Consider the following 115,343-nt stretch of genomic DNA (forward strand, 5'->3'; position numbering starts at 1 on the left):
TTCGTCTTGATTTTATCGGATCTTTATCTTTATTTTTATCTTGAATAGCGTCCATGGCTTGAGACAACCTCCTAATAAAAACATGTTGAGTTTTATCTGTTGATAGTATATCATAAAAATCGTTAAGAAACGTAGCGTTTCTTATTTCATCAAAAAGGAGAGTGATCCTATTGCAACAATTAGAAACAGTGCCGATGCCAACTCCGGAACAGCAAAAAGCCACTAAAAAAATGATGCTCATTCTCATGATTGGCATCTTGGCCCCATTATTCGACACGACGATTACGAATGTAGCCATCGAAACGCTGGTCCGTGAATTTCAATCAACAGTGTCAACCATTCAATGGGTTATGACCAGTTACTTGCTTGCCTTGGGAATGGTTATTCCGATCACGGGATGGGCAGTGGAGCGATTTGGCGGCAAGGCGACGTGGATATTTTCCCTTATCGTGTTTCTCGTTGGATCCGTTCTATGCAGCTTGGCTTGGAACGTGGAAAGCCTGATTGTTTTCCGTATTATTCAAGGAATCGGCGGTGGATTACTAATGCCGGTCATGCAGACTATGGGAGCTCGCGCTTCTGTTGGGCAAGGGACAGGCAAAGCCATGGCCACGGCGTCCTTGCCGGCACTACTCGGCCCGATCTTAGGACCTGTTTTAGGTGGCCTTATTATCAATCATTTGGATTGGAGATGGATCTTTCTTGTTAATATCCCCATCTGTCTGCTTGCTATTGTGTTGGCGTGGAAAGGACTCCCTGGCGAAGAACAAGGAAATCGATTGTTCCGATTAGATTGGATTGGTTTCCTGCTGCTATCCCCTTCCATCGTACTTATTATTTATGGATTAGGCGAAGTGAGTACACATAGGGGTTTCGGTAATATGAATGTGCTAGGTCCTGTTATTGCTGGTCTAGTAGCATTAGTGTCTTTCGTAATGTACGCGTCAAAAAAGGGAAGCGAAGCGCTCCTCGATGTGAAATTGTTTCGAACAGGTTCTTTTACCGTAACCAGTATCCTCCTCTTTTTATCTGGTCTGATCACCTTTGGTGCCATGTTGTTACTCCCACTCTATTTCCAGCAAGTCCGCGGCGAATCCGTGTTAATGTCTGGCCTTCTTCTCGTACCACAAGGAATTGGGATGCTATTAACCAGATCGTTTGCAGGTAAATGGACAGATCGGATTGGGTCAAGACCAGTCGTTTTGCTGGGTACCCTCATAACCATTCTCGGAACGATTCCTTTTACCCAGGTAGGTTCAGAAACAAGCTATATGTATATCGTCCTTGCCTTATTGTTACGAGGGGCGGGGTTGGGCGCTGTTTTCATGCCTGTAATGGCTACGGCCTATGTCGGCTTATCACCTAAAGACATTCCACATGCGAGTATCACTACACGTATCATGCAGCAAATCGGTGGAGCTTTTGGTGCTTCGATCATCGCCATCATTTTGCAACACCAATTCAACGCATTGACATCCCACGATCCAGCAGCTGTAGCTATCGCATTTGATCACACATTTAGCTGGTCGATTTTTTTTACTGCCCTGGCTCTTATCCCTTCAGCTTTTTTGCCAAAAGTAAAAAAGAAGTAACAAACTTTATAAATTTAAAATTTATCTGAGAGAGAGTGAGAAATTGATATGCAAATATCACAAGGATCTTCCCCGAAAATCGCTATTAAACGAATGTTAATCGTCAATGTCGTTATTCCTTATCTTATCTATCGATTATTGGAGTCTCATGTGAGCAGTGTTGCCGCGCTATCTATTGCAGCTGCTGTTCCCTTGTTGGAAACGATCTACGGTTTTATCAAAACTCGTAAACTTGATGTTTTTTCTCTGTTTATTTTTTCATCATTGATTCTAGGTGTACTGGCCACACTCATGACAGGTGACGAGAGGTTCATATTATTAAAAGAATCTTACGCCATTGGTGTTATGGGTCTAGCACTATTGGTTTCGCTGCTGTTTCAAAAACCGCTCCTATATGTTTTCGCCAAACGAACGTTAAACGATCCGCAGATGACATATAAATATGAAACCAACCCTGCCGTTCGGGCTACCTTTCGTAAATTAACACTCGTCTGGGCTGTGGTGCTACTGTTGGAAGTCAGCGTGAAAATTTGCCTAGTCTTCCTTCTCACGACAGATCGCATGTTAGTTATCGCTCCTATCGCTTCCATCGTCATCATTGGAATAGGCGTGTTATGGACATTCAGATATGTGAAAAGTCGTAAGAATCCAGTTCAATAAGTCCATACAATAAAGGGATCGTCGGACTGATAACAGCCATACGATCCCTACTCTACTTATTTAGATAGCCACTTTAGTATCATGCAGCCAACACGTGTTGTCTGTTTTTACGAATACGCAATGCGAACACCGCTGCTAGCAAGCAGACGAATCCTGCTGCCACAAAAGGCACCGTATAACTGCCGAGTACATCTCGCAGGTAACCTGCCCCATAAGCGGCAATAGATGCGCCTAGTTGGTGTGCAACGAGGATCCAACCGAACACCATACCGGCTTTTTCAGCACCAAACGTTGAAGAAGTTAATTTAGCCGTTGGCGGCACCGTTGCGATCCAATCCAGCCCGTAGAATACGGCGAAAACTGTCAATTGCGTATAGCCGCCTCCAAGTGCATAAGGCAAAAAGAGTAAAGATAGTCCGCGCAAGCCATAATACCAAAAAAGCAACTTTCGACTGTCAAAGCGGTCAGACAACCAGCCCGACAATGTGGTACCGACGAGATCGAACATCCCCATAAGGGCTAGCAGGCTCGCTGCAGTGACGACGGGAATACTGTAATCACCACATGCTGGGATGAGATGCGTACCGATGAGCCCGTTGGTGGAAAATCCACAGAAGAAAAATGTTCCTGCGAGGAGCCAAAACGTTCCACTTCGGGACACCTGCTTCAAAGTATTTAATGGCATTAAGAAAATATTGCCTTGGAACGGTGCAGGCTTCACGATCTCTTGTGCGCCAAGCGCAGGCGAGCCGACATCCGATGGATGATTGCGCATCCAGATAGCAATGACTGGCAGTATCAGGATGAGAGCCCCCATGATAACGTAAACGGCATTACGCCAGCCTTGTTCTTCTGTTATTTTGGCTAGTAATGGCAAAAAGAGTAATTGCCCAGTTGCCGCGCTCGCTGTCAGCAAGCCAATAACCAAGCCTTTATGTTTCACGAACCAGCGATTGGCGACCGTCACCCCTAGTACATTCGCCAACGTTCCTGTGCTTAGTCCGCCTAACACTCCCCACAACAGCACAAGCTGCCACACAGAATGAATAAATGGGGTTAACCCCAGACTAAACAACATCACAATAATCGCTGAAATCATCATACGGCGAACACCGAACTTGGCCAGCATCGCAGCCGAGAATGGTCCCATTAAGCCATATAACAGGATTCGTATTGAGATAACACCGGAAATGGCCTCTCGCTGCCAGCCAAACTCTCGCTCTAGAGACTGAATGAGAACGCTGGGGAAGGAACTGATGGCCGCAGACACAATTAAAGTCATAAATACAATAAGTACAATAATCCAACCATAATATAGCTTAGAAATAGGTGTATTTGCAGTTTTCATCTCTCTAACTCCAATCTTTAACTTTGAGATCTCATTCCTCTCATTTCTTTTCAAAGTAACAATACCATTTCAAGAACGATCGGTCAATAACTAATTTGAACGATCGTTCTTGATATGTAATTAATAAGATTTCTCAGCAACAACAAAAAGAACCGAAGGTAATATACGGTTCTTTTTGATCTGTATTTTACGCCCAAATGCACATTACTATGCTCACCTAGTGTAGCCATTACCAATCCCAGGATAAGAGGAGGACTGTCTCCTCTCCCCGTACACCGGATAGGAAACTAACGGGTGTTGCTGCCCTTGCGGTTCGTAGCTGTCTTGCCGTACCAGAGGTGGTTTCGGGCAATCGACAGGTGGACCGATCGTCGTCGTGCTTTTGATTGGCGCAAGTGCTTGTGTCACCGCAGCTTGATCTAAGCAATAAGTATGTGCAAGCATGTTTCTCGGAGCCAGCCTGAGAAAATCGGAAACCGCGATGAATTCGGGAACAGGTGCGTCAAATATCGCTAACAGATGTGTATCATCTTCCGTAGCCATCTCCCAGTGGAACCAACCTTGTGGAATATTAGCCACTTGGCCTGGTGTAATCGTATAGTTAAGCACGGTTTTAGTGAACGGATTCAGGATTGACACAATAGCTGCGCCGCGGATGCAATATACCAGCTCAGAGGCATTCTGATGAATATGCGGTTCAACGACATTCCCTTTGGACAAGTAGATGTCTAGCAGAGATACGTTGCCAAGCGTATTAAGTTGCTGAATACTCAAGGTGTTAATAAAATTATGCCTATCCTTCGTGAAAGTACGATTGTTCTTCAGATCGTAAAAGTATTGCACATTCGGTGAAGTGAAATCCATGTAAGATACGGCCATCCGCTCAGCCTCCTTATTGTAGAATCATTATTACTAAGCGTATTCCATTGTATCTACAGCCATGACTAATGCACGCCTTCCTGATTAAGGCAAAAAAAACCGGTCTGAACCTAAGTTCACACCGGCTGGTATTGCTAATAATAATCGTTGACCCACAGCTTCTCTTCGTTATCTCAAAACTTCTTGAATAAATCGCTCGAGCGCTGTGATATCTGTAATGTGCTTATTGCATTCCGTACTATTCATGCACAAGTAGTTACCAACGGCTTTGTAATAATCCGGGGAAGCATGTGCCGGCCTCGATTTGGATACCGCGGTAAATAAGGCGATCTCTTCTTGTTTGTTGCATAAAAAGCAATAGCCTTTTTTGTTTGCAGGGGTCATCTTCCCTTCAATCCCGACGACTTGTCCGTCTAAAGGGTACACGATGAACAATTTCCCCGTCGCAATGCTGTTCCATCCCAGATAGGACAAATACCTGTTATGGTTAGTCAAATCAGGAATTGGCAATTTTTTATTTTTGTGAAATAACTTTTGGATCTGTTTTTCTGTAACTTGCGGAAACGTAGTCCTATACGACTCCAACAACAGGAGAAATTGCTCGAAGTCCTCTGCAGTCTGAAGCGAGAGAATCTTTTGAAACAGCTCTCTAGGAATCTCGTTTTCTGAATCCGCAAAAAGCTCACTAATCTTGAATTCTGTGCTATCTCGGACAGCTTCTATGACCTTGCGATCGGATACGGTTTGGTACGTTCGCTGCAGATAGTTAATTTCTTTCTTAATAAAATTATATTGATGGTTTCTAATGAATTGTCCGTACATGACGTACTCAGCCCCTTATTAAGAATTGAAATGGAAATAAGGTGCAAAGCCCATTAATTAGAAACGATAGATACTGGACATGAGCGATATGATCTTCAAATGTTTCCCCCATGCAAAGAATCGCCCCAATAAGTAGGCTTTGCATGAGTTAAGCTAGTCCCGGCAACATGATTTGCCATGGTATACCACCTCCCGAATACATAACTTGATGATAATACGATCTATTCATATTTTCAAGGTAGGTTTATTGGGAACCCTCCCTTTCTGCATGACATTTTCCCTAGATCATGATGCTTCTTCATAAAAACTCCACATATGGATATAGTTACTTACCGCTACCCCCTGCTAGTTTCGTGAATATATTATGTTTTATGTGGACTCTATAAAGTTTGCAAAATTCTAATAGTTTTGGAGGAGATTTTGTGAGATTTGTTATGAAACTACGCATGTTTATCGACAACAATGTAGAGCTGGTTCTTTCAAACGGAGATATCGTTAAAGGCATTCTGGCAGAAGTGAACTGTTCTTACGTGATCGTTCGGACAGCAGGCGTAATCGGTTACGATGGTGAAGAAGAAGTACTTATCCGCACCCGTCTGATTGATTATGTTCGGGTTATTTAATAAGTACCGAAAGAAATCGGAGATGACCGTTGGCCTAATTATAGTTTCGTACCGGAGTCACGATACGCTTACCCAATTCGTAACCAACTGTTGCAAAGCTTCTTTGAGCGTTCCTATGTATCTAGGGGATGTAGAGAACAATCTCTTGACCTTGTATGGTGAGTCTAACCATTGTGAGCCAACTGAAAAGTTCGTTTTGATGACAGATGACCTTAGCGATCCATTGGAACTGAAGTGGATGATCGAAACGCTTCAAAATGGGCAGTCTGATGTTATTTTAACGCAAGGAAAGATCAGGTTGGACCCATTCTTAAGTGTCTCACCTTTGTCACTATGGGACAGGTTAATTAATGAGTTCTCCGATAGACCTGAGTTGGGCAGTGCCTCACTTGCCAATCTTCCCATTGCCCTGCCCTTTTCTGAGTGGAGCGCTCACAACGGACTTCAAATTCTTAGAAATCCTATGCAATCACACCTTATATTAACCAAGTCTCAATGGCGTATAGGTGTAAACGAGCGCTTATCGTCTCCGCTGTCTTCTCTCGAGCAGCATTGTGTAAAGACTTCTTTTGCGATAAAAGAACGGCTTGAAGCTTTCCTCTCTCTCTTACCCCCTCCAAGAGGAGGTTGGAATGATGGAGCTCGAAGAAGGGATATGGTCGAGAAGCTTAACCAAGGTAGCTTATTATTGCCTCCTCCGTGCCCCGGCACGGACTTCTCTTTTAAAGGGAGTACCGATGATGCGAAGTCGTTATCTGTGATTATCCCCGCACAGAACGAGGAAGCTACGATTGGGCAAGTCATCCTGGAAGCTCAGATGCTTGGTCCAAAGGAAATTATCGTGGTCATCAATGGATCAAGCGACCAGACCGAGATGATTGCCCGGGCGCATGGAGCAGTTACCCTAAGCTTTCAGGAACCGCTTGGTACGGATGTAGGCCGAGCAATTGGAGCCTATGCTGCGCAAAGTGAGATTTTACTATTCTTAGACGGGGATTTTATCATCCCGTGGCAAGATCTTTCACCTTTCGTAGATTCTGCTGCAACCTGCTGTGATTTGGCAGTTAATCAGTTGAATCAACATTTAGGCATGCGCATGCCTCCTGGAACGGTAACAGCTCTGAAATATGCGCTGAATGTCGCGCTTGGCAGAGAAGATCTCGAGAATGCATCGCTCGTCAACGTACCGTTTGCCATGAACCGGCGAGCACTGGAAGTCATTCATTGGTCAGATCTGCAGTGTCCACCCAAAGCTTATGCATTGGGACTTCTTGGAGGGTTGCACAGCTTGCCGGTACACCATGTCGAGGTAGACAGACTAAACCGTTACCGACACGGTAAACATGATTTGGCGGGAGAACGATATTCTCAAGCGGCGATACAAATTATTGGCGACCATATCGAAGCCATGCATACTATTTTGGACAGAAAAGGAGGAATGGATCATCATGATGAAGCGTGAACCCGGCATGGTCAGTGTCGTTATTACCAACTTTAACCGAGAATTATATCTGACTGAATGTCTCAACAGCCTCCTACATCAAACCTATCTGAATATAGAAATCATATTTGTAGATGATGCTTCCACAGATCGATCGATCGAAGTCGTACAGTCGTGGATGACGGAAAATGAGGTCAATCTCGATCGTTTTATCCTTGTTCGCTTACCGAGAAATGTTGGCTATGCCGGTGCATTGTCCACGGGTTTATTCTTAGCCCGAGGAGAGTACATCGCCGTTCAGGACTCCGATGACTTCTCTCATGGAGCCCGTTTCGAGAAGCAGGTGAATTTCCTTCAAAACCATCCTGAACTTGCCTTGGTTGGATGTAACTATGCTTCCTTTAAGAGCGAACATAATCGAGAATATGTCCCAGCTAACTGGCTGAAGTACGGTGAGGAAATACGTAAAGTTTACCAGAATGGCGGCCACTGTGTGTGCAATGGCACGATCATGTTCAGGGGAGCGATTTTCGACCAGATTGGAGGACTTACAAGGCGGATCGATGGCGCTGAGGATTATGAATTTATAGTAAAGTTTCTCAATATTGGAGCTCGAATCGATAATATTCGCGAAGTTTTATATTACTATCGTTTACACAGCAATCAGAGATCTCTAGCTTATTTCGGAAAAGGGGGAGATCCTACATGATCGTTTCTCCACTGTCTGTGTTGATGGTACTTGATCAATTGGCCCCAGCTGGCACGGAGACACATGTTCTAAGCTTGACAAAGTCTTTAATTCAAAGAGGTCATAGAGTCGCGCTGGTATCGTCCGATGGTGAACTTCGTTCCTCGTTTGAACAAGCTGGATGTACGGTATATCTCTTGGATTCTCCTGAAGGTGGGTCCACCAACCGCTCGGGATGGATCGAGAAACTGCAAAATATCATGAAGATGGGCAATTTCGATTGCGTTCATGCGCATCAAACTCCCTCTGGTCTTTTGGCTGCAGAAGCTGCGAACACTGAAGGTATTCCCTTGATTTTCACAACCCATGGGACGTATTACCCGAAAGACAGTCTTGGGTTTCTCCTCTCCCAATCGAAAGCCGTAATCAGTGTAAGCAAACCTGTCCAACAATACGTGGATCATATCGGCTATCCGTCATATTTAATTCCAAACGGTATTGATCTTGGGGAATTTTATCCGTCGTCTCAACGTACCAAGGTGCGCTCGGAACTCGGTATTTCCGAATCATCCATTCTCATCGTTTATGCCAGTCGTTTGGCTTGGGGCAAAGCGACGGCTTGTGACATCCTGCTGCGTGCGATGAAGGATCTCCATCGATATGGCTGGCTGCAGTTCGAGCTTGTCGTCGTAGGTGACGGTCCGAAGCGGGATGCGATTCAGCGACTAGCCGACTTCATTCATCAGGAAAGCGGCAGGACGTTCATTCATTTAGCCGGACAGCAAACCCACATGCATGATTATTATAACGCTGCCGATATCGTGGTCGGAACTGGACGGGTTGCACTCGAGGCACTGGCTACGGAGAAACCGGTGCTGGCCATCGGCAACAATGGTTTCTTCGGATGGGTGGAACCTGACAATTACGAGGATGCTTGGTCGCTCTACTTCGGTGATCACGGATCAAATGCTCCACATTCCCGATATCTGTTTGCCGATCAAATTGTAAGAGGTTATCAGAGATTGGACGTCTTAAAGGCGCAAGGACGAGCAAACAGACGGTGGGTCGAACACTTGTTTCATAGTGAGCGTAACACGGATCAGCTGATCCACATCTATCAATCAGTTTCACGGCTATCGCGAGAAAGGGGACAATTATGAAACGCATTCTATATTTGGGTTGGATTGGCTTTAATAATATTGGTGATGAACTGATGTGGCAATTGTTTCGAGAATTAAGTTGGAAATATCTCCCCTCCAAAACGTATGATGTTATCCCCTCGATTCCAGGTGTGGATATTCGAAATCACGGTCCCTACGATACCATTGTTCTGGGTGGTGGATCGCTATTAATCCCTGGCTATATCGACGTTGTTTACCAGGCTATTCAAAAAAATAAACAAGTGATCATCTGGGGAAGTGGACATGATCGTCCAGAGTACACGCCATTAGATGAATCAGGTCAAACCTCCCTCCATCTGGCCTATACCGGAGAGCATAAACCGACAAGCGCAAAGCTCGCTGAAGTTGTCCGCCAGTCTGCTTTCTGCGGAGTACGCGGTCCACTCTCGCAGCAGTTTCTCCAGCATTCTGGTGTAGACATGGAGAAAACTATGATCAGTGGCGATCCCGCATTGCTGCTGCCAAGTCCCCTTCGTAAGAAACGTGAAGGTTCGAAACGTGTCATTGGTGTCAACTGGGGAACAGCGTATAATCGCATTTTTGGTGGTAGTGAGGAAAAAGTAGAAAAGCATTTAGTCGAGGCACTTCGGCGTTTGATTTGGCAAGGCTACGATATTACGATTTTTCCAGTATGGGGTCCTGACCGAGAAGCATGTGAGCGTCTTTACCGTAAGCTTGGTGACACGGAGCATGTGAAGCTAGATCAGCGACTGCATCATTACGAGGATTTGATCGAAATCATGCAAACCTATGACTTAACGATCAATTTTAAGCTGCACAGCAATTATCTTTCCGCAGCTGCTGGAGTCCCCTTCATTTGCCTAGGCTACCGCTTTAAGTCGTTGGATTTCGGTTACTCCATTAACCTGCCAGATTATATACTGCCTACACATCACGACCAGTTAATGGATGCCATTCTAGATAGAGTTGCGAAGATCGAAGTAAATCAGGGTTACATTACGGAGCAATATGAGGTGAATAGGAACTCTTTCCAGACGTTGCTGGAGCTACCATTCAAGGAAAAGCTTTTCTAAAACAAGCGTATATGTACAAACATTCAAGCCGCGGTTTACGCGGCTATTCCTTCTCCTAATTAGTACCGTTCTGCTTTACTCACATTGTTTATTAATACATAAATCGTTACGTACACGATACCAATAAATAAGCCAAATAATAAACAAAAGAAAATCGAATGACTTGTTAAACTCTCTTTTATGATGTCAGTTACTTTACTCCAATCCGTAATTGCTTCCCAACTATTTAATCGGTATTCTCTTCCCAACAAAATGCCATACCCACCTGCTACTGATGTTAAAATAACAAAACACCACGCTATCATTTTGTTGTATACATTCATTATGATGTATTGAAGTTGATACATGGATATGGCTCCAAGCAACAAACTAGTCCAAGAAAATAGATTTATAACTAAAAAATCAATCCAATACGCATAACGCATATTCGTGTTATTTACATATATCTCGTTCTTTAAATTCAAATGAATGAGATCCGTTATCACGTACGGGGAATTCGGAAAGAAAAGTAACCATAGCATACCAATTAAAACAAGAAAAATGGTCTTCACTTTACTACGCTTGTAAATCAGATAAATCACTGTAGACAGAACAAAAGGAATCCAAGCCAAAAATAAATTCCAGATTAAGAAATCATAATAGGTTTTATTCCTACAAATGATATAAACAACAATATTCAATATAGACAGGCTGACTAGAAAGACAAATAAGCTTTTATGGTTCAAATCCTTCATTGAAAATCCCCTTTAGATGGATTGAAATCCCCGATTCACCGGGATCCGTTTACTTCAACTTGATTTCAAAAGGTTGCTCGATCCAAGATGGATAATTCGTGATTTCAAATGTGAATGGATTTGTATAAGGTTTATCCAAGATTAATTGAGAGTTAATCATACTCTCCATCCCGCCTTCGTTCGTTGAGGTTGAGGTCGTACGATAGCTGCCCCATTGAAACTCTGTCCCCTTCGCATCATGAACCTTTCCATCAAGAATGGAAAACCCGAAATGGTCTCGATCCGGATCCGATCGGACACCTAATACAATGCTATAATGATCATCAGCAACTTTATCTACGGTTATGATTCGAACTTTATCGTCTGGCGCTTGCACGATTCTTTGCTCATCCAAATCGAGCTGCATTTCCAGTTTCGATTTATCTAGCGCCATGATGCGGCTGCCTTTTAATACAAGATGCTTCGGCTTGGAAAAAAAGGCACTCTCAAACTGCAGTGTTTGTCCACCGTCTTGATTACCAAACCAGCCTTGATTACGTAGTTCCTCCCCCGTATCCGTTACAATTCGTAAGTCATTTATTCCAAATAGCTTCATCGAATTACTTGCGTCAAATGCAACTTCTACTTGAATGCTTGTGGGATTAATCGTGGCTTCCTTAAACAGTACACGTTGACCATCGACAGTAACCGTTTGCCCAAGCGGAATCGTTTCTTTCAACCCTTTAAAACGTGCTTTATCAATGGGAATGACTGCGTTCCATGTTTGATTTTCGAATGGCATCAACTTAAAACTAACCCCAACGCGCTCGGGCATCTTTTGACCAGCGGATAACGTGATATCCATCCTATCTAGAAATTCCTGTCTTGGCTTCCCATGTGCACCTGTCGCTGCATAACCAAAACCGATTCCAACTGGAAGATCTTCTCCTGTATCGGCATCATATACCCGGAGATGATCGTAAGGTATCGTTTCTACAGCAGATGGCATTTTCATAGTGAAAAATACATTTAACCGGGTATCGTCGGCGATTATACCTTGCACTGTAAACGTGACGCCGACATGGCTGTCGCTAGCATCCACCGGCTGTACGAATTCGCTCCTGACAGCTCCTTGGAGCCCTTTGTCGCCAGCCACCAAAGTGACTATACCCGATAGGCCGGGTAGTCCCGCAACCAATGAAGCAAATGCAGGAGATACGCGTACCATGCCAAGTAAAAACATTCCCGCGATCAGCATGCTTACTGCAGTAGCATAACGTCGACCAGCACGTTGACGGTTCCGTCTTTTCGACACGACCATGCCTTGTCGAATCACTTCATCCAGTTGCGATGGTATCGCAATTGTCTGTAGTTTCGCCCCTTCTTCCTGTAAAAGCTCTTCCAATCCATTCTCAGGTTTAAGCAAAGCAAGTTACCTCCTCGCCAAGTGTTTTCCGCAGCTTGACAAGCGCTTTATGCAGTCTTGTTTTGACCGTACCTTCCGGACATTCGAGCAATGCTGCGACCTCGCTCAATGTAAACTGTTGATAGTATTTTAAAATAATGATTTCTTTCTGCTCAGGCGGCAACTGATCCACGGCTTGACGAAGGCTGACCCTCGTGTCGCTCGTATCTTCAAAACCTGCGCCTTTCGATTCTTTTCCTGTAAAAGCCATCTTTCGTTTCCTTCGATATTCATCCGCACAGGCATTTAGTAAAATGCGTACAAGCCAAGTATCGAAATACTCGGGCTGCTTCAGCTTTTTCAGGTTTTGGAAAGCTCGGCATACCGTCTCTTGAACGGCATCTAATGCATCCGTTTCATTATGCAAGTAACCGATCGCAATCCGAAACAGCCGCTCCTTTCGCGTTTCCAGTAACGCAAGGAAGGCCTCTTCTTTTCCTGCTTTTGCTGCTGCTACCCAATCTTTCGTATCCAGCCAAAACCCCTCCTTGCCGTTTTCCTACCTATTAGACTGCAAAAAGATGGAAACGGTTTTGGTTCGTGATAAAAAAAGCCACCGGGCAACTAACACCAGGTGACTAAGGTCATCTTATTATGAATGAATCGACTTACGTTTGAATAATAAGTACAAAAAGAACGGGGCTCCGATCCCCGCTGTGAATACACCTGCTGGAATATCAAGCGGCATGAACAGCATTCTACCGGCCAAATCAGCCAATAGTAGCAATATCGCCCCAACTAAAGCCGCAACAGGTATCACGAACGAATAGGAGTTACCTACAAGTCTGCGAGCAATATGTGGGGCCATGAGGCCAAGGAAGGAAATCATTCCCGCTACACCAACAGCAGCACCGGCAAGTGCTACGCTGTAGAGCAGCACGATGATGCGGGTAATCTGGATTCGACTGCCAAGCCCCGTAGCCATTGCATCACCAAGGGTCTGAATCGTTAGTTCTTTGGCAAATACAAAGGATAACGGCATAAAGACAAGTATCCAAGGAGATATAACCTGAACGTACTTCCAACTTATCCCGTAGATGCTGCCCGTCATCCAGTTTAGCACTTGAGCCGCCAAATAAGCTGGCCCGCTAATGAGGAGAAACATGGTAATTGCTCCCAATGCGGTCGAGAGTCCAAGGCCAATGAGTACAAGCCTGTAGGTCGATACACCTCGCTTCCAAGCCAAGGTGTAATTGATCAGGACCGCGAGCAGCGCTCCTATCACGGCAACGACGGGTACCCAGTGAACGCTATAGCCAGAGAACAGTGTAAGAAAGGCAACAGCTGCCGCCGATGCGCCTCCGGTGACGCCTAGAATATCCGGGGAAGCGAGCGGATTCCGAATCACCCCTTGCAGCAAAGCGCCTGACACCGCCAACGCGGCCCCGATCAGAATGGCGGCAAGGATTCGAGGCAGTCGAAATTTTAAGAGAATAAGTTCTGAACTTCCCATGTTTTGGCCGGTTAACGAGCGTAAAACCTCTTTCAGCGGGATATTTACACTGCCGACAGAAAGGCAGAACATCGCGAGCACGATCATCCCGAGAAGTAAACTAAGGATGATGAGTGCTGCTCTTCGCGTGCGTTTGCTAGTCATGTTCCTTCCTCCTTGCCGCATGGACCAGAAAAGGAACACCCAGCATCGCCGTAGCAATTCCGACAGGAACTTCCTTAGGCATTAAGACGAAACGCGCAGCAAGATCTGCTGCCACAAGCAGCACTGCTCCGTATATGGCGCAACATGGCAGCAGCCAACGGTGATCTTGTCCAATCAGCGACCGGCACAGATGCGGAACGATCAGGCCGACGAATGCGATAGGTCCAGCGGCTGACACTGAACTTCCGGCGAGCAAAACAACAGCTAACGATGACAGCATCCGGACGAGTGTCACCCGTTGGCCGAGTCCCTTCGCACTTTCCTCGCCTAACTTAATAATGTTGAGCGAATTGGCTAGCAGCAGCGAGAGGCCTACACCGATCGCCATGTAGGGGGCTACAGCAAGCAAATGCTCTAATTTTCTCCCTGACACAGAGCCGATCATCCAGAACAAAGCTGTGTCCAACGACTGTTTGTTAATCAGGATTAAACCTGACGTAATAGATGAAGCAAATGCGCCCATTGCCGCGCCAGCGAGTGTGAGCTTAACCGGTTCGAACCAACTCCCCCGCATCGCCAACGCGTAGACACATACCGCCACAAACAGCGCACCGGCAAAAGCGATCCAAATCATCGAATTCATTGTTAGCGACGATCCGTATAGGACCAGCCCGATGACAATAAATAAGGAAGCTCCGGCATTAATGCCGAAGATGGAGGGTGACGCCAACGGGTTGCGAGTCAACACTTGCATGACCGCGCCCGCTACCGCTAGGCTTGCGCCTACGGCAGCTGCGACCAGCACACGTGGTACCCGGGTCGTTCTAAGAATCAAATGCTCGTTCGAGCCGTCGAAATGCTTGTAACTTTCCCACAAGTCATTAAGCCCAAAAGTACGCGCACCAAATAATACACTAACTGTAGCAAGCACCAGCAAGAACACAGCTCCTGCCATCAATCCAATTATTTTGCTTTGGCGCGTGTGGAGCAAAGATACCGAGTTATTTGACATCGAAATACTTAATCAACTCATCCAGCAACAAGTTAGCCGCTTTGTAGCCACCTGCTGAGTTCCAAATGCCTTCATCGACCTGAATGACTTTATTCGTTTTTGCTGCATTCAAATTTTTAAATAACGGATCGTTCTGCCATTCCTTCACCACATTCGCAGCATCCGTCTTCCCTTTCGCTTCCGTCACGAAGTAGAATAGGACATCTCCGTCCATTTTGGCGATTGCCTCTTTATTCAAGACTTCAATGAAAGAGTCCTTGTCCTGTGCCTCAGGACGTGCAATACCAAGTTGTCCAAGCAGGACGCCGGCGAATGTCTGTTTCTGATAAATGCGCACCTGAGACGCTGAGAAGCGTACCAGCGAAACTTTCGTTGCTGCTTTGTTCCCAAGCTTTGCTTTTACTTCTGCTACACGTTTGTCGAATGCAGCCATCGCTTTATCGCCTTCATCCTTCTTATTTACCGCTTCGGAGTAAAGTTTGAAATTGACTTTCCAATCTCCAACTAAGTCAGCTGCAAATACAGTAGGTGCAATTTGTTTCAACTGATCGTAAATCTTCTCTTGTCTCACCTTGTTTCCAATAATCAAATCCGGTTTCAAGCTGGCAATCAATTCGAGATTCGGTTGTAATTCATCCCCAACCACTGTCACATTTTGCATATCATTCTTAATATGGTCATACCATGGTTCACCCAACCAGGACATGACAGCGCCAACCGGCTTCACGCCGACTGCCAGTAATGCTTCCGTCCCCTCATTGGTCAAAATAACGACACGAGATGGCGTCCCTTTAATTGTCGTTTCCCCCATTGCATGTTTAATGACTCGCGTCGTATCAGCTTCCTTATTTACTGCGGCCGTTGGTGAGCTGCTAGTAGCTGGGACCGGCGTCACTCCATTGGTTGTTGTAGGCGTTGTAGTGGACCCCGTGGAGCAAGCGCTGAGCAGTAATGTGAAACAAATGACGACCATCGTTGTCATCCAAGCTTTAGACTTCTTATACATCTGTGTATTTCCCTCTTTCTTATAGTGATAATGATTCTCATAACCATTACTACTATAGCGTTTAAGCCCCCCTGCCACAATGGAATATGTCGACGACGAGAATGGATTATTGCGACGAATGTCAATGTCATACGACTCTTTGAATCTTTTGGGAGATACCCCTTCCTGCTTTTTGAAAATCCGACTGAAATAATAACTGTCCGCGTAGCCGACACTCTCAGCAATCTCTTTCAGTGTTCTGTCGGTGTAAATCAGAAGTTCCTTCGCTTTATTCACCCGCAATTGGATAAGATAATCGATTGGACTTGTATTCATTTGATTCTTAAACAAACGGAGCAATTGTCTGGACGTACATTCCAGTGTGTCAGCCAATTCTTCCAGTGACAAAGCTTCCTGATAATGCTCTTCCATATAATAGACGGCTTGGCTCACAAGATCCGGTTGGATGATTTCGACACCTTGCTCGTACAACTGCTCGACCAGTTCGTAAAGTAATTGATAGAATAGCGTCTTTACTTTAAATTTATCAAGCGGGCTAGGTGCCTGCCAGATCTGATACATATGCTCCAACCTCTCCAGCCAAGAGATGGGATACTTGGGCGCTAAACTATAGCGCAGTTGGAACGGATTATCCCGCTCCATGAGATTGACCAGCTCATATCGGTTGGGAAGTGGCAATATAGCCTTATACAGCACCATAAAATACTCCAATTCCTCAGCGGCCGCAATATCCAGCTTAAGTCCCTTCCCTACATGAAGTACATGGTATCGAAGCATTCGGCTTTCAGTGCCATCAATAAAAAGCTGGGCACTGCCCTTCGTAACATATAGGAAAGCGCTTGTCGGGACGCGATAACCGCGCATCACTTCACCAGGTTCAAGCAGCATGCGGCGAACGTCCATCACTCGGATGAGAACCTGATTCCACAACACGAGATGGTCGTTTATTTTCATAAATCTGTCATTCCTTTCTCTCCATTCTATGCCTATATCATATCACAATTGAAAATAATTCTCATTATCAATTGAGTAGAATGAAGAGTGACGAAGCGTCTGTGTACTCTTTTCATAAATTATGTATGGTGATTTCGCTTCTGACCAAAAATCTAGCATTGATTCCAGTTTGGCCGATACCCTTGGATATGTAGTAAGCCCCATTCGATTGTTTATGCAATCCCTTATAAATACCCATTCTAGGTAACTTACCTGCGTCTTTTATTTGGAAGAAATAAGGAATATTGAATTGTTTACCATGAAGATGACCAGCCATTAAAAAGTCATATGCTTTATCTATGTGTAGAACTACGTTAGGATCGTGCGTAATAATGAGTTTCGGTTTACTGGGATCAACGGTTTGAAACGCAGCATCCATGTCACTCTTACCTGAATCGAAATCATCAATACCTATTAAATCAAACTTCTCCATATGCAGCGACTCATTTCTTAACAAATGAAGCCCATATTTTCTTAAAAGTTGGACAAGTTCCGTTACATTTTTCTGCTGATAATCATGGTTACCCAGCACGCAGTAGATAGGTACATGACAAATAGACAGCGCTCTTAAGTACGCTTCGAGTCTAGGAAGGCTTTTGCGGTGCTTGGTAAAATCGCCAGTTATAAAAATATAATCGGGTTTTTCTTTATCGATAACGGCAGCTATTCTAGCTGGACTAATACGTAACCGCTCAACATGCAAATCACTAATTTGGAGGATTCTCAAGTTAAGCTGAAGTGGGTATGCGATTCGCTCTATTTTTAGCCATTGTGTAGGTAAGATAAAGCTAATGTAGAACAAAAGGATGAATAGCAATATGTAAAGGCAATTCAATACATTCCCTTCCAAGTACTCCCTCCTTCCCAATAAGAATTTTATTTAGGATGTCATGAATAGATTTCGCTCTAATAACATCCCGACGTGCTCTGCCACAACTTTAGGTGATTCTGTCATTTCATTCCTTATATACGATTCGATTATTCCTGCAATAGCAGTCCCCAAGAATGTGAGAATAATCCCTTTATTTAACCCTTTATTAATTCCTTGGGTAATATCTACTTCGTTTTGTAATTGTTCAATAAGAAACGCCAGAAGACGACTACGAAATGTCGTGACGCCATTGCTTGCGAGCATCGTTGAAAAAAATGTCTGATTACGATCAAAATGTTCAAAGATCATCACATTTGTTGATACGAAATCTAAGTCTGAAGTTGATTCGCAGATTGTCCTCAATTCGTTGATATGTTCTTCAATCAGTTTATCTAGTAGATCGAACTTATCTAAATAGTGGTGATAAATGGTTCTTCGACCGACATTTGCTCGATCGGAAATATCTTGGATCGTAATTTCATTAAAATTTTTCTGAGACATCAGTTCTATAAAAGCGCTTTTGATTGATTCTCGAGATTTGACAATTCTTCTATCGATCACGGGCATGTTATCATCACCAGTCTTCTATCATCGTATTGCACATTAAGTTACCAAATGTGCCATTAGGCACAGAAATCGCTTTTTTGATAATTGTAGATGGCAAAATTTCACTTTATATTATACACATATGTACAATATCGCATCAACATGCAAGATCAAAAGGAGATTAGGTATGAACATTTCCATACATCTAAAGAATGAACGTACGCCTGGAAGGTTAGAGGTTCCTATTGACATTCCTCCGAGTCATCCTCATCAAACATTAGATAAGCACAAACGAGTTGATAACAAGGACACACTCACGATAAGTCCACAAGCGCATAACTTGTATAAGAATCATAGTTTGAAGACACCACAGCTTGAACGATTAATGGAACAAAAAGAAAATATGTTAAATCGACGCAATGAGTATATTTCCAGCGCTTTAGAAAGAGGTGCTAGTCCGGAAGATATGACAATAGAGCTTGAACAAATGGATAAGCAAATGGAAGATTTAAATAAACAAATCCAACAATTGCAACATGAAAAGCTCAACAAAGCGACAGGTTTAAGCGATGAAAACCATCAAGAAAACGATGGTGTGATTGATAAAAAAGGTACTCGTAGCGATGCAGATTCATCTACGACTCCTCAACTTTCATCGGAAACGATGAACGCATTACTATCTACACATACCGAAATGAACCAAGTCGAAAGTGTGAAAAAAGCACAATTGACACTTGAAACTGAAGCATTAAGTTGGTCAAGTGACCCTGTGCGCTCCGCTCGGCTAAAAAGTAAAGCTGCTGAGTTAGATGGCAAAATCATGGATACCTCTCAAAAGGTAATGAATACTTTGAATCAAGCTAATGAAAATAGTAACGAGGAAATTCTAACTCCATTACCTACTGATGAAAATGGTGAAAATGAAAAACCAGTCACTAATCCTGATGTTGAACCTATAAATCAGGTGCTATAAATCAAATGAAAAAACCATTCCTTCTTATCCGGGAATGGTTTTTTTATGATGAATACTGTCACTTCATTCTTACTGCTTGAGAAACCTAACCGCATCAGCGATTGTATATCCCGGAGCAGAAGCTATAATCTTAACTAAATTGTTCGTAGAGGATGCGGTAAACGCATAAGTACCAAGATCAACCCATGTATTTCCATTCATCGTTTGATTGACGGTTTTCGTTGTATCCAACAAGCCGCCGTAGGTAATTTCCAGTGGAGCGGATGTCGGGCGGTTCGCTGCAGCGGGCCATCTCATAAATACTTTATAATTTCCTGCTTCCGTAATTGTCGGTTTCCATATAGCGGATTTATCCGCGTTTGCAGCAGCGGCTCCATCATGAAAATAACTTGAGTTATAGTAACCAGAGTCAAATGTACTGGATGTCCAAGCACCCGTTGTTGTGAAAGCAGGTGCCGAATCATTATTGTCCACGATGATCTCAACCTGAACGCCTTTTACTAGGACATTATCAAACGTAGCTACTTGATTATAAGTACGCATGCCGATTTTGCCTGCCGTATGTGAGGTGTCATTGACGGTTAACTCGTTCACCCCATTCACCGATCCAACAAGCGTACTGCCTCTCATTGAGAGTTTTAGGTTATATACGGTATTCGGGTTCACTGTATAGGATTTGTAGGCCAGCGTTGTAAATGTCCCATTCACCTTTTTGAGCAATTGAACTTGATTCGTACTAAGCCTCAATAAGTAGTAGTTGTTATTGTCTACATATCTGCCAATGATGCCTGTCGCTGCTCCGGCTGTTGCCGATTTCGGGCTAATATCCGCCTGAATGTCGTAGTTCGTCCAATATCCGTCGCCAGCCGTTGTAACTGCCTCAGCCGCAATGTTGGTGGATTGTTCGTAGACATATGTTGCATCTGTCACGACCGACCAACTGCCGTTAAGTGAAGTCCAGCCCTGCGCATTGCCATCTTCAAAATTATCCGATAGTAATGTCTGCAGGACAGGTTCTGTCGGTACAACAGGAGTCCACGTACCAGCAGCTGCATCAATCTCCCAATTTTTATACCCATTTATGGTTGGAACTCCCGCACTATTAAACGTAAGCGGATACCAGCCATTCCTGCCTATTCCTGTACTGCCGTTAAAATTACTATTACTCCAGCGATCGCCTAGATAGACATACATTAAACCTTCTGTTCCTTGGATAGGTAGAATTTGGTCAATTTGCGTATCAAATGAATTGCTTGAACTTGGTGAAGTTAGTAAATCCCATTTGTACGTCCACGCTCCTGACAGATTACTTGTTGTGTAATAGTAGGAAGGTGTTGATTTGAAGCCGTTCGTCATCGAGGCAAACAGATAATACTGGGAACCACGCTTAATTAATGTTGTTGCCTCCTTATTCCCTTCCGTCCATCCAAAAAATTTCGTGCTTTCCGCAATGTCTAGATAATTGCTTGTCAATTTACTAAGTTGGAATCCACCGTTCCAATTCGTGCCAACATCCACCGTAAACGTAATGTACGTACTGCCATCATCGTCTGTGAATATAGAACCTAAATCGCCCATGCTATTTCCACTTGGTCTCGCAATGTATCGTTGAAAGGTAAATGGACCTTCGGCTGAAGAACTCGTGAAAAAGGCTAACTTATTCCGTCCAAATACAGGAATATTATTATCGAAACTATTCCACTCTGTAATCATGACATACTGGGAGTTCGCACTATTATAGGCAACTACAGGTCTACCAATCCATTGACCAGTATCATAACGTTTTGTTTTTCCAGGTGCATAAGTCCCTTCCTGCTCATCCAGTTTGGGATTGATGGTACTGAAATCAACGATCCCCTTACCATTTGGAACGGTGCTTGCTTGTTTCGTCCAATTCACCAAATCTGTGGATTTGAGCAAGTTTACATTTTTAACCCCAGATTCGGAATATTCCATGCCATACCATAGAAATGTATCGTCTTCCTTAAGCATCCAGCCGCCTTGCGCCCAAATCGGATTACCTGCCGTATCGTTCCAAACGCTTTGGTCTGTATTCGTCATGACTGACGCTGCCTTTGCCGACTGCGCAAAACCTAAGATTAACACAATGAATAGTAAAGCTAGCGAAGCCGTAAGAACTTTCTTTGCACTTTGAATTTCATGCTTAATTATCATCTCGATCACCCTTTCGAGTACTAGTATTAACTTACAAAATCCAATCGTAAAACGAGCAAACCGATTGCCCTTGTGCATTCCTCCCCTCTATGAATAAAGCGCTTACACAAAATTTTAGTAAAATTTAGATAAAATGAACAGCCATACAATCAACGATTTATAAACTTTTCCTAAAAAAAAGAGACGGATCATAAGTGATCCATCTCTTTTTGCCATTTTACATGTTATTCATTATTGTCCATCCATTGAAAGTGAAAGCTACCCTCTTTATCAACACGTTGGAACGTATGTGCGCCAAAGTAATCTCTTTGCGCTTGAAGCAAATTAGCAGGTAATCGCTCTGTCCGATAGCTATCGTAATAAGCTAACGCAGAAGCAAACGCAGGAACTGGAATCCCTCTAGTAACTGCAAGTGAAATTACTTTTCTCCAAGCATCTTGATAATTTTTAACAATGCCACCGAAATATTCGTCTAATAACAGGTTTTTAAGTGCAGGGTCTCTGTCATAGGCATCTTTAATATTTTGTAAGAATCTTGCGCGAATAATACATCCACCACGGAAAATCATTGCAATACTGCCATAATTCAAATTCCACTTGTATTCATCGGATGCCGCTCTCATTTGTGCAAAACCTTGTGCATAGGAAGCAATTTTGCTAGCGTACAAAGCTTTACGAACAGCTTCGATGAATTCTTTGGAATCTCCCTCATAATTAGATACCGCTGGCCCGCTCAGACGTTGGCTTGCAGCTACGCGTTCTTCTTTCATAGCTGAAATAAATCGCGCGAATACAGATTCGGTGATGATTGGTAAAGGAACGCCTAGATCCAATGCACTTTGACTCGTCCATTTTCCAGTACCCTTTTGCCCAGCCGAATCCAGAATAACATCAACCATCGGTTTGCCCGTATCTGGATCTGTTTTGGAGAAAATATCAGCCGTAATTTCAATCAAATAACTATCCAACTCACCATTATTCCATTCAGTGAAAATCTCATGCAGTTGGTTCGTAGATAAGTGAAGAACATCCTTAAGCAAGTGATAAGCTTCACCAATCAATTGCATATCCCCATATTCGATGCCGTTGTGTACCATTTTGACATAATGGCCTGCGCCATCTTCACCGATATAGGTCGAACAAGCATCGCCATTTACTTTGGCCGATATGGCCGTCAGGATGGGTTCTACCAAGTCATACGCATCTTTTTGACCACCAGGCATAATCGAGGGGCCATGAAGAGCTCCCTCCTCACCGCCTGAAACACCAGCGCCGATAAAGCGGAATCCTTTGGCTTGCAGCTCTTTATTTCTACGTTGTGTATCTGGGAAATAGGCATTGCCTCCATCAATGAGAATATCTCCTGGACTGAGGTAAGGCACTAGCTGATCAATCGTATCGTCCGTTGGTTTGCCCGCTTTTACCATGATTAATATCTTGCGCGGCGCCTCTAGTGATTGAACAAATTCTTCCACACTATACGTACCAATGAAATTCTTTCCTTGTGCTTCTGCCACGAGTTCTTGCGTTTTCTCAGGTGACCGATTATATAAAGCGACGGAGAAGCCTTTACTTTCAATGTTCAAGGCTAGATTTTTGCCCATAACGGCCAAACCTACGACGCCAATTTGCTGTTTGTTCATTGTCATTGCCTCCTGTTAGTCTCTAGTTGGGTTAGCTCAGCCTTTAACAGCTTTTTTCCAATCGGCAGCAAATTTCTCAAGACCTTGATCCGTTAACGGATGCTTGGAAATTTGTTCGATAACGCTGAATGGTACAGTTGCGATATGTGCGCCAGCCATGGCTACGCGAGTGACATGATCGGGATGACGTACGGAAGCCGCGATGATTTGCGCATCTAAGTTGTGGACGCGGAATAACTCAGCAATTTTCACGACTAATTGTACGCCGTCTTCGGAGATATCATCGAGTCTACCCAAGAACGGGGATACATACGTAGCTCCTGCCCGCGCAGCTAGTAAAGCTTGATTGACTGTAAAGATCAAAGTTACGTTTGTTTTGACCCCTTTGTCAGCTAAGTAACGGCAAGCTTCTAGTCCATCTAATGTCATGGGCAATTTGATCGTTATGTTCTTATCATAATTGTTAATCTTGATAAGTTCTTCCGCTTGCGCAATCATTTCCTCAGCCGTAATAGCATCTGGTGTAACTTCGGCAGAAACGGATTCAACTCTAGGGACTAATTTGAGAATCTCTTCAATACGATCCTCAAATTTCACACCTTCTTTAGCGACTAGGGATGGATTCGTTGTCACACCGGACAGAACGCCCACTTTATAAGCTTTTTGGATATCCGTTACATTTGCACTGTCGATAAATAGTTTCATTGTCATTACCTCCATAAATTTAATTGAATGGGTTATGCTGTAAATTATATGATTTACGAATTACCGAGTAAACCCTTGGATAAGCGAGTGACATTCTCAACGGAAAAACCGAAATGTGCCATAACGTCAGGTCCCGCCCCGGATGCACCAAACGTATTGATCCCAAGTATTTGTCCGCGCGGACCTACATAGCGTTCCCAACCCATCGAAATTCCTGCCTCGATAGAAAGTCTGTTAGTAATGGAGGAAGGAAGAACGGTTTCTTTATAAGAAGCGGACTGGCGTTCAAATAACTCCATACTTGGCATAGCTACGACTCTGACGGAGATATTGTCCTTCTCTAACTCCTGTTTCGCATTTACGGCCAATGAAACTTCCGAACCCGTTCCAATGAGGATAAGATCTGGTTGCGCGTTGGTTTCTGATAAGATATAAGCGCCCTTCTTCACATCTTCTACATTTGCTTTCGTCGCACTGTAAACAGGAAGATTTTGTCTGCTAAGGACAAGGGCGACTGGTCCATTCTTGTTCTCCAGCGCAAAAGCCCATGCGCTTGCGGTTTCATTGGCGTCACTCGGACGAATGACAGTAAGGCCTGGAATTGTCCTTAGCGCAGCTAAATGTTCAACTGGCTCATGCGTCGGGCCATCCTCACCAACCGCGATGGAATCATGCGTGAAGACATAAATAATCGGCAGTTTCTGCAAGGCAGCCAATCGAATGGATGGTCGCAGATAATCGCTAAAGACGAAGAACGTACTTACAAATGGAATGACGCCTCCGTGCAAGGCCATACCATTACCGGCTGCTCCCATCGCATGTTCGCGCACCCCGAAATAAATATTTCGTCCTTCATAGGAGCCTGATCCGAAGATTTTTTCACCACTAATATCCGTCATTGTAGAATGGGATAAGTCAGCGCTTCCTCCGAAGATGGCCGGCACCTGTTTCATGAAATGATTGATCGCATTCCCACTCGCCACTCGCGTTGAAATAGTTTTCGACTCATCGAATGTAAGAATATCGGAAGCTTCGATAAGAACCTTGCCATTAATCGCATTTTCGAGTTCTTGGCCTAGCTCAGGGAATGATGATTTGTAGGAAGCGAATAGTTGGTTCCACTCGGCTTCTTGCGCTTGCCCTAGATGCTTCAACTTATCAAAGTGAGTTTGTACATCCGTAGGAACGGTAAATTCATCATGCGTCCAGCCATAGACTTCCTTCGTCGCTTTGGCTTCTTCGGCCCCAAGTGGAGCGCCATGTGCTTTGTTAGTTCCAGCAACCTTGGGACTTCCGTACCCAATAATGGTTCTGATTTCGATCAAAGTAGGCCGCGAAGAATCCTGTTTGGCTTGCTCGATTGCTTGCGAAATTTCAGCGAGATCGTTGCCATCTTCAACTCTCAGGTATTGCCAGTTGGCTGATTCTGCTCTTAACTGTGCGTTATCCGAATAGGAAACGTTCAGATCTCCGTCTAAAGAAATATCATTGGAATCATACATAACGATCAATTTATCCAGCTTCATGTGACCAGCCATGGACATCGCCTCATAGGAGATACCTTCCATCAAGCAGCCGTCTCCAACAAGCGCATACGTATAATGATCAACGACTGGGAATGCTTCTTTGTTAAATTTGGAAGCCAAATGAGCTTCAGCCATCGCCATACCTACGGCCATTGCAATTCCTTGGCCTAATGGACCCGTCGTTGCATCAACGCCATCTGTATGCCCAAATTCCGGATGACCTGGTGTTTTACTTTCAAGCTTACGAAATTGTTTAAGATCATCCAATGTCACCTGATAACCCGACAGATGCAGCATGCTATAGAGGAGTGCAGAGCCGTGTCCCGCGGACAAAACGAATCGATCACGATTAAACCACTGAGCATGGAATGGATTGTGCTTTAGATGTTTCGTCCATAACGTATAAGCCATTGGGGCAGCTCCCATCGGCAGCCCTGGATGACCAGAATTCGCTTTATTAATTGCATCAATGGATAATGTACGAATGGTATTTACGGATAATTGATCAAGTGTTGTATTCATAAGTATAAGATTCTCCTTTTGTTCCATTGTTATTTAACTCGTTTTTAGAATCGAACCACCAATGGAAGCCATCTCTTGCTAGCAATTTATCAGATTCATAAGGTCCATATGTTCCTGATGGATAAATGTGCAGCGGCAGCAGATTTTCTTGGTAAGCATCTAATAGAGGCTGTACCCACTCCCACGACAATTCCACTTCATCCCAATGGGCAAAGTAGGTTTTGTCTCCTACTAATGCATCATGGATTAGGATTTCATAAGCATCTTTAGCACCTTCTTCCAGTGTGTTAAGTTGGCTTCTAGCAGCTATATCTTCATTTGAAAGCTCCTTACCTGCCTCACTTCTTTGAATGCTAATGGCCTCTTTGGGCCCAATCTCTATGATCAAAAGATCCTTTGAGGAGCCTTCCGATGTAAACTCAATAACAATTTTCGTCGCTTTTTCGTTCAGACGTTTTCCAGTTCGAATGTAGATAGGTGTATCTTTCCAGAACGGGTCTTTGATTTGTAGTCTAGCTGCAATGAACGTATCGTTTTGAGAATCCGAAGCGATACCCGATTCATCTCTATAACCGACAACCTTCTCCCCTTTGATGACGCCTGATCCATATTGACCGCGAACAATATGGTTGTGAACATTCATTTTGCTAATAGGTACTAAGGACTTCATTACTTGTCTTTTGAGCTTCCCAACATCATCTACCTTGCTACGATTTGGGAATTCGATAGTTAACATCATTAACAATTGAAGCATATGATTCTGGAACATATCGCGGATAGCACCTGCATGATCGTAGTAACCAGCTCTTTCCTCGACACCTAATGTTTCAATTGCGGAAATTTGTACACTGGCTATCTTGCGTGAGCTAAAATCTAGTTCAGAAAGTGAAGCGTGCAGAAGCTGCCCCATTTGTTGAACCATAGGTTTCCCTAAGTAATGATCAATTCGATAAATTTCAGTCTCATTGAATGCTTGGTTCAACTTCAGATTCAGTTGTCTTGCAGACAGCAAGTCATGCCCAAATGGTTTTTCGATCACCAGACGCTTCCAGCCATTCGCTGAACCAAGCCCACTTTCATGAATGTTGGCTGCGATCGTTTCAAAAAATTCAGGGCCAACCGATAAATAGAACATTCGATTCGGCACTAGATTAAGGGATTGCTCCCGTTCTTCAACCATTTGCAATAGCTTCTTGTAATCTTCTTTGCGGTTAACCTCTAACACTTGATAACGGAATGCACGCAAGAACTTTTTCATTCCTTCAGCATCTTTCACTCCACTTCGGGAGAAAGTAAGGAGGGATTTCTCTACATTGGATTGAAATGTTTCATCAGATAATTCTCTTCTGCCAAGTCCAATTAAGGAGAAAGAAGAAGGTAATTTATCTTCGATAAATAACTGATATAAAGCTGGATAGATCTTTCTTTTGGCTAAATCACCTGTAGCTCCAAATAAAACAAAAGTTGCTGGCTCCAATTTAATCTCTCCTTTACTGGTTTCTACGTCATAGCTCATCTATAATGTTCTATATGTCCATTAAACGAATCTAGGAGCTATCGCTGATAATTTATGAACAATAACTATGAACTCTACAAAGTATTTTACTGGGCAGCGAAGACAGGCAGTTTGACACAGGCTGCAAAAGTCTTATACCTTACCCAACCTAGCGTCAGCCATGCGATCAAACAACTGGAAGACAGCTTTGGTATGACATTGTTTTTCAGAAATTCCAAAGGTGTCACACTCACGCAAGAAGGCGAAGTCTTATATTCCTACATCGAGAAGTCACAAATCTTAATATCGCTGGCTGAGAAACAAATGCTCGCACTTAAAAATCTAGATAATGGTGAATTGCGAATTGGCGGCAGTGATTCTCTGTTTAAACATTACATACTTAAATACTTGGAGAACTTTCATAAGCAATATCCAGGCATCAAACTTCATCTTAACCATGGAACAACCCCGGAAATCATTGGCCTCTTAAAAGAAGGTGAAATTGATTTAGGCGTTGTTCGAATGCCGATTAGCGACTCTCAACTAGAAGTAAAAGAAAGTTTTCAGCTTCAGGATTGTTTTGTAGCCGGATCCCTTTATTCAGAGCTTCAAGATGTCGTTCTCACACTAGATATGCTGCTCCAATACCCAATCATTCTATTCTCACGTAATAGCCGGGCTCGCATGGCCATCACCGAATTATTTCAAAGTTATGGTTATCAACTCAAACCTGAAATTGAAGTTGGTAGTGTAGATCTTCTGATTGAGTTAGCTCGCAAAGGACTTGGTATTTCCTACGTAACCAGAGAATTCGTATCGAAAGAATTAGAAGAAGGAACGCTCTTCGAAATTCAATTAGATGTTACGATACCACCATCACACGTTGGAATTATGATTATGCGCAATATGCCCATATCTAATGCAGTAAGCAGGTTTATTGAAATGGTTCAATAGACCGTTCTGCCTCTCTTCTATCACGCAGATACTTCGGATAACCAGCCAACCGCATTGTGTATATCTTCGAACTCATGGTAGTTGATTGGCAATGTTTCTTTTTCTATTGCATTTTTCATATCAAGAGGAGCTACTGTATGTTCTGGAATCACGGTAGCTGTAAATTGAATGCCCGCATGAAGGAGCTTAGGTAACCACTCCATCGAGAACCATTCAGCATCTTCTGTTAAAACCATTTTAGGACTTTTATCAATAAGTACTTTTTTTGCTTTTTTTATAACGGCAAGTTCAATCAATTTATCTAACGGGACGCGAAATTCCTCTTCTTTAGCTACCGAATTCCAACGAATCACAACAGCTTCAATCACATCATCCCAAAAGATATGCGCTTTATCAGAAAAGTAATAGTGCATCATTGTAATCTCTCCTCTCACGCGGGATGGAACTTTCCATGCCGTAATCGATGTCTTCTTTCCGTAGTTCTACTATAGTACGAATTGGATGCATACAAGTAATTAATATATTTGACAGTAGCCATAGACCACATGAATGGCTCGCTTGAGGTAATTATGAGAAAAAGCCGCCAATCGTGGCGGCTTACTCTCATGATTTATTTTAACTCTGTTCGGAAAATTGTTGTTGTATCACTTGTTTGTTCCTTATTTGACGATAGGCTGCCGACATACACAGCAATACGCCTGTCGTAACAAATACACCAACAGGAAAAGCCCAGCTCCCCCATGCGGGAACAATTAATGGCATTAATGAAACACCGAAAGCAACAGGTACAGGTGTTTTAAACAACACACAGAGAATGAGTGTGATCAGTACATTGATAAGGCCAACCCAAATGATGGAACCCGACAACAAGTGATAGATACCAACCGCACATATAGCTGTCAACGTCAATACGGCCAACCGGGATGGAATCAGTTTCCAACTAAATTTCTCCGTATGAAATATCTCGAAAATAAGGGCAAATACAGGTGGAACCACGATAACTTCTAGATTGGTTGCGAATGCCAGTCCGATCCAAAGACATAAGATGATGCTAATGATAAGCGTATCGGTTATTTTTCGAAAATTTTGCGGACCACTTGGCGTCAATATTTCTGGTTTCCTCCATTTAAAAGCGGCTAACATGATCACAAAAGTAAAAATACCCGTCGTAATCGCAAACACATAGTCATGCAATCCTAAAAAGATCGGCAGTAAAGCTGCTGGAATCGTTGGTCCGAAATTCACGCGAAATATGTGCATGAGGATGACGATAATGACAAAACCTAACCAAAGTTTCGATAGAGGCGTTAGGGATAGCCCATTTAAGGAAGTACCTAGGAATGCAGCGATTGTCGGAGAAAGCCACAGGTGAAGCGGCTTCTTCATCCAATGTGGAACGGGAAATACCATAACTCCTATGGCCATACCTGCAATTTCCGGAAAGAGAATTTCCTTTTGTTGTAGACATACGGATCCAACTAGCATCAGAATAACTAGCAGGTAAGCTGATAAAAAACCTCTCGATTTCAATGTAGTCCAAATCATGTTAAGTCCTCCTATATGAAGCCTACCTATAAAATCCTTGTAATGGCTGTGTATGTTCCCTCCAATTATCGTTCAACAAACTAGTATGATCACAATACAAGGTTTGTAAATAACGGGTCACATCTGTTACTTTCCCTTCCACAAGGACTTCTCGTATCTCAGATGGTTTGGTTGGTACATCATTTCGATCTATTTGCTCAAATTGCTCTAGTGGCAAGAACATCTGCAAACTTTTTTTATAAGAGGTGCGAGTTGGGTAGCGGGGGGAGCTGCCCGAATCGTACTTCGTTAACTTTATTTTGTCATAAAAGTCAGTTATCAATGATTGCGCATCGAATTGAAGAACAGCGAAAGCTTCGTTTGGTTCTCTTTTTGAATAAATCTCAAGCATTTTCTGACAATCTCGTTGTGTCGGCCAAAAAAATACATGCTTATCTACATATTGATGAAAAGCCAGATGAGACGTGTTGGCATCCATGACTTGTTCCGCAATTTTTAAATGTGCGTTTGCTACAAATAAATGGCCATGGAATTGAATTTCGCTCCTCACTTCTCTCCTTGCATCCGATAGATGAGGATTTACATCATGACAAGAATACAAAGCATCGAGGTGCGAGATGGAAGACAAGTTTCGCGCTCTCGTAAAGTGATATAAAGACTTCCTTTTTGTGCCCTTCGTTATTTTGTTCACCTTCGTTACGTTCATATCTTGTCCCTCTTGTCTGTCATTTTGTGCGCTATTTGATTATAGTAAAACCGTATGTATACCATCAATATCCCGTTTTCTATCATAATGATGCGTTATGTCTATAACAGTCAGAAGCTGTTAACCTAATCAAGAAATAAACAACAGTCCAAGGATTTATTGAAAATCATTGGACTGCTGTTAGTTTTTCCGGATTTATATGATTATAACTTTCATGAATGAACCATGGCTGGTTTGACAGATTTGAGATGTTGAATGTAGTCCTTGCTGCTCTTGGCAAGGCGTTCCGCTGTCACGTTTGACGCATCATTTAATGAGAAGTGCGGCAAATAAGTGGCACTTATGAATTTAGCAAGGGCTTCAATGGGCCGCAGCAATTCTTGAATGGTAAATTGATTAGAACCATTATGCTGATAGGAAGCTTCTGTACCATAAGTTGAAATCGCAACCCCTATTTCCTTGCCTTTTGTCTTTGACCCATCTGGTCCATAAGCCCATCCATACTGCAGTACTTGATCAAACCACTTTTTGAGCAGCGGTGGCGAGCTGTACCAATAAAACGGGTATTGGAAAATGATGCGATCATGCGACTCCAGCAATTGCTGCTCTTTAGCCACGTCAATCTTTTCATCTGGGTACGTTTTGTATAGCTGATGAATGGTGAATTCATTATGCTTTTGTAATTCTTCCACCCAGGCTTTATTCCAATTGGATCCTTCGATATTCGGATGCGTTACGATAACTAATGTTTTCATTTTTGGCTGCTCCATTTCATAGTAATGTAGTAGTATTTCAAACAAATGAGTTCAGAATTACGCTAGTAGTATCTGAAGAATAGAGCTCTATTATCACCCTTTAAGCAAATTTCCATTAAATAACGACTTTAAAGTTCGTACAAAGAGAACGACCAGAACGATGTTCATCAAAACAAGAATAATTGCAGCTACCGTAATGAGCGGCCAACCATCTACAAACATCGCATATTGCAACGCAGCATTGCTGAGTGCAGCCAATGGAAAGCTTACACCCCACCAAGACGCGCCAAACGGAATGGACTTTCTAAATACTTTGAAGAATACTACGATGAACAAAAACAAACCAAAATAAAACAAAATCGATGCGAACTGGTCAACTCGATGCTCAAAATTGATATACCCCAGAAATCCAACTTCAAACGGCCCAATCATGATAAGCATGGATGGCGTTAAACCTGCATGCATAGGCGCATGATGTATCAATCTGGATAGGATCATGGTTAGGAAAACTAAAGCCACAATACCGCCAATTGCTAAAGAAAGCAGATTAATTTCATGCGCCCATGCAAACGGCATATTGCCACCTGCAACAGCAATATCAAGTGTCCCTACCCCAGGGATGAGCCAGGCAGGTACGGCATGACCGTGCTCGTGATTCCCGCCTAATAAGCGTGCAACGATGATATAGCTAAGGACTAATGTCGTTACGGTTCCGATGATCCAGAGAACTTGACCCGTTCGTTCACTGTAAGTCCCAACCACGGAGGATAGCAATAGTATGGCAATGGTGATCGTACCAAAGAAATTACCTATGATAGGATGTTTAAATTCATCTTTCACTTTTTGCGGATATAGGATCCACTTTGCCAGATAACCAATGCTTAACACGATAAACGTAAGCACCGCGACCATTCCGATGATATCAGCGATAACAAGTGAAGTACCGAATAGCTTACTTGCTTGTCTCCATGCTAATGACAGTCCTGAAATGCCCATAACCGACGCAAATAGATTAACGGGTAAGAATTGAATGGAACCTATGCTTTTTTGTTTTTGTACGACTGTTATGGTTGGCATGGATGATGTTCACTACTTTCTGTCTTGTATTCTTCTCAACTTATTAGAGCAAGTTCTATTTTTCAAAAGGATGAAGACATTCCCTCCCTTATTTACCTATTAAAAGGTAGTTGTTCTTGCAAGATAAATATCATTATTGAATAATTGATGATAAGTATCAATATTCAAAATTCTATCGTTATCATTACTAATATGGATGATTAACTTCACTTCACTCCCTTCTTACATAAATAAAGGGTGTTTATGATAAAGTATAAGTTTAAAGGATTGATACCCGCATTTACTTTTAGTGAAATACATACTACTATTTGTCATTATCAATCATAAAGTGAGGTATACATATGGAGTTTCGACAACTGGAATATTTTATGGCCATTTGTGAAGAATTGCATTTTACAAGGGCTTCAGAAAAACTGGGTATGAGTCAGCCCACGCTGAGTCATCAAATCAAGTCGCTGGAGGATGAGCTAGGGGTACCTTTATTTGATCGAATCGGTAAAAAGATTGCCATTACGGAAGCAGGTACTATTTTATTAAATGAGTGCAAAGTGATTTTTTCTTCTTTAGCTAACGTCAAAGTGCAAATTTTGGAGCTACAGAAGGTTACTCGCGGAACATTATCCATTGGTGCACTTCCTGGTGAGTTAACTCAGCTCGTTTCTTCTTTGTTACTCGACTTTCATCATATTTATCCAGAAATACAAATTAAAATTTTGAATCTTGACGATATTGTCGAGCGTGTCATACAAAATCAAATTGATCTGGCCATCACTATTTTTCCAGTCGATGATGATCGTATTCGCAAAATTCCGTTGTACAAAGAAGATATCTATTTAGCTGTTTCTAAAGACCATGCATTGGCCAACCGTGACAGTATTCACTTTAGCGAAATAAGCAGTTACCCGGTTATCCTCTTCCCGCAATCGCATAAATGCCGCCAAATAATTGATTTAAACAGTACCGTTTGTGGTATTAATATCGAACCCATTATCGAAACAACAGCGATTGAAACCATTATTGACCTTGTAAAGTCAGGTACAGGCGTGACCGCGCTATCCAAAACGTACTTGAATATGTACAACGATAACCAACTAAAGGCGATTAAGATCGTGAATCCAACACTCAACAGGGAAATTGGCATTATCCATCATAAAGATAAATATGTAAGCAAAGCTGCTCGGTTATTTATTGATTTATTATCACAACATATTGTTAACTTGAAGTTAACCGAAGAAAGTACGATTCTAGCTTAGTCCGTGTTCAAAACAAAGTTCAAAACAAAGTTCAAAACAAAAAAAGAGCCACTTCGAAGTGGCTCCTTACGATTAGTAGTATATCGAAGTTTGTGGTGCTGGCGACACAATAAACGAACATTTTTTACGAGAATACCATTTGTCACTCACTTTGACTTCATGCTCATTCCAAGCTTCAATCATGCCTCCTCCAACCATTCTTCCTTCTTTCAAAACCATGATGAATTGACCAAATAAAATAGCATTATCGAATTCAATGTCATACTGAACTGTCTCCATGGTTGTACCACCTTCCTAAATGGATTTAAAAAAAGGAACATTATGCATAAAGATGCTCTCTATTTTCTCGTACAGAGGTCCATTTACTTCCGTTCTATACTGAATATCCAGCCATTCTGGGTCTTGCAGGAATGCTTCAAAGTTTCGCTCGCGTGAATCTGCGTTCTTATGTTCTAGTACGTAATAAAGACGATTTTTCGATTCGTCCGCGTCTACCCAAAAACTCCTCGTCTTCATTTCATGTTTGGCTAGAAGGGCTAACACATTATCCCGAAACCGATCTAGGATAGCTTCCATACGACCAGGTACAATATCATATATCCGCAACTCGTATAACATAAGATCATCCTCCATTTCATCTGCTTATATACCTATTAATAGGTAAGTAAATCCAATCACACTCTCTTTAAGCTCTCTTGCCTCTGCGTCTTACACGCTCATTATTGAATAATTAATGATGAGTTTCAATATGCGATATTCTATTATTATCATTAATAAATTGAATCCATATACAAAAAGCCCGACAAGAAGTCGGACTTTTTCGCATTTTTATCTGTGATATGTGTTGTAAGTTATCCACCGACTGGATTGTTGGCTACTGGATTTTTCTCGGCAGAAACAACTTCACCCGTTTTGGAATTGACATTTACGATATAGACATCGCCTTCGTCATTCAGCTGCTGCTTCGTTTTACCATCAACTGGGGTTGTAAAGAATACAGCGTAATATGTGCCTTCCTTGTCCACCAAATTTACAAAATAAGTAGTTTGATCCAAACCAGCTAAGGAATCATTGTATTTGCTTTGCAACGCTTTTTTGGCAATCTCGATTGCCTGGTCCTCTTTCATATCTTGGGACGTTTTAACCGGTTCACTATAATTAGGATTTGGTGTAAATCCTTCCATCGTAGATCCTTGAGCATTAGCATCTACAGGTTGCGGTACAGCCACCTTCTGTTGACCTGTCACTTTGACACTTGGTGCTGAATCAACAGATAAAGCAAAAGCTGAAATAGCACCGTTGCCTGCGATCAAAGCCGTAGCTACCCCTGCCGTAAGTAGTGTTGCGTACATCTTTTTCTTCATTTTCATTACCTCCATCGTTTAGTTGATATCGCTTGTTACACGTATAGCATAAGGGAGCGATATGATAAACTTGTCTTCTAGTTATTATGGAGTTGTAAAATCGATCGACACTTTCGTAAATTCGTTCTCTTTCGATGTAATTTGGATACGCGCATGATGAAGCTCAGCGATTTGGCTGCAAATCGATAATCCTAATCCGATTCCACCGAGTTCTCTGGTACGGGATTTGTCCACTACATAGAAAGCTTTTGTTAGTTGTGCTATGTCCTTCTCTGGAATTCCTTTCCCATAATCAAGTACTTCAATAATCACATTTCGTTCCCGGTAGCTGCTTTTCAGCGTAATCTTCCCTCCAGGATGGGATGCCTTCACACTATTTTCTACTAAGTTTATGAATAACGTTTGCAGGAGCGTTTTATCACCAGCAATGTGTTCAGCTAAACATTCGGTTTCAACTGTTATTTGTTTAACATCCAACTGGTGCTGCACCATGGTTACCACATACGTAAAAAGGTCGTTTATATCAACGCGTTCCATGGAGATGTCGCCATTTTTCAAATACAACAATTCCATCATCTTTTTCGAAAGAAGATCCAGTCGGTTGGCATGCTCATGAATGTAACCGATGGCCATTCGCCGATCATCTTCGTCATAGTTGGCATGAGTCAAAAATTCACTATATCCCTTAATCGCCGTTATCGGCGTTTTTATTTCGTGGGTAAGATTGTTAATAAACGTTTGTTTCTCTTCGTTTGCTGTTTGAATCGTTGCAATATTCGTAGACACCGCATCAACCATCTTGTTAAAATTTTGCGCTAACTCCCCGATTTCGTCATTGCCAGTCACCTTAACTCGTTTATGGTATGCACCCGCGGCTATGTCTTTGACCCCTTTATTTAACCGTCTAATTGGTGAAGTTAATTGAAACAAAAGTAGTATGAGCACAACCGATAATAGCACTGAAATCACGACACTGAGCGTTATAAAATAATGGAGCAGCGTCTGATAATTGGCCTGCAGATAATCAGAATTTCTGGAGATGACCAACCTGAATCCCTGAAAATCCATTTTGCCCCCTACAAAAATCCAGAGCTGTCCCTGAATATTTCTGTAGGTGGACTTTCGAGAATCCCCCTGCAATTCTTCACGCTTACCATCAAATTGATAAGCATTTGAGAAAATCAGATGATTCCCGTTATATACCTCAGCTTGAATTCCTTTTTTAAAATAATTGGCTGCAAAACCACCAATAACGGAGCCATAGTCGGCTCCGCCTGTACTTTCCGTATAAACATTAAGTATATAACTTAAGGCGTTTTCAAAGCCCTCATACTCATTAAGCCCTCTTGAGATGTCCATCTTCTCGTTTAATTGATAACTCTTTTTAAGAAGTGCATATGCACCTAGATCGAAGACAATTAGAAAAACTAACAGGACAAGCAAATACGTTTTCTGCCAAAACTTCATACTTACACCTCAAGCCTGTAACCGTACTTATACACTGTTTTAATCTGATTGTCCCAATTAAGCTTCTTTCTCAGCTTCTGAATGTGGACGTCGACTGTCCTTGTATCTCCGTAGAAATCGAATCCCCATACGCGTTCGACAATTCTTTCTCTAGACAAGGCAATATTTTTATTTTGAATAAGCAGTTCAAGCAGTTGGAATTCTTTGTTCGTCATGTCAATGCGTTGTCCCTGAACCATCACAGTATGCTTGTCTAAATCTACAGCAATACCATCTAGCTTGAATTCGTTATTCTCCCGTTGGTTTCTTCTCAATATGACATGGATGCGAGCAATTAGTTCCACGGCTTCAAATGGTTTGGCTATGTAGTCCTCGGCACCAATTTCCAAGCCATGAATCTTATCTGCAAGAGAATCTCTCGCCGTTAAGTAGATCACTGGTACGTTTCGTTTCACGATTTCCGAGATAACTTCAAACCCATCTTTGCCTGGAAGCATAACATCCAGAATGACCAAATCGATTTTATGCTCACGCAAAACGTCAGAAACCTGATCCCCGCTATACAGTTGAATGTATGCGTGCCCGACCATTTTTAGATGGACCGCGATTAAATCATTGATTGCTCTTTCATCATCTACGATGAGTATTTTAGCCATATGATCACACTCCATAACAAGCATAACAAATACCTCACTGGAAGTTGTTATCGAGTTGTAAAATTTGATCCTAGTCCGGATTAATGAATCCCATTTTTCATTGGCTTTTGAAGTACGTCTACGATGGCCGCGAAAATACTTGTTAGTAGGATAGCCATTAAACATAATGACGTAGGACCCGCAGCGTCATCGCTCACTGTAACTACTGCGAGCACCCTCAAACTCACAATTCCTATCAAGAGGAGGCAAATGACGGCAAAAGCGCATTTTTTTATTATCGTCAAGGACTTTAGAGATAATTCAGAGATTGCTTTGTTCTTTTCGATGTAGGTTAATAGTTTAAAAGCTTGAAATAACGCAACAGAAAACGCCGCACAGAACCCGTATGCACATACTAAAAAGGGAATTAAGAAGTAGGCCGTATCAGGATGTGCTTTTGCATCTCTAACAGCTATGACAGGCAACCAGATACACAGAGCAAGTACAGCAATTCCAGCAAGAAAAATAATAACCTTTAAGAAAGTGGTTGAACCTCGTTTAACATTCATTTCTGACACCTCGCATATGTAATAACAACATGATCTTATCACATTATTTATCGTATTACAATAAAATAACATTGTTTTTAAATGTACTATTATTGTTATCAAAATATGATTCGTGTATAAGAAAAACCGTCAGATCCATTCATCCTGACGCTCCTTTTTACTTATGCTAAGAAACACGGCTGCTGCGTCCTCGGAAAGTCAGAATCTAAAAAAAGATGCGAATATACATCTTTTCCCACTAGAAAAGTTGTAGTCTGATAGCAAAGATGCAATTATGCATCATTTTCCACCATATTTACCCTTTTTATGGAATATCGGTAAAAAGGATGTATTTTCGCAGCAATTCCTCGATAAACGGTCTATTCTCCTTAAAAAGATGTATTATTGCAGTTCTCTGCTCAAAGTGAGATGCTGAATGGGAACCCTTTTATGTCAAAAAAAAAGAACCATGATCACATGGTTCCGTCCATTACTGCCTATTTATTTAACCCCTGTGTAAACAAACGCACGTATGATATGCCTTTGTGCAAAAAAGAAGGCAATGAGAATGGGTGTTACCAACATCATATTGCCGGCCATTAACACATTCCAATTGGCTACTCCCTCTTCTTCACGAATCTTTGCAATCCCAAGAGGCAATGTTCGCGCGACATCATCCGTCGTCATGACTAGAGGCCAGAAGTAATCGTTCCAATGTGCAATAAAGCTGAATAGGGCAAAAGTAGCCAAAACCGGTTTGGCCATAGGTACCATTAATTTGACAATAATCTGCCATTCTTTGGCACTATCCAACCGCGCTGCTTCAATCAGTTCTTCTTGAACTTGTTTAAACGATTGTCTCAATAGGAAAATACCGAAAGCACTTGACGCAAATGGGAGTATAAGCGCTAGATGAGTATTTAGCAGTTTCCATGTACTCAATTGTAAATAGACAGGCAAGAAAATTAATTGGGACGGTATCATTAAAGTAATCATAACCATACCGAACAGAAATCCTGAAAATTTAAATTTATACCGTGCAAAAGCATACGCTGCTGGAATAATGGTAAGCATCTGCGCTACGAGAATACTGATCGAAATAATGACGCTGTTCGTAATATAGTGTAAAAACGGGCCTGATCCCCATGCTTTTGAATAATTGCTCCAAATGAACTGCTTCGGAATCCAATTAGGCGGGAAAATCATGGTTTCAGGCAGCGTCTTTAGTGAAGTTGACAGCATCCAGAAAAATGGCATTGCAAAAATGAGGACTAAACCTATCATGCAAACAATGCTTATGGTTTTGAAAATATACTGGGAAATTCTTGATACAATCTCTTCTTTGCTTCTTACGTATATCACAGTACGATCAGAATCAATTGTCTGCTCAGCTTTCAATGCATTCCCTTCTTTCTATTGATAATGAACGCGTTTGGACATCAATTTAAAGTAAATAATCGTTAAGATCCCGACAATGAATAGTAAAATGACACCTGCGGCTGAAGCACTGCCGATTTTGAAGAAGCGGAAACCGTACTCATAGATGTAATAGACAAGCGTATTCGTTGAGTTAACGGGACCTCCCTGCGTCATAATGGCGATCGTTTCGAAAACCTGGAATGAACCAATCATATTAATAACCACCAAGAAGAAGATGGTTGGCGAGAGCATGGGTAGAATTAGTCGGTAAAAGGTTGTCCAAGGCTTGGAACGATCCAGTGCTGCCGCCTCATAGATATCTCTAGGAATACTTTGCAACCCAGCAATAAACACAAGGGTGTTATAACCAAGTCCTTTCCACACAGCGACGATGACTAAGGAAACCAAGGATGTACTCGGTGAGGAAAGCCATGCTAACTTACCAAAGCCAAACAACCCGATGAACCAGTTCAGTAAGCCATACTGCGGATCCATGACCCACACCCAGATCATGGAAATGGATACCCAGGAAACAATATGCGGACTGAAGATAGCACCTTGGACAAAGGTCTGAAACACGCTGGCTTTATTCAACCAAAGCGCAAGTAATAAGGAAAATACAATAATACATGTAACGGTCAACACCGTGTAAATCGTTGAATTTGAAATGACTTGCAGAAATTCTTTCTCCGTAAGGAGATCTGTGAAGTTTTGAATACCAACAAAGTTTTTCGTTGGGCTAATAAAGTTCCAATCATACATACTTAAGTACATCATATAGATGATCGGGTAAATAAAAAACAATGAAAACACAGTAATGGCAGGTGCCACCATGGCATATGGACGCAATTTTTCCCACATTGTCATCTTACACACCACTCCCAGCAACAAGGAGAGTGTCTTGTCGTGTTTCTTTTGTCGTTGCGCCTATCTCAATCACTTCAGTCATCTGCCGTTCAATATGGCGAATTCTTTCACCATTCTGATCAAAATAATAGAGTTTATCGTAAGGAATTACGGTTTTGACCTGATTTTCCATGTGCAAGGAAGTTAGGAAGGTCTTTACGAAAAATATGCCCATCTCCGATTTGATCTGATAAATATTTTCCGATCCAAGACTTTCTCTAGTTAGGATCTCCCCTTCAACCACAAATCCATCGATGCGTTCATTTGGGGACATGAGCACATGCTCTGCACGGAAGCCAATTGAACCAATTTTCGATGTTGTATCTACCTTCAACCCTCGTACATCAGTAAACTGAAAGATATTCATAGCTGGAGTCCCGATGAACTGTGCTGTAAAGACATTATCCGGATCATTATAAAGTTTCAATGGCGAATCTGCTTGCTGAATAACCCCTTTATTCATAAGAACAATCTCATCCCCCATAGACATGGCTTCCACCTGATCATGGGTGACATAGACAAACGTCGTGCCCAGCCTTTTATGAAGTTGAATCAACTCCGTGCGCATTTGATTACGCAGCTTGGCATCTAGATTGGAAAGCGGTTCATCCAAAATAAATACTTTTGGATTTTTAACCATCGCACGGGCTAAGGCAACCCTTTGGCGCTGACCGCCGGACAAGGTTTGCGGTTTTTTATCTAGATAAGGCGTTAATGCAACGATTTCGCATATATCATGAATCAAAGTTTCTCGCTCTGCCTTCGGCACTTTTCTGTTTTTCAGACCAAATTCAATATTTTGACGTACGGTCATCGTCGGGTATAAGGCATAGTTTTGGAAAACCATGGCGACATCTCGAAGACCTGGCTGTGTATCATTAACGCACTTATCACCAATCCATATTTGACCTTCATTCTGTTTTTCAAGTCCTGCAATCATGCGCAGCGTCGTTGATTTCCCGCAACCAGATGGGCCAACGAGAACGGTAAACGACCCATCTTTAATCGTAAGATTCAAACCGCTGATAATCGTCTCTTCTTTATACTTTTTGCCGATATTGATCAATTGGATCCGTGCCATACGTTCATCTCCTTTACTTGTCTGCTGTTGTTACGCTTGAATGGTGACAGTGCTATTCTGTATAGCCTGCATGAGCTGCTTCAACTCGTCTAACGTGTACAAACGTAAATCCCATTGCTGATCGTCCCCGTTCTGATAAGGAGAAATGAAACAAGTTCGCCCTCCCGCTTGTTTGACCGGATACAAGTCATTCCATGGATTATCGCCAATCGATAAAACCTCATGCGCGAGATATCCCTGCTCAAGTAACGATGTCATGTACTTTTGTATGCCAAACGGTTTATCAGCACCACAGTAAATTTCGTTAAACATATGGTGTATTTGCATATAGTGCAAAAATTCGATACCGGATTTTTCGTAAGTATTGGTCATCAATATTTTTCTATCCACTACGGTTACGTTCTGAATGGTTTGAAATAGGTCCTTGTGCAGACCAAATTGATAAGGAGCAAGAATCATTTCCTCACGTACTTGTTCAAAAGCAACTTTCATTTTTTCTTCAGAAATGTTGTACTTATGACGGGTTGCATTTACGATTCCCCAAGGATCTCCCATATAGATCAGATTGGCATCATATATGGATAAAGCTGCGTATTTCTCAGCAAATTCTTGCCCTTCGAGCTCATCACCGTTCGATAGAAATCCATGAACAAATCTCCCAGCGTTCTGAACAAGTGCGACATCATCTAATTTGTGATAAAAATGGCCAAGTTTGATCGTATGATTCCCTGCTAAAATCTTCCTTGATGATTCTATTGAAAATTGTGTATCTTGTTCCCATTCTGTACCCTCTAACAAATAGCGGATATACCGATCCATGAAAGAGTCTTCTTGATAAAGTGTTCCATCCATATCAAAAATAATTACTTTAATGTCAGATAACCATTCCACAGGTAAGATCAGCCTTTCTTCTAGTTGAATTAGTAGTTGGCCAGCTTCCTTACTAGGAAGCCGGCACTTCTCTTCCGCTGTTTACTTGCTCAACAATTTATTTGCTTTTTCAGCAGCCTCGTTCATCGCATCCTGCGGTTTAACATCTTTTTCGAGAATGGCTTTCGTCATGGCATCGATGATCGTTTTTGAAATTTCTGTGTACCCATTTGCGCTCGGACGAAGTACGGCATACTGTAATTGATCCGAAGCAACCTTGTATTGTGGAAACTCTTTGTAGTAAGTTTGCAATTCTTCACTTTGTAAAGCAGATAGACGGCTTGGCAAGTATCCAACATATTTATGCTGATAAATCGTATTTTCTTTGGTTGTCATGAATTTAATAAACTCCCAAGTTGCTTCTTTCTCAGCATTGCTTAGCTTAGATGTGATGGACAAATGACATCCACCGGTCGGAACACCATACTGTTTGTTTGCAGGCATAAAGCTGGTCGCCATCTCAAAATTATTACCTTTAGCTACCTCCATGCTTGCAGAAACGCCTGCGGTGGATCCGATTTTAAATGCGGAAAGCTGATTGGTCCAATCTTTATCGGCATCAGCACCTGCTGTCTTTCCAACCGTAAATTTGATTAAACCGTCATCGGACATTTTCTTCCAAAACTCAACCGGTGCTACACCTTCAGGAGAGTTGAACGTTGCTTTTTTATTGTCGTCGCTGATCACTTTACCACCGCTTTGTGCGACAAGTGCCTCATACTCCCAGACGCCGACAGCCATTGTCAATGGTGTTTTACCTTTCGCTTTCAATACGCGGCCATATTGCTCCAGCTCTGCCCAACTTTTGGGACCTGCAGGATCCAAGCCAGCATCTTTTAACATCGAGACATTCTTGTAAAAGATCGGTGTGCTGCGCATAAATGGAATTCCGTAAAGCTTGCCATCCACATACGCATTCCCCATAAGTCCCGGGATAAAGTCTTTAATATTCACTTGTGCCTCATCCCTTGCAGCAAGTGGTGTTAAATCAGCTAGCATGCCTGAGCGGGAAAAAATGCCGGTAGAAGAAATTTCTAGATCAAATACGGCTGGCGCATTTCCTGCTGCGAAAGCAGCTTGTACTTTTGCATTCAGATCGTCGTATGTACCTTGGTTCGCTTGCTGCACTTCAATTTTGTTCTGTGACTCATTAAATTTTTTGACGAGGATTTGTTTCGCTTCCTCAATCTTCCCACCATTAGCTGTCCAGTATTTAATGACAACTTTTTCTCCTGAAGAGGCAGTAGAGCTCGAAGCAGACTTACTGTCTGTACCACCTGTACCACATGCAGTTAACATGACAATGGAGCTAAGCGTAAGAAGAGATACCCATTTTTTCTTCATCATTTTCAATTTCCTCCTAATTTTTGATATCAAATTACAAAGAAAGAAGCCTAAATCAACCGCCGACTTAAAGTCGGCCGCTAATCAGGCTTCTCCACTACTCCAACCTACTGCTATTTACTTGTCTTATTCATCATAATCGACCTGTATTAACCCAGTGTCAAACCCATGTGAATGTTTTGAAAATTCAAAAGCTTATTTAAACCGTCTCACACAATAATACGAAGCTTCTTTTCTTCTTCACCATACGTTTCCCGCCATAATTCCGATTTCGAAGAAGATACGGCGGTTGCGCCATACTTAAAACATTCCATGGCATGTGTTCGTTCAAACAGCAATCCTCCTGTAATGATCGGGATAGATGTAAACTTTTTGATTTCCCCAATCATTTCTGGAATTCGAGCTGGCATAACCTCAATGATGTCTGGTTCGATTTGAGTAACACTTTTGGAGATGTTCTCCATCCCCTCGGTATCCACGAGGAAAAAGCGTTGAATGGTGAACAGACCCATTTTTTTCGCTGTTTTTACTACATTCGTCTTCGTGGTAATTATGCCTGTTGGTTTAATGACCTTCGCCAAGTAATCCATCCCATAGAAATCCGTACTTAAACCGCCTATCTTTTCCATATGTAGAAAGACTGGTATCTGATGACTTTTGAACACATCCACATAACTTTTAATGACACCAATATGTCCTGTTAGCAGAAATACGCCACTTAATTGGTTTCTAAGCGATAATGCTATTTCGATTTGTTTCGGTTCCTTAATGGAAGCCACCATCCGGTGAGCATCTAATCTTTCGAAAAATTGTCCACCCTCATCATGCTTAAGTCTCTTCATCTATCAGCACCTCCTCATTAGCCTGTGGGTCAGAACTAAACACTTATTTCTGTTCAGCTGCTATCCGCAATGAGACGCTGCATGCTCGATCCGAATCTGTACCGCGAGCATTAGCATTGTGTCTAAAATGCTTCATCGTGTTGTACAACATCTCTACATTCTCAGTTAAAGCAGTATCTACTAGATCGATTGCTGAAATTCGAATTTCTTCCTCATCAATCTCCATCATCCGTAAACCATGTTGATCGAGACAAGCGGATAATTGAACAAATGTCCAGTTATTCTGATTGACAATCGAATCAATGTGCGTATGACCATTCACATAAATGCCTACGCCTTCTTTCTTGCTTAAAATCTTCCACATATCAATACTAGGATGAATGGATCCTTTGTCTTTATCCGAATTCGTTGTGGTTTGGTGTACGGGATGATGAGCAAATACGATAACAGGTACGGATCCAGATGATTGAATGACATCTTCAAACCATGTAAGTTGCTCTTCGTCAACCCATCCTCCCCAATCCTCAAAATCCATTTCTTTCGCTGTATCCAAAAATACAAGAACGGCTTGTTCCGTTGTAATCGCATGATAGCGTGGTTGTCCGCTTATTGCGAGTACTTCTCTTCTCGTTTGTGCATACAGATCATGATTCCCCAAAGCATGATAAAAAGTTACTCCACTTTTGCGAACAATCTCATACACTTCCTGCAACTCAGAGGTGTGACCATAATTGGTAAGATCCCCCACTGAAATATGAGCATCTGCTTCCAATTCCAAAAATCGTTCCAGAAATGTTTGAAAGAAAGTATCACGTGCCTCTAACCATCCTGGAATTGTTTCATCAACCTGGTGATAATGTAGATCTCCCATCAGTACTAGTTTCATCATTTTTCTCTCCTTCTCTCTATCAAAAATTGGATGTGATGACATCTCTTATTTCATGATAGTGAAGGATTATTAAATCTAGTTGCATTAATCATGGTTAAATTGTAAATATTTTCTTTTACATTTTCTTTACATCACCCGACTATGCAAGAATGAGACAACCAATTACCCACATACCTTGTTTAAAAAGGTGGAAGGGATGAGACAATTCCTGATGAACCAGCAACCAAGGTACTATTTTTACACGATAAGAGCATCTGTCATCAAAAGAATACTTGTATTTGATATCCTTCTAGGAACAGTGATCTATTTTGGGATCAAAATTATTTCCTCCAATGTGGCAGTTGCAACAATAGGAAGCATAATCGGCACTGAGGGAGTTAAACGAACCATTGGGAGAAGATTGCTGTGAATTTGCCGCGGCAACCTGCTCCTTTCATTCCTTTAACTTATGCGGCCACATCTCTTCGTGTAAACATAAGCCACGAGATCAGATTAAATACAAGAAAGTAAACCGCAAGCATTCCGATGGAAAATGATAGCGTCATGCCACTTTGATAAGGTCTCCCGCTCAGATATTGGGTAAGATCGGTATTCGCAAATAACAAATATCTGCTCCAATCAAACCGCTGCAGCGCCTCCAACAGAATATTGCCTCCAAACATGGCAACGATGGAAAACGAGATGGCCATGGTGCTGCTGCGGAAAGCGGATGAAATCATAAAAGCCATGGTCACATAAAGGATGGTGGATACCCCATTAAGCAGATACGTTTTCCATAAATGAAGGAGCATATTTTTCTCAACGATAATCCCGTCATATGTGACCTCGACCAGTGGCAGCTTCAAATCACCGAACCCGAACAGAATACCATTTACAGTAAAAGATACAACGAATAATATGAGTAACAAAAGCAAGCCGAACATCAATGATGCTGCATATTTGGCTATGAGAATCTTAAGACGATTAGCGGGTCTAATTAGGAGCAGCTTAATCGTACCCGTCGAGAATTCGCCTGCTAGGATGTCGCCTGCGATAATAATGGTGAATACGGTAATCACGAGCAACATAGAGGCTGAACCATTGATGCCATCCCATAGCGTGCCTTCCGCCGTGGGTATATTTTTCTCAAGATGATAATCAATGAGTGCGATCCTCTGGAGGTTATAAGTACGGCTTTCTGCATTTAGTTCCGGCTTTGTTAAAAGCTCTGTTCGGTGCTCTTTCTCCAGTGTCAACTCCATCTTCCAACCTTCGCCTTGCGACCGTTTGCCATCCGAATGCCATTCCATGATGTTAACAAAAAGAACCAATGCGATCATAAAACCGACCAGGATCCATGTTCTCGTCCTTCGGTAGATTTTCATGTTTTCATTACGTACAAGATTTATTACTCTGCCTTCCTCCCAGTACCCGTAATCTCCAAGAATCGATCTTCCAGCGACGGACGAACCATTTGAACACTATAAACTCGAATTTGGTATTGCGTTAATTGGGCCAGCATGTCCGGCACGTGATCCCGTTCTGTTGTGACTTCAATGAGTCCCTCTTCGACGAGCTTAACTCCTTGAATGTCTTTCATGGCTCCCAATACATCCATCGCTTGTTCGAGTGGCTGTGCTTCGATTCGATAGGCGGATGTTTGACCGCTTCCTTGGGTAAAATGCTGGATCGGCTTTACGTCGATTAGCTTGCCCTGTTGCAGAATGGCCACTCTGTCGCACATGAGTTCCATCTCGGATAATAGATGGCTGGATACGATAACCGTAATACCTTCCATGCGAGTCAACAGACTTAAATAATCGCGCAACTCGCGAATGCCTGCCGGATCTAGACCGTTCGTCGGTTCATCCAGTATCAACAAGGACGGTCGGTGCAGCAGAGCTTGAGCGACCCCGAGCCGTTGGCGCATACCTAACGAGTATTTTTTGACCTTGTCATGTATGCGGTTCTCCAACTTAACCAGTTTGACGACTTCGTCAATTCTTTCTTTCGTCACACCTGGTGTCATGCGGGCGTAATGAACGAGATTGTGATACCCACTCAAATACTTGTACATTTCTGGATTTTCTACAATGGCTCCGACGTGTTGAATCGCTTGTTCAAATTCGGTCTTGATATTTTTACCTTTAATTAGGATCTTTCCATGAGTGGTCGACATCAGTCCGACGATCATCCGGATGGTTGTCGTTTTGCCGGACCCGTTCGGGCCAAGGAAACCAAAAATTTCGCCTTGCGGCACATCAAATGTAAGATTGTCGATGATGGTCGTTCGGCCGATCCTTTTCGTTACATGCTGCAAACTAATGATAGGTTCGTTACTCATACTCGGCCTCCATTTTACTTTCTACTTGACCCTTGAAATTCAATAAAACGCCTATGTCAGATTGAATTTAGCATAATAATTATCGTTTTGCAATAAATTATTGTTGTTATAATTTTCTGATCAACAAAAAACCACCCCTTAATAGGAGTGGCTAACTACGTATAAGTACTTAACTTTCACTAAGTAATTGTCCAATTTGCATTATTCCACAAGCCGCTTCCAGTCAAATAGAACCCCCATCGCCGAGCTTCGATTGTTAACCAACAACTCGTACGCTTGCGGTGCATCATGAGGTGAATACCGATGCGAAATTAATGGTTTAACATCCATTCTCCCTTGCAACAGGTAATTTATGAAGAGTTCCGCCATATCAGGATGTTGCCATCCTTTGTAAGACATTTGGGCATGAATACCTAGAATCGATACCGAGTTAGAAACGACGTTACGGCCCATCCCTTGAACCGATGGCGTAGCTGTATCTCCCAATAGTATGACTCGTCCCAGTGGTTTAACAAGTTGAGTAGCTTGTGCTAATACAGCAGGATGTCCGGTAATATCAAATACGACATCCAGCATCTTGCCCTTCGTCTGCTCAGCGATATAGGCATTCGCCTTCCCTGCATCCATTGCTAGCCGATGAATTCCCGGTTTATCCCACACAAGTTGAACACGGCTCTCTGCTGGATCCATGGTGTAAACTTCTTTGGCTCCAGATAAATAGAGATACTGCGTCACGAGCTGACCAAGGAGCCCTAGCCCAATGACGCCGACTGTTTCTCCGAGAAACAGTTCTGCTCTTCTCACGCCAAGCTGGGTCGTTTTGGACAAATTAATCCACGCACCCTCTTCAACGTCTATCTCCTTTGGCAGAAGTACAGCACGTGTAGACTCCGTCTTAAAATACTGGGTATGCGAATTTTCTACAAACACGCGGTCCCCTTTTTGTACATGCTGAACGGCCGTCCCTACTTCGATCACCTCAGCCACTATGGAATAGCCGGGACGAAATGGATAGTGCACCCAGCTTGACCAATTGGTATCCGGATCAAAGACGCCTCTCAGGCACTGAAGCTCTGTCCCTGTGCTGATTAGCGAACAAATTGCCGCGCATAACATCTCCGTCTGTCCGAGTGAAGCGTCAAAAGATTCCGTGATGACCTCCACCTTTTGCTTTTCAGAAAAAACAATGCTAACTGTTTCCACTTGTTCTCCTCCTTATATAGGAATTAACTCCCTTCAGATAAGTGTAGATGAGGATACTTTTGGAAAACAGTACAAATGTTTGTTGATATTTAACACTTCTACAGCTGGTGGTCCATCGCCACTTAATGTAGGCGACTAAATAGTTCTTTGTATTGACGAGGTGATATGCCTGTATATTTTTTGAAAAGTCGTGTGAAGGTTTGAATATCGTTAAAGCCCAACATGTCACTAATTTCCGTGATTGTCATCTCACGCAACTCAAGTAATGACTTAGCTTTCGCAATTTTGATTTCCCGGTGCAGCAGAATGGGTGATTTGCCAAACATCGTTTTGAAATGATTGCTGATATAGGTCGGATTCATGTGCAATTCGATAGCCAAATCGGCGAGCGAAAGCGAAGCTTCGGGTTGATTAACAATTTTCAACAAAATCGATAAGAAACTGTGAGAAGGCTGACTCTCCGTAGAGGTCTTAACGCTACCAAACGCATTATCCAAAAGTAAATATAGCAATTCCAGCGACTTCGCCTTTTGCAAAATAACATTCGGTAAGTGTCCTTTTCTAGACATGGAAAGCATGAGTTCATCGAAGACTTCTTCGAACTTTTGATGATTTTTAAGAGAATACGTGTAGGGTATCTGTAAGAAAGGCAGAACATCGACCACATGCTGAATCATATACGTGAAGTGCCACCAAAGGAATTCTGTTTCCTCATCACTATCTTTATATTGATCATGCTTGAGGTGAGGAGGAATAAAGATAACCGTCCCTGGGGCCAAATGATAAACCTTGTCTTGCACTTTTAACTTGGCAGTTCCTTTTCTTATGTACGTCATCATGTAGTACTCTTCAAAAATACGATTACGATAGTTCATCTCCACGCGATTATGGTTATCAAATTTGAGAATGTTCAAATCGGCAGTTTCCAACAGAGCGGAGATTACATCTTCTTGCACGTGTGCCACTTCCTTCTTTTGGACAAGTCTTCTGCTGCTGGTTACATGAGAATTGTAGCATTCTACGAGGTTTTTTTGTATAAATTTGTATCGAAAAGTCAATACTTGGAGCAACCTCTGTGAGGTTAGGAGAGGGAGGGTGAAGATGCAGCCTACGGAACAAATCACGGTTAAGCAATTTGGAATTATTCTATTTTCTTTTGTTGCTTCTACAATCATCTTAACGCTTCCTGGATTGATGGCGATGTATGCGATGCAGGATGCTTGGATTTCAGTAATTCCATCTACGTTGACCGGATTATTGAGTATTTGGGTGATGATACTACTTTCGAAACGATACCCTGGTTTGACCATCATCCAATACAGTCAAAAGATCCTGGGGAAATGGTTAGGAACATGCTTGGGCTTATACTATATCTATTTTTGGTACTTGTCCCTTTCGGTTATGACGATCCAACATACCTTTTTCATTAAAGCACTGTTATTACCAAGAAGTCCGTCCATTGTAGGTAGTCTGACATTACTAATTCTTTGCGGTCTGGCTGTTTATTTGGGAATAGAAGTCATAGGAAGAGCTACGGAGTTTTTAACACCAATGAAATTGATTTTCCTGATTCCTCTCTTAATATTAACGATTGGAGCCGTAGATCCCGAACAGCTAAAGCCTATACTGGGTAACGGCATATTGCCGGTTTTACAAGGAGCCATCCTCCCAGGAGGCGCATTTATGAATCAATTGTTTATTTTGGGATGGCTTCTCCCTTATTTAAATCAGCCGAAAAAGGCATTCAAAGTATCTTTGCTTGCTCTTTTAGCTATTTTCATTTTTGTTTTTATCGTTGTCATATCGGCGATTATGGTTCTCGGTTCATTAACAGGGCAACTGAACTATTCGTATTTAAGTGTCATGCAATACATTGGCATTGAAGGTTCATTTGAACGACTAGAGGCAATCGCAGTCATGATATGGGTTATTGGAAGTTTTTCAAAAGTATCCGTTTCGTTGTTTATATTATGTATTAGTATAAGCCAGATTTTCCGTATCCAAAATTATCGTGATCTCGTAGCACCAGTAACCCTACTCGGTCTCATTGGATCTGTCTGGGTATTTAAAAATGGTGCAGAACTTCAAACCTATCTGACGTTGATTTACCCAAGCGCTGGTTTTGTCACGCAAAGTCTTATCCCCCTACTACTTCTCATGATCGACACGATGAAAAGAAAAGTGAACCCTTCACTGCTGTAACAGCATAGTCCCAATGGGTTCAAAAATAATTTTTAACGGGTCAACGATGCTAGGCACGTTGACCCGAAACATGAATAAGGAACCGAGTATCGACGATATGCCGATTAATGTCCCGAATATAGCCGCTTCTTTGTATTTTTGCATACTAAGGAAAGATCGAATTCTAACAAATGACCATACAAGTAGGACACCAATATAGGCGATTGCACTTAAAATCATTTTTTGATTTCCTTTCTCTCCAAGTGTAAAGGAGGCCCCGCCATCCCGCTGCCTAAGATATTGATTGACACCTCAAGAGCAACATCCACGTCTGGAAACCTATCATTCCACTGATTTTTCAACACTTTCCATTGTTTCGGCTTATTGCGGTAAATTTCCCGGCCGAACCCCACACTATCAACTTTGTATTGCGACTGAACTTTAGATAGGGCATCTTTGACTTGTTTTTGGACAGAGTTCTCCAACGCCTTTTGTACAAGTTTAATATTATGCGGCTTGCGAATATCTAAGTTTGTATTGTTTTCCCAAATGTTCCCTTCCCCTTGCAGTTGTATCTTGAATGTTACCTTATCTCCCGTGATCTGGGTGGTCATCTTTCGATTCGTCTTTGCAAGAATCATTCCCACTGTTCCATCTGCTTCTGGTATGCTGGCGTTAAGACTGCCATGTTTCATACGATTTGTTATCCATAGGAACCCATTGGTTTCATTCTCATTGAGAAACCCAGCTAACTTAAAATCCTTGAAAATGGCTGATCCCGCTAGCTTGAATATATGGTCTTCCTTTAAACCTTCTGTTATGCCATCAGGTGTTATAGCTCCCAATACTGGACTGATTCCCTCTCCAGATGCAGCTTGAAAAAAGTCACGCAATGTGATTGCCAATTCGCTATTTAAAGCTTCCATTTCTTTAATAGCTTCACTGGGCACTTGTTCAAAGGGGTATTTCACTTTCAAGATGTCCCGGCCTTCTCCCCCCTTAACCACCATCATGTACGTTTTTAAACGTTGTTTCGAATCGTGCGTATAAATGTCCAGAATATCTGCAATACCGCTTTTGGATAACCGTTCACCTATAAAAATAACAACACGATGTGCCGTAAACAACCTGCGTGAACTCTTCTTCTGGAGCCTATAGAACGCTTCATTAATGTTCTTACCAACTGCAGATATCACAAAAAACTTCTCATTGCTGCTTCCACCACTTCCTGGCCCTCCTTGGGAGGATGAAGGAATCGCAATTTGATGTGATAAGATATAGTCCCCATCATCCGTTATGTCAAATGCCGTCCCCATAATGAAGGCAAGATCATTAATTTCGGTTCGATCCCAACATCCACTGGTGGTTAATAGTGTAAATAGCAAACCAATGTAAAGGAATGGTTTCATTCTGAACTCCCTTTCCCTTTTACCGCATTTTCTGGGCTTGGTTTTTGACCTGCAGGCTCACGGACCGGGTTGCTTGATGCTGTAGTTAGTGGCCGTTGTGTCTTCGCCCATATCGGCGCGCGGATGAAGACATCCTTTAACTCCTTGAAAGTCATCGGTGCTGCCGGAGTGAAATAGGGGATACCAAATGATCGAAGCGATGTGATATGTAACACGATGGCCATAAACCCTATGACAATGCCATAGAGTCCGAGCGTTCCGGCCAAAAATAGCATTGGAAACCGAAGTAATCGGATGCCATTTCCAAAGCTATAACGAGGAATCGTAAACGCGGCAATCCCCGTAATTGAGACAATAATAACGACTGGAGCGGAAATAATGCCCGCAAGTACAGCCGCTTGACCGATAACCAACGCACCAACTATACTAATCGCTTGTCCAATCTGTTTCGGTAATCGAATCCCTGCTTCCCGTAAGGCTTCAAAGATAATTTCCATGATGAATGCCTCGACTACAGCTGGCAAAGGAACGGGCTCTCTAGAGGAGGCAATACTTAACACTAGATTGGTAGGTATCATCTCCTGATTAAAAGTCGTTATGGCCACATATAACGGAGGAGCAAATATCGCAATACTGATGAACAGAAAACGAATCCACCTTACAAAAGTTGCAATCGGCCAGCGAACATAATAATCCTCACTTGCTTGGAGCCCCGTCCAGAATGTCATGGGAACTACAAGTACAAATGGAGAGGTATCGACGATAATCGCTATTTTCCCTTCCAATAACTCGGCAGCAACAACATCAGGTCGTTCCGTACTGTGTACAAGTGGAAAAGGCGAATATGGACTATCTTCAATAAATTCCTCTACATACCCAGAATCAATAATGCCATCAACTTGAATTCGAGATACCCTTTGTCGTACTTCTTCAATAATCGTTTCAGAAGCAATTCCAGCGATATGCATAATGGAAACTTGGGTTTGGGTAAGTTCACCAATCGTAAAGCATTCCAATTTCAGTCTTGATGTTTTGAGCCTGCTGCGAATTAATCCAATATTCGTGGAGAGATTTTCTATAAAACCATCCTTAGGACCACGAATAACAGGTTCAGATGAAGGTTCTTCAAGGCTTCGTTGTGACTTACTATTCACTTTGACCATCATGGCTTCACTGTTCCCAATTGTAAGAACAGCGGCTTGTCCTTTTAACACTTGGTTGACAATCTCACTTACTTTGGATGTAACACACGTCCACCCATTGTAGATAATATGATCATCCAACTCGTCTGTTTTTTCAATGACAACATGGTCTTGTTTGTCCGATTTGGCAATCATCGGTTTTAATACATAATCGTCAATCAGAACTTCATCAACAAGCGTTTCAAAGTAGATGATCAGCCAATGATTTTGTCCACACATTTGAACTTTACGAAAAACAATATCATCACTTTTTTGGAATATTTGTTTAAAAATAGATTCATTGTGCTCTAAATCTGTCGTTAATCTAGCGTGCTCTTCTTCAGATAAATGATCCTCAGGTATAATGGGATACCCAGGTTTCGTGTGTAGCCATTTCCTAAACCATTTCACTGAATGAGCCTCCTAACGAGTTTCTAGTACACCTAATTTTCCATTATTTCACCAAAAATATGCGGATGATCGTGGAGTCATTCTTAGCAGCCAAAAAAAGAAACCTGCTTCAAGAGCAGATTTCCTTCTCGCCTAGCCTAACGTAATGCCGATGGCAGCATTATCGGCAGGCGTTCCGAGCCAGTATCCATAAGCAATTGCTACTTGAACAAACTTGCCTACCACTTCTGGGGCAGGAGGTCCTGGTGGCACAGTTTCCACTGGGCGTCCAATTTCATTGAAAAACTCCCCCATTTTCACTGTCGAAGCGACTAACAAGGAGACCGTTTCATTTGAGGAATTTCTCCAGGCGTGCTTCACATTGCCCGGAATATCCACACTATCGCCAGCCTTAACTGTAACCCACTTATCTTCTGTGAAACATTCAAGTTCCCCCTGTAGAATAACAAATGTTTCTGGATCTTCATGACTGTGAACAGGAACGACAACACCTGGTGGAACCACAGCTTTCATTAGAGAATAATCTTTATTAACTGATGAATCCGTTACTAATTGAATCTGCGGACCCATAGTATCCAATACATTTGACATAACGAATAGCCTCCTAAAAATAATATAATGTTATCATTCCTATATCCTATTATTAATTATCTCAATCTGATGAATTCTATAATTAGGACATGACTCATCCTAGCATTAGGATGGTTGTGGAGTCAATCCGATCTGGGATCCAATTCGTGGGAATGAAAAAAGCCGCGATGTACGCGGCTTTTTCCGACTTCTATGCCAGAACGTTATGAAATAACGAGTCCGCCATCAACTCCAATAATCTGACCAGTGATCCAGCTTGCATCTCTATCAGCCAAATGAACAACCCAACTTGCTACATCATCTGGCACGCCGCGACGCCCTAATGGAATCATTTTGCGTTCATGTTCTTTAACTTCATTAATCTGCTCTTCACCAAGCCCCATTCGATCTCGAAGAAAATCAGTTTCAACGGGGCCACTCGCGATCGCATTCACACGAATGCCCTTCGGAGCGAGTTCGAGAGCCCAACAACGCGTCAGATGTTCCACAGCTGCTTTACTTGAAGCATAGAGGGATAAGTTTGCTGCCGCTTTACTTCCGTACGTACTCGACATGTTAATAATGATGCCCTTTGTTTTTTCGAGATGTGGAATGGCAGCAGCGGCTAACAAAGTCGGCCCCATAACATTTACAGCGAAAATATCATTGATCGATTTCGCGCTTACATCCGCGAGTGGCTGGATAACACCACCCCCTGCATTATTCACGACGATATCTAGGCGTCCCCAATGTTCAATAGCAGCAGCAACTGTCTTGCTTGCCGACTCCGGATCGCTAACGTCGGCGACAAATGCTTTCATGTTCGGCTCGCTAGCAGCTATCTCTTCCAAAGGTGCGATTTGGCGCCCGGTGATAAGAACTTTTGCTCCTTTCGCAGCAAATAAACGAGCTGCCGCTAGCCCGATACCACCACCACCACCTGTGATAATGACAACTTTATCTTGTAACATATTCAAAACTCCTTTATTTTAAATTAATTAACTAATAATTAATTGATTAACTATTTGGGAAACCTGTCCGTTCAGGACAGAATGTAAGGATTAGACCATTTTTTTCAACAACGTTTCCAACTGTTTCTGTTCTTCATAGGTAAGCTTATTACCCATTTTCTCTGTAATTGTTAGTTCGTAGACAGGCCAAACTTGCTGGATCATGTCATGACCCTCTGGTGTTAAACTAACAAGAACTCTTCTTCTATTGCTTGGGTCTAAATTTCTTTGGATGCTCCCTGCCTTCTCCAATGAATTCAATAAATTGCTAATATTCGCCCTAGTGACAGCAAGATCATCACTTATTTCGGATGGAACCATTGCTCTCCCACTAGACTTAAGGGCAACTAATACACACCATCGTCCCAAGGTTAGATCGAACTTAGCGAGTTGCTCCTCTAAATGCTGAACCAAATGATGATTCGTTTTGTAGAGTGTAAGAAAAAGATGGACCTGGAGCGGAGATTGCTCAAATGGGTTCCACGGGTCTATAAGATAAAACCTCCATCCCTAATAGTTAATCAATTAACTGTTTACCTGTTAACAATACAATTTTCTTATTCACATGTCAAGGCGGAACGTTTTCCAAAAACTAGCTCCTAAAATGAAATACACCACAAATAGTTAGTAACTCCCTAACCATTTGTGGTGTGTTTCAAGACGGATTGTCTGTCTGGATTTATTTCCTTTTTTATGACTCCACATATTGCTCTAGGGCGTTTAGATCACTAATCGTAATCTTCCCTCTAGAAAGTTGAATAATCCCTTCCTTCTCTAGAGCCTTTAATGTTCTGCTAATTACCTCGCGCGCGGTACCCAACTCAACGGACATACTATCATGGGTGATGTGAAGCGGTTCGGATTCATCGCCCTGTTGCGCCAATTGAACAAGAAATTCCGAAACACGTCCACGAATGGATTTAAAGTTGAGGCTATCTAGCAGATTGGACATTATCAGAATTCGATTAGCGAAAGATTTAAAAATGAACTGGCGAAACATCTGGTAATGATCTGTCCAATGGCGGAACATATCCACTGGAATCAACAGCACTAAGCCATTTGTCTCTACGCAAGCGGAAGCTTCATATTCCCCTTCACATAATATACTTGAAGACATCAATGGACAACATTCCCCACTGTGTATTCTGTATAGTGTGTATTCTCGGCCGCTGGCACTTAATTTGTACATGCGGACTGTCCCATCCAATAGTAAGAAGGCATACTCTAACAATTGACCTTCTTTAATTGTATAGTTGGGTTCCATTTCTACGACTCTAATGCCGACTTGATCCCAATCCTGATCTGATATGTCAGCCAGACTGGGGAATTTTGAATTGATTAATGGTAAATATTCAGACAGATTTGAACTCAACCGCTTCAACTCCCTGAGTCATTGCGTTGTCTTCTCAATTACCTCACGCCAAATCCCATGCCATAGACGCCAGGCATTGCGATTTCTTTACCGAGCTTGGTTGCTGCTTCAAGCGTCCAATATGGATTTCTTAACATACCACGACCAACGGCTACAAGATCTGCTTCTTCGTTGCCGATAACTGCATTAGCTAATGCGAAATCATCAAGTCGTCCTACCGCTATGACCGGAACACTTAGCGCATTCTTAATCTCTCTTGCCATTGGTACTTGATACGCGACATGTGTACCAGGTCTTCCATGGGCAAGTATTGGGCCTTCTCCACCAGAACTGACATGGAAGAGGTCCACGCCAGCATCTTTGTACACTTTAGAAAATGCAAGGCTCTGCTCCAAACTATAACCGCCATCGACATACTCTCTTGCTGAAATACGCATAAGAAGCGGCATATCAGCTGGCATTACGCTCTTAACAGCTTGAATGACTTGCCGACCAAACAAAGTCAAATCTTGCCCATATTCATCTGTACGTTTATTCGTAAAAGCAGATTGGAACTGATGGATTAAGTAGCCATGAGCTCCGTGGATTTCAATGGTATCAACGCCAGCTTTGATCGCACGCTCAGCAGCTAAACGAAATTTTTCAACCATTTGCTTCGTTTCTTCTGTTGTTAATGCGCGCGGCGTCTTTGATTTATCATCGAATGGGATGGCAGAAGGTGCAACTGGCACTTCCGCATCTTCGGCCTTACGACCCGCATGGGCAATCTGAATGCCAACTTTAGCACCGTATTGGTGTAACGCATCGACGATACGTTTTAAAGGTGCAATATGTTCGTCCGACCAAAGTCCAAGGTCGTGATTCGTAATTCGTCCATCCGGCTCAATATCTGTCATCTCTATGATGATCAAGCTAGTACCACCGATTGCACGACTTAGATAGTGGTTATAATGCCAGTCATTTACGATTCCGTCATTATTCGTTACGGCATACTGACACATCGGAGGCATCACCACGCGGTTTTTCAATTCTAGTCCTTTAATTTGAAATGGTGTGAATAAATGTTTCATTTCATACATCCCCTTAAATTCAAATTATTATATGATTAATTCTCTTTGATTTGTCTCATCATAGGATAGCTATTTAAGCATCAGTTCTGTTTCGCTCAATCCAGTTTATTATGTGATTGGCAACTTCTTCGTATCCCTTTTCGGCTATGATCCAATGCGACCGTTTGGGAAATTCAATGAACTGAGTTGTAGATCCAGAGTTTTGATTATAGAGTTCAAAATTTTTCTTAACCATCGCTGCAGGAACAATATGATCCTTCTCACCAGCAATAATAAGAAGTGGTCCTCGTTTGCCGTTATCAAAGTTAACCGTTAGTGGGCTCTTCGAATTGAAGGAAGCAAATGCACTTTGAAAAAATATTCTGGTCGTTTCGGGTACAGCATATTTGAATGCTTCTTTTTGTTCGTTTAACGGCATGGTATTGACAAAAGCATATTGGAATTGCTCAAACGTTAGGCTAACGGTCTTTCTCCAAGGCTTCAATAAGATGGAAGCTACCGACTTCTTAGCCGTCTTGAAAGCCCCTGCGTTGATCCCTTTCGAAGCAGCTGGGTCAATCGCGATACCCGCGGCTCCTAAGTTGCGATCCATGAGAATTTGAGTAATCAAACCGCCAAAGGAATGACCAATGATAATCGGTTTTACTGGCAATGCCTTAATAATTCGAACATAATGATCAACGACCTCCGCCAATCCAAGTTTACCGAGATTGTCTGAAGGGTTATTTCTAAGCTCTTCGATACTGCGGGCATGGTATGGCCATGCGGGAGCCATCGTTTCAAATCCTTGTTTGATGAAATAGTCTCTCATTGGAGACCAACTATCCGGTGTCTAAAGGCACCATGTATGAAAAGTATAACCGGTTTTTTAGTAGAAGTTGTATTGATCGTCATAGTCAAATCCCCCCTGATGTTGGATGATTTATGTCTCTGCTTTTCTTTGTGCGTCTCACAGTTACGATCATATCAGGGTTAGTCTTATCGAACCGTAACTTTGTCACATAAAACAAACGTCGGCATTTTGCCCGACGTTTGTTAAGCTGCTGGAGCTCACACACATTAAATTCTAAGGGGTATAAATAACACTAGCCTAGCAATATTAACAATGATGGTTGTATCCTTGGATGATTAATAAAGTCATGTAACTGTCAATTCAATAATCCATGATTCTCAATTCGCACCTTCACATGTGCATGCAGATCAATTTTGGCAAATTCTTTGTTCCAATCAAGCGTCTTCCATAGCTTCGGATGTAGTCCTTTTAACCGAAGACCTATGCCAAGCCCATCGCAATTTGCCTCCTGTAGTTGATGAAGCGATTCATCTGCGCGTTTTGTTAAGATCTCCTCTAGTTGTCGTTCCATTAGCTCTAGATCCGCTTTCTTTAATCGGACACCTGATGGGTTGTCGATCAATTCGCAGTTCATTTTGACATAAACATCGGCTTGAATCGGCCCGTTTGTGTGTAGTTGAATAGAATGATTCGTAGTGCCATAGGTAAATGTAGCAAAGGATTGATTAGGACCAACTTGTTCGGTAACTGCCCCATAGACTCTCTTATTCGTTAAGAGAACATACGCTCTGGCATGTGTTTCGTCCAATCTCCCCGTCATGGAGGTATTATGAAACAGGGCTACACCATCAATTTTTGCGCGATTTCTCATTGTGGATTGGGAGAGATAAGGAAGTACATTGTCAATGCCTTCAGCAAACATGATCTGTGTAATTAAATAAGGAGATTCTGTCGGAATTAACCCCTCCTCCTCCCCGCTAATAAGCAAGTCATACAAGTATTCACTAATCAGAGAGCGATCCTCGATATCGAGTTGTACAATTTTTTGAGCTGATGGATCTGTAACGGCGATGTATACATTGATAGGAAAATGCGCCTCTCGATAGAAAAAGTCCAAACCCTCATACAAATTTTTCTCAGCCAATTGACTATTGACTAGGAGAATACGTGTTTCGCGAAGATCCATATGTTGTGACACGATACGCTGTAAATTCATGCTAGCTTCTTGAACACTATGGCCTTCGCCACTGACTTTCGGAGTAACGACCTTCCCTTGTGACTCAACTGAAGTTTTGACAGTAGGTATGGAGACCGTTAAACGAATGAAATCATTTTCTAGCAAATCGATACCCGCTGTGTGAACCATGCGTATATTTTTCAATTCTCTTTGATCCCAACAACCGCACAGGCACAAACACAAGATAATCAAAAATGATATTCGGAATAGCTTCATGATTCTTGCCATCCTTTCTTCCCAAAAGCTTTAACAATCACTACGATGACGATAATGAATAGGAATGACATCGCTGTAACCCAATCCTTCATGATGTTATAAAGGGAGTCTAGTTGATCGGCGGTAAAAGGCCATATACCAGCGATAAAGAATAATCCGCCACTACTGATAGATAACCAGAGCGGCGTCTGCGGTTTCTTTAACATCGCTGAAATAGACGAAACGAACAACAGGAAGTAGGAATAAAATGAGGTCATGACGAAGAGGATCCAGATCGAGATGACGATGAGGTCCATCCTTTCAATAATATTGAACGAAATAGCTTTCATTTGATATAACAGCGGTTCTCGAATATAGCTAAGCATGTCACTACCGAACAATATCGTAGATGAAAACACGCTAAACGTATAGAACAGGACGGTTGTCCCGTTGCTGTACATAGCGATTCTCAGTACTTTTTGAGAACCTAGATGTTGTACATACTGAGGTAAGACGAGTAAAACTTCGATTCCAGCTAACGCCCATATGACGATGCTGGCCCCATGGAATAACTTTAATGGACTCCCATCAATTAACGGCAGAAGGTTATATATATTCCAATCTTTTACCGAGTACAGGGCAAAAACAACGAAAATGGGAGCCAAACACGTTGTAATCACGGCAAATCTGGCATAAACGGTAATGGGTTGTACCATGATATAAACGCATATCGTGATAAAAATAAACAGCAGAATAGCATTGGGGGTTCTATCGTAAGCCCATAGATTCGTGGTATGTATCCAATTTGCTAAAATTAAGTAAGCGATTATGGCATAAAACCCAGCTAACAGGGCTAACAAAAATCGACCGAATACTTTGCCAAGACGCTGCATGAGTACTTGAAACACGTTGGCTGTAGGCGACTTACTTACTGCAAGACAAACGAAATAAACGAAGAGACTATTGATGCCCCCTCCGATTAAACAAGCAATCCATGCACTAGTACCGCATTGGGTATTAATTTCACTTGCAATTGAAATGATCGCAGAGCCGAACTGAGCTTGTAGCAACATGCAATAAAGCTGAATAGGAGCAATCCTCAGCGCTTGCTTCGTCATTTGGCATTGCTCCTTATAGGCATGCTGTACGGTACACCGAATGGCTCAAGGGATAAGAAGTGAATAAGTAATGCAATCGTAACGAAGATGATGCCATAGAAACCAAGAATCGAAGCGCCGACTAACAGGATGAACTGGGCGACTAAGGCGAATATCCGCATTTGATAGGTTGGAATCATGAATGATCCAATCATAGATAATGCAACGATGACAATGAATACATTCGATACGAAACCAATTTTCACAAGCGATTCGCTAATAATGATCCCGCCAGCAACGCCAACCATTTGGGCCAATTGCGAGGGTAATCGAATTGTTGCTTCCGCAATCAATTGAAAGATCAAGATCATAATGATAGCCTCAATGATTGGTGGATAAGGTACATTTTCCAATGAACTCTTGATATTAATGGTCATTTTAGCGGGTAATATTTCATGATGAAAAGTCACCGTCGCGATATAAACACTGCAAACATATAAGCTGAGTAACAATCCAATTGCCCTTAAGCTTTGTAGAATCCAAGCGGTTGCGTGACCGAGTAATATCGAATCGACTGATTTTAAAAACGTATAAAAAGAAGCGGGCACAATTAAGCAAGTTGAGCTTTGATCGCATAATACGGCAACTCTGCCTTGCATCAATAAGCTCGAAGTTGTATCTACTCTTTCCGTACCGAATATTTGAGGGAAAATCGATCGTCTCGCTGTCAATTGATGTTGAAGCTTACCTGGATGGACTTCTGTCTTGGATGTAAAGCTGGATATGCGACTGATCGTTTCTTGTACGATTCCCTCATTTGCGACTCCTTCGATCCACACAACTGCAACTTTGTGATTCGCTTCTTTACCAATAAAAAAATATCGAATGATTAACTTATTGGAGGATGCACGAACCCTAATAAGGTTCAAATTCACGTTTAAATGTTCCACAAATCCTGCTCGTTCGCCAACGATCGAAAGTTCATTAATGGGTTCCTGGATAGAGCGAACATTGGATTGTTCCGCGTTAAACGCGTAGAGCACATCTGAATCGGCAATCCCGATAAGTCCGTTACCTTTCATAAGCACTTTAATCGCATCTTGAATCTCGTAAATGGACTCAACATTTGTTGTCGTTAGCAGTTGAGCAATGTTCATGTTCTCATAAGCGCTCGAGTTGGTCTGAAACCATTGCTTGAATACACTTTTTTCCAATTTTTTGACGTCGCAAAGTGTTTCAAGATATATCAAATTAGCTTCTTTTCCTTCAATATCAAATGCCCTTATCTTTAAATCATCCGTATGAAATAATTCCTTTTTTATTTGCTCTAATAGCTTTTCCATGACCAACCCTCTTTGGACGTAATTTTTGAATTATGCCCAACTGAAGGAATTTTATGTAAATGAAGTATTTACTAGAGTGATCCCGTTTATAGATTGTTAATAAACCATTTAGAAGGAATCAATACACTTGATTTAGACTAAATGAAACAGTTTGAAATGAAAGGATCGAAACTTGTTATGGGTGTAACAGATATTCCCTACATGCTTATGCGTTGGGCAGTGCCCGCTTTATGGTTCGTTGCAGCATGCATCGTCGTTTTTCTAATCAGCTATACATTGATTTATCAAAAGCTCCTACATGGAGCGAAGAAAATTTCATGGATTAAATTCTCACTAGCAGTCCTTCTACTAGGTTATCTTTTTATGGTCTTTTCATTGACCATACTAAATAGAGGCACAAGTGCTGACAAGGAAATCAATTTAAATCTAACCAGTAGTTACCTAGATGTATGGAACACGTGGTCAACAACGTCATTTTTATTACTTGTTTATAACATTGCTATGCTCTTCCCACTCGGAATCCTATTGCCACTTGTTAGCCGTAAATTTCAATCTTTGAAAGCCATTTTATGTATATCTTTGGGTTTTACGCTAGGAATTGAGACTTTTCAATGGATAACTCACAGGGGAATCTTTGAGCTTGATGACCTTGTCCACAATACGTTAGGTGCATTGACTGGATATTTGATTGTGAAAGCAATTCTGGATATTAAAGCAGCAAATAAAATCAATAAAAGATCCATACTCTTGGCTGCCATTATCCCATTATTTTTTGTATGTCTTTTTGGAGGTGCACGAATTGTTTACCATGCACAGGAATTTGGGAATATGGGCATACGTCCAGCGATAGGCACGAACATGTCGAAAGTCACTGTGTCTAGCCAGATTACATTATCGCCAGACAGCAGCATGCTTCCTATTTATTACACTGAAAATGCGAACCAACCTGAATTGGCGCTGAACATCATATCCAAATTACAACATAGCATTCCGTTGCCACTCGTTCAAAGCAGTGGAAGAGACGGTGACAATCAGCAATATAGTTTTGGCAAAACTAATGATTCGGCTTATTACTTAAACTACTTTATTCGTACAGGAACATGGTCCATGTACGATGAAATGGCTGATCACAACCAAAAGCGTACAGATGAATCGACAGGTCATAAAGTGGAGCAAATTTTGAAAGACAATGCGTTTATACCCTCAGATGCTGACTTGAAACTTGATCCAAACGGTACATTCCGTTGGGATGCCCCTTCTATTGAACCTAGCTCATTCTCAAAAGATTATGTACACGGCGTGGTTATGGTGGATGTAGAGAGCTCAGGTCACATTTCTAGTTTGATGTATGGTGTGTTCAAAAATAAATATATTCGCCAAGTACAGGTCATATCTCCAGCGGCTGCATTAGAGAAAATTAAAAAAGGTGAATTTGATAGTTATAATACTAAAAACCCTTTCACACCGGGCACTCAGATAAAAATCACCGAAATGAATATCATTTACTTATATGACAGTAAAGGCTATTATCAGCCAGTTTATCAGTTTGAAGGTTCTGTTAATGATGAAGTGGAGAAATTTAGTGTTACTATACCTGCATTACCTTAGACTGACTTTGCAAGCAAAAAGACCCCGATGTCGGGGTCTTTTTACTATTTTTCACACTTGATCTTTGGGTATCCCATTTAAACTAGGGACATAATCAGCTGCCTTCTCGCTTGTTAAGGTCTGTGCTTCTTCGAGAAAATTAGCATGATTCTGTTGATTACTTTTACTGTCTGCTCGGTTATCCTCACGGTCATGTTTAGGATCTGCGTCATTTTTGGGCATATATGTTCAACTCCATTTCCTCATAGTTAGTAGGGATAACTGATTATTCGTGTGTCTGACTCTGTTCGTTTTCGTCTACAGACGATGAAATTTCACAAGCTTGATTGGCTGCGGCTTCAAACTCTGCCTCATTGCTCGCACTCAGTTTGTCACCATACTGGTCTAACCGTCCTGGATTCCCAGCTGGTCCATCATTGTCTGGCTTGTTGTTTCTTCCGCTCATACAATCACCTCTTATGTTAAATGAATGGCTCGCCAAACACATTGTCTTGGCATACGCATTAGTATATCTCGATAGGTTCCAAACTATCCTACTCGTCACACTTGTAGTTATCACCCTGCTTTAGTGTCCCATCATCATAGTCGGGTCTGGTTTCTCCCCTTCACCCAACTGATCTTCTTCTTTCAATCGTGGCTTACGTAGAATTAGCGAAAGCGCAACACCCGCTGAAGCAATGCATGCGGACAAGAAGAAAGTATCCCCATATCCCGCCACGACGGCCGTTAACGGATTGGCTCCTTTTCCAGCACTTGCAGCATGAGAAGTAATCTGCGACGTGAGGTATCCAGTAAGTCCAGCGACTGCGAACGAGACGACAACTTGTTGGGCAGCCGTCGTGAGTGGCGTTACGCGGCTTACCAATCGGCGAGGCGCTGAGTTCAGGACATGCGTATTCAGTGGCATCATGGAAAAGCCCATCCCAAGTCCCATCAAGCAAATAGCTATGATAATAAGTCGCAAGCTGGTGTCAACGGACACACCAGATAACATGAACAAGGCGATGGAGACAATCGCCAATCCGCTGAAAGCTAACGGTCTAGCCCCTATTTTATCAAATAGACGCCCGCTGATGGGCATTCCGATTCCAGCACAAATCGCTTGTGGCATCAGAATCCAGCCTGTTTCAAGCGCTGTATAATGTTTCACTCCCTGTAAATAGAGTGGAACAATCAACATGGCGCCAAATAGTGCGAGTTGTACGATCCATGTCAAAATAATGCTTCGGGTGAAATCGGAAGATTTGAAAACTTTCAATTCTAGAAGCGGCTGTTCCTGCCGAAGCTCGACAAAGATAAAAGTAATTAATGCAATCCCACCGATCGTTAATCCAAGAATGGTAGAGGTCGAAGACCAGCTTGTGCCCCCTTCACTCACACCAAAAGCAAGCATTGCAAAGGCAATCGGAGCAAGGCACATGCCGACAACATCCAAGTGAGGAGCATGATGACGATCGGATTTAGGCAAATATTTTACACCGAGTAAGAATGCGATAATACCAATCGGCAGGTTGATGATAAAGATCCAATGCCAGCTGACCGAATCAACTAACCATCCCGATAATACAGGACCAAAAGCCGGTGCCATTAACATCGGAATACCTAATACGCCCATAATCGATCCGCGGCGTTCAGGTGGCGCAAGTTTAAATACCATGGCCATCCCAATCGGGGATACCATACCTCCACCTAAGCCTTGAATAACGCGGTAAATAATGAGTTGTAGCGGACTTTGAGCAATCCCGCACAACACAGAGCCAATCGTAAACAGGGTAATCGTCAGCAAAAAGATCTGCTTAGAGCCAAACTTATCCGTTAACCAACCAGCGAGCGGAATGACGGCTGATAAAGCAAGCGTATATCCTGTCACTGTCCATTGAATCGTCTTTAGATCCGTTCCGAAATAATCGACGAGATGTGGAATTGCGTTATTAACGACCGTACTGTCTAAAATAACCATAATCATACCTACGATAATAGCCATAAGTGGAGGAAGAATGGCTTTAAAAGAGAAGTCGTCACCGTTATTCTTTTGTGGTTGTGCTTGTGCTCGTGCTGACATAGACAAACCTCATCTTTCTACTCCTAGAGTTGTATAGTTGTAGTTATGAATTGCTAGTAATACTGCTCATGAAGCGTTGTTTTGCTTATTAGCTTCCCCCTTGATCCCCAATAATAATTGTCGATTACGATAATTCGATTGCCATCTTATTCTATTTATCTTTGCGCCTCTTTTGATCTCTACTATCTATTCTCCCTGTCAAAATTCATTGCACGGCATAGAATGATTTTAATAGTTTAAAGGAGGTGTGAACAATGAATCGTATCCAAAGATTACGTCGGCAGGCCCTTCGTCTTTTGGGGAGAAGGGTGAATGTAGAGCTCTTAAATGGCATTGACTATGAAGGACTTCTCGTGGAAGTAGGTTTATTATCTTTAGTTCTTCGGATCCGCGTTAGAGGAGGCTTTGTTAGAAGAAGAATTTTCTTTAGAAACATTCGAGAAATTGAACGCGAAGACGATTAATTTTTATCTCAAACGCTCCTATGAAACAAGGACTGCCTAATGGCAGTCCTTTAAGTATTTACTATATTGATAACTGTTCATTACACGCAAGAATCGCCCATAGTTGCATATTCAATGATTTTCTGTTTCAACGTTTCTTTACTTTGGGGACCCACCCATGTCTCCAATTGATAACCGTCTTTAAACAACATTAACGTTGGCACGCTCAATACACCGTACTCCGTTGCAAGTTCTTTATCCGAATCGATATCAACTTTGCCTATGTTAGCTTGATATCTGACTTCCTGCACGAGTTCCTCAACAGTTGAAAGTTGCCTTTGACTAGCTTCGCTCTCAGGTGAGTAAAACGCAATGAGCGTAATCCCATGATTGACCTGTCCTCTGAATGTTTCTTTGTTCAATGAAATGATTTGCACACATTTTGCCTCCCCTGTGCTGCTTATTTTTTTAAGATTCACTGTTAGTTTGTCTTTTATTCTATGTGCTGTTTACAAGATTTCAATATAACCTTCGGTTCCATGTACGCGAATTCGTTGACCGTCTTTTATTAATGAAGTGGCATTTTCCACGCCAACTACAGCAGGCAAACCGTATTCACGCGCGATAACGGCGCCATGTGTCATCAGTCCACCAACTTCGGTGACTAAACCTTTTATAGATACGAACAAGGGTGTCCAGCCAGGGTCTGTGAAAGCTGTAACCAAGATATCGCCATCTTCGAGAGTAGCTTCTTCCATATTTAAAATGACACGTGCCCGTCCTTCAATTACGCCTGAGGAAACAGGTAGACCAACTAGCGCTTCATCCGGTATATGTTCTCGATTGTAAGTACCCGAAATGATCTCACCATCCGATGTGATAACACGCGGGGGAGTTAGTTTCTCATACAAGCGGTATTCAACTTTACGTTTGCTGATAAGCTGATAATTGAGTGTATGGGTACTTACGACTTCATGCAGTTCTTCAAAAGTGAGATAAAATACATCTTCTTTTTCAAGAATGACACCCGCTTGTACGAGTTGCTCTGCTTCTCTCAGTATAGCCTGCTTATATGCGAAATAGCGATTAACCCAACCATATTTGGGATATTCACGATACCCAATGTAATTTCGAATTCGGCGGATCATTTGTTTGGTCTCTTCAACTTTTTGTTCACCATCTGGCAAACTGATTAATCGAGCTACTAATTCTTGTTCTTTGTCCAAAGCTTCCTGGCGTCCTTGTTCAAATTTACGTTGGCCTTCATTAGGCTCAAAAGCTTTGATGTTACCCAGAATCATCGGAACTAGCGTAAGTGGTTTCTCACTCCATCGCGTTCTAGAAATATCGATTTCTCCAGCGCATCGCATTCCGTATTTTTGCAGATAAGCATCGATTGCAGCTTGAGCCTCCTGTCCCCCCTCCAACTTAACCAGTTCATCCAGAAAGTTATCCTCTTTTACGTGCTGTAAATAATCAATGACCTCTGGATAAGGGCGAATCACATCCGCGACACCCATTAATGCCAGACCCATTTCTGATGTAATATTGTTCGGTACCGATTGAGAAAGCGTATCTGCTGCGTTTTTTTCACCTAACCACTTGTTCATTTTTTCATTGATCCATAAGGAAGCATTGATGGCCGTCATAAACACAGCCGTACTAAGAGGGTCAAACAAGATCTTTCTCAATTGCTGGATATCTTCTAGTATAATATCAATGACATCCGATCCTGATTTCGTTTGGATACTTTGTTTTAATGCTTCTACCGATGCGCGATTACTCTGAATTAACTCAGATACGATGTTCGGATTGTTTTCAATTTGTTGCACAAGATCAGGATTATTTCGGCTCGGAATCGGTGCTGTTTGATCATTTGGTACCAATTTTATATAATCTCGCTCTATGATGGTCATGAGTGCGCTTTTTATAAGCGGATCGGATCCGATGGTCGTTAATAATGTTTCTCGGTCGACAGGTTTAGTCATCCTGGGTGCTACATCTATAAACAACCTCCCACCGGCTTTACGCATAGGTGCAGGAGTAATTAACAGGTAAAAAGACAAACCCAATGGTTTTATAGGATCTGTCATCATTTGTTGATGGCCAACAGATAAATAGACATGATTTTCTTGATCAATAGCTTCAGGAATCGGGAATAAGGTCGTGATGGGACGACTCTGGACTATATAAAATGTATCCTCCGCTAAACACCATTCAATATCTTGTGGGCTGCCAAAATAGGATTCGATCTGTCTTCCAAGTTGAGCTAGATGTAAAATTTGTTGATCCGTTAGTGTTTGTACCTTTTGTTGCTCAGGTTGGAGTTGTTGCGTCTCCGTTCCTCCTTCCTTACGTCCATAGATAGCCAATTTCTTGGTGGCTATCCGCTTTTCCACGATTTCGTCTCCTTTTACTTGATAATTATCGGCAGATACCAAGCCCGAAACCAAGGCTTCCCCAAGACCAAAACTGGCATCGATGGATAGCAGTTTTCGATTAGAGCTCATGGGATCCGCGGTAAATAGAATTCCCGAAGCTTGCGGGAAGATCATCTTTTGAACAATGACGGATATTAACACTTGGCTGTGGTCAAATCCATTTTGCATACGGTAGAGAACCGCGCGATCCGTGAATAGCGAAGCCCAACATTTGCTGATATGCCGTAAGATGGATTCTTTACCAATAATATTTAAGAAGGTGTCTTGCTGACCAGCAAAAGAGGCATGTGGTAGATCCTCCGCCGTCGCACTTGATCGCACCGCATAGGCATCCCCCTCACCAAATTGAGTAAGATAGTTAGTGACAGCTTTCACAACATCGCTAGGAATTTCTACTTCAGTTATGAGTTCTCGAATCTTCCTGCTGGTTTCACCAATTTGTTCTCGATCATCTACTTTTAGGAGTGTTAGTTGATTCACCAAAGCATGGTACGTTTCGTTTTGTTCGATGACGTTCAGATATCCCTTCGTTGTAACACAAAATCCTTCTGGTACTTGAATCCCTTGAATTTTGGATAATTCCCCTAAATTCAATCCTTTTCCTCCGACGAGCGATAGCTGTGTTTTTTCCATTTCCTGAAAACTGAGTACCCAAGCATTCACTCAACATCTCTCCTAATCACGAATTTGAAAAATATTTGACAAGAGGTCACTGGCATGGTAAGATTAAAGTATAAGATGGATTTACTATGAACATTTTACCATAAACAGTCTTAAGTCGATTATATCATCGTGACTCTGCCTATGCAATATAGAAGAACCTGGCAACATTGCCCAGGTTCTTTTTTTGATTTTTTGCAACTGTACTACTCACATTATTCTTCTAGATACATCATTTTAACTGTCATCCCCCCATCTACCGTGAGGTTCTGCCCAGTTATGAATCCTGCTTTCTCACTCGCTAGAAATAAACATGCCGCGGCAATATCTTCTGGTTTCCCAACTTTACCTACGGGATGCTGCTTGCGATCTATTTCCGAGTGGGAATAACTGCCTTCGTCTCGCACCTCAATCCATCCTGGCGAAATTGCGTTAACGCGAATGCCATACCCGCCTAAACTGATTGCCATCGCATGGGTCAATGACGATATGCCACCCTTTGAAGCGGAATATGCTTCGGTATTAGGTTCTGACATGGCAGCTCTGGTGGACGAGATATTAATAATAGCACCGCCGTTGTCTTGTACTTTCATGATTCGGGCTGCCGCCTGAGAGCAATGAAAAGTACCTCCTAGATTTATTGAGAGTACTCGCTGAAATTGTTCTGCGCGAAGTTCCAACACATCGGTATTATGCATGATCCCTGCATTATTCACTAAGACATCAATGCTTCCCAAATCTGAATGCGTACGCGCTATCCATTGGTCAACATCCTCTTGCTTAGAAACGTCAACCTTCATAAAAATGGCATCTTCAGTAAAGGGACGCAAGCATTCTAAGGTTTCCAATCCCTTCTCTTGGTGAATATCTGCGATGGAAATACCATAACCTTCTTGTGCAAAAGCAATAGCAATGGCACGCCCAATGCCCTGACCTCCCCCAGTTATGAGTGCGACTTTACGCAAACAAATCCCCTCTTCCACTTTTATCTAAACTGAATGTCTACTTATGTACCAGTGATCGACCTCGAACATGACTAATAAGCAGAAAAATAACCGGTAAACCTACAATGAAGATTGGAAAAATGTAAATAATCCAGACGAATTTCGCGAAATCCAACAGACCTATAATGTTAGCAGGTACTAAGGATATCGTATAAATAACGATTGCAGCAAATCCGATGACGATTCGCCAATTCTTGATGCCGAGCAATTGTGCAGATCCATAGCTATTGATGAACAAGTAAATCGCCAATTTTACGAATACGCTGAAGATCCAGATGAACATAATCCAAACATCCATGTTTTGAATAAATTGTAGATAATTAATAAATCGAACCATGCTAAAATACGGAAAGATTAACGTTCCTCCGATATTGGTCCCAAATGTCATTATAACAAAAATTGCCGTTAATACGCCGATTAAAGCAGGAACACAAATGGCAAGTAGCGTAGGTTTGAGCATTTTTTGTGAATTCGCAATAAAAGGGGCTAGCATCATAATCATCATCGACTCTCCGAGGAACGATGCGTTTACCATAGAACCTTTCAGAATGGGTATCACCCCGGTGTCTGCATAGATGGGTAAAAGAAGCGCTGGGTGCAGATTCGTTACATTTAAACCGAACGTAATTAAAATACCGACTAAAAGTAAGGGGCCAGCCAGTTCACTAAAGCGAGCAATAGCTTCGATGCTTCCTGAGTAATTGATATAAACCATCGCGGCAACCATAAGCAGAGCTATCATCCAAATCGGCGTATCGTGAAAAAGAAATTGCTTTATAAATAACGAGAAAATTCGTAAAATATCGGCAGATACGGAAAACCAAACCACAATATAGAGCATGGCTATGAGCTTTCCGAACCATTTACCAAATAGCTTTTGTGCAAACTCCACCAATGTTTGGGAAGCATGACGCTGACAAATAAGCACTAAAATCGTTGTCACAGCCAGTCCGATTACACCAGCTATGAGCAGAGAGATCCATGCATCTTGTTTAGCTAACTCAATCGACGGGGATACCGTGAGCCAAATACTCATCGAAATTTCTAACGTCGTGAACATCCAAAACAACTGCCAAGGAGAGATTTTCACTTTCGATCACCAATTCCTGGGATACGTTTGCCAATATCCCCTGTATTCTGAATTTTTAGCTTGACACTTACTGATACGTCAACAGTCGGGAATATTTGATCCCAATGATCACGCAGTTCTTTCCACTGGTAGGGATGCTCTTTGTGAATTTCTTCTCCGATACCAAACACATCCTGACCGAATTCCAATTGCATTTTTTTAATGGTTTCCTCTACTTTTTTTGCTTTACGTTCATTCAGTTTATGTTCTAATGGTCTACGTTCGGAGGAAATGGATATATCAATATCCGAGTTATTTTCAAGAACTCTTCCAGTTCCCTCTAGCTTCACGTAGGCTTTAACTGTATGGCCTTCAATTTCTGTTCGTATTGATCTTTTTAAATTGGATTCGTATAAAGAAATAACCCCCTCCTCCGTTTCTTCCGTTAGAAATTGATCCTTTAACACGCCTTTGACCCAAAACATTTCCAAGGATTCTCTTCCACTTACTTTCCCAACCATTTGCAGTTTTTTATTGAATATAGCTACGGACTTCACCTCGATGGTTTCATGTTTTTCTTGTTCATTATTCGGTGAAATCTCAACCATCGGCATAGATGGCCGAATACCATCTCGCCCGACGTCTAGTAAAACATCTCGTAAGGCTGTGTCCCCTAATCGACAAAATCGGTCCTGATCAACAGCAACAATCGATGAGAATTGATTAAACGGACTGTTGATTTTCAAGACATCTTTTCCTTCACCGTTGTTCACAACAAATATATCTGTGCGCAGACGTGTATCGGTATTTCGTGTAAATTGATCCATAATTTCTACTAGTCCTTGTTTCGCCAGCTTTTCTCCAATGAAAATAGACCTACGGTGTCCAAGAAAAACCCTTCTAGGCAATTTGTCTTGAATTTGCTGGGTCAAATCTACGATTGAACTTCCTGTCGCGGTAAGCACAATATTTGCTCTTTGCCCACTATCCCCTCCACCTTTCGTGCTCTTGAAATCTGCGGGAACTGCCACCTGGGCGCTTTTTTGAAGTTTGCCACTTTCAGAAATATCTAAAGCCGTTCCAATCCAGAAAGCATAATCATTAATTTCATTCCTGTCCCAACAACCGGAAACGAACAACGTCAGTATGATCCATAGGATTAGCCAGATTTTTTTCATTGTTTACGTTGTGTCGATACATATCGTTTATTCATGCGTATCAAGGTATCCCTCCAAAATCTTTGTCCAATGGGTGCTGCTGGTGTTAGGTAAGGAACACCGAATGACTTCAGCGATACAAGATGAATTATGACGAATATGACACCAATGGCGACGCCATACAGACCCAGGAATCCACCTAAGATTAGAAGTGGAAAACGTAACAGGCGAAATGGCAATGCCAAACTATAGCTCGGAAATGCAAACGAAGCAATCCCTGTACCCGCAACGATCATCACGATAGGTGCTGAGATAAAACCTGCTTGGACCGCCGCTTCCCCAATAACCAATGCTCCAACGATACTCACAGCTGAACCGATGGCTTTGGGCAACCGTAGACCGGCTTCCCGCAATCCCTCGAACATCAGTTCCATTAATAATGTTTCTATCACCGTTGGAAACGGAATCCCTTCTCTTGATACTGAAATACTCAGCATTAAAGCAAGTGGAATCATCTGAGGATGGAACGTCGTTAGCGCTACATATATTGATGGAAGTAAGCAAGACATAATAGCTAACAAGAACCGGATAAGTCTGACGGCAGAGACGTATAAGAAGCGTTCATAATGGTCTTCCGCAGCTTGAAACCCTGACCAGAACGTCATTGGCAATAATAAAGCATTCGGTGAGCCGTCAACGATAATGGCCACTCTGCCCGCCAATAGACTCGCAGACACGGTGTCCGGACGTTCCGTATTTTGAATTTGCGGAAAAAGGGAAAAGGTCTTGTCCTCAATAAATTCTTCAATATATCCAGAGTCTAACAATTGATTCGTACGAAAAGCATCAAGTCTTCTTCTTACTTCTTGAAGTAATTCTGGTTTGACTTTCCCTTCGATATACGCAACCACAAAATCCGTATTGGTTAGCTCTCCTGCCTGATGCATTTCAAATTTCAATTTGGGATTACTTATTTTTCTACGAATCATGCTTATATTTGTTTTTATGCTTTCGGTAAATCCTTCACGTGGACCGCGAATCGACGCTTCATTGCTTGGTTCACTAATGGCCCTTTGATTGAAAGCGTTCAAATCCGCTAAATAGGCAAAAGGATTGCCGTCTAGAAAGATAGCTGTACAGCCTTTCAAGACATTTGCTACAATTTCCGACAACTGAAAAGCAGTTGTATACTGAGTCAGTCGATCAGAATCACGACTTATCATACAGGCTGAAATAATTTGTTCTAATTTCCCCGAATCTGTCAGTTCTTGAATATAAACGAGCAGAATTTCTGAGTGATCTGAAAGCTTTAATGGTCTAAATACGATATCCGCACAATGATGAAAAATATGTAGTAAGGCCTCGTGATTAATCTTTACACTTTCGTTTACTTGTAACGAGATGTTTTGCTCCATGTCGAAACTCCCTCCTCCCCAAAAACTCATTTTTTTATTTTGCGTGATTTTCTGTTACTTTATTCCAATAACTTTATAGATTTTTCTAAAATAAATTAAGGTATGCCCTACTATTTTCCCTATAATTAAGCTTATAGTGACTCGTCATTCAAAAAGGAGGCAGCGGCTTTGCAAAATCAGCAAATTGAAATAGATGTATCGTTAGCCAAAACATACGCACCACAACTGTTATTTGATCAAATGGAGCCCTTTTATCCAGTACGTGTTGGCGTAACCATTTTTGATCAGGATGGTCAATCCCCTTCCTTTCGTCGCATAATCAGTTTCGAGTCAGATGCCAGAATAGAAAAGGTCATTGAATATGCGATTTATTGGGATTATGACATCGAGCATTTGTATGAATTAGAGCATGTGTGGATTTATGTAGGACGTGATGGCACTGTTATCAATTGTGAATGCAGCTTCCATGGCAAATATTTCAAAGGATTACTCAAGGATCGGAGCAATATTGCTGAAAACAATCCTTACCAGGTAAGACTGTATTCTCAGCCAGGTAAACATGCTTTCTCCCCGCTGCTTACTATGCTTGAACTCATCCCGAATTTAGATACGTGTACCTACGAGACAGCAGGTCGAGCGGGTTTGTTAGTCCCTGACATACTGCAAGATAAGTTAACTACAGATAAGGAAACTAACGAATTAGTTGAACGCTACTTGCAGACGTTTCGGTTCCGACCAACGATGACATTTATAGAATTTTCCTGGGATGAATCATTATTCGTACCGTGGCCAGAGCTTCTTAAGGAGATTCCAGAGCGTGTGAACCATGAACTGCGTGTTATGAGACAATACTTCGGTATCTCCGAGTAGGTTCAATAACTTTGGATAAAATTGAAAGAGCTGCCTCTTGGCAGCTCTTTTGTTGTCATTATTTTTTTATTATCTGATTGTTTTTAATGCACCGCTCCAAGCAATAAGTTGGTCGAGCATGCCAGTTACATTCGTCAAATGTAAATCTGCAGGTTTAAATGTCGTATAATTCTCAAAATCCGTAAATAAAGACAATGTAGGATGTACACGTACATCGGCAACCAGTAATTCACCCAAAATGCCACGTAAATGTTCTGCAGCGCGCGCACCGCCAGTCGAACCATAACTTACGATACCAGCTGCTTTGTTATTCCAGGCTTCACGTGCAAGATCCAGTGCATTTTTTAGGGCACCTGATATGCTGTGATTGTACTCGGAAACGATGAATACGAAACCGTCCAAGCTGTTAAGTTTTTCATTCCAAGCTGCAATTCCTGGCTCCGTCCCATCGGTGGTCCCCAAGAACGGTAAGTGGTATTCAGCGATATCTACGACTTCATAGTTCGCATCTCCACGCTTTTCAGCAATTCCTTTTACCCATTCTCCCACTTGCGGGCTTACGCGTCCTGCTCTTGTACTACCTAAAATAATTCCTACATTCAATTTTCCATTACTCATTGTTTTCTCCTCCAGTAAGGTTTGTTTTTATTAATGTTTCCAAAACCATTGTGCTCATACTACGTTCACTTTATTAAATTAATTAGTTAAAGCTCCAAAATTAATAACTAATACAATAATACCTAGCACGAATAAAAGGATTGGCATCATCATTTTGTTAGCAGCATCCTTCACCTTCATATGTGTAAGAATGGCTCCTAACATCGTTACAACAACTAATGCAGCTCCCCATGCCGCTAATGTATCATTCCAAATCCCCCAAATGATGATAGCTGCAGCAATTACTTCAACGAGGCCAGTAAAAACTCTAAAACCGCCTGAATATCCATACCGTCTAAATTCATCCACCATTTGCTTTGAACCGAACTTCATAAATCCAAACATCAGAAATCCTAAACCTAATACAGCTTGAAGAATAATTGATAGTATACCCATTTTACATCTCTCCCCTTATCCTATATTTATTTATCTCGAAACACTTTATCCTAATGTTAGGACGTTTATTATCCTATCATTAGGATGAATTTGTGTCAACAAAAAAAATAGAGACCCGTTACAAACGGTTCTCCATTTTTCGCCAATTGCCTATCTGAATATTTACAATACAATCAATTAAACTAACGCTACAGTGTACTTAGCCGATTCGATCCAGGTACGATCGGAAAATTCTCGGCCGCGGACAATCACTTCGTTGTTATAGATCTGAACGTACATGCCCTGCGCTACATTCGGGTTGTCAGCGCTGCGTGTTTTGCCTACAGAAGCATTATTGAACCAGTGAAACGTATTCTGCGTATTATAGTGATTCTCCGTCGCAAAGTTACGATGGGTGTGCCCGGACAGTACGAAAACGTTCTTATAAGGAGCCAAAATGGCACGAAACTCCTTGGCTCTGAGCAACTGTGGCGGTTTCCCCTCGGTATCCGGCGCTGGTAACGGCTGATGAATAAAGACAACTGCGGGCTTTCCATCCACATGGCTTTTCATAATCGTTTCGAGCCACGCAAGTTGCTCATCCGAGTACCAAGCGCCCTCCCCAACCTCTGGTTTCTCCTGTACATACGTTTCTTGAGACATCATTATGAGATGAACATCATTCATCCATACATCCTTATAAGGCTTATCCTTGTAGCCGAAAAATTTCATAAAGCGTTCACGCGACATAGCATCGGTCTTTCCATTAGGCACTGTTTCCGCGGACCAATCACCTTTACTATTAATCCAAATATCATAATAGTCGTGATTACCCATATTCGCGTATAATGGCGGTAATTTATAGTTATCTAATACCTTTCGAAAAAGCTTATAATCCTGATCTCTGCCTACATCCGTGATATCTCCCCCGAATACAATTGTATCGACTGGGGATTCGAAATGAGTGATATCTTTCAAAGCTGAATGAAGCCGATCCGTTATGGTAGAGGTCCCATTATTAGAAATATGCACATCACTAAGGAGGAAAAAGGATAGCAATAATCGATTTTCGCCAGAAATGACCGGATCCGGTGAAACGGTTTCATGGGGAACTTCTTTCTGTTCGATGGCTTCAACTACAGTTCCATTCGTCTCTCTGCCTTTTAGCGTTTGCATCAAGAGGGCACCCCCACCAGTTAAAGCAAACACAGTAGCAAGCAATCTTTTGACAAACTGTCTTCTAGAGATCATATGAATCTATTTCCCCCATTTTCTCTGTAAATAGTGCCTTTTAACTAATTTCTATGCCTTGAGGTCAAATACCTGTTAGAAGATAAGGTTAACTCTCTTTTTATTATACATATGATTTTATCGCTTGAATAATTTCTCTTCTTTACTTCTGAGAGACAAGTTCAATCAATTCAGATGGTTCTCTTAGTTTGGTGTAGTTTGTAATTCTTTCGCTGATGTATGTTGGAATAAACCAAGTTGCATGGTAAGAGGACATACCTACTTGCGAAGCCCCTTCCAATTCGTTCGATCCACCATCACCAATAAATATTGATTCAGATGGACTAACCCCAAGTCTTTCGCATGCTAAATGATAGATGAGGGGATTCGGTTTTGCTAATTTTACTTGATATGAAAAAATAGTATCGTCAAAATACGCGGCTAACGGTGAGGATTCCCAGCCAATCACTTCTTCTGGCGTACAATTACTTATTAAACCAATCTTTAACCCCATTTTCTTAATTTGCTCTAGCATATATAAAATCCTTAAGTCAATTTTGTTGAAAGGGATTAATTTAGATGCTTTCCTTTGCGTATGTAAGGTTTCAATACGATCATCATGAATTTCATGACCCATTTTGCTAAAAATATCTCTGATTACAGACGGAAAGTCCGAATAAGAGCCATCCATTCTTTTTTCTTGTCTTAATTTCCATTCATTATCAAATATCTTTGTGTCGACTCCCAATTGTTCTACCATGTGAGTTGAACGTGGAGCTTTCCTTTGACCATTTTCAAATTCTGAAATAAGGGTTTCAAATAAATCAAAGTAGATCGCTTTTACTTCCATACACTCACTCCTCATTTGAGATATTATTTTCATACAAATCAAAGTCTACTTTAATATCAATTTCCCATCAAATCTCTTAAAATCTGCAAATACGACCTCGTGATGTTTGGAGAAAAACGCATTGGAAGCCTCGGGTAGCGCATCTACATGAAAGAATTTGGCATCTACGCTCTCATCTGTTTCATGCTCAAGAACGCCCGACCATTCATCGACCGAAAATAAATATTCAACGACTTGATGTTCGTTGCCAAATCGATCTATAACGGATTGGCTTATTGGATTCGAATAAATGGCAATTAAGGTTGCTTGGTTTACATCAATGCCAGTTTCTTCTTTGACTTCTCGCTTTAAACAATCATAAATAGATTCGTTTAATTCCATGGCACCGGCGGGCATCCCCCACTTCTTATCGCCTCTACGCTTTATGAACAGGGCATGTCCCTCATGATTCCGAATAATCGCTCTTATGGAATTAACTAATATTTTTTGGGGTCCAACCAACTTGCGAAGATTCCCTAAATAGGATTCATGCCAACTAATACTCAAGTCAATTCACCTCTGGATAATATTGGTTTACTTCTATCATAGAGCTTCTGATTATTGTTTAATAACATCCCTATTAGATGGAATCGTTCTCATTTTGATATAGAAAATAATGATATGAAAAAATCCCGCCACGCTCCTTTACGGAGACTGACGAGATTTTTCTTTTTTATTTCACGGTTATTTTACCCTTCATAAACTCCTTATGCGGTTCGCAGAAGTAGCTGTATTCGCCAGGTTTCGTAAGCGTGATGCTTTCCGACTCCCCTTTGCTTAAAAGCGGCGTTTGAAAACTGCCATCATCTGCCACTGCATTATGTTTGACGCTGTCTTTGTTGGTGAACACGATAGTAGATCCCGCTTCCACAGTCAAATCGGTGTTGCTAAAAGCAAAGCTCTCGATGTTAATATAATACGTTTTCGCGACGGATTGTCCAGTACCTGTGACGAGGTTAACCGTTCTTGTGGATTCGTCGTACTGGACGTTGACACCGAATACTTCGGCCAAAAACCGTGAGTGAACAAAAGTTGAACTATTGATTAATTGTGCAGGACCGACCATGGCTACGTTTGTTCCATCCACATTGGCCATGGCAGACCCAATCGACAATTTGACGGTTTTCCCGCTTTTCGTCACCGTAACTGTTCGTGTGTCCGCATCATAGCCAACTTCAGCCCCAATGCCTTCGGCAAAGGCTCGATAAGGGACGAATAATGAGTTATCGATCAGATAGGACTCATCAAGGGCAAGAGATTGCCCGTTCAACGTAATTTTCATATCGGACTTCACTTGATTAGCAACAGCTAATTTAGAGCTGATTGGCGTCGACGTGTGCATCCCATGATCCTCTGCACTGGCTGGAACTACTGCTGCAACCATCAACCCGGCACCCAGTATTATGGCTATCATTGATTTCTTCATACCCGTATCCTCCTTCATATTAACATTGCTCGTTTAAGTAAACGTCATGCGTTTGAATTCGGTTTGATATTTTTGAATTATGTGCCCAAAATCTTTTTGCCCCTCGGTGTAGTTCCATTCGGATCTGGTTCAAGCGTAACACCAAACGAGTCAATCTGAAGATTTTCTGTCTTCACTGGGATCGTATAGGTTAACATACCGGCACCCTTCGTATCGACACGTAATGTCCCGCAGTTGTATCTTTTACCATTTCGGTTATACCAGACTTGGTAGGTCCAGTCACCTTCTGTTTCTTTCAAACCTTGCAAATTTACAACCACATTATGGACATCACCATGCTGGAGCACCCACACCGTTCCTGATGCTGATGACATCGAGGTCTCCACCGATTTGAGCTGATAGATGGATTCAATTTCGGCAGGTTGATTGAGCGCCGTCTTTAGTGTGCCACTTGGATTGGGCTCCTGATTGTTCCACCAGAGACCTCCTGTTACACCGATAAGAACTATAGCAGCGCAGGCATAGGCCCATTTAAATAAGCGCCCTTTGGAACTTTTGGGAACGTTTTGCGACCGTTCATTCGTTGTCATCTCGATGATCAGATCATGTCGATTTGGTACTATGGCTGACATGACTTGCTCCTTCAGATCAGGCGGAACTTCAACTTCTTCCATGTCAAAAGGCAGCGCCTCCCAGACCGCCTCCAGGTCGTGCAATTCTTCACGGCAAGCGACACACGTGCGCAGATGCCGTTCGAAAGCGGCTCGCTCCCATTCCGTGCAGTCGCCTGTCAAATAATTGACCACAAAACTACAGTCTATATGCTCCCGTTCTTCCATCACGTCATCCCTCCCTCAGTGATGTCAAATGCTTACGAAGTATTTTCAAGCCCTGATGGAGCCGACTCTTAATCGTACCCACCGGTTCGTTCGTGTGTGCGGCAATTTCACTAAGCGTGTACCCTTGCCAATACATCAAATGAATTAATTTAATTTGACTCTCCGATAAATGAAGATAGGCTTCTTGGATCTGCTCCCCTAACCACTTGCGAGATATGGCGGCATCGGGGTTCTCGTCTGTGGAAACAAAGGATTGCTCCCATGCGTTGCTGTCAAAATGGAGATTCTCATTCTCCCTTCTTTGCTTGCGCAGACAATCGATGGTGATATTGCGAGTGATCGTGATCAACCAATTGACAAAAGCACCCTTGCTCGCATCATACCCCTTCTGCGTCGTCCAAAGTCTGGTAAAAACGAGCTGCACGATTTCTCTCGCTGTTTGCTCGTCTTTCATAGATTTCAAAGCAAATGCATACACAATTTTCACATAACGATCGTATAACTCTTCCAATGCGGGGTGATGCTTGTTCATGACAAGCTTCATTAGCTCCCCATCGGTTCGATTTCGCATGATTCTCTTACACCCCGAATCGATTTGACATGTAATCATTTCTACCTTATCCGCAACTTCACATCTTGGCAATAGCCAAGATAGAAAAAGCCCCCCAACCTTCTGATCAAGTCAGTGGTTGAGGGCTTCTTTGAGCGAGCGTTTATTACCGCTCGGATTGTTGCGCAGGGTCAATGACAAACCAAACCTTGCTAACATTTTGACCAGTCGTATCACCGGGGTACTGATCCTTGATCCAATAATAAAGTGGCCAACCTTTATACGTGCTTTGAAGTGTGCCATCTTTGCGAGTCAGAATGCCGAAATCACTTTTTAACAAATCGGAGGAAACTGTCAAATTGGCATCATAAAAAATCGGCCAATTCACTAAACAATTGCCTACGCAGGCATTGGGATCCGATTTATCCTTTGCAAACAAGTAGAGCGCCATCCCATTCGAGTCAGTTAAATACGTGCCCAACGAATCTGACTTCGACGTTTTCACGGATGTATTCGTTGCTTTGGTTCCTATGAATTTGGCAGGATCCACGACATACCAGACATGTCCTACATCTTGTCCAGTCGTATCTCCCATGAGTTTATCACTCACCCAATAATAAAGTGGATACCCTTTGTACGTTGTTTGCAATTTCCCATCAGAACGTACTAACGTGCCGAAATCAGCTTGTTTCACTCCTGGTGGTGCTGTAATTGATGGAGCATAGAAGATAGGCCATTTTTCAATACATTTGCCTGCGCAATTACTGATACCTTTCGTATCTAAATCATAGTAATACAAGGCCTTTCCACTTGCATCAGTGAAATAATTACCGAGCTCCGCTTTCGTCCCTATTCGAATTCCACCATTAGACGGCTGAACAGTAAACCAAACATTGTTCACATTGTTACCAAGGGTGTCTCCCGGTTTCGTATCTTTGACGAATGTGTAAAGCGGCCACCCTTGATATGTAAGCTGTTCCTTGCCATCCGTACGTGTAAATGCGCTGAAATCTGTTGCTTGAAACTCGGCGGGGACAACGAGATCATGACTGCCGTAGATAGGCCAGTTTGCCAGACATTGTGCTGCACAAGCATTTTTGTCCGCCACATCTTTGGAGAATTCGTATAGTGTCATGCCTTTCTCATCCGTCAGGTAGCTGCCTGCAGCTTCATTGTGCATGAGCTTTAAGGAGGGCTTGTTCAGCAGCTCCAACTTTGAAGCTTCCATTGTACCTTGAGAGATAAGCTTATCGGCATAGGACTTCGATGAATTTTTCGGCATTGCTTTAAGCGCTTCCAGCATGGAGCTTGCTAAATGCAAGTTCTTCATGGCGGCAACATTCGCTAAGCGCGTTAACCCATGTTTCTCGGCGAATTCAGTCACCTGTACAAAATCAAAATCTACACCTTGCTTATACCCCAAAGCTTCTAAGAGCACTTTATCAAACTGCTGAGCGGTTAGTGGTCCGAGTGGATTAAATATATGATCACTTGTTCCTTGCCAGCCAGCCTCGGGATGTGTACTCAGATAGCCAAGAATCGTTTGATTCTGTTGCGATACGCCGCTTACATCCTGAAAGCTGTTCGTTCCTTGATACGTTAACGCTGCTTTTTCCAGACCTTGCAATCGCAGTGAAATAATGGCCGCTTGGAGTCTCGTAGCTGAACGGTTTAGATATTCCGTTGAAAGTCCATTCCCTTCGCCTTGAAGGAGACCCAACTGACCTACGATATCCGTTTCACTTATTACCTTCGGGGCTTCAGCCGCTGCCGCAGTAACCGCAGTCGTAACGCCGATAATTCCAAGTAAGATCAATGAGGCAGCGCTAACTTTTTTTGCTATTTGCATCCTTCTCTTCCTCCTTCTTCAATCTATAAGAGGAAACGTACACAAATCGCAATCGGTTTTATCTCAAACCATACTTGTAATAAAAATAAAAGCCTGATTTCTCAGGCACATAATTATGAAAAGGTGCTGTCACCATTTTACAATAAATCCTTTAGAATCGTCTCCAATCGCACACCCCTTGAGGCTTTCAATAGAATGATATCATCTTGATTTACCATGTCCCTTAAAGCTTTAGTTAAAGCTTCTTTATCCAAAAACGACTGAACATGACCATTCTGAAAACTTTTTCCCGCTTCTACTGCGATATAGTTACCGAGTGAACCGACCGTATACACATAATCTATTTTCGCCGAATCCAAATGCCTGCCTATTTCCCGGTGGAACTCCTCTTCTTGCTCACCTAACTCGAACATATCGCCTAAGACGACAAACTTCCTTGCATAACCGGTTAAATCTTCAAACGTTCTTATTGCAGCTCTCATGGAATTAGGGCTTGCATTCCAAGCATCATTAATGATGGTATAACCAAAGGGAGAAATGATCTTTTCCATTCTCATCCCGGTTACGATCAATTTGCTGAAACCCGCATTAATTTCATTTGGACCTATACCTAATATTGTCGCCACAGCTATTGTTGCAAGTGCATTTGAGATATTATGTGCGCCAAGTACAGGTAAATGGAAAGAATCGTCACCTACTGTAAAAAAAGATCCTTAGGAGTTGGTTAGCATAGTTCCAGCGTAATAGTCATTAGAATCTCCTTCACCAAAGCGAATTGTGGAGATCGTTTTCTTTATTTTAGCAACAGCATGGGTCAAAAGTGGTTCATCCCCGTTGTAGATTAGTACACCATGATCTTGCAAGCCATTTGTAATCTCTAATTTCGCGGCAGCAATAGCTTCCCTTGATCCAAGACTAGATAAATGAGACACACCAATCATGGTTATGACCGCAATATCTGGCTGAGCTATTCGCGAAAGTCGATCGATCTGACCACGTTCACTCATTCCCATTTCTATGACAGCTACTTCTGAGCTCTGATCTATCTCTAATATGGTCAAAGGGACCCCGATTTGGCTATTTAAATTCCCTGCTGTTTTGTGAACGCTATAGGTCGTCTGTAAAACGGAATTAATCATATCTTTGGTCGTTGTTTTGCCATTGCTGCCGGTAACGGCAATGACTTGTATGGATAATTCTCTCCTATAATTAGCTGCCAGTGTTTGAAGGGCATTCAAGCAATCATCCACATAAATTAACGGCAAATGTACAGGCGGATTGGGATGATCTTTTTGCCATAACGAGGCTGTCGCTCCTCTGGAAATGGCTTCTTCCACGAAATCGTGACCATCCAATTCTCTAATAATGGGAATAAATAAGTTTCTACTCTTTACAGTTCTTGAATCGATGGATACCCCATGAATCATAAGGTCTTCAAAACCCACAGAAAGTCCACTTCCTGCTGTCATCGTTTCAATAACTTTTAGATTATGGCAAATCACAGAACCACCACCTATCGCGATTAACTGAATTGAAGTTACATGACCTTAAAACAGCTCAGATGATATTACATTCGGATATTGTTCTACTATATGTGCGAGCATACGTAGGTGTCCGAATGGTTTCAAAGGTAATTGTCCGTTTATCTTTTGCGCGAATAAGACTTTACCGCCTGTGAACCTGAACTCATCTAATGTGATGGTTTCAGAACATAGCCGGATAACATCTTTGCGTGTTAAGAGCATTAGAGCTTTCGTTTCCATACTTGGTACGGGTTCGTCAACAGAAGTTGCTAGGAAAATTGGTGTTATACTCTCCACGGAAAAAGTAGTTAATGGCATTAACGAAGTGATTCGCATTTGTGACTCTTCAAGTACCTCACGTTGCGTGCATTCCCAAGCAGTTTCTCTGCCCTCTCTATGCCCGCCTAATCTGACAATAGCTAATGCTAATTGATCCTCAGTCGGCCCCATCATAAACACCATGCGCTTATTGGATAGGACAAACGCTCCCGCTTTCTTAACAACCAGATGATTCATTCTACCATCTCCAATTTCTAAGATGTTGAAAAAGAGCACGATTCCTTTATAGAATCGTACTCTTCCTGTTACCCTTTCAGGTGGATTAATTCAGGCAGTTCCTGTGCATCCAACTCGCGCATGGAAAGCTTAGCTCCGATGGCTTGAAAGCTGCCGATTACGTCCTCATAACCGCGCTCGATGTGCTCTATGCCAGTAATACACGTGTTACCCTCAGCTGATAAACCAGCTAGTAACAGGCAGGTACCGGCACGCACATCCGTTGCATGCACCCACCCGCCTTGCAGGGGAACACCTCCGCGGAGGATGGCACTCTCATGGCGCAATTCAATTTCTGCGCCGAGCCGTCGCAATTGTGCCACGTGGGCTAACCGTTTCGGAAAAACGCGATCCGTCACGATGCTCTTCCCCTTGGCCTGCAAAAGAAGTGCGGTCATTGGTTGTTGTAGATCAGTTGCGAAGCTTGGATACATGCCTGTACGGATCCGCGTTGCTTTCAGCGATCCTGTACGATAAGCGGTAATGTGGCTCTCACCGCATTCCACATGAATCCCGATCTCCTCCATCTTCGCAAGGCAAGAACCAAGGTGCTCAGGGATGACATCTTGAACAGTAACCTGTCCCCCATTCAACCCTGCGGCCATCAAGAATGCCCCTGCAATCAGCCTGTCTGGTATGGTCACGTGGGCTCCCCCATTTAAATAGGAGACGCCTTCAATTCGGATACGGTCAGTTCCCGCGCCATAAATCTTCGCTCCGAGCCGATTCAGGAAGACTGCCGTATCCACTACTTCGGGGTCCACAGCGGCGTTATGCAATTGTGTCCGTCCTTTGGCCCGCACTGCCGCCAACATCGCATTAATCGTTGCGCCCGAGGTAATCGTATCGAAATAAATGTCTGCGCCCTTCAGTTCGGCAGCTTCTACTACGAAATAATCATTGAACATTTGAACCTTTGCGCCAAGTGCTTGAAACACCTTGATATGTTGATCGATCGGTCTTGAAACGAAATCGTCGCCTCCCGGGAAACCGATCGTGACTCTGCCGAATTTGGATAATAATGCGCCTGCAAAATAATAGGACGCTCTATAACTCGATGCCTTACCCGGATCTATCACAGCACTGTGGATCATGCGTGGGTCGATAACGACTTGTCTACCTTCTTGCGTAAATTCCATACCGATGTCCCGGCTAATCCCGGCAATAATATTGACATCATCTATAATTGGAATACCGCCTAGTGTTACGATATCATCTGCCAGACAAGCGGCAGCAAGAAGAGCAAGAGAACTGTTCTTCGCACCTGGTATATGTACACTTCCGTTCAGTGGGCCTGAATATGTTGTCTGAATATATCTCATGTATGTCTACCTACTTTCGTCATAACGAAATTAATTCTGATTCCAGCACATAACCACTACCGCGCACTGCGCTAATCAAAAAGGTGTCTTTGCCGTATTTTTTGCGCACCCGGTATATCAGTGCATTCAATTCGTCGAAAGAAACATCCGAAATACCCCCTACACCAGGTAAACGTTCCGGCCATACGTTGGATTTGATCTCCTCAAGTGTAACGAGTTGGTTCGCTTTCTGATGAAGCAAACGAATCAGCAAATATTCTTTTTCTGACATAGGGATTCGCTTACCATCTACCACGCATTCTCTTTTCTCCCAATGAATTGTTAGTGGTAATTCAGGTATTTCCAGCTGCCGAGTGATGCTGAGTGGTTCAATTTCAAGTGTTTCATCCGCATACATATAGGTGAAATGAAGGACACTCATCCCCTTTGCAAGCCTAATTATATCAAAATTATGAAGCGGATACGGGGTGTGTGGTTTTATGGTTACACCGTTAATCTCCGTTCCGTGACGGCTACCCAAATCGTAAAGCACAGCCTTGTCTTGTTCCTTGAGAATAATAAAGTGCTGTCGAGAAATAAATGCGTTCGTAAAGGCCAATTCAGGAGTAAACTGATTGGATATGCGACCGACGAGCGTTTTGACAGCACTTAGATTCACACAAGTGCCGGATCGGTAGGGCTCACCGCGAATAACGTACAGACATGCAAAGTCTTCTTCCATATTCGTACCTCCGATTTGAATCTGGGGGATGTTACCATAGTTTATCGTAACCCAAATTGACGATGAATAAAATTACTTTTTGCTGACGGCTTCCTCACATTTCGGTAACATTATGGTATAGTTTATTTTACAAAATAAGGTTCAGTAGACTGGAGTTGATCGTTTTGCGTATTGGAATAGATTTAGATAATACCATTCTTGACGCTACTTCTGCGCACTTGCACTACTATAACTTAGCATCTGGTTTATCATTTACTCCAGAAGATGTCAATGATTTTTACATCTATCGCTTATACGGCTGGAGTTCAGAAGAACGAGAGGCGGTCATTCACCAGTACGGACATGACATTCATTGGAATTCACTTCCCTACCCCTTGGCGATTCAAGCGCTAAACCAACTCAACCAAGAACATCATGTATCTTTTATTACGGCTCGCCCCGAAAAATTCCGTAAGGTTACAACTGACTGGTTACATGTACACAAATTTATGTATTATCATATAACTTTTACAGAGAACAAACTCCAAGCCTGCATAGATCTAAATATTGATGTTTTGATTGATGATGCCCCGCATTATGCAGAGGAGTTTGCCAATCAGAGTAAGCCAGTTATCCTCTATGATCATCCTTACAATCGACACATTAACAACGATAAGGTTTATCGCGCTGTAGACTGGAATGATGTAAAAAAGCATCTCGATCATTTATCCATTGATTTTATGGCTCGCTAAATCGTCCTCCTTCGAAGGGAATAGAAAAAGCCATCCGCAAGTAGATAAATCTACTTATTAGACAGCTTTTCCATCTTTATGTGTTCATAACAGCTTCTGCAAGAGTAACATCTTCTAATTTACGTCTATATTCCTCAGGGGTAGCACCATCTTCAACGTTCCAGCAGGCTCCCATTGCCGTTTCTACATATAAACATTGTTTAATAACTTCGTTTGGAATCTGCAGGTGTTTTGCTAAATAATCTACGATGCCAATGATCTTTTTCAATCGTTCCGATGCTTCCAGTTGTTCAAATTCATTTAAAATGAATCTTGGAACATCAAATATTGGATCACCAATAACACCTTTAGGATCAATGATGATGTAATCTTCATTCGCAGTAAGCAATATATTATCGTGATGAAAATCACCATGAAGCAGCATTTGCTGCGAATACGAAGATGCAAGTGACTCGCATATTTCATTTGCTTTTTGCATGTGCACATACATGTCATTACAATCTTCTCGCTTACTCATGTAATCAGTTATTCTTCTGACCCAATTCGTATACGTCGGAAATAGGTCAGCGTTTACTGGTGTAACATGCAATCCTTTATATAGGGAGCAAAATACGGACAGTCTTTTTTCGAGATCAGACTCTTTCCTTAAAGATGTACCAGGTTGCACACATTCTTCAAGTAGGATACCTCTGTCAATATCAGCTTCAAACACTTTGCAGACTCTTCTGTTCGTATACTGAATCAAAGCATTAACTTCCGTATGCAAACTTCTTGAATTCCCTATTTTTAATACAGCCTTTCCGAAACGAGGTGAGAAGCATGTAAAAACCAAATTCGCGGAATAGGAAGGGATCAACTCAAAAGAGTTTAATTCCCACTTAGTAGAATATGTATCAATATCACACAATACCTTTTCATAAAAATCCTTGCCAAACCGGTAAATAATAGATTCGATCTCATTTTGACTGAAATAATAGGGCTCTTTCATCTGAAGTGACGACCTCCAACTTTATCCATTCAAGTTATTATTTTCTCAAGTTCAATTTCATCACGTATCGTTATTTCGTAGAAACCTATTATAGGGATTGTGGTTTTTAGCTTCCTAGCCTCTGTGACGGCATCGGGATATAGTGCGGCTATTCGGTACCCTCTGCGTTGATAAAATCTCAGGGCATCTACATTATCGTTCGTAGTTATCACCCAGATGCGGCTTATCCCCGATTGTTTTATGGCGTGTTCGACAGCAGCAATTAATTGGCTTCCTATACCTGAACCTTTGTTCAGTGCATTAATGCTCACTAACTCAGCGTAATCGTTCCCTAGTCGGTACGTTGCTGCTCCAACACGAATACCATTCGCCCAAGCGATGAGTGAATGCATGTCTTTCACATGATGCCTCTTGCCTTTTGATATAACCGTTTCGCCACCAAACTCACTAACCCATAAATGATGTAGCCATTCTTTATCGTTCTCATTTGCAGGAGCAAGAATGTCTATTGGATCGCCGTTATCCATGATTATCACCTCTACTCAGTGTATTACAAGACATACAGAATATGTAGGTTATTAGGCAAATGATCTATCAAAAATCATCTAATTATCATTGTATCATCAGTGTAAATTTGGGAGACAAGCTATACAATTAGGATGCTTCAAGTGACACACATGGCTAAAGATCACAAACATTTTCGGTTATTTTTCAGGAGGCTGCTATGGGAAGTTATCATTTTATTGGCATTAAAGGTAGTGGTATGAGTGCATTAGCACAGGTTCTCTATGATCTAAACCATATCGTCCAAGGAGAAGACACTGACTCTTTTCTATTCACACAAGTGAACCTCGACGCGCGAAATATCCAGCTTTACGCATTTGGTATGGCGCCATTATCTCCAACTATGACGGTTATTGCTTCGAATGCCTTCGAAGATACACATCCCTCCATCGTAACATGCAAACAAATGGGGATTCCTGTTATACGATATCACAAGTTCCTTGGGGAACTGTTGAAAACTTACACAAGCATTGCAGTAACGGGATCTCATGGTAAAACGACGACGACTGGCATGTTAGTACATGCGTTTAGTGCTAATCAACCGCCATGCAGCCTCGTTGGAGACGGGACAGGTACTGGTCATCCCGATGCTGCTCAGTTTATTTTTGAAAGTTGTGAGTACAAACGTCATTTTCTTGCTTATCAACCTGATATAGCGGTTATTACTAATATTGACTTTGATCATCCAGATTACTTTACTGATATCGATGACGTGAGGAAAGCTTTTGAGCAAATGACTGCCTTAACGACCAAACATATCGTTGCTTGCGGAGATGATCCACAAGTGCGTTTACTGTCTACAAACACAAATACACTTTTTTATGGTTTTGGTAAGGATAATACGCTGAGAGCTTCAGATGTGACAGTTGATGAGGGTGCCACAATCTTTAACGTTTTCTTCAATGAAACTGAGTTAGGTCGCTATAGCATTCCGTTGTTTGGAAAGCATAGTGTACTCAATGCCCTAGCCACAATTGGCGTAGGGCTCTTATTAGATCGAGATTTGGAAATTGTTAGAATGCAACTGGCGACATTCTCTGGCGTTCAACGAAGATTTACAGAAAAACGATGGGGCAACAATGTGGTCATTGATGACTATGCACACCATCCTTCTGAAATAAGAGCCACTTTTGAAGCAGCAAGAAGCAAATACCCTGGTAAAAGGGTTGTCGGCATTTTTCAGCCGCATACGTTTACTCGTTTGGAAAAATTAATGGATGATTTCGCCGATTCGCTAAAAGAAGCTGATGATATCTTCCTTTGTCCCATATTTGGATCTGCAAGAGAATCATCAGGAAACATCTCTATAGATGACCTAAGGAACCGTATTCCAAATGCTCAATTGGTATCCGATAATTTTGTATCAAATTTAAATAACTACAGCGACTCCATACTCATATTCATGGGGGCTGGAGACATTCAGAAATATCAAGAGCTGTTATTGCAAAGATAAGTTAAAGCATTTCATTATTGATCCAATTGCAGTTGAAGATAATTATTCTTCATGTATTTGTATCCGGAATAGATTGTTATTGCTACGGCAAATAGCATGATGTACAAATCAATGGGAAGTTTTGTAAGAATAGCAAAAGGGAAATTGTCCAGAAGGACAGCAGTAATCGCCACAACTTGCATCACTAACTTTATTTTACCGTGCTTATCCGCAGCAAGTGCCAGTCCTTTTGCAGCTGCAAGGATGCGTAGACCAGACACCATAACTTCCCTTCCAATAATAACAATGGCAATCCATGATGGAATCATGCCATTTTGCACCATCATAATGAGCGCAGCTGAAACTAATAGCTTATCGGCAAGTGGATCCATTAATTTTCCGAAATTAGTTATTTGATTGTACTTTCTTGCTACATAACCATCCAACTTGTCCGTGACCGAAGCAATAATAAAAAGCGAAATGCCAATATACAAGCCATACTGATTAAGAAAAGTAAAGAAACTTGATTGATCTGCCAACCAAGCAGGATATTTCTGAAGAGCAAGCATGAAAAGTGGAATCATCAAAATCCTAACAATTGTAATTTTGTTTGCTAAGTTCACTTTCTCTACCCCCATATTTTAGAGTTCTCCATATCAAACTAAGTTCTACTGCCCTTGTCCATAAACGCTAATAAAAACGCTTTATCTTCAGGGAATGAGAATGGCAGTTCTTCTAATTGTGCAGAGGTCTTCCAAGCAATTTCATGGATAAGTCCATCTGGATCATGAATGCTTGGTTGTCCTCCTACGATTACAATTTCAAAATAGGTCACATCAAACGAAATTGGACCAAATGTTCCTGATTTACTTTTAATCTCTTGAATGATTTGACATCGGTAACCCGTTTCCTCATAAACTTCTCGGATACAGCATTCTTCTAAAGTTTCGTCTAGCTCAACTCCGCCAGAAGGTACTGACCATCGTTTCTCTTCTTCTGGTTTACCCTGCAAAACCATAAGCAGCTGACGCTCTGAATTAACGCAAACACCTGCAGCACCGACCCATTTGTTCAATGGAATACCCCCTTATATATTGAAATTATTTAATTAAAAGCATAAGCAGTACGGTAGAGTCATTTATTGGGAAGTTCAGTAATAACACCATCCAAAGGTGCTACCATCTGGATAAACTCTCCTGTATAAGCCTGAATATCTACGGCATAACCATCAATCATGACACTCCATTGCCTATTACCTATCATTTTATTCCAATACGTGTCCTTCCATAGCACCGAATAATCAGGGGATTTCTGAGTCTGAATATTCGCTTTCATATTTGTATTTATTACTTGGAGATATTCTTTTGCTTTATTCACAGCGTTTTCTTCAGTAAGAATCGGTCTTTGAAACTGATATAAAACAATTAGACTTAAGACAATTAAAGAAATAACAGCGATCTTTCTCATGACATTCTCTCCCTTAAGGATTGAGTTGGATAAGCGCAAGCATTCATATTTCATAAGCCTCAATTCATTAATCGACAGTATATTCTGGGTGATTATGTCTTTGACATCCAAACAAATAACAGCTAGTCTTTACTGTTGTTGTAAATTGATACGGAGGAATAAAACCTGTATTAATTTTGTCTATTAGGTTTTCCAATTCAAACCTCTCATATCGTAATTTATCCAAAACAATATCATTATCGCTTTCAGTACAATTTTCATCGTATTCTTGCCTACTCGCTTGATCTATTTCGATTGTTTTTTCTTCTACGCATTGTTTTACTATTTCAAATGCAAATTCCATATTATTAGTTTTTTTAAGTGAGTACAAATATCGGCTTACCCAATCTATCGTTTTGTAATAGTTGTTCCATGATTTTTCAAACCAGTGAACAGCCTCATTAAAACATTGCAATTCAACATACAATTCAGCAATGTTTATCTCCCCAACGAACTCATCGTCTTTTTCTGAAAAGACATCAAGTTTACTTTTTGCTTCATTCCAATCTCCAAGCTCAATTAAACATTGGATATGACTATACATGGCATAACTTGAAGGTAATGCACTTTTCAAAAAACAAGCTGAGGCTTCTTTCAACTCCGCGAGATGATAATAGGCTACACCTAAATTATTATAAGCTTCATGTGAAGGCTCAATGGCTAACGATTTCGTTAGAATATTAGATGCCTCATGCCATTTTTCGAAATGTATGTATAATTCACCTAACAGATTATAAGGAATAATAGAAGTAGGATTCAATGAAACAGCTTCTTTAGTAAGAACAAGTGCCGTCTCATAGTCGCCTTCCTCATGACTATATATCCAAGCAAGATTTGTTAACGACTGTATGTTTCTAGTCTCTACAACAGCTTGTTTGAATAATGCAAAGGCTTCTTCATATTCATTATTTTCTAGTTTTTCTAGTGCTTTTTCATTTATATTCAACGTGTTCCTCCTGATAGTTCAATAACAACCGAAACAGTTATCATACAAACTGCAATACCTCGAAATTAATTAATGCTGTTAAGTAAATTAATTAATGCCATTAATCATCTTCAGTTTCGTCTACGATTTCTTTTTTCTTATAAATCTTATAATCAAAAACACAAACATAACCACGACAGCTATTAAAAATATCTGGATAATTGCTGTAGACCATTCAAAATGCATGCGATCACTCCATCCGTCCATCAGTTTACGTTCTTACTAGCATGAAACAATACTACGGCTTGAGGTTTAAGCAACGTACCGCCATTTTCTTCAATCGCCTCTTTGATTTCCTCAAACAATGCTAATCGCACATCTTCGGGAATGAGTCTATGTCCGGAATTCGTGTTTAATAATGCGACATATGCATTAGCTGTATAAGCATGATTGCAGATATATTGCTTCACCTCTAATTCCTTAAACAGGCCATCCTTTAACGTTAACAATGACCTTTCTTCAATAATCTGTTCAATGGTTGGTTTCTTTGAATCATCCAGCTGGGGTGCATATCGCCTATAACTTTCTCGAATGCGATTAGAGACCTCATCAAAAGAAGGGATATGAACAGTCCAAAAGATTGCGATAGAGCCTTTGTCATTTAGCAAATTGAATACTTTCCGATAACCATCCTCTTGTGGCTCAATGAAGTGAAAAGCTGTACCCGATATAGCCAAATCAAATCTGCTCTGTTCACCCTGCCAAGTTTCAAATGGGGCATTGATTATGTTAACATTTGGACTGTTCTTAAATTTGTCGCGCGTAAATTCTGCTAATTGATGCCCTAATTCAATACAAGTCACATTATCAAAGCCTAAATCTACAAATCCTTTCGTTGCTTGACCTGTACCACAGCCAATTTCAAGTATGGAATCGCTTTTCGTTATAGCTGATAAATCCAGTATGTCGGAAAACAACTGATCTGGATAGCTTGGCCTAGACGTATCATATTCCTTTGCTATTTCATTAAACGTGTTTTTTCTTTCCATCTTTAAAACCTCCTCTTTTATCGATCAGCTTACCGGTTGTATTACTTTCACGTTTAACAACCTCGTCTTTGTATACATTCCCGCACTCTCTAAAGTCCGCTTGGACGCCTCGTTATAATACCAACAGCCACAGATCGGAGTGTAATCATTCTCATAGCACCATTCTTTCAATTTCAGAATAATATGGCGCCCTATACCTTGTTTTCGAAAAGATTCATTTGTAAACATACCTATACTCGCTATTCCAGTGATCATCTTACTTTGTTCGACAACTCCTATGCCAAGCAAGTCGGACCCGCGGTAATAGGTGAAGATGCCTCCGTTTTCAATCCTGCAAGCATAATCATTAAGGAAATCTCCACAGATTTGCTGGATCTGTAACAGGTCATCGAGCGTAGCAATTGCGAAAACATCCCCTTTGAATGCCTCATCCTCCGGAATTCTCACCCGTGTATCTTGAAAAAAATAGGCCTGCTTCGTTATGAGAAATTCCTTATCTAAAGCAAGACTCAGAAAATGCTCATCGCAGGTAGGTACGAATAGTGTTTTTAGTGCATACTTTTCAATCCATTCAATCAATAGATTCTGAGCATACTTATGATAAAATGGGCGAATATAAAATTGCGTAAGCATCTGATTATCATATATGGCAAAATAGCCAACGTCTTCTAAGTCACCTTTTAACAAATAAAAGGATGACTTAAGAATATGTGCCTCCAAAAATGAATCAAATGGTGACGAAAGTGTACGAATGTATTCTTGAATGAGATGCTGAACTTCATGCATTTGGCATTTCTTAATCAACAATTTAACCATCACCTCACGATAATAATGAACTTACATTCACCATACCGTGAGTATAATCTAGGGAGCAATGGAAAGTATGGCTATAGTAAAATTGGATTGGATTTATCGACTTATGCAGAAATTCGACACCCCACTTCTATTCCCTTTTTTTGGGATTACCCTCTAATGGTGCCATCCTAAAAGACCTTTAATGACACAACTACTTTAAATAACGTTACGGGATAACGCTAATCCATGCGAATGGACGACCAGCTAAACAATAACGTTATGCGTCACTTTATTTCCAGTAAAAATGAAAAACCACGCAAGATAAGATGATGCCATCACCTTATTTTGCGTGGTCTTCCGAGAAGCGGAAAGTAAAAAAAAGGAACTTAGCTGGTCCCATGGTTCAAACCGCTAAGCTCCTTTTTCATTCACTTGTTTACATATAAGCAAGATTGTAAATTTCTTCATCCGTTAAGGCTTGGTTGTAAATCGCTAATCCCCCAATGCTGCCGACAAAGAAATTGCCGATCTCATTGGAACGATTCACCGCACCAACAGTAAAATCTGCACCATCTGCGCCACCGTCGAAGAGTCCCCCTGGATAATGATAAGGATTTCGAACGGGACGTTCATCTAATTTACCGTTTAAGTAAGACCGCACGTACTCGCCATCATAGGTAAACGCAATGAGATGCCATTCTTCTAGTGGGATTTCCGTGTTACCAATCGATGAATCCATACACCAACGATAACCAGGTGTCGGACCACCTAAGGAAGATACATGGCCACATACCTGCTGGCCGCTCTCCCAAATGGATAAATTCACAAAGAGTCCGTATTGTCGTTTCTTATTCGTTTCATTCCATATGCCTGCAACAAATTCGCATTCGTTATTCGATTTTCTTCTACGTTTTACCCAAGCAACGACGGTTACTTGTGCATTCTCGCCATGAATGTTCAGTTCACTGAGTTCTTGACGCGGAATACGAAACCATTCCCCTTCCTCTAACAAAGCACTATACGGTCCGAAAATGCCTTCATCGTCTCTTTCTACCGATTCAGAACCTTCCAGCAAGGCATATGGTTCTCTTCCTTTTGACATACGTGCTTGGCCAGGTCCCTCCTGAAAATCCCAAAATGCGACCAGATTCGGATGTTTGGTAATGATGTCCGTATTTTTCTTCATGTTTTACAGCCTCCAGATGAACATTCCTTATTTCTTTTTCCCATACCAATCATTCATCGCATCGATGGCAACTTTGCCACCCTTAGCGTTAAACTCTTGGACAAATTTATCAAATTCAGCAAGATCACGTTTACCCATAATAAATTTCAAAGCATTTTCTTCTGAATAGTTACGCAGCTCTGTGAATTTAGAATCAAAAGCCTCAATAGAAGGTGCATATGCGGTTTCTTCGCGATTCTGTTTAAATTTCAGCAATGGCTCATAGTAAGGCAAGAATCCTTTAACTTTCAAACGAGCAGTGAAGCTCGGGTCCGTATCACCAAAGAAGTACAATGTCCGCCAAGGAATGTTGTTGCTCTGTTCTGGCGTTTGCACGATTTGACCATTGTCCACCTTGTAATCTTGTCCTTCGATACCATAAGTTAAGAATTTGTCAGTTTCTGCGTTCATGATGTAATTAATAAAAGCGGCCGCACCTTCTTTGTTCTTCGCTTGCTTCGGAATAACGATGAAATTGCCCGGAATACCTTGCTCTTGGAAGCCTGAGGAGCCGTTCTTGCCGCTAACTGGTGCGATATACTGTAAGGTTCCGCTTCCTTTTTTATCCTTGATCGACGTGTCAATTGTCAGAGCATCGCCCCAATACACAGTGCTAAATGCAGCTGTTCCATTAATCATTTTGTCCTTGATATCTTTATTAATAGCAAATTCTTGGTCGATCAAGCCTTCGGAATACCATTTCTTCATTGTGGTGAGGAACTCTTTGTATTCCGGCTGCACCCATGCGAACTCTAGCTTGCTATTTTTAACGACGGTTGTATTGCCCACTCCGTATGCAGAAGCGTAAGGTAGGAAGGATGCCATAAACGCCCCTGGATTTCCACCTGTTCCTGTAAGCGGTGCTATGTTCTTTTTCTCTTTGATGGTCTTAAGGGTCGTATACATCTCATCCATCGTCGCTGGTTCTTTCAAATTGAGCTCTTTCAGAATGTCTGAACGCTCCAATATGCCGTTACCTACCTGTTGTGCGACTCGAACTGGGATACCGTAAAGTTTGCCATCTAGTTTGGCAGAGTCAAGAATTTCCTTGGGCAGGAAGCTAGATAAACTTGTAATATATTGCTTAGCCAAATCATCTAGCGGCTCAAAAGCCCCCTGCTGTGCCAACTTGAAATAGTCCGATTTTCCAGGAATCCACATAACATCCGGCACATCGCCTGAAGCCAAAATGATCGATATCTTTTGGTTTGGATTGTCCTTAGGCAGCGACTCGAATTTCACGTTGAAACCAGATTTCTCCTTGAGCACATTCACCAGCTTATTATCGTTGATAGTGTCGTTACCCTTGAATTGCTCCATAGATGGATGATACGTGCGCATCACTTTTAAATCCTTGTTTTTAATTGGTCCACTTGTACTTGTTGAACCAGCGTTTGTGCTAGCAGGTGATGTATTATTGCCGCTGCAGCCAATTGCAACACCCGCCAGCAGAACGACAGACATACCTAAAAGCACTTTCTTTTGAATTTTCATTGAATAGAACCTCCCCAATAGTGTTTGTATAAAGTAAACGGGCGTACTCGCAGACTGGCCATTATCCTTTGACTGCGCCCAGCATAACCCCTTTGACAAAATAACGCTGAATGAACGGATACACCAAAAGAATTGGAACCACTGCACACAGAATTGCCGCTGCCCGAATCGTTTCAGGGGTAACTTCACGGAAAATATCATTCACAACCAGATCGGCTGACCTCTCATCGGTGACGAGTTGTAGTAGAAACATCTGGAGAGGCATGAGTTCCCGGTCAGTGATGTACATCATGGCTTGAAAGAACGCATTCCAATAGCCAACAGCGTAGAACATGCCAACGGTAGCTAAGGCAGGGACAGATAATGGCAGGTAGATCGATGTCAAAATGCGCAAGTTAGAAGCGCCATCCATTCGAGCTGATTCCTCCAAGGAGTCTGGCACTCCCATGAAAAAGTTGCGAATGAGGATCATATTAAATGGAGCCAATGCCGTCGGCAAAATAAGTGACCATAGGGAGTTGAGCAACCCTACTTGCTTGACGACAAGATACGTAGGGATCAGCCCGCCGTTGAAGAACATCGTGATAACGAATAGTAACATCATAAAGCGTGTATACGGCAACCCCTTGCGAGAAAGCGGATACGCCGCCAGCACGGTCAGAGCCATACTAATTACCGTTCCAACAACAGCAATGAACACGGAGTTACCAAAAGAGTAGTAAAATTGCTTATTTGACAGCACATATTCAAAGGAAATCGTCGTAAATCCCTTGGGCCAAAATAAGATGTCTTTCGATAATACAAAGGCCTCACTACTGAACGCTTTAGCTCCAACGTGAATGAAAGGCAGAATCATCGTTAACGAAATAATCGAAAGCATGAATATATTGAAGTAATTAAATACCATTTCTCCTCTAGTACGAATCACACTGGCTCCACCTCTCTAAGTTAGTATATGCCTTCCTCACCCATCCGCCGGGCTAACGTATTCGCGATAACTAGCAAGATACATCCGATGACTGATTTAAATAGCCCCGCAGCCGTGCTTAATCCGAATTGCATGGTCCCTAGACCAACACGGAATACGTAAGTATCAATAATATCACCAACCTCATATACGGTTGGGTTGTACATGACAAGCACTTGTTCAAAGCCAGCGTCAAGCAAATGACCTATTCGCAACAGAAGTAAAATAATGATCGTTGAACGTATGCTTGGAAGTGAAATGTGCCATATTTGTCTGAGTCTCCCTGCACCATCCACCGTGGCTGCCTGAAACAATTCATCGTTGATGCCTAGCAACGCAGCAAGATAAATGATCGCTCCCCATCCTGCTTCTTTCCACACATCGGAGTATACGAGAATCCAGCGGAACAAGCCCTCACTCGATAGGAAGAAAATAGGTTCCCCGCCAAGCGCTTGAATCGCTTTATTCACAATACCGCTGCTCGGTGACAACACGTCAACAGCTATCCCTCCAATGACGACCCACGAAATGAAATGAGGCAGGTACGTAAACGTCTGTACCCAGCGCTTGAATTTATCAAGACGAAGTTCATTAAGCAGAAGCGCCAGTAAAATAGGTGCAGGGAATCCGATACCCAGCTTCATTAGGCTAATGATTAGTGTGTTACGTACTACCTGAGGAAATTCATCGAACATAAACAATTCACGAAAATACTGAAGACCGACCCACTTACTTGCAAATACCCCTTGAATAATGTTGTAGTCTTTAAAAGCAATCAAAACTCCGTACATCGGTCCATATTTGAACACTAGCAAAAACACTAGTGCTGGCAGAACCATCAAATAGAGATCCCAATATTTTAGCAGTGGATGTCGATTTGCTCGTTTGCTAATTACTACACGGGATGATTCTGTAGGAACGTAGGTTTTCATCTCTGGGTTCTCTCCTCTCAAAGTTGCTAGATTAAACTTCTGTGCCCTCATTATAGCTGTTGTTGGTTTGAAAGCGTATTCCATTCTTTCAACTTTCATTGCAACTTTTTTTACTTTTTGAATAAAAAAAAAGCCAATCCATGGATTGGACTTTATTTATTCACCTCACTCGGTTTAACACCCCAGTATTTCTGAAAGCTTTTGGAGAAATAGTTCATGTGCCGGTACCCAACCTGTTCCGAGGCGTCAGATACCTTGACTCCTTTACTCAACAACTCTTTCGCTCGCTCCATTCGAAGCCGCAGCACATAATCGGAGAACGATTCCCCAATCGATTCTTTAAAAATTCGGCTTAAGTATGAATAATTGACAAACAAACTTTCCGCTGCAAAATGTAAGCTTAACTCTTCCTTATGCAAATGCTCCTGTATAAAACTAATGACTTCATGAGATGTTCGCTGTGTACTGGACTGCCTTCTCTGTATAATGGCCCAACTAATTCTGCCGGCCATACGATTTAGCCAGCTTTCAATCTGTTCCCGAGTAAGTAAACTTGTGAACGTCTCAAAGTCCTCATACTCATGCTTCAATGTACCTCGCAATGTCCATCCCTGTGCATGTACAATTCTTGCAAGTAAACACACAATTCGAAACAAAACCTCGCGAGCCTCCGATACCGGTTTACCGCTTGCAAACCCCTCCTCGATGATACGACGAACGATCTCTTCTCTTCGCTCCTCCTGACTCCCAGCCTCAATCACTGCCTCAAACTCACGTTCGAGTTCCTGTAGAATAGCCCAAGAATCCTCCGCAGGTGCATCGTCGCGATATGGAATTGCCACACCGTTTCCTAAAATCAACCTCTCTTGCAGTGCTTGACGACACTGCTTGTATGCACGAGGTAACATAGATGGATCGACGACTGAAGTACCAATACCCGCACTAGCTGTCAGTTTCAACGTATTCTTAACTGTCTCAAGAAGACCAAGGATCTGCCCATTCGCTTGTCCTTGCATGACCTCGTCTCCCACTTCAGTAGATGCGAAGAAGATTGCAACGGTCAGACTATCGTCATCCTGTAAGACAACACAATTCTCATTTGCTAGCAAATCCCGAGCGATCGTGAACAACGAAAACTGTACAAGTGGTCTATCCTTCACATCAAATCGTTCATTGCTTTCGGGTATGGGATCAATATCAAGAATGATGGGCAACGCTTTACGGTTTTCCAAACGAATGGCGAGATCAGTTCCTCTACGTTCAATCTCCCAGACGGAATAACGGCCGTTCAGCCAATTCTTATAAAATAAGTCCTTCAAATGAGGTAAATGTTCATTCCATCGCGTTTGCAGAAGGGTCATATTATGCTTCTCACTTAGCTCTTTCTCCCGCTGTTCTTTCGCTTCCAGCACAGCCTCCACAATTTGTTCATTTTCGGCGGGCTTGATTAAATATTTAAATACGCCGTGTTCAATGCTTTCCCTGGCATAGTCGAAATCATCATGTCCGGTTAGAATGAGAAGCTTGATGTGTGGGAACTGCATTTTGACCATCTTAGCTAGTTCTAGCCCGTTCATCTCAGGCATCCGTATATCCGTTAGTACAATATCAATATGATCATTCTGAAGGACGGACATTGCTTCCTTTCCCGTGCCTACTGCCGACGTCAGCTCAATTTGAACCTCGTTCCAATCAATGCCTTCAGCTAATCTTTCGCGAACATATAACTCATCTTCCACAATTAACAATTTCAACCTTCTTCACCCTTCCTCAGAGGAATTCTTAACGTTACTTGGGTACCTTCATTTTCCACGCTCTCAACAGTCAAATCTGCTTCTTCTCCGTAATACAGCTTGAGCCGAGACTTCACATTTTTGAGTCCAAAATAGATGTCCGTTGGACTGCTCGGTGAAATTCGATACGAGTGACTAGTGATCATAGCTAGTTCATTGCGTAAATGGTTCATTTTCTCCCGTGATATCCCTATACCTGTGTCCGCAACTTCAATCTGTAAGAAACCTCCCGTTAGGTTAGCGTTAATCCGGAGTTCTCCTCCTTGCGAGCTTCGCTCTAGGCCGTGGATGATCGCGTTCTCCACAACAGGCTGTAGTAACAACTTTAAGATTTGAACCGGCTTGGCATCTTCCTCAATCGCAATCTGAATTGTAAAATGGTCCGTTCGAATCTGCTGTACGCGGATGTAGTACATCAGATGCTGAACCGTTTCCTCCAGTGTAAACGTTTCCCTACCTTTACCGAGACTTACTCGGAAGAATCGTGCGAGATTGATGACCATCTCACTGATCTCCTGAATTTTATTCTTAATGGCTACGGAGTAAATGGAATCTAACGTGTTATATAAAAAATGAGGGTTAATCTGCGATTGCAGTAGACTGAATTCTGACTTCGCAAGTCGTAACTCCTTCTCATAATCCTCTTCGATCAGCATCCGCTGGGCATCTGCCATTCGATTAAACCCATTCATAACGGCACCGAATTTGTCCTTTCGGTGATGCACAATATGCGTAGTAAAGTTGCCACCGCTGAAATGTTTGAACGCCGCTAGCAGCTTCTGCAAAGGTTTAGATATTTCCACGTGGACGAGCCAAGCCAGCCACACCGCCATAATGATACTTACGACAATGATTAAATACGTAAATTGTTGCAATCTATGCGTTAATCGAAATAGTTCGGAACGTGGCTGTTCAAGCTGGATCGACCAGTAATTACTAGCTTCACTAATCGACATCATCTCATCTTCATTACCTGACCCACGAACAGAGGCAGGATTTGTTTCCAGTACAAAACTATTATTATAAAACAATTGTATGTTCATATTATCCGACGTCTGCAGATGTTGAATGATTTTGCGAAAAGAAGCTTTGTCTACCGCTAGCACAAGCACGTTCGGCTCCTTAATGCTGCTCTGCACATCGAGAAGTCGTGAATAATAAATAATATCACTATTCAAATATTTCGATTGTCCGATACCTGTGTTGGTTGGTATGTGAACAACAAGTCCCCCATTTGAGTTCACCGTTTGTTTGAACCAAAACTCCTGTTTTACCTCTGGCCATCTCACGCCGCCAGTCATCGTGGAAACACCATTTCCGCTTTCTCCATGAATGATAAATGCTTCTTTAATAGCACCGTTTACATTGGTAATCGCAGAAAGTTGTTGCTGTACCGAATGGAGTCCATACAAATGATCCGGACTGAGTGGGTTATCGATATCGTTCCAAATATCCACGATAGACGGATTCAATCCGATCATCAAGGTTTGTTGGTCCATATTTTTGGTAAGCTGATCGACATATTCTAGGGTTGTAAGCAGCGCGCCTCGCGTACGATCGCCGATCTGCTCATCCATAATCGATTGGGAATAGTTATTCGCGAATACACTGACGCTTACGAGTGGCAGCAAAATGAGCAGAAAAGTAAGTGTTAGCTTGAACTGTATCGAATGCAGCTGATTACGTAGCTTCATCGCAGACCTCCTCTCTGGACTTCCCGTTGCACCGCTGAAGGCGGATAGCCAAGTAATTTTTTAAATACACGGTTGAAATGAGCTTGATCACTGTAGCCCAAATATTCCGCAATCTCCCCTATTGTCATTCTTGTATTCAGTATCAGATCACGTGCCGAATGTACCCGAATTTGATGTAAAAAAGTGATAGGCGTCATCCCCGTTACTTCCTTAAAAGTTTGCGTGACATAATTGGGAGCACGGTCTACAAGCCGAGACAGATCTTCAATTCGAATCCGTTCACGGTAATGGAGGGAAATATAGTCCTGAACCTCGCGCATTAATCTCTGCTTGGCAAAGGCGAATCGCTCGACGGATGTTTCCTGCAAGAAATAACCAAACAATTCAGTGGCGATTCCGGTACAGATAATGTCTGCATGCTCTCTTTGACCAGACCACTGTTGCGCTAATGCACTAAAGCGCTGTTTGACATAGTCAAACCGCTGTACCTTCACTTTATGGTACGGTTTCAGCGTGGTAAGCGCTTTCGAACCAGAGCCACTGTTCAAATGAAAATGTGATGAATATTTCACATGAGGACCATCGGGTCCATTCGTACCTGATCGCATAACACCTTTCCGAATAAACAGGAAATCCCCCTTTTCAAGGAAGATAGGCTCACCTTCCACCGTATAATTCACTCCACCATGAGTGACAAGAATCAGCATATCGGTCAGAGTCGCCTCTTCAATCTTTTGCCAATCCTGTTGCATATCGTCAATAAACACAGATATAAGCTGCATCATCCTAAGTTGCCCCTTTCCATCTATACCTTAGAATTATACAAAAAACAGTTGTTTCCGCAATAGTTTTTTCTCAGCTATGAACTTAAGATAGAACTATCAAAGCTTAAGGGGGCTGAACATGATGACCAGATATCCGGTCGCATCTATAGAAGAAATTCCTTCGGGCGCATTTAAAATCGTACAAATCGAACAACGCTCCATTGGGGTTTATAACGTCAAGGGTGACTATTATGCCGTGAATAATTATTGCCCGCATCAAGGAGCGGAGTTGTGCAAAGGGCTGGTCTGTGGTACGACACTCGAATCGCAAGTGTACGAATTCATATATGGACGTGATCAAGAAATATTACGTTGCCCTTGGCACGGGTGGGAGTTCGATCTCAAGACGGGTAAATCACTGTTCAGTGAAAAAGTGCGTACTCGCGTCTATCCCGTTGTGGTGGAAGATGGTCAAATTAGTATTGTAATCGGCAAATAAGGAGGAAGATTAGAATGAATGCAAATAAAGAGGTATTGCCTGTCATTGACTGTGATGTTCATAATCAATTTCGTAGCAGAAACGATTTAATTCCTTATCTGGATGAACCGTGGAGAAGTCATGCTGAGAGGTTCGGTATCCCAGGAGGAGGGCTTCCTTATGCATCGCCGATCGGAAACAAGCGTAAAGATGCGAATCCGCCAAGCGGTTTACCGGTTGGGTCCGATCCGCATTATATGCTCGAACATTTGGTCAAGCCATTCAACATGGACTATGCGCTGCTTTGCTCCGATTCGATTATCGGCTTGTCTGGCTTTGCTGACAGTGATCACGTTGCAGCAGTGTGCCGTGCTTACAACGACTACCTGATTGCTGAGTGGTTGTCTGTCAGCCCGCAGTTTAAGGGATACATGTGCATCGGCACACAAGATCCTGCGGAAGCTGCGCGTGAAATTGATCGAATCGGTCCGCATAGTGACATCGTCGCCGTTTGTGTATCCGGTGGTTCCAATATGCCTTACGGCCATCGTTTCTTCCATCCAATCTATGAAGCTTGTGAGCGCAATGGGTTACCGCTTGTCATTCATCCAGGTTCTGAAGGCTCGGGTATATTTAACGCACCAACCGCAGTTGGTTATATGTCGAACTATTTGCAATGGCATACGTGTTTGCCGCAAACGTTCATGGCACATCTTGTGAGCTTTGTATGCGAAGGTGTATTTGAGAAGTATCCGGGCTTTAAGGTTGTGTTTTGCGAAGGTGGTGTAACTTGGCTGCCCCCGTTGCTTTGGAGGCTGGATAAAAACTTCAAGGCTCTACGTGCATCCACACCATGGTTAAAGCGGATGCCGAGTGAATATGTACGTGACCATTGCTTCCTTACGACGCAGCCAATTGAGGAGCCTGACGACTTCAAACACCTTGAATCTATGTTTAATATGTTCGACGCTGAGAATATGCTACTGTTCTCCAGCGACTATCCGCATTGGGATTTTGATGACCCGACGAAGATTCTACAACGACTTCCCATCGAAAAAAAACGGAAAATTTTTAGTGAAAATGCGCGGCAACTGTTTAATTTGAAATGAGTAAAACTCCCCTTCCCTTTCTTATAAGGGTTGGGGAGTTTTTCAATTGTTACCTTGTTTCCCTTACATGTCGGTTACACTCGGACTCCATCCTACTTCTTGCGACCATAAATGAGCTTTCTGTATAATGTCCCAAACAATTGGGCCTTTTCCCTCAACATATTGGTCGCGCTCATGCTGATATAGTCCGAACAATCGATGTTTTTCTAATGCGTAACTCACACAGTCTTCCGGATGTTCTCTCAAATAATCTCGAAATAGTAATGTCAATTGCTCAGAAAAACTACCTGCTTGCCTAACATGGATGTGAGTTCTTCGAGTCCCTGCTATTTCCCGGAAATATCTTTTCGATTTGTCTAGATTATCTTCCCTAAAAACAAAACCCACATTTTCAATCTTATCCTTATAGCTCCTTATATCATCAAGGTGTAGTACGGAGATTTGGATATCTATAATTGGCTTTGCATCCAAACCGATGACAGATGTTGATCCCACGTGATCAATTCTAATGGCATAAGCCCCAAGGGATTGTTTCAATTTGGAAGCTAAATCCATGAAGATATCCTTCCATTCTGGTTCATATGCAGCTATTCGCCATTGATTTTCCACCAATCTCATCTCCCATTTTTATTTGTTATACAGGTTACTAGTAAATTCATGTGGATTCTTATCTCGCAATCAATTACAGTCAATATAAGCAATCATTTGCCCAAATTATGCAATGAAAACGGTTTCGCCATACCTCATGATTAAAAGAAGATCTATATCGAGGCGTATCGAAGGAGTTCTTGCCCAATGACGAGTCCTAAAAAACTTAGTTTGTTCACCATCACATGGCCAATTTTTATTGAATCGTCTCTTTTAGTGTTTATGCGAACCTCTGATACGTTCATCGTCAGTCATGTGTCGGATGAAGCTGTTGCAGCAGTAGGTGTCAGCAATCAACTCATCATTTTTTTATTTTTGCTGCTTCAAGTGATTTCAACGGGTACAGCCATTGTCATTTCTCAATATTTAGGGGCAAATAAAATCAAGGATGTCAAGAAGTTTGCGGCTGGGGCACTCTCACTAAATTGCATATTCGGTTTCCTAATAAGCTTGTGTATCGTTTGCTTTAGCAAACAGCTGCTTCTGCCCTTCGGATTGGAGCCGGATACTCTGGAGCAGGCCCGTCTATTCCTATCCATCGTCGGCAGCTGCTTATTTATCCAAGCCATTAATCTCACGATTGCTGCCATAACACAGGTACATGGCTATACAAGGTATACCATGGCAGTCAGCCTAGGAATCAATCTCGTAAATTTGACCGGTAGTATTTTATTTATTTTCGGTCCCTTCGGCTTTCCAAAACTCGGGGTTCCCGGTGTCGCGATATCGGCCGTATTCAGCCAATTACTCGGATTGGTTATCTATAGCACTATTTTAACAAAAATCGTTCGTTTAAACTTATCTTTCAGCGACTTTTACAAAGCAAGATTCGAAGATCTAAAGAAAATTTTGACAATTGGTGTCCCTACTGCCGGGAGTCAGCTCATCTACTCCATAAGTCAACTGATCACGACCTATTTTATTACACAACTTGGTGCTGAAATGCTTTCCACTAGAATTTATACGCAAAATATTATGACGTTCATTATGGTTCTAGCCATTTCCTTGGGTCGAGGGACTCAGATCATCATAGGTCGACTTGTCGGCGCAGGTGAAAAGGAAGAAGCTTACAAGCAGCTGTTTCGCAGTTTGCTGCTTAGCCTATTCCTATCCATCGCCGCGGTTACTTTAAGTGTTTTGTTCAGAAAACAATTAATCGGCATGTTTACGGACAATACCGCAATCATTGCATTGGGGGCTTTATTACTTACGTATGGCTTCCTTCTAGAGCCCGTACGCTGTTTGAACATTGTGATTGGAGAAGCGCTTCGAGCTGCCGGTGACGCACGATTTATTCTTCTTGTTGGCTCATGTGTCATCATGGGGCTGTGTGTGCCTCTTACCTATTGGATCGGTGTACATTTGGGATACGGACTTGTCGGAATGTGGATCGTGTTCATCCTTGACGAAGCAGTTAGAGGACTTCTATTACTACTCCGTTGGAGAAGTAGAGCATGGGAGAAAAAAGTGTTGGTAAGCAGAGAGGAAATGTCCTAAATCGCCTAAGGCTACTGATCACTTGATCAGTAGCCTTTTCACGATTATGGTATCCGTTGGACTTTCCTCATAAATATTTCTTAAACCCTTTACTCACTGAACCGCTGTAGCCTTCTCTCTCAAAAAAATCATGTGCTCTTTGGCGTCTAGCGTTACTTAATAGCATAATTTTATGCGCATGAATGGATTTGCAGTATTCTTCAACATAGTGAAGCAGCTTTTGTCCGATATGTCTGTTTCTGTGATTTTCATGTACAATCACATTTTCCACCACACCATAGGGTCTCATGCCATGCATAGCCTGCAAACAGATATTTAGTGTAGCTGAACCTAGAAGTTCACCATTCTCTTCGTATACGAGTACGAAATTATTTGGATCTTTTCTTATCGCTTCAATTTGTTCTTCTAGCACATTCATTTTCTTACTGTTGGGTACTAACATTCTGTAGAGCTCAGATAATTGATCTCGATCTGATCGATCGGCTTCACGAATCATATGCTTTCGACTCCTTTACTTCTTCGTCCGGGCATTCCCCAGCTCTTGCGGCGACAACGACAGCTAAGTAATCCTGTATCATTTCTCTGGTAACGTTCATTTCGATGAGATAAAGTTCTGCTAGTTTGTTTTTAAGATAGAGAAGTGTTTCTCTTTGTTCTGCGACTGCGGGTACGGGTGTATATGCCACTAGAAAAACAGTGCGAGCAACATCATATAAGTAATCGCCATGACACAAATTCATAAAGTCAACAACCATGGTTTCTCCGTTTGCAATTAATATATTTCCTGGATGAAAATCCCCATGACATAGCGTATCTCCATCCTTCAATTTGTCCAGAGTACGGATTACATTTGCTTTGTCTGGTATATGTTCTGATGAGGCTTTTAATAGGTTGGATTTTAGAAATGCTTTGTAATTCTCAACACCACTAACGTTGTTCTGTAAGATTTTCTTATGAAGATTCGCCATATATGCAGCACATCTCTGGAGGTCCCTCGTTCTGAGAACCCAACTCAACAGGGATTCTCCCTCAACTCTGTCGAATAGAATGCCTATTCGATCATCGCAGTATATCAACTCATGTGCCTTAGGATGTGCAAAGTTGTAACCTTGGATTGCCATCACATTTTGAAATTCTCTTTGCGCGGCACTCTCGGGATACCCCTGATGGTAAAGTTTGAGCACTTTATCTGCTTCCCACGCATAGACAGTTGCTGTTTGACCTTCACCAATGATTTCGCCGTATTTCAATGACGTCCCCTGCCTCTTTAGCTATTTTCATTTACAGTTCAACATTACGCTTCACAAACCCGAAAAAAGTCTTTTCCCCTTTCTCGTTCTGAGTAATCCGGTAAGGTTGTGTCGTATCCGAATATCTGCGAGCAAAGCTATCTTCGCCAACCGGATAGATCTCAATATGAAGATTGCCAATGAATCTAGTAAAGTATAATTTGCCCTTCATACATTTCACTTCGATTTTATCTTTTAAATATACGCCGCAGTAATCTTGAAGTTTACTGTTGTCTATTGGATATTCTTCAAGTTTCCCTGGAACATCAACATCAACATGATGGAGAATATCGGAGATCGCTTTCCCTAATCTATACTGATCGATAGCTGTATTATTAGAAAGAATGATGATACAAAGATCTTCATCAAAATAATTTTGCATATACGTGCTCACGCCTAGATGATCTCCACCATGCGCGTACTTGTTTGTGCCATATACAACATGATGTTCTAACCCATAGCAATAGTTGTTGCGGTTCTCTTCAAAAAACCTTGCATAGCTTCGTAATGATAATATCTTTCGATCCCGCAGACAGATGTACCATTTGTACAAATTATCACAGTTTGAAACGATAGCACCTGCTCCAACGCTAAATTTTTCATTATGATAGGGACTTTTTATGAATGCATCAAAATCTTGCACATAATTTGAAGATTTGTTCTTGATTAGTTTACTTCCATCATCAACAACGCTGTTCGTCATCCCTAAAGGCAAGAATATGTGGTTACGAACATAATCTTCGTACTTCTCTCCAGAAACATGTTCAATCATCCAAGCAAGTAAATTGTAGTTGGCGTTATTATAATTAAATGTTGTACCAGGTGGATGTGCAAGTTCATTACTAAAATACGTAAGGAAGAAATCACTTCGCGAGTAATCCTTTCTGTTATAATCAGCAAAGAAATCACCCTCAAAATTATAAAAGTTAGCTAAACCCGATGTATGTGACAGCAAATGATGTACAGTAATCGACTCGTCAATCTTCATTTCGGCAGGTAGGTACAGATGAGCTTCTTGATCGATGTCCAACACTTGCTTTTCATGAAGAAGTAAAATAGCAAAAGCAGTAAACTGTTTGGATATGGAAGCAAGGGAGAAGCACGAGTTCACTTGATTTCGAATTTCAAATTCAATATTCGCATATCCGTATGCGTTTTCAAATAACACTTCTCCTTTTTCAATAACTTGAATAACGCCGTAAAAGTCCCATAATGCCAGATACTTGTCGATATACGCAGCTAGTTTCAAGCCCTTTGCTTGCATAGGATCGCACTCCTTAGTAGCCATTTTTTTCGCCAGTTTCAACCTTATTATTTCTTTGCAATTATCATGAAACTGACAACAGATAGAAAAAACCCTTATTTCAAGGGCTTTTGTAATAAGTCTGGTCATTTAATCGAACTTGTTGGCGATACATCCCTGGATTTAGCCCAAAGCGTTTAAAGAATTGCTGGGTTAGATAGGAGGCATCACCTAAACCGCACTGCACTGCTATTTCTGGTAACGTATTTTCACTAGTTTCCAGCATTCTTCTAACTTTCTTCATACGAAGCTCACGAAGCATCTGCATGGGGTTCATATGGAACTTCTCTGCAAAAACTCGATCCAAATAATTGGGATTCAGATGAACGAGTTCCGCTAAAGTCGTTCTTGTTATCTTCTCACCTAGTGCTGTGTGTAAATAGGTAATTACTTTGTCCAGACGCGCATCGTTCTTGTTCGGTTGAAAGCTTCTGCGGACACTACCTTCATGATGCCAATTATGGAGTAGTAGATGAATGAGCTGCAGGGCTAAACCTGAGAGCTCTAGTTCCTGAAATGGCGAGTCTTCCCTCTCCCAGGCAAGTAACATGCGATCGAAGATTGCTGAGAAAGCGCTCGGGTCCTGCAAAGTAACGATTTCATTAATCGGAAATAATCGAAATAAATCAACATGATAGCTATTGTAGGCCTCCATATGCAGCCATTGATGAAATCCAGGCACTGTCGCTCGTTCGGAGAATGGAATGCCTGGTGCATGAATCATCACTTGTCCAGAACGGGCTATTCGACTGATCCCGCCAAGAGACAACTCTACATTTCCTTCTTTAACGAAGCTGATAGCCCAATTAGAAAATGTTCGATTTTGCAAATCGATCGCATCATAAGCGGCATTCTCAATCCGATAGAGTCGAACCTGCCAATTATCATCCATAACCTTTCCGTCACCCATTCTCAAATCTCACCCAGTTCTCATGTATCAAATACTCATCTGACTCCTGTCAAACTTCTTCTTTTGTGAGGAAATTTGCATATACGACTTGGCTTTCACGAGCTAAGAGCGGGCCATTTTTGAAAATGTTCCCCGTATCCGGATGCTTCGCACCGTCAACAGAATACTGAATGACATACCCTTTCCGTGTGGCCTGACTACGGTTTGGCGTGCTGCGATGGAACAAAAGTGAGTGGAAAGCAACCATGCTTCCCTTCTTCAACTCCACTGGAATTCCCTCTTCATCTCCAGTGTAACACACCCGTCCGATATCGGTTTTCACATGCTCGACAAGTCCTTTTTGATGCGTACCCGGCTGCACCCAGATGCATCCATTCTCTATGGTTGCATCTTCCAATGCTAGCCAACACGTCAAATAGTGTATCGGATCTGTCGGCACATATCCGTTATCTTGATGCCATGGGAAGTCGCGATTTGCTTCTGGACGTTTATACACCGATTGATCCCAATATAAGCGGATATCAGGCCCAAGAATGGTTGTAGCTAGATGAACGAATCGCTCGTCAGCGATAAATTGCTGCAGCTCGGGATGCCTAAAGTTTAAACCAGCTGTGAAGCTTATCTGATTCGGGATACTCCAGTTTTTTTGACCGTCTTCCTTTAAGCGTCGTTCTGTTTCAGCATCAAACTCATCGATAATTTCTCTAATACGATCCATTTCACTAGCGTTGAATAATTGATCAAAAATGATATAACCCTCATCTTCATATTGCTTACGCTGAATGGTGTTTAACATGTCAATCACTCCCTGAGATTAAGTTTAAACGACTTATAGATCTATCATCAGGGATTTGACACGTGAACTCAATTTACAAGTTAAAGGTTTTCATTGTGTTTTTTCCACTTTTCATCATTTTATCGAATTAAAGTTAAGACTCTACGCTAACTCGATTTCGTAAAGGCAACTCGATTTCAACCGTTGTACCCTCATTAAGTTTACTCTGAATAGACATGTTGCCACCATGATCTTCGACAATTCGCTTGCAGACCATGAGTCCTAAGCCGGTTCCGTTTGCTTTGGTCGTGAAAAATGGTTCCCCTAACTGGGTTAACCCATCTTCTGAAATGCCAATACCTTCATCTTTGACGCAAATAACCAGTTCTTGATTGGCATGATTTCTGAACGTGATTTGTATGAATCCACCATTCGCCATGGACTCTATCGCATTTTTCAATACATTGATTAATACTTGCTTAATTTGATCTGGTATGCAGAAGATGGGAGGAAGTACTTGATCGATGCTCATTTGGATTTGAACATTATGCAGGAGGGCGTGTGGTTGTAAAAAGTGAATGACACTTTGAACAAGATCTTCGATCTTACTCTCTATGTAATAATTCAGATGTGGTTTCGCTAGCGTCATAAACTCATTTACGACATAATGGATATGTTCGAGTTCTTCTATCATCACATCAACATAATCGGTCTGTTTCGCTTTTAGTAAATGTACAAACCCTTTCAACGAAGTTAGGGGATTGCGTATATCATGTGCAATGCCAGCGGCCAACTGACCTATGAGCGCCAATTTTTCAGATCGAATCATCGCTTCTTCCGACTTTTTACGCTCCGTGAGATCACGAATGACACTTTGCACGACAGGGTATCCCATTTTCTTATAGACATAAATAGAAGATATTTCCACATCGAAAGAAGTACCGTCTAACTTGCGCATTTTTCTCTCTACAAACTCACTGTAACTGTCTAGATCAGCTTTCATTACCTGTTGAAGCCGCTCGATAATAACATCCTTATCCGTTGGATAGAAAAATTCAAAAATAGATCTGCCATAAAATTCTTCTGGTGTAGCACCACCAAACAGTTTACAAGCAGCATCATTCACAAATTGGATGACGCCATCCTTATGTAAGCAAATAGCTTCTGGATTTAGCTTTATCAATCTGCTAAACTGTTTTTCTCTATCTAGAAGCTCCTCTTCCGCTTTCTTCTTCTCACTGATGTCCCTCTCAACTCCGACAAATCCAACAATCACGCCTTCCGAATTTCTCACAGGTGAAACCGTAACATTCGCGTAAAAGGTAGCGCCAGCTTTTTTAAGTATAATAGCTTCGAAATCTTTGGTTTGTTCACCGTGAAGTATGGTTTGATATAGTCGCAGAGCTTCTTCTTTATGTTCTTCAGGAATCATCGGCAACACTTCCCCGATAACTTCCTCCTTACGCCAGCCATGCAACTCTTCAAATTGTTTATTGACTTCTAACACCGTTCCATTCACATCAACAATGACAATACTATCGGAGGTTAAGTTCATCAAAGAATCGATTAAAAATTCTTTCATTATCATTAGTAACGTCCCCAATTCCAACGAATGTTGTAAGTTTTTATTCGGCTTTTATATAGAAAACCCTTTATTACCCAATTATTATTTAGAAAAATAATAAATCTCAACGCGTATACATGCTCACACTCCTCAAATTCTTCGAGTAAACCCGTATCTTCTAGGCTATATATGGAAAATATAAACGAATTGATGAAAAGGTAAACTCCGTTTGGTGAAGAGGAGGAAGTTATATAGCCAAGCTATTAAGTGACAATAGAGATCAAAAAAGCGTCTTTCGTCAAGTATTTTGGGCTGCCGGTTTTGGCTGGTTATTTGATGCCATGGATGTTGGTTTATTATCTTTTATCCTGGTTGCACTACGCAAAGAATGGGGACTAACAGCTCAGGAAGCGGGGCTTCTCGGGTCGGTTAATCTGATCGGCATGACCATCGGTGCTGCTTTGGGGGGATATTTAGCAGATAAGATTGGCCGACGTCCTGTGTTCTTACTCACCTTGGTAATTTTTGGTGTATTCAGCTTTGGCAGCGCGTTTGCAAGCGGGTTCGGGAGTATGCTGCTTCTACGATTCTTGATGGGACTTGGACTCGGCGCCGAGCTTCCGGTAGCTGCTACACTCGTTAACGAATTCGCACCCCCTGACAAAAAAGGGCGAATCGTTGTATTATTGGAGAGTTTTTGGGCGGTAGGCTGGATTATAGCGGCTGTACTCTCGTACTTCGTTATCCCTCCATTAGGGTGGCGTGCAGCAGTCATGATCGGTGCGATTCCGGTATTATTTGCTTTCTGGGTACGACGTGCTGTCCCAGAATCCCCCCAATTCGGCAAGACTAACAACCATCAAATTAGTTTAAGGGAACTGTTCACGACGTATAAAAGGGAGACCATTGCACTTTGGGCCGTGTGGTTTGCCATTGCCTTTTCCTATTATGGGCTGTTTCTTTGGCTGCCTTCCGTTCTAGTTGATAAAGGGTTCTCCATGATCCAGAGCTTTCGCTATGTACTCCTCATGACACTTTCTCAACTCCCTGGATACTTTGCAGCTGCTTACTTTGTGGAGAAATGGGGACGTAAAGCGACCTTATCCCTTTTTCTTATTTTGTCAGGTGGGATGGCTATCGGTTTCGGGCTAAGTCAAAGTATTGCTATGCTTTTAATAACAGGCTCGTTACTGTCCTTTTTTAACTTAGGGGCTTGGGGAGCTCTGTACGCGTATACTCCTGAGAACTACCCGACAGAAATCAGAGGTGTTGGAAGCGGCTTTGCTGCTGGATTCGGCAGGATCGGCAGTGTGATTGCCCCCTTTTTAGTAGGCGCATTGGTACAGAAAGACATGGGTTACGCATCGATATTCAGTATTTTCGCAGCAGTTATTATCTTAGGTAGTGGGATATTGCTTATATTCGGCAAAGAAACCAAAGTTCGACGAGTGTAGGGGCTTACAGGGGGAATACTCAGAAATTCTGAAGAAAGGAGATTGTAAATGGAATCTACTGAAAAAATATCAGGCATTCAACTAAGTTTATTAGTTTTTTCTTTTATTGCGCCAACCTTGATTCTTGTTGTACCCTCTTTTATGGAATCAATAGCGAAGCAAGATGCGTGGT

113 protein-coding genes and 3 pseudogenes (2 of these 116 running past the window's edge) are annotated in these 115,343 nt (G+C 42.0%); 21 read left to right on the forward strand and 95 right to left on the reverse strand.

All coding sequences use genetic code 11. The annotated features are described in order from the left end of the window. On the reverse strand, window positions 1–55 hold the beginning of the coding sequence (locus AC58QT_RS04945; protein WP_497407953.1) for a TetR/AcrR family transcriptional regulator. The gene continues 551 nt to the left of window position 1, outside the view; the window shows 55 of its 606 coding nt (coding positions 1–55); the start codon lies at window positions 53–55; its stop codon lies beyond the left edge, outside the window. Window positions 56–170: 115 nt separating this feature from the next. On the opposite strand from AC58QT_RS04945, the gene AC58QT_RS04950 reads away from it, so the two are divergent. Both AC58QT_RS04950 and AC58QT_RS04955 read left to right on the forward strand, forming a co-directional pair. Then, window positions 171–1,592 (forward strand): MDR family MFS transporter, encoded by a 1,422-nt coding sequence (locus tag AC58QT_RS04950; protein ID WP_497407954.1) that lies wholly within the window; start codon window positions 171–173, stop codon window positions 1,590–1,592. 48 nt (window positions 1,593–1,640) lie between these two features. Beyond that, window positions 1,641–2,252 (forward strand): VC0807 family protein, encoded by a 612-nt coding sequence (locus AC58QT_RS04955; protein ID WP_497407955.1) that lies wholly within the window; start codon window positions 1,641–1,643, stop codon window positions 2,250–2,252. Window positions 2,253–2,331: 79 nt separating this feature from the next. On the opposite strand, the gene AC58QT_RS04960 is transcribed toward AC58QT_RS04955, so the two are convergent. The 3 genes from AC58QT_RS04960 to AC58QT_RS04970 all read right to left on the reverse strand — a co-directional run bounded on the left by AC58QT_RS04960 (window position 2,332) and on the right by AC58QT_RS04970 (window position 5,301). Further along, window positions 2,332–3,600, reverse strand: coding sequence for an MFS transporter (locus tag AC58QT_RS04960; protein ID WP_497407956.1), 1,269 nt, complete (start codon window positions 3,598–3,600; stop codon window positions 2,332–2,334). A gap of 213 nt (window positions 3,601–3,813) precedes the next feature. Next, window positions 3,814–4,479: a cupin domain-containing protein gene (locus AC58QT_RS04965; RefSeq protein ID WP_497407957.1), complete on the reverse strand. Its 666-nt coding sequence runs from the start codon at window positions 4,477–4,479 to the stop codon at window positions 3,814–3,816. Window positions 4,480–4,647: 168 nt separating this feature from the next. After that, complete coding sequence (locus AC58QT_RS04970; RefSeq protein ID WP_497407958.1) at window positions 4,648–5,301, reverse strand: FusB/FusC family EF-G-binding protein; 654 nt, start codon at window positions 5,299–5,301, stop codon at window positions 4,648–4,650. Between the two features lie 422 nt (window positions 5,302–5,723). Here AC58QT_RS04970 and AC58QT_RS04975 point away from each other — a divergent pair, with 422 nt between their 5' ends. The 5 genes from AC58QT_RS04975 (at window position 5,724) to AC58QT_RS04995 (ending at window position 10,268) form a co-directional block, all read left to right on the forward strand. Then, window positions 5,724–5,924, forward strand: coding sequence for a hypothetical protein (locus AC58QT_RS04975; RefSeq protein ID WP_310224787.1), 201 nt, complete (start codon window positions 5,724–5,726; stop codon window positions 5,922–5,924). A 115-nt stretch (window positions 5,925–6,039) separates the two neighbouring features. Next, complete coding sequence (locus AC58QT_RS04980; protein WP_497407959.1) at window positions 6,040–7,386, forward strand: glycosyltransferase family 2 protein; 1,347 nt, start codon at window positions 6,040–6,042, stop codon at window positions 7,384–7,386. Continuing rightward, window positions 7,373–8,074 carry a glycosyltransferase family 2 protein gene (locus AC58QT_RS04985; protein WP_497407960.1) on the forward strand — a complete coding sequence of 234 codons (702 nt, stop codon included), beginning with the start codon at window positions 7,373–7,375 and terminating at the stop codon, window positions 8,072–8,074. Before AC58QT_RS04980 ends, AC58QT_RS04985 begins: the two co-directional genes overlap by 14 nt. Next, window positions 8,071–9,213, forward strand: coding sequence for a glycosyltransferase family 4 protein (locus AC58QT_RS04990; protein ID WP_497407961.1), 1,143 nt, complete (start codon window positions 8,071–8,073; stop codon window positions 9,211–9,213). Before AC58QT_RS04985 ends, AC58QT_RS04990 begins: the two co-directional genes overlap by 4 nt. Beyond that, entirely contained in the window at window positions 9,210–10,268 is a 1,059-nt protein-coding gene (locus tag AC58QT_RS04995; protein ID WP_497407962.1) for a polysaccharide pyruvyl transferase family protein, read from the forward strand. The genes AC58QT_RS04990 and AC58QT_RS04995 overlap by 4 nt, the downstream gene beginning before the upstream one ends. A gap of 59 nt (window positions 10,269–10,327) precedes the next feature. Here the strand turns inward: AC58QT_RS04995 and AC58QT_RS05000 are convergent, their stop codons facing one another. The 8 genes from AC58QT_RS05000 to AC58QT_RS05035 all read right to left on the reverse strand — a co-directional run bounded on the left by AC58QT_RS05000 (window position 10,328) and on the right by AC58QT_RS05035 (window position 18,492). Then, window positions 10,328–11,002, reverse strand: a complete 675-nt coding sequence (locus tag AC58QT_RS05000; protein WP_497407963.1) for a DUF1361 domain-containing protein — start codon at window positions 11,000–11,002, stop codon at window positions 10,328–10,330. Between the two features lie 49 nt (window positions 11,003–11,051). Next, window positions 11,052–12,407 carry a DUF4179 domain-containing protein gene (locus AC58QT_RS05005; RefSeq protein WP_497407964.1) on the reverse strand — a complete coding sequence of 452 codons (1,356 nt, stop codon included), beginning with the start codon at window positions 12,405–12,407 and terminating at the stop codon, window positions 11,052–11,054. After that, on the reverse strand, window positions 12,400–12,921 hold the full coding sequence (locus AC58QT_RS05010; RefSeq protein ID WP_497408089.1) for a sigma-70 family RNA polymerase sigma factor: 522 nt from the start codon (window positions 12,919–12,921) through the stop codon (window positions 12,400–12,402). The genes AC58QT_RS05005 and AC58QT_RS05010 overlap by 8 nt, the downstream gene beginning before the upstream one ends. A gap of 117 nt (window positions 12,922–13,038) precedes the next feature. Next, complete coding sequence (locus AC58QT_RS05015) at window positions 13,039–14,043, reverse strand: FecCD family ABC transporter permease (RefSeq protein ID WP_497407965.1); 1,005 nt, start codon at window positions 14,041–14,043, stop codon at window positions 13,039–13,041. Further along, on the reverse strand, window positions 14,036–15,055 hold the full coding sequence (locus AC58QT_RS05020; protein WP_497407966.1) for a FecCD family ABC transporter permease: 1,020 nt from the start codon (window positions 15,053–15,055) through the stop codon (window positions 14,036–14,038). The genes AC58QT_RS05015 and AC58QT_RS05020 overlap by 8 nt, the downstream gene beginning before the upstream one ends. Next, the gene (locus tag AC58QT_RS05025; RefSeq protein WP_497407967.1) at window positions 15,045–17,015 is read right to left on the reverse strand and encodes an ABC transporter substrate-binding protein; all 1,971 of its coding nucleotides are present in this window, start codon (window positions 17,013–17,015) and stop codon (window positions 15,045–15,047) included. The genes AC58QT_RS05020 and AC58QT_RS05025 overlap by 11 nt, the downstream gene beginning before the upstream one ends. A gap of 112 nt (window positions 17,016–17,127) precedes the next feature. Beyond that, window positions 17,128–17,904 (reverse strand): metallophosphoesterase, encoded by a 777-nt coding sequence (locus AC58QT_RS05030; protein ID WP_497407968.1) that lies wholly within the window; start codon window positions 17,902–17,904, stop codon window positions 17,128–17,130. A 30-nt stretch (window positions 17,905–17,934) separates the two neighbouring features. Then, window positions 17,935–18,492 carry a TetR/AcrR family transcriptional regulator gene (locus AC58QT_RS05035; RefSeq protein ID WP_497407969.1) on the reverse strand — a complete coding sequence of 186 codons (558 nt, stop codon included), beginning with the start codon at window positions 18,490–18,492 and terminating at the stop codon, window positions 17,935–17,937. Window positions 18,493–18,658: 166 nt separating this feature from the next. On the opposite strand from AC58QT_RS05035, the gene AC58QT_RS05040 reads away from it, so the two are divergent. Then, window positions 18,659–19,444, forward strand: a complete 786-nt coding sequence (locus AC58QT_RS05040) for a hypothetical protein (protein WP_497407970.1) — start codon at window positions 18,659–18,661, stop codon at window positions 19,442–19,444. 69 nt (window positions 19,445–19,513) lie between these two features. Here the strand turns inward: AC58QT_RS05040 and AC58QT_RS05045 are convergent, their stop codons facing one another. The 5 genes from AC58QT_RS05045 to zwf all read right to left on the reverse strand — a co-directional run bounded on the left by AC58QT_RS05045 (window position 19,514) and on the right by zwf (window position 27,492). Next, window positions 19,514–21,619 (reverse strand): golvesin C-terminal-like domain-containing protein, encoded by a 2,106-nt coding sequence (locus AC58QT_RS05045; protein ID WP_497407971.1) that lies wholly within the window; start codon window positions 21,617–21,619, stop codon window positions 19,514–19,516. Between the two features lie 224 nt (window positions 21,620–21,843). Then, window positions 21,844–23,262: an NADP-dependent phosphogluconate dehydrogenase gene (gene gnd / locus AC58QT_RS05050; protein WP_497407972.1), complete on the reverse strand. Its 1,419-nt coding sequence runs from the start codon at window positions 23,260–23,262 to the stop codon at window positions 21,844–21,846. 36 nt (window positions 23,263–23,298) lie between these two features. Beyond that, on the reverse strand, window positions 23,299–23,967 hold the full coding sequence (fsa, locus tag AC58QT_RS05055) for a fructose-6-phosphate aldolase (RefSeq protein ID WP_497407973.1): 669 nt from the start codon (window positions 23,965–23,967) through the stop codon (window positions 23,299–23,301). A 53-nt stretch (window positions 23,968–24,020) separates the two neighbouring features. Next, window positions 24,021–26,015: a transketolase gene (gene tkt / locus AC58QT_RS05060; protein WP_497407974.1), complete on the reverse strand. Its 1,995-nt coding sequence runs from the start codon at window positions 26,013–26,015 to the stop codon at window positions 24,021–24,023. Next, the gene (gene zwf, locus AC58QT_RS05065) at window positions 25,999–27,492 is read right to left on the reverse strand and encodes a glucose-6-phosphate dehydrogenase (RefSeq protein WP_497407975.1); all 1,494 of its coding nucleotides are present in this window, start codon (window positions 27,490–27,492) and stop codon (window positions 25,999–26,001) included. The genes tkt and zwf overlap by 17 nt, the downstream gene beginning before the upstream one ends. Before the next feature lie 93 nt (window positions 27,493–27,585). Here zwf and AC58QT_RS05070 point away from each other — a divergent pair, with 93 nt between their 5' ends. Further along, on the forward strand, window positions 27,586–28,464 hold the full coding sequence (locus AC58QT_RS05070) for a LysR family transcriptional regulator (protein ID WP_497407976.1): 879 nt from the start codon (window positions 27,586–27,588) through the stop codon (window positions 28,462–28,464). A gap of 20 nt (window positions 28,465–28,484) precedes the next feature. On the opposite strand, the gene AC58QT_RS05075 is transcribed toward AC58QT_RS05070, so the two are convergent. From AC58QT_RS05075 to AC58QT_RS05095, 5 genes are all read right to left on the reverse strand, one after another. Further along, a complete protein-coding gene (locus AC58QT_RS05075; RefSeq protein WP_497407977.1) occupies window positions 28,485–28,880 on the reverse strand; it encodes a hypothetical protein in 396 nt (131 codons plus the stop codon). Window positions 28,881–29,079: 199 nt separating this feature from the next. After that, window positions 29,080–30,009: a hypothetical protein gene (locus AC58QT_RS05080; RefSeq protein WP_497407978.1), complete on the reverse strand. Its 930-nt coding sequence runs from the start codon at window positions 30,007–30,009 to the stop codon at window positions 29,080–29,082. 22 nt (window positions 30,010–30,031) lie between these two features. Further along, window positions 30,032–30,715, reverse strand: a complete 684-nt coding sequence (locus AC58QT_RS05085) for a DUF7002 family protein (protein WP_497407979.1) — start codon at window positions 30,713–30,715, stop codon at window positions 30,032–30,034. A gap of 212 nt (window positions 30,716–30,927) precedes the next feature. Continuing rightward, complete coding sequence (locus AC58QT_RS05090; protein WP_497407980.1) at window positions 30,928–31,470, reverse strand: NAD(P)H-dependent oxidoreductase; 543 nt, start codon at window positions 31,468–31,470, stop codon at window positions 30,928–30,930. A gap of 93 nt (window positions 31,471–31,563) precedes the next feature. Beyond that, window positions 31,564–32,547, reverse strand: a complete 984-nt coding sequence (locus tag AC58QT_RS05095) for an SLAC1 anion channel family protein (protein WP_497407981.1) — start codon at window positions 32,545–32,547, stop codon at window positions 31,564–31,566. A 341-nt stretch (window positions 32,548–32,888) separates the two neighbouring features. On the opposite strand from AC58QT_RS05095, the gene AC58QT_RS05100 reads away from it, so the two are divergent. Then, window positions 32,889–33,800, forward strand: a complete 912-nt coding sequence (locus tag AC58QT_RS05100) for a LysR family transcriptional regulator (protein WP_497407982.1) — start codon at window positions 32,889–32,891, stop codon at window positions 33,798–33,800. A 72-nt stretch (window positions 33,801–33,872) separates the two neighbouring features. On the opposite strand, the gene AC58QT_RS05105 is transcribed toward AC58QT_RS05100, so the two are convergent. From AC58QT_RS05105 to AC58QT_RS05185, 17 genes are all read right to left on the reverse strand, one after another. Continuing rightward, window positions 33,873–34,079 (reverse strand): hypothetical protein, encoded by a 207-nt coding sequence (locus tag AC58QT_RS05105; RefSeq protein ID WP_497407983.1) that lies wholly within the window; start codon window positions 34,077–34,079, stop codon window positions 33,873–33,875. Between the two features lie 15 nt (window positions 34,080–34,094). Beyond that, complete coding sequence (locus tag AC58QT_RS05110; protein WP_497407984.1) at window positions 34,095–34,418, reverse strand: NIPSNAP family protein; 324 nt, start codon at window positions 34,416–34,418, stop codon at window positions 34,095–34,097. Between the two features lie 233 nt (window positions 34,419–34,651). Beyond that, window positions 34,652–35,164 (reverse strand): hypothetical protein, encoded by a 513-nt coding sequence (locus AC58QT_RS05115; protein WP_497407985.1) that lies wholly within the window; start codon window positions 35,162–35,164, stop codon window positions 34,652–34,654. An 84-nt stretch (window positions 35,165–35,248) separates the two neighbouring features. Continuing rightward, a complete protein-coding gene (locus tag AC58QT_RS05120) occupies window positions 35,249–36,631 on the reverse strand; it encodes a sensor histidine kinase (RefSeq protein WP_497407986.1) in 1,383 nt (460 codons plus the stop codon). A 2-nt stretch (window positions 36,632–36,633) separates the two neighbouring features. Then, on the reverse strand, window positions 36,634–37,287 hold the full coding sequence (locus tag AC58QT_RS05125) for a response regulator transcription factor (RefSeq protein ID WP_497407987.1): 654 nt from the start codon (window positions 37,285–37,287) through the stop codon (window positions 36,634–36,636). A gap of 80 nt (window positions 37,288–37,367) precedes the next feature. Continuing rightward, window positions 37,368–37,835 (reverse strand): DUF2975 domain-containing protein, encoded by a 468-nt coding sequence (locus AC58QT_RS05130; RefSeq protein ID WP_497407988.1) that lies wholly within the window; start codon window positions 37,833–37,835, stop codon window positions 37,368–37,370. 480 nt (window positions 37,836–38,315) lie between these two features. Further along, window positions 38,316–39,098: a carbohydrate ABC transporter permease gene (locus AC58QT_RS05135; RefSeq protein WP_497408090.1), complete on the reverse strand. Its 783-nt coding sequence runs from the start codon at window positions 39,096–39,098 to the stop codon at window positions 38,316–38,318. Between the two features lie 129 nt (window positions 39,099–39,227). Beyond that, window positions 39,228–40,100, reverse strand: a complete 873-nt coding sequence (locus tag AC58QT_RS05140; protein WP_310224735.1) for a carbohydrate ABC transporter permease — start codon at window positions 40,098–40,100, stop codon at window positions 39,228–39,230. 1 nt (window position 40,101) lies between these two features. After that, the gene (locus AC58QT_RS05145; RefSeq protein WP_497407989.1) at window positions 40,102–41,220 is read right to left on the reverse strand and encodes an ABC transporter ATP-binding protein; all 1,119 of its coding nucleotides are present in this window, start codon (window positions 41,218–41,220) and stop codon (window positions 40,102–40,104) included. A gap of 30 nt (window positions 41,221–41,250) precedes the next feature. Beyond that, entirely contained in the window at window positions 41,251–42,111 is an 861-nt protein-coding gene (locus AC58QT_RS05150; protein ID WP_497407990.1) for an HAD family hydrolase, read from the reverse strand. An 81-nt stretch (window positions 42,112–42,192) separates the two neighbouring features. Beyond that, window positions 42,193–43,497: an ABC transporter substrate-binding protein gene (locus AC58QT_RS05155; protein ID WP_497407991.1), complete on the reverse strand. Its 1,305-nt coding sequence runs from the start codon at window positions 43,495–43,497 to the stop codon at window positions 42,193–42,195. Between the two features lie 206 nt (window positions 43,498–43,703). Then, window positions 43,704–44,336: a glycerol-3-phosphate responsive antiterminator gene (locus tag AC58QT_RS05160; protein WP_497407992.1), complete on the reverse strand. Its 633-nt coding sequence runs from the start codon at window positions 44,334–44,336 to the stop codon at window positions 43,704–43,706. A gap of 43 nt (window positions 44,337–44,379) precedes the next feature. Further along, window positions 44,380–45,225 carry a metallophosphoesterase family protein gene (locus AC58QT_RS05165; protein ID WP_497407993.1) on the reverse strand — a complete coding sequence of 282 codons (846 nt, stop codon included), beginning with the start codon at window positions 45,223–45,225 and terminating at the stop codon, window positions 44,380–44,382. Between the two features lie 446 nt (window positions 45,226–45,671). Then, window positions 45,672–46,652 (reverse strand): ABC transporter permease, encoded by a 981-nt coding sequence (locus AC58QT_RS05170; protein WP_497408091.1) that lies wholly within the window; start codon window positions 46,650–46,652, stop codon window positions 45,672–45,674. Then, a complete protein-coding gene (locus tag AC58QT_RS05175) occupies window positions 46,613–47,548 on the reverse strand; it encodes an ABC transporter ATP-binding protein (RefSeq protein ID WP_497407994.1) in 936 nt (311 codons plus the stop codon). The genes AC58QT_RS05170 and AC58QT_RS05175 overlap by 40 nt, the downstream gene beginning before the upstream one ends. Before the next feature lie 201 nt (window positions 47,549–47,749). Next, the gene (locus AC58QT_RS05180) at window positions 47,750–48,751 is read right to left on the reverse strand and encodes a zinc-binding dehydrogenase (RefSeq protein ID WP_497407995.1); all 1,002 of its coding nucleotides are present in this window, start codon (window positions 48,749–48,751) and stop codon (window positions 47,750–47,752) included. 122 nt (window positions 48,752–48,873) lie between these two features. Further along, window positions 48,874–49,707 (reverse strand): helix-turn-helix domain-containing protein, encoded by an 834-nt coding sequence (locus tag AC58QT_RS05185; protein WP_497407996.1) that lies wholly within the window; start codon window positions 49,705–49,707, stop codon window positions 48,874–48,876. 145 nt (window positions 49,708–49,852) lie between these two features. Between AC58QT_RS05185 and AC58QT_RS05190 the strand changes: the two genes are divergently transcribed. After that, window positions 49,853–50,953, forward strand: a complete 1,101-nt coding sequence (locus AC58QT_RS05190) for a GerAB/ArcD/ProY family transporter (protein WP_497286762.1) — start codon at window positions 49,853–49,855, stop codon at window positions 50,951–50,953. Here AC58QT_RS05190 and AC58QT_RS05195 read toward each other — a convergent pair. The 12 genes and pseudogenes from AC58QT_RS05195 to AC58QT_RS05250 all read right to left on the reverse strand — a co-directional run bounded on the left by AC58QT_RS05195 (window position 50,942) and on the right by AC58QT_RS05250 (window position 62,620). After that, on the reverse strand, window positions 50,942–51,172 hold the full coding sequence (locus AC58QT_RS05195; RefSeq protein ID WP_497407997.1) for a hypothetical protein: 231 nt from the start codon (window positions 51,170–51,172) through the stop codon (window positions 50,942–50,944). The two genes, AC58QT_RS05190 and AC58QT_RS05195, sit on opposite strands and share 12 nt — an antisense overlap. Beyond that, complete coding sequence (locus AC58QT_RS05200) at window positions 51,169–52,341, reverse strand: Ger(x)C family spore germination protein (RefSeq protein ID WP_497407998.1); 1,173 nt, start codon at window positions 52,339–52,341, stop codon at window positions 51,169–51,171. The genes AC58QT_RS05195 and AC58QT_RS05200 overlap by 4 nt, the downstream gene beginning before the upstream one ends. Further along, entirely contained in the window at window positions 52,338–53,933 is a 1,596-nt protein-coding gene (locus tag AC58QT_RS05205; RefSeq protein ID WP_497407999.1) for a spore germination protein, read from the reverse strand. Before AC58QT_RS05205 ends, AC58QT_RS05200 begins: the two co-directional genes overlap by 4 nt. A gap of 132 nt (window positions 53,934–54,065) precedes the next feature. Beyond that, window positions 54,066–54,524, reverse strand: coding sequence for a cupin domain-containing protein (locus AC58QT_RS05210; RefSeq protein WP_497408000.1), 459 nt, complete (start codon window positions 54,522–54,524; stop codon window positions 54,066–54,068). A 203-nt stretch (window positions 54,525–54,727) separates the two neighbouring features. Continuing rightward, window positions 54,728–55,474, reverse strand: coding sequence for an SDR family NAD(P)-dependent oxidoreductase (locus AC58QT_RS05215; protein WP_497408001.1), 747 nt, complete (start codon window positions 55,472–55,474; stop codon window positions 54,728–54,730). Between the two features lie 204 nt (window positions 55,475–55,678). Further along, a pseudogene (locus AC58QT_RS05220) lies at window positions 55,679–55,927 on the reverse strand (MarR family winged helix-turn-helix transcriptional regulator); the annotation flags it as partial. 277 nt (window positions 55,928–56,204) lie between these two features. Beyond that, a complete protein-coding gene (locus AC58QT_RS05225) occupies window positions 56,205–56,885 on the reverse strand; it encodes a Crp/Fnr family transcriptional regulator (protein WP_497408002.1) in 681 nt (226 codons plus the stop codon). Window positions 56,886–56,923: 38 nt separating this feature from the next. Further along, window positions 56,924–57,955 carry an NADH:flavin oxidoreductase/NADH oxidase gene (locus tag AC58QT_RS05230; protein WP_497408003.1) on the reverse strand — a complete coding sequence of 344 codons (1,032 nt, stop codon included), beginning with the start codon at window positions 57,953–57,955 and terminating at the stop codon, window positions 56,924–56,926. 73 nt (window positions 57,956–58,028) lie between these two features. Further along, window positions 58,029–58,769: pseudogene (locus tag AC58QT_RS05235) on the reverse strand (alpha/beta hydrolase); the annotation flags it as partial. 334 nt (window positions 58,770–59,103) lie between these two features. Next, window positions 59,104–60,213 (reverse strand): Ger(x)C family spore germination protein, encoded by a 1,110-nt coding sequence (locus AC58QT_RS05240; protein WP_497408004.1) that lies wholly within the window; start codon window positions 60,211–60,213, stop codon window positions 59,104–59,106. Continuing rightward, entirely contained in the window at window positions 60,198–61,298 is a 1,101-nt protein-coding gene (locus tag AC58QT_RS05245) for a GerAB/ArcD/ProY family transporter (RefSeq protein ID WP_497408005.1), read from the reverse strand. The genes AC58QT_RS05240 and AC58QT_RS05245 overlap by 16 nt, the downstream gene beginning before the upstream one ends. Further along, entirely contained in the window at window positions 61,295–62,620 is a 1,326-nt protein-coding gene (locus AC58QT_RS05250; protein ID WP_497408006.1) for a spore germination protein, read from the reverse strand. Before AC58QT_RS05250 ends, AC58QT_RS05245 begins: the two co-directional genes overlap by 4 nt. A 177-nt stretch (window positions 62,621–62,797) precedes the next feature. Between AC58QT_RS05250 and AC58QT_RS05255 the strand changes: the two genes are divergently transcribed. Then, window positions 62,798–64,228: a VanZ family protein gene (locus tag AC58QT_RS05255; RefSeq protein ID WP_497408007.1), complete on the forward strand. Its 1,431-nt coding sequence runs from the start codon at window positions 62,798–62,800 to the stop codon at window positions 64,226–64,228. A 51-nt stretch (window positions 64,229–64,279) separates the two neighbouring features. On the opposite strand, the gene AC58QT_RS05260 is transcribed toward AC58QT_RS05255, so the two are convergent. The 3 genes from AC58QT_RS05260 to AC58QT_RS05270 form a co-directional block, all read right to left on the reverse strand. Continuing rightward, window positions 64,280–64,450: a hypothetical protein gene (locus AC58QT_RS05260; RefSeq protein WP_497408008.1), complete on the reverse strand. Its 171-nt coding sequence runs from the start codon at window positions 64,448–64,450 to the stop codon at window positions 64,280–64,282. Window positions 64,451–64,493: 43 nt separating this feature from the next. Next, window positions 64,494–64,673: a hypothetical protein gene (locus AC58QT_RS05265; protein ID WP_497408009.1), complete on the reverse strand. Its 180-nt coding sequence runs from the start codon at window positions 64,671–64,673 to the stop codon at window positions 64,494–64,496. 120 nt (window positions 64,674–64,793) lie between these two features. Next, on the reverse strand, window positions 64,794–66,290 hold the full coding sequence (locus AC58QT_RS05270; protein WP_497408010.1) for an MDR family MFS transporter: 1,497 nt from the start codon (window positions 66,288–66,290) through the stop codon (window positions 64,794–64,796). Between the two features lie 254 nt (window positions 66,291–66,544). Between AC58QT_RS05270 and AC58QT_RS05275 the strand changes: the two genes are divergently transcribed. Beyond that, on the forward strand, window positions 66,545–66,754 hold the full coding sequence (locus AC58QT_RS05275; RefSeq protein ID WP_497408011.1) for a hypothetical protein: 210 nt from the start codon (window positions 66,545–66,547) through the stop codon (window positions 66,752–66,754). Window positions 66,755–66,834: 80 nt separating this feature from the next. Here the strand turns inward: AC58QT_RS05275 and AC58QT_RS05280 are convergent, their stop codons facing one another. The 6 genes from AC58QT_RS05280 to AC58QT_RS05305 all read right to left on the reverse strand — a co-directional run bounded on the left by AC58QT_RS05280 (window position 66,835) and on the right by AC58QT_RS05305 (window position 74,479). Further along, window positions 66,835–67,170, reverse strand: a complete 336-nt coding sequence (locus AC58QT_RS05280; RefSeq protein ID WP_497408012.1) for a thioredoxin family protein — start codon at window positions 67,168–67,170, stop codon at window positions 66,835–66,837. A gap of 72 nt (window positions 67,171–67,242) precedes the next feature. Then, window positions 67,243–69,807: a phosphoenolpyruvate synthase gene (ppsA, locus tag AC58QT_RS05285; protein WP_497408092.1), complete on the reverse strand. Its 2,565-nt coding sequence runs from the start codon at window positions 69,805–69,807 to the stop codon at window positions 67,243–67,245. A 242-nt stretch (window positions 69,808–70,049) separates the two neighbouring features. Continuing rightward, window positions 70,050–70,799 carry an SDR family NAD(P)-dependent oxidoreductase gene (locus AC58QT_RS05290; protein ID WP_497408013.1) on the reverse strand — a complete coding sequence of 250 codons (750 nt, stop codon included), beginning with the start codon at window positions 70,797–70,799 and terminating at the stop codon, window positions 70,050–70,052. A gap of 37 nt (window positions 70,800–70,836) precedes the next feature. Further along, the gene (locus AC58QT_RS05295) at window positions 70,837–71,928 is read right to left on the reverse strand and encodes a GerAB/ArcD/ProY family transporter (RefSeq protein ID WP_497408014.1); all 1,092 of its coding nucleotides are present in this window, start codon (window positions 71,926–71,928) and stop codon (window positions 70,837–70,839) included. Continuing rightward, window positions 71,925–73,085, reverse strand: a complete 1,161-nt coding sequence (locus tag AC58QT_RS05300; RefSeq protein WP_497408015.1) for a Ger(x)C family spore germination protein — start codon at window positions 73,083–73,085, stop codon at window positions 71,925–71,927. The genes AC58QT_RS05295 and AC58QT_RS05300 overlap by 4 nt, the downstream gene beginning before the upstream one ends. Further along, a complete protein-coding gene (locus tag AC58QT_RS05305) occupies window positions 73,082–74,479 on the reverse strand; it encodes a spore germination protein (RefSeq protein WP_497408016.1) in 1,398 nt (465 codons plus the stop codon). The genes AC58QT_RS05300 and AC58QT_RS05305 overlap by 4 nt, the downstream gene beginning before the upstream one ends. A gap of 168 nt (window positions 74,480–74,647) precedes the next feature. Here AC58QT_RS05305 and AC58QT_RS05310 point away from each other — a divergent pair, with 168 nt between their 5' ends. Then, a complete protein-coding gene (locus tag AC58QT_RS05310) occupies window positions 74,648–75,349 on the forward strand; it encodes a hypothetical protein (protein ID WP_497408017.1) in 702 nt (233 codons plus the stop codon). A gap of 69 nt (window positions 75,350–75,418) precedes the next feature. Here AC58QT_RS05310 and AC58QT_RS05315 read toward each other — a convergent pair whose 3' ends face one another. The 13 genes and pseudogenes from AC58QT_RS05315 to AC58QT_RS05375 all read right to left on the reverse strand — a co-directional run bounded on the left by AC58QT_RS05315 (window position 75,419) and on the right by AC58QT_RS05375 (window position 87,285). Continuing rightward, the gene (locus AC58QT_RS05315) at window positions 75,419–75,967 is read right to left on the reverse strand and encodes an NADPH-dependent FMN reductase (protein WP_497286789.1); all 549 of its coding nucleotides are present in this window, start codon (window positions 75,965–75,967) and stop codon (window positions 75,419–75,421) included. Between the two features lie 78 nt (window positions 75,968–76,045). Next, window positions 76,046–76,402: a DoxX family protein gene (locus AC58QT_RS05320; RefSeq protein WP_497408018.1), complete on the reverse strand. Its 357-nt coding sequence runs from the start codon at window positions 76,400–76,402 to the stop codon at window positions 76,046–76,048. Window positions 76,403–76,579: 177 nt separating this feature from the next. Beyond that, window positions 76,580–77,557: a metallophosphoesterase family protein gene (locus tag AC58QT_RS05325; RefSeq protein ID WP_497408019.1), complete on the reverse strand. Its 978-nt coding sequence runs from the start codon at window positions 77,555–77,557 to the stop codon at window positions 76,580–76,582. 217 nt (window positions 77,558–77,774) lie between these two features. Beyond that, window positions 77,775–78,461, reverse strand: coding sequence for an HAD family hydrolase (locus AC58QT_RS05330; RefSeq protein ID WP_497408020.1), 687 nt, complete (start codon window positions 78,459–78,461; stop codon window positions 77,775–77,777). 45 nt (window positions 78,462–78,506) lie between these two features. Then, window positions 78,507–79,007, reverse strand: coding sequence for an NUDIX domain-containing protein (locus tag AC58QT_RS05335; protein WP_497408021.1), 501 nt, complete (start codon window positions 79,005–79,007; stop codon window positions 78,507–78,509). 166 nt (window positions 79,008–79,173) lie between these two features. Further along, window positions 79,174–79,926 carry a stalk domain-containing protein gene (locus tag AC58QT_RS05340; protein ID WP_497408022.1) on the reverse strand — a complete coding sequence of 251 codons (753 nt, stop codon included), beginning with the start codon at window positions 79,924–79,926 and terminating at the stop codon, window positions 79,174–79,176. A 77-nt stretch (window positions 79,927–80,003) separates the two neighbouring features. Next, window positions 80,004–80,765, reverse strand: a complete 762-nt coding sequence (locus tag AC58QT_RS05345) for an anti-sigma factor domain-containing protein (RefSeq protein ID WP_497408093.1) — start codon at window positions 80,763–80,765, stop codon at window positions 80,004–80,006. A 4-nt stretch (window positions 80,766–80,769) separates the two neighbouring features. Continuing rightward, window positions 80,770–81,336: an RNA polymerase sigma factor gene (locus AC58QT_RS05350; RefSeq protein WP_497408023.1), complete on the reverse strand. Its 567-nt coding sequence runs from the start codon at window positions 81,334–81,336 to the stop codon at window positions 80,770–80,772. A gap of 145 nt (window positions 81,337–81,481) precedes the next feature. Next, on the reverse strand, window positions 81,482–83,164 hold the full coding sequence (locus tag AC58QT_RS05355) for a hypothetical protein (RefSeq protein WP_497408024.1): 1,683 nt from the start codon (window positions 83,162–83,164) through the stop codon (window positions 81,482–81,484). Between the two features lie 137 nt (window positions 83,165–83,301). After that, window positions 83,302–84,666 (reverse strand): annotated as a pseudogene (locus tag AC58QT_RS05360) (UDP-N-acetylmuramoyl-tripeptide--D-alanyl-D-alanine ligase). Between the two features lie 45 nt (window positions 84,667–84,711). Continuing rightward, complete coding sequence (locus tag AC58QT_RS05365; protein ID WP_497408025.1) at window positions 84,712–85,203, reverse strand: NUDIX hydrolase; 492 nt, start codon at window positions 85,201–85,203, stop codon at window positions 84,712–84,714. 68 nt (window positions 85,204–85,271) lie between these two features. Then, complete coding sequence (murA, locus tag AC58QT_RS05370; protein WP_497408026.1) at window positions 85,272–86,564, reverse strand: UDP-N-acetylglucosamine 1-carboxyvinyltransferase; 1,293 nt, start codon at window positions 86,562–86,564, stop codon at window positions 85,272–85,274. Between the two features lie 19 nt (window positions 86,565–86,583). Then, window positions 86,584–87,285, reverse strand: coding sequence for an FHA domain-containing protein (locus AC58QT_RS05375; RefSeq protein ID WP_310224646.1), 702 nt, complete (start codon window positions 87,283–87,285; stop codon window positions 86,584–86,586). 164 nt (window positions 87,286–87,449) lie between these two features. On the opposite strand from AC58QT_RS05375, the gene AC58QT_RS05380 reads away from it, so the two are divergent. Next, window positions 87,450–88,016 carry a 5' nucleotidase, NT5C type gene (locus AC58QT_RS05380; protein WP_497408027.1) on the forward strand — a complete coding sequence of 189 codons (567 nt, stop codon included), beginning with the start codon at window positions 87,450–87,452 and terminating at the stop codon, window positions 88,014–88,016. Window positions 88,017–88,092: 76 nt separating this feature from the next. Here AC58QT_RS05380 and AC58QT_RS05385 read toward each other — a convergent pair whose 3' ends face one another. After that, the gene (locus tag AC58QT_RS05385) at window positions 88,093–89,004 is read right to left on the reverse strand and encodes an aminoglycoside phosphotransferase family protein (RefSeq protein WP_497408028.1); all 912 of its coding nucleotides are present in this window, start codon (window positions 89,002–89,004) and stop codon (window positions 88,093–88,095) included. 29 nt (window positions 89,005–89,033) lie between these two features. Continuing rightward, on the reverse strand, window positions 89,034–89,531 hold the full coding sequence (locus AC58QT_RS05390) for a GNAT family N-acetyltransferase (RefSeq protein ID WP_497408029.1): 498 nt from the start codon (window positions 89,529–89,531) through the stop codon (window positions 89,034–89,036). Window positions 89,532–89,728: 197 nt separating this feature from the next. On the opposite strand from AC58QT_RS05390, the gene murC reads away from it, so the two are divergent. Further along, complete coding sequence (gene murC, locus AC58QT_RS05395) at window positions 89,729–91,021, forward strand: UDP-N-acetylmuramate--L-alanine ligase (protein ID WP_497408030.1); 1,293 nt, start codon at window positions 89,729–89,731, stop codon at window positions 91,019–91,021. 14 nt (window positions 91,022–91,035) lie between these two features. Here the strand turns inward: murC and pgsA are convergent, their stop codons facing one another. The 13 genes from pgsA to AC58QT_RS05460 form a co-directional block, all read right to left on the reverse strand. Beyond that, window positions 91,036–91,623: a CDP-diacylglycerol--glycerol-3-phosphate 3-phosphatidyltransferase gene (gene pgsA, locus AC58QT_RS05400; protein ID WP_497408031.1), complete on the reverse strand. Its 588-nt coding sequence runs from the start codon at window positions 91,621–91,623 to the stop codon at window positions 91,036–91,038. Window positions 91,624–91,661: 38 nt separating this feature from the next. Continuing rightward, complete coding sequence (locus AC58QT_RS05405) at window positions 91,662–92,075, reverse strand: NUDIX hydrolase (protein ID WP_497408032.1); 414 nt, start codon at window positions 92,073–92,075, stop codon at window positions 91,662–91,664. Window positions 92,076–92,134: 59 nt separating this feature from the next. After that, complete coding sequence (locus AC58QT_RS05410) at window positions 92,135–92,467, reverse strand: hypothetical protein (RefSeq protein WP_497408033.1); 333 nt, start codon at window positions 92,465–92,467, stop codon at window positions 92,135–92,137. Window positions 92,468–92,534: 67 nt separating this feature from the next. Beyond that, a complete protein-coding gene (locus tag AC58QT_RS05415; protein ID WP_497408034.1) occupies window positions 92,535–93,452 on the reverse strand; it encodes a tetratricopeptide repeat protein in 918 nt (305 codons plus the stop codon). 245 nt (window positions 93,453–93,697) lie between these two features. Further along, window positions 93,698–94,480, reverse strand: coding sequence for a class I SAM-dependent methyltransferase (locus tag AC58QT_RS05420; RefSeq protein WP_497408035.1), 783 nt, complete (start codon window positions 94,478–94,480; stop codon window positions 93,698–93,700). Window positions 94,481–94,504: 24 nt separating this feature from the next. Continuing rightward, the gene (locus AC58QT_RS05425; protein ID WP_497408036.1) at window positions 94,505–95,287 is read right to left on the reverse strand and encodes a GNAT family N-acetyltransferase; all 783 of its coding nucleotides are present in this window, start codon (window positions 95,285–95,287) and stop codon (window positions 94,505–94,507) included. A 424-nt stretch (window positions 95,288–95,711) separates the two neighbouring features. Next, window positions 95,712–96,461, reverse strand: coding sequence for a LamG domain-containing protein (locus tag AC58QT_RS05430; RefSeq protein WP_497408037.1), 750 nt, complete (start codon window positions 96,459–96,461; stop codon window positions 95,712–95,714). Window positions 96,462–96,488: 27 nt separating this feature from the next. Further along, window positions 96,489–97,994, reverse strand: coding sequence for an extracellular solute-binding protein (locus AC58QT_RS05435; protein WP_497408038.1), 1,506 nt, complete (start codon window positions 97,992–97,994; stop codon window positions 96,489–96,491). A 61-nt stretch (window positions 97,995–98,055) separates the two neighbouring features. Further along, entirely contained in the window at window positions 98,056–98,922 is an 867-nt protein-coding gene (locus AC58QT_RS05440; RefSeq protein ID WP_497408039.1) for a carbohydrate ABC transporter permease, read from the reverse strand. A 20-nt stretch (window positions 98,923–98,942) separates the two neighbouring features. Beyond that, window positions 98,943–99,893 (reverse strand): ABC transporter permease, encoded by a 951-nt coding sequence (locus AC58QT_RS05445; RefSeq protein ID WP_310224622.1) that lies wholly within the window; start codon window positions 99,891–99,893, stop codon window positions 98,943–98,945. A 152-nt stretch (window positions 99,894–100,045) separates the two neighbouring features. After that, on the reverse strand, window positions 100,046–101,647 hold the full coding sequence (locus AC58QT_RS05450) for a response regulator (RefSeq protein WP_497408040.1): 1,602 nt from the start codon (window positions 101,645–101,647) through the stop codon (window positions 100,046–100,048). Further along, window positions 101,644–103,380 (reverse strand): sensor histidine kinase, encoded by a 1,737-nt coding sequence (locus AC58QT_RS05455; protein ID WP_497408041.1) that lies wholly within the window; start codon window positions 103,378–103,380, stop codon window positions 101,644–101,646. The genes AC58QT_RS05450 and AC58QT_RS05455 overlap by 4 nt, the downstream gene beginning before the upstream one ends. After that, on the reverse strand, window positions 103,377–104,165 hold the full coding sequence (locus AC58QT_RS05460) for a helix-turn-helix domain-containing protein (protein WP_497408042.1): 789 nt from the start codon (window positions 104,163–104,165) through the stop codon (window positions 103,377–103,379). The genes AC58QT_RS05455 and AC58QT_RS05460 overlap by 4 nt, the downstream gene beginning before the upstream one ends. Before the next feature lie 118 nt (window positions 104,166–104,283). On the opposite strand from AC58QT_RS05460, the gene AC58QT_RS05465 reads away from it, so the two are divergent. Both AC58QT_RS05465 and AC58QT_RS05470 read left to right on the forward strand, forming a co-directional pair. Further along, on the forward strand, window positions 104,284–104,643 hold the full coding sequence (locus AC58QT_RS05465) for a Rieske (2Fe-2S) protein (RefSeq protein WP_497408043.1): 360 nt from the start codon (window positions 104,284–104,286) through the stop codon (window positions 104,641–104,643). 14 nt (window positions 104,644–104,657) lie between these two features. Next, window positions 104,658–105,731 carry an amidohydrolase family protein gene (locus AC58QT_RS05470; RefSeq protein WP_497286824.1) on the forward strand — a complete coding sequence of 358 codons (1,074 nt, stop codon included), beginning with the start codon at window positions 104,658–104,660 and terminating at the stop codon, window positions 105,729–105,731. Between the two features lie 63 nt (window positions 105,732–105,794). Here the strand turns inward: AC58QT_RS05470 and AC58QT_RS05475 are convergent, their stop codons facing one another. Continuing rightward, a complete protein-coding gene (locus AC58QT_RS05475) occupies window positions 105,795–106,340 on the reverse strand; it encodes a GrpB family protein (RefSeq protein WP_497408044.1) in 546 nt (181 codons plus the stop codon). A 186-nt stretch (window positions 106,341–106,526) separates the two neighbouring features. Between AC58QT_RS05475 and AC58QT_RS05480 the strand changes: the two genes are divergently transcribed. After that, window positions 106,527–107,876 carry an MATE family efflux transporter gene (locus AC58QT_RS05480; protein WP_497408045.1) on the forward strand — a complete coding sequence of 450 codons (1,350 nt, stop codon included), beginning with the start codon at window positions 106,527–106,529 and terminating at the stop codon, window positions 107,874–107,876. A 67-nt stretch (window positions 107,877–107,943) separates the two neighbouring features. On the opposite strand, the gene AC58QT_RS05485 is transcribed toward AC58QT_RS05480, so the two are convergent. The 6 genes from AC58QT_RS05485 to AC58QT_RS05510 all read right to left on the reverse strand — a co-directional run bounded on the left by AC58QT_RS05485 (window position 107,944) and on the right by AC58QT_RS05510 (window position 113,741). After that, complete coding sequence (locus tag AC58QT_RS05485; protein WP_497408046.1) at window positions 107,944–108,372, reverse strand: GNAT family N-acetyltransferase; 429 nt, start codon at window positions 108,370–108,372, stop codon at window positions 107,944–107,946. Beyond that, complete coding sequence (locus AC58QT_RS05490; RefSeq protein ID WP_497408047.1) at window positions 108,362–109,126, reverse strand: aminoglycoside phosphotransferase family protein; 765 nt, start codon at window positions 109,124–109,126, stop codon at window positions 108,362–108,364. Before AC58QT_RS05490 ends, AC58QT_RS05485 begins: the two co-directional genes overlap by 11 nt. Before the next feature lie 31 nt (window positions 109,127–109,157). Next, window positions 109,158–110,429: a serine hydrolase domain-containing protein gene (locus AC58QT_RS05495; RefSeq protein WP_497408048.1), complete on the reverse strand. Its 1,272-nt coding sequence runs from the start codon at window positions 110,427–110,429 to the stop codon at window positions 109,158–109,160. 100 nt (window positions 110,430–110,529) lie between these two features. Then, complete coding sequence (locus tag AC58QT_RS05500; RefSeq protein WP_497408049.1) at window positions 110,530–111,378, reverse strand: helix-turn-helix domain-containing protein; 849 nt, start codon at window positions 111,376–111,378, stop codon at window positions 110,530–110,532. Window positions 111,379–111,427: 49 nt separating this feature from the next. Continuing rightward, window positions 111,428–112,174 (reverse strand): phytanoyl-CoA dioxygenase family protein, encoded by a 747-nt coding sequence (locus AC58QT_RS05505; RefSeq protein WP_497408050.1) that lies wholly within the window; start codon window positions 112,172–112,174, stop codon window positions 111,428–111,430. 133 nt (window positions 112,175–112,307) lie between these two features. Further along, a complete protein-coding gene (locus AC58QT_RS05510) occupies window positions 112,308–113,741 on the reverse strand; it encodes a PAS domain S-box protein (protein ID WP_497408051.1) in 1,434 nt (477 codons plus the stop codon). A gap of 227 nt (window positions 113,742–113,968) precedes the next feature. Between AC58QT_RS05510 and AC58QT_RS05515 the strand changes: the two genes are divergently transcribed. Both AC58QT_RS05515 and AC58QT_RS05520 read left to right on the forward strand, forming a co-directional pair. After that, the gene (locus AC58QT_RS05515) at window positions 113,969–115,171 is read left to right on the forward strand and encodes an MFS transporter (protein ID WP_497408094.1); all 1,203 of its coding nucleotides are present in this window, start codon (window positions 113,969–113,971) and stop codon (window positions 115,169–115,171) included. 48 nt (window positions 115,172–115,219) lie between these two features. Then, a protein-coding gene (locus AC58QT_RS05520; protein ID WP_497408052.1) for a GerAB/ArcD/ProY family transporter crosses the window boundary here: on the forward strand, window positions 115,220–115,343 show its start. 977 nt of this gene lie beyond the right edge of the window; 124 of the gene's 1,101 nt are visible here — the first part of the coding sequence; its start codon is at window positions 115,220–115,222; its stop codon lies beyond the right edge, outside the window.

The organism is Paenibacillus sp. J31R109, from assembly GCF_059692055.1.

What these genes read in the sequence shown, in the direction of transcription:
- AC58QT_RS04955 (WP_497407955.1), top strand. Translation starts at nt 1,641, where the DNA reads ATGCAAATATCACAAGGATCTTCCCCGAAAATCGCTATTAAACGAATG.
- AC58QT_RS04960 (WP_497407956.1), bottom strand. Translation starts at nt 3,600, where the DNA reads ATGAAAACTGCAAATACACCTATTTCTAAGCTATATTATGGTTGGATT.
- AC58QT_RS04965 (WP_497407957.1), bottom strand. Translation starts at nt 4,479, where the DNA reads ATGGCCGTATCTTACATGGATTTCACTTCACCGAATGTGCAATACTTT.
- AC58QT_RS04970 (WP_497407958.1), bottom strand. Translation starts at nt 5,301, where the DNA reads ATGTACGGACAATTCATTAGAAACCATCAATATAATTTTATTAAGAAA.
- AC58QT_RS04980 (WP_497407959.1), top strand. Translation starts at nt 6,040, where the DNA reads ATGTATCTAGGGGATGTAGAGAACAATCTCTTGACCTTGTATGGTGAG.
- AC58QT_RS04985 (WP_497407960.1), top strand. Translation starts at nt 7,373, where the DNA reads ATGATGAAGCGTGAACCCGGCATGGTCAGTGTCGTTATTACCAACTTT.
- AC58QT_RS04990 (WP_497407961.1), top strand. Translation starts at nt 8,071, where the DNA reads ATGATCGTTTCTCCACTGTCTGTGTTGATGGTACTTGATCAATTGGCC.
- AC58QT_RS04995 (WP_497407962.1), top strand. Translation starts at nt 9,210, where the DNA reads ATGAAACGCATTCTATATTTGGGTTGGATTGGCTTTAATAATATTGGT.
- AC58QT_RS05000 (WP_497407963.1), bottom strand. Translation starts at nt 11,002, where the DNA reads ATGAAGGATTTGAACCATAAAAGCTTATTTGTCTTTCTAGTCAGCCTG.
- AC58QT_RS05015 (WP_497407965.1), bottom strand. Translation starts at nt 14,043, where the DNA reads ATGACTAGCAAACGCACGCGAAGAGCAGCACTCATCATCCTTAGTTTA.
- AC58QT_RS05020 (WP_497407966.1), bottom strand. Translation starts at nt 15,055, where the DNA reads ATGTCAAATAACTCGGTATCTTTGCTCCACACGCGCCAAAGCAAAATA.
- AC58QT_RS05025 (WP_497407967.1), bottom strand. Translation starts at nt 17,015, where the DNA reads ATGAAAATAAACGACCATCTCGTGTTGTGGAATCAGGTTCTCATCCGA.
- AC58QT_RS05035 (WP_497407969.1), bottom strand. Translation starts at nt 18,492, where the DNA reads ATGCCCGTGATCGATAGAAGAATTGTCAAATCTCGAGAATCAATCAAA.
- AC58QT_RS05040 (WP_497407970.1), top strand. Translation starts at nt 18,659, where the DNA reads ATGAACATTTCCATACATCTAAAGAATGAACGTACGCCTGGAAGGTTA.
- AC58QT_RS05045 (WP_497407971.1), bottom strand. Translation starts at nt 21,619, where the DNA reads ATGATAATTAAGCATGAAATTCAAAGTGCAAAGAAAGTTCTTACGGCT.
- gnd (WP_497407972.1), bottom strand. Translation starts at nt 23,262, where the DNA reads ATGAACAAACAGCAAATTGGCGTCGTAGGTTTGGCCGTTATGGGCAAA.
- fsa (WP_497407973.1), bottom strand. Translation starts at nt 23,967, where the DNA reads ATGAAACTATTTATCGACAGTGCAAATGTAACGGATATCCAAAAAGCT.
- tkt (WP_497407974.1), bottom strand. Translation starts at nt 26,015, where the DNA reads ATGAATACAACACTTGATCAATTATCCGTAAATACCATTCGTACATTA.
- AC58QT_RS05070 (WP_497407976.1), top strand. Translation starts at nt 27,586, where the DNA reads ATGAACAATAACTATGAACTCTACAAAGTATTTTACTGGGCAGCGAAG.
- AC58QT_RS05075 (WP_497407977.1), bottom strand. Translation starts at nt 28,880, where the DNA reads ATGATGCACTATTACTTTTCTGATAAAGCGCATATCTTTTGGGATGAT.
- AC58QT_RS05080 (WP_497407978.1), bottom strand. Translation starts at nt 30,009, where the DNA reads ATGATTTGGACTACATTGAAATCGAGAGGTTTTTTATCAGCTTACCTG.
- AC58QT_RS05085 (WP_497407979.1), bottom strand. Translation starts at nt 30,715, where the DNA reads ATGAACGTAACGAAGGTGAACAAAATAACGAAGGGCACAAAAAGGAAG.
- AC58QT_RS05090 (WP_497407980.1), bottom strand. Translation starts at nt 31,470, where the DNA reads ATGAAAACATTAGTTATCGTAACGCATCCGAATATCGAAGGATCCAAT.
- AC58QT_RS05095 (WP_497407981.1), bottom strand. Translation starts at nt 32,547, where the DNA reads ATGCCAACCATAACAGTCGTACAAAAACAAAAAAGCATAGGTTCCATT.
- AC58QT_RS05100 (WP_497407982.1), top strand. Translation starts at nt 32,889, where the DNA reads ATGGAGTTTCGACAACTGGAATATTTTATGGCCATTTGTGAAGAATTG.
- AC58QT_RS05105 (WP_497407983.1), bottom strand. Translation starts at nt 34,079, where the DNA reads ATGGAGACAGTTCAGTATGACATTGAATTCGATAATGCTATTTTATTT.
- AC58QT_RS05110 (WP_497407984.1), bottom strand. Translation starts at nt 34,418, where the DNA reads ATGTTATACGAGTTGCGGATATATGATATTGTACCTGGTCGTATGGAA.
- AC58QT_RS05115 (WP_497407985.1), bottom strand. Translation starts at nt 35,164, where the DNA reads ATGAAGAAAAAGATGTACGCAACACTACTTACGGCAGGGGTAGCTACG.
- AC58QT_RS05120 (WP_497407986.1), bottom strand. Translation starts at nt 36,631, where the DNA reads ATGAAGTTTTGGCAGAAAACGTATTTGCTTGTCCTGTTAGTTTTTCTA.
- AC58QT_RS05125 (WP_497407987.1), bottom strand. Translation starts at nt 37,287, where the DNA reads ATGGCTAAAATACTCATCGTAGATGATGAAAGAGCAATCAATGATTTA.
- AC58QT_RS05130 (WP_497407988.1), bottom strand. Translation starts at nt 37,835, where the DNA reads ATGAATGTTAAACGAGGTTCAACCACTTTCTTAAAGGTTATTATTTTT.
- AC58QT_RS05135 (WP_497408090.1), bottom strand. Translation starts at nt 39,098, where the DNA reads ATGATAGGTTTAGTCCTCATTTTTGCAATGCCATTTTTCTGGATGCTG.
- AC58QT_RS05140 (WP_310224735.1), bottom strand. Translation starts at nt 40,100, where the DNA reads ATGACAATGTGGGAAAAATTGCGTCCATATGCCATGGTGGCACCTGCC.
- AC58QT_RS05145 (WP_497407989.1), bottom strand. Translation starts at nt 41,220, where the DNA reads ATGGCACGGATCCAATTGATCAATATCGGCAAAAAGTATAAAGAAGAG.
- AC58QT_RS05155 (WP_497407991.1), bottom strand. Translation starts at nt 43,497, where the DNA reads ATGATGAAGAAAAAATGGGTATCTCTTCTTACGCTTAGCTCCATTGTC.
- AC58QT_RS05160 (WP_497407992.1), bottom strand. Translation starts at nt 44,336, where the DNA reads ATGAAGAGACTTAAGCATGATGAGGGTGGACAATTTTTCGAAAGATTA.
- AC58QT_RS05165 (WP_497407993.1), bottom strand. Translation starts at nt 45,225, where the DNA reads ATGATGAAACTAGTACTGATGGGAGATCTACATTATCACCAGGTTGAT.
- AC58QT_RS05175 (WP_497407994.1), bottom strand. Translation starts at nt 47,548, where the DNA reads ATGAGTAACGAACCTATCATTAGTTTGCAGCATGTAACGAAAAGGATC.
- AC58QT_RS05190 (WP_497286762.1), top strand. Translation starts at nt 49,853, where the DNA reads ATGCAGCCTACGGAACAAATCACGGTTAAGCAATTTGGAATTATTCTA.
- AC58QT_RS05195 (WP_497407997.1), bottom strand. Translation starts at nt 51,172, where the DNA reads ATGATTTTAAGTGCAATCGCCTATATTGGTGTCCTACTTGTATGGTCA.
- AC58QT_RS05200 (WP_497407998.1), bottom strand. Translation starts at nt 52,341, where the DNA reads ATGAAACCATTCCTTTACATTGGTTTGCTATTTACACTATTAACCACC.
- AC58QT_RS05210 (WP_497408000.1), bottom strand. Translation starts at nt 54,524, where the DNA reads ATGTCAAATGTATTGGATACTATGGGTCCGCAGATTCAATTAGTAACG.
- AC58QT_RS05215 (WP_497408001.1), bottom strand. Translation starts at nt 55,474, where the DNA reads ATGTTACAAGATAAAGTTGTCATTATCACAGGTGGTGGTGGTGGTATC.
- AC58QT_RS05230 (WP_497408003.1), bottom strand. Translation starts at nt 57,955, where the DNA reads ATGAAACATTTATTCACACCATTTCAAATTAAAGGACTAGAATTGAAA.
- AC58QT_RS05240 (WP_497408004.1), bottom strand. Translation starts at nt 60,213, where the DNA reads ATGGCAAGAATCATGAAGCTATTCCGAATATCATTTTTGATTATCTTG.
- AC58QT_RS05245 (WP_497408005.1), bottom strand. Translation starts at nt 61,298, where the DNA reads ATGACGAAGCAAGCGCTGAGGATTGCTCCTATTCAGCTTTATTGCATG.
- AC58QT_RS05250 (WP_497408006.1), bottom strand. Translation starts at nt 62,620, where the DNA reads ATGGAAAAGCTATTAGAGCAAATAAAAAAGGAATTATTTCATACGGAT.
- AC58QT_RS05255 (WP_497408007.1), top strand. Translation starts at nt 62,798, where the DNA reads ATGGGTGTAACAGATATTCCCTACATGCTTATGCGTTGGGCAGTGCCC.
- AC58QT_RS05260 (WP_497408008.1), bottom strand. Translation starts at nt 64,450, where the DNA reads ATGCCCAAAAATGACGCAGATCCTAAACATGACCGTGAGGATAACCGA.
- AC58QT_RS05265 (WP_497408009.1), bottom strand. Translation starts at nt 64,673, where the DNA reads ATGAGCGGAAGAAACAACAAGCCAGACAATGATGGACCAGCTGGGAAT.
- AC58QT_RS05270 (WP_497408010.1), bottom strand. Translation starts at nt 66,290, where the DNA reads ATGTCAGCACGAGCACAAGCACAACCACAAAAGAATAACGGTGACGAC.
- AC58QT_RS05275 (WP_497408011.1), top strand. Translation starts at nt 66,545, where the DNA reads ATGAATCGTATCCAAAGATTACGTCGGCAGGCCCTTCGTCTTTTGGGG.
- ppsA (WP_497408092.1), bottom strand. Translation starts at nt 69,807, where the DNA reads ATGGAAAAAACACAGCTATCGCTCGTCGGAGGAAAAGGATTGAATTTA.
- AC58QT_RS05300 (WP_497408015.1), bottom strand. Translation starts at nt 73,085, where the DNA reads ATGAAAAAAATCTGGCTAATCCTATGGATCATACTGACGTTGTTCGTT.
- AC58QT_RS05305 (WP_497408016.1), bottom strand. Translation starts at nt 74,479, where the DNA reads ATGGAGCAAAACATCTCGTTACAAGTAAACGAAAGTGTAAAGATTAAT.
- AC58QT_RS05315 (WP_497286789.1), bottom strand. Translation starts at nt 75,967, where the DNA reads ATGAGTAATGGAAAATTGAATGTAGGAATTATTTTAGGTAGTACAAGA.
- AC58QT_RS05320 (WP_497408018.1), bottom strand. Translation starts at nt 76,402, where the DNA reads ATGGGTATACTATCAATTATTCTTCAAGCTGTATTAGGTTTAGGATTT.
- AC58QT_RS05325 (WP_497408019.1), bottom strand. Translation starts at nt 77,557, where the DNA reads ATGCAAACGCTAAAAGGCAGAGAGACGAATGGAACTGTAGTTGAAGCC.
- AC58QT_RS05330 (WP_497408020.1), bottom strand. Translation starts at nt 78,461, where the DNA reads ATGGAAGTAAAAGCGATCTACTTTGATTTATTTGAAACCCTTATTTCA.
- AC58QT_RS05340 (WP_497408022.1), bottom strand. Translation starts at nt 79,926, where the DNA reads ATGAAGAAATCAATGATAGCCATAATACTGGGTGCCGGGTTGATGGTT.
- AC58QT_RS05345 (WP_497408093.1), bottom strand. Translation starts at nt 80,765, where the DNA reads ATGGAAGAACGGGAGCATATAGACTGTAGTTTTGTGGTCAATTATTTG.
- AC58QT_RS05350 (WP_497408023.1), bottom strand. Translation starts at nt 81,336, where the DNA reads ATGCGAAATCGAACCGATGGGGAGCTAATGAAGCTTGTCATGAACAAG.
- AC58QT_RS05355 (WP_497408024.1), bottom strand. Translation starts at nt 83,164, where the DNA reads ATGCAAATAGCAAAAAAAGTTAGCGCTGCCTCATTGATCTTACTTGGA.
- AC58QT_RS05365 (WP_497408025.1), bottom strand. Translation starts at nt 85,203, where the DNA reads ATGAATCATCTGGTTGTTAAGAAAGCGGGAGCGTTTGTCCTATCCAAT.
- murA (WP_497408026.1), bottom strand. Translation starts at nt 86,564, where the DNA reads ATGAGATATATTCAGACAACATATTCAGGCCCACTGAACGGAAGTGTA.
- AC58QT_RS05375 (WP_310224646.1), bottom strand. Translation starts at nt 87,285, where the DNA reads ATGGAAGAAGACTTTGCATGTCTGTACGTTATTCGCGGTGAGCCCTAC.
- AC58QT_RS05385 (WP_497408028.1), bottom strand. Translation starts at nt 89,004, where the DNA reads ATGAAAGAGCCCTATTATTTCAGTCAAAATGAGATCGAATCTATTATT.
- AC58QT_RS05390 (WP_497408029.1), bottom strand. Translation starts at nt 89,531, where the DNA reads ATGGATAACGGCGATCCAATAGACATTCTTGCTCCTGCAAATGAGAAC.
- murC (WP_497408030.1), top strand. Translation starts at nt 89,729, where the DNA reads ATGGGAAGTTATCATTTTATTGGCATTAAAGGTAGTGGTATGAGTGCA.
- AC58QT_RS05410 (WP_497408033.1), bottom strand. Translation starts at nt 92,467, where the DNA reads ATGAGAAAGATCGCTGTTATTTCTTTAATTGTCTTAAGTCTAATTGTT.
- AC58QT_RS05420 (WP_497408035.1), bottom strand. Translation starts at nt 94,480, where the DNA reads ATGGAAAGAAAAAACACGTTTAATGAAATAGCAAAGGAATATGATACG.
- AC58QT_RS05430 (WP_497408037.1), bottom strand. Translation starts at nt 96,461, where the DNA reads ATGAAGAAAAATACGGACATCATTACCAAACATCCGAATCTGGTCGCA.
- AC58QT_RS05435 (WP_497408038.1), bottom strand. Translation starts at nt 97,994, where the DNA reads ATGAAAATTCAAAAGAAAGTGCTTTTAGGTATGTCTGTCGTTCTGCTG.
- AC58QT_RS05445 (WP_310224622.1), bottom strand. Translation starts at nt 99,893, where the DNA reads ATGAAAACCTACGTTCCTACAGAATCATCCCGTGTAGTAATTAGCAAA.
- AC58QT_RS05455 (WP_497408041.1), bottom strand. Translation starts at nt 103,380, where the DNA reads ATGAAGCTACGTAATCAGCTGCATTCGATACAGTTCAAGCTAACACTT.
- AC58QT_RS05460 (WP_497408042.1), bottom strand. Translation starts at nt 104,165, where the DNA reads ATGATGCAGCTTATATCTGTGTTTATTGACGATATGCAACAGGATTGG.
- AC58QT_RS05465 (WP_497408043.1), top strand. Translation starts at nt 104,284, where the DNA reads ATGATGACCAGATATCCGGTCGCATCTATAGAAGAAATTCCTTCGGGC.
- AC58QT_RS05470 (WP_497286824.1), top strand. Translation starts at nt 104,658, where the DNA reads ATGAATGCAAATAAAGAGGTATTGCCTGTCATTGACTGTGATGTTCAT.
- AC58QT_RS05480 (WP_497408045.1), top strand. Translation starts at nt 106,527, where the DNA reads ATGACGAGTCCTAAAAAACTTAGTTTGTTCACCATCACATGGCCAATT.
- AC58QT_RS05485 (WP_497408046.1), bottom strand. Translation starts at nt 108,372, where the DNA reads ATGATTCGTGAAGCCGATCGATCAGATCGAGATCAATTATCTGAGCTC.
- AC58QT_RS05495 (WP_497408048.1), bottom strand. Translation starts at nt 110,429, where the DNA reads ATGCAAGCAAAGGGCTTGAAACTAGCTGCGTATATCGACAAGTATCTG.
- AC58QT_RS05500 (WP_497408049.1), bottom strand. Translation starts at nt 111,378, where the DNA reads ATGGGTGACGGAAAGGTTATGGATGATAATTGGCAGGTTCGACTCTAT.
- AC58QT_RS05505 (WP_497408050.1), bottom strand. Translation starts at nt 112,174, where the DNA reads ATGTTAAACACCATTCAGCGTAAGCAATATGAAGATGAGGGTTATATC.
- AC58QT_RS05510 (WP_497408051.1), bottom strand. Translation starts at nt 113,741, where the DNA reads ATGATAATGAAAGAATTTTTAATCGATTCTTTGATGAACTTAACCTCC.